Annotated in this window: 99 protein-coding genes and 2 pseudogenes (1 of these 101 running past the window's edge); 53 read left to right on the top strand and 48 right to left on the bottom strand. The window is 73.0% G+C overall.

Going from position 1 to position 115,343, the window contains the following annotated elements; all coding sequences use genetic code 11:
- A protein-coding gene (locus BM242_RS01265) for a hypothetical protein (RefSeq protein WP_093836705.1) crosses the window boundary here: on the bottom strand, positions 1–949 show its 5' portion. The gene continues 71 nt to the left of window position 1, outside the view; the window shows 949 of its 1,020 coding nt (coding positions 1–949); its start codon is at positions 947–949; the stop codon falls past the left edge of the window.
- Positions 946–1,392, bottom strand: coding sequence for an ATP-binding protein (locus BM242_RS01270; RefSeq protein WP_245833726.1), 447 nt, complete (start codon positions 1,390–1,392; stop codon positions 946–948). The genes BM242_RS01265 and BM242_RS01270 overlap by 4 nt, the downstream gene beginning before the upstream one ends.
- Positions 1,393–1,560: 168 nt before the next feature.
- Between BM242_RS01270 and BM242_RS01275 the strand changes: the two genes are divergently transcribed.
- From BM242_RS01275 to BM242_RS01290, 4 genes are all read left to right on the top strand, one after another.
- Entirely contained in the window at positions 1,561–2,463 is a 903-nt protein-coding gene (locus BM242_RS01275) for a helix-turn-helix domain-containing protein (protein WP_342746932.1), read from the top strand.
- Positions 2,460–2,663, top strand: coding sequence for a DUF397 domain-containing protein (locus BM242_RS01280; RefSeq protein WP_093836707.1), 204 nt, complete (start codon positions 2,460–2,462; stop codon positions 2,661–2,663). Before BM242_RS01275 ends, BM242_RS01280 begins: the two co-directional genes overlap by 4 nt.
- 23 nt (positions 2,664–2,686) lie before the next feature.
- Entirely contained in the window at positions 2,687–2,866 is a 180-nt protein-coding gene (locus BM242_RS01285; RefSeq protein WP_425443785.1) for a DUF397 domain-containing protein, read from the top strand.
- A 195-nt stretch (positions 2,867–3,061) separates the two neighbouring features.
- Positions 3,062–3,736 (top strand): DUF4352 domain-containing protein, encoded by a 675-nt coding sequence (locus tag BM242_RS01290; protein ID WP_175541199.1) that lies wholly within the window; start codon positions 3,062–3,064, stop codon positions 3,734–3,736.
- Positions 3,737–3,959: 223 nt separating this feature from the next.
- Here BM242_RS01290 and BM242_RS01295 read toward each other — a convergent pair whose 3' ends face one another.
- Positions 3,960–4,784, bottom strand: a complete 825-nt coding sequence (locus BM242_RS01295) for a hypothetical protein (protein WP_093836710.1) — start codon at positions 4,782–4,784, stop codon at positions 3,960–3,962.
- Between the two features lie 331 nt (positions 4,785–5,115).
- Here BM242_RS01295 and purN point away from each other — a divergent pair, with 331 nt between their 5' ends.
- From purN to BM242_RS01320, 6 genes are all read left to right on the top strand, one after another.
- Positions 5,116–5,781, top strand: coding sequence for a phosphoribosylglycinamide formyltransferase (gene purN / locus BM242_RS01300; protein WP_093837268.1), 666 nt, complete (start codon positions 5,116–5,118; stop codon positions 5,779–5,781).
- Entirely contained in the window at positions 5,778–7,334 is a 1,557-nt protein-coding gene (gene purH, locus BM242_RS01305; RefSeq protein ID WP_093836711.1) for a bifunctional phosphoribosylaminoimidazolecarboxamide formyltransferase/IMP cyclohydrolase, read from the top strand. The genes purN and purH overlap by 4 nt, the downstream gene beginning before the upstream one ends.
- A gap of 86 nt (positions 7,335–7,420) precedes the next feature.
- Entirely contained in the window at positions 7,421–7,597 is a 177-nt protein-coding gene (locus tag BM242_RS29100) for a hypothetical protein (protein WP_175541200.1), read from the top strand.
- Between the two features lie 140 nt (positions 7,598–7,737).
- Positions 7,738–8,871 carry a cellulose binding domain-containing protein gene (locus BM242_RS01310; RefSeq protein ID WP_425443786.1) on the top strand — a complete coding sequence of 378 codons (1,134 nt, stop codon included), beginning with the start codon at positions 7,738–7,740 and terminating at the stop codon, positions 8,869–8,871.
- Between the two features lie 150 nt (positions 8,872–9,021).
- Entirely contained in the window at positions 9,022–9,825 is an 804-nt protein-coding gene (locus BM242_RS01315; RefSeq protein ID WP_093836713.1) for a hypothetical protein, read from the top strand.
- Positions 9,826–9,936: 111 nt separating this feature from the next.
- The gene (locus BM242_RS01320; RefSeq protein WP_139238236.1) at positions 9,937–10,719 is read left to right on the top strand and encodes a hypothetical protein; all 783 of its coding nucleotides are present in this window, start codon (positions 9,937–9,939) and stop codon (positions 10,717–10,719) included.
- Positions 10,720–10,766: 47 nt separating this feature from the next.
- Here BM242_RS01320 and BM242_RS01325 read toward each other — a convergent pair whose 3' ends face one another.
- Together BM242_RS01325 and BM242_RS01330 are read right to left on the bottom strand one after the other, a co-directional pair.
- The gene (locus BM242_RS01325) at positions 10,767–11,021 is read right to left on the bottom strand and encodes a Txe/YoeB family addiction module toxin (RefSeq protein WP_093836715.1); all 255 of its coding nucleotides are present in this window, start codon (positions 11,019–11,021) and stop codon (positions 10,767–10,769) included.
- Complete coding sequence (locus BM242_RS01330) at positions 11,018–11,296, bottom strand: type II toxin-antitoxin system Phd/YefM family antitoxin (RefSeq protein ID WP_093836716.1); 279 nt, start codon at positions 11,294–11,296, stop codon at positions 11,018–11,020. Before BM242_RS01330 ends, BM242_RS01325 begins: the two co-directional genes overlap by 4 nt.
- Positions 11,297–11,637: 341 nt before the next feature.
- Between BM242_RS01330 and BM242_RS01335 the strand changes: the two genes are divergently transcribed.
- Entirely contained in the window at positions 11,638–12,180 is a 543-nt protein-coding gene (locus tag BM242_RS01335; protein ID WP_425443787.1) for an excalibur calcium-binding domain-containing protein, read from the top strand.
- A gap of 93 nt (positions 12,181–12,273) precedes the next feature.
- Here the strand turns inward: BM242_RS01335 and BM242_RS01340 are convergent, their stop codons facing one another.
- From BM242_RS01340 to BM242_RS01355, 4 genes are all read right to left on the bottom strand, one after another.
- Positions 12,274–13,668, bottom strand: coding sequence for an alpha/beta hydrolase domain-containing protein (locus BM242_RS01340; protein WP_217652344.1), 1,395 nt, complete (start codon positions 13,666–13,668; stop codon positions 12,274–12,276).
- 150 nt (positions 13,669–13,818) lie between these two features.
- Entirely contained in the window at positions 13,819–14,079 is a 261-nt protein-coding gene (locus tag BM242_RS01345) for a hypothetical protein (RefSeq protein WP_093836718.1), read from the bottom strand.
- An 84-nt stretch (positions 14,080–14,163) separates the two neighbouring features.
- The gene (locus tag BM242_RS01350; protein WP_093836719.1) at positions 14,164–14,856 is read right to left on the bottom strand and encodes an HNH endonuclease family protein; all 693 of its coding nucleotides are present in this window, start codon (positions 14,854–14,856) and stop codon (positions 14,164–14,166) included.
- Between the two features lie 213 nt (positions 14,857–15,069).
- Positions 15,070–15,696 carry an RDD family protein gene (locus tag BM242_RS01355; protein ID WP_093836720.1) on the bottom strand — a complete coding sequence of 209 codons (627 nt, stop codon included), beginning with the start codon at positions 15,694–15,696 and terminating at the stop codon, positions 15,070–15,072.
- A gap of 193 nt (positions 15,697–15,889) precedes the next feature.
- Here BM242_RS01355 and BM242_RS01360 point away from each other — a divergent pair, with 193 nt between their 5' ends.
- Positions 15,890–16,756 (top strand): bifunctional methylenetetrahydrofolate dehydrogenase/methenyltetrahydrofolate cyclohydrolase, encoded by an 867-nt coding sequence (locus BM242_RS01360; RefSeq protein ID WP_093836721.1) that lies wholly within the window; start codon positions 15,890–15,892, stop codon positions 16,754–16,756.
- Between the two features lie 42 nt (positions 16,757–16,798).
- Complete coding sequence (locus BM242_RS01365) at positions 16,799–17,206, top strand: DUF3017 domain-containing protein (protein WP_245833728.1); 408 nt, start codon at positions 16,799–16,801, stop codon at positions 17,204–17,206.
- A 40-nt stretch (positions 17,207–17,246) separates the two neighbouring features.
- Here the strand turns inward: BM242_RS01365 and BM242_RS01370 are convergent, their stop codons facing one another.
- The 8 genes from BM242_RS01370 to rocD form a co-directional block, all read right to left on the bottom strand.
- Positions 17,247–18,320, bottom strand: coding sequence for a glycine betaine ABC transporter substrate-binding protein (locus BM242_RS01370; RefSeq protein ID WP_093836723.1), 1,074 nt, complete (start codon positions 18,318–18,320; stop codon positions 17,247–17,249).
- A gap of 184 nt (positions 18,321–18,504) precedes the next feature.
- A complete protein-coding gene (locus BM242_RS01375; RefSeq protein WP_093836724.1) occupies positions 18,505–19,515 on the bottom strand; it encodes a glycine betaine ABC transporter substrate-binding protein in 1,011 nt (336 codons plus the stop codon).
- A 93-nt stretch (positions 19,516–19,608) separates the two neighbouring features.
- Positions 19,609–21,693 carry an ABC transporter permease gene (locus BM242_RS01380; protein WP_093836725.1) on the bottom strand — a complete coding sequence of 695 codons (2,085 nt, stop codon included), beginning with the start codon at positions 21,691–21,693 and terminating at the stop codon, positions 19,609–19,611.
- Entirely contained in the window at positions 21,690–22,817 is a 1,128-nt protein-coding gene (locus tag BM242_RS01385; protein ID WP_093836726.1) for a betaine/proline/choline family ABC transporter ATP-binding protein, read from the bottom strand. Before BM242_RS01385 ends, BM242_RS01380 begins: the two co-directional genes overlap by 4 nt.
- Complete coding sequence (locus tag BM242_RS01390; protein ID WP_093836727.1) at positions 22,814–24,490, bottom strand: GMC family oxidoreductase; 1,677 nt, start codon at positions 24,488–24,490, stop codon at positions 22,814–22,816. Before BM242_RS01390 ends, BM242_RS01385 begins: the two co-directional genes overlap by 4 nt.
- Before the next feature lie 82 nt (positions 24,491–24,572).
- Positions 24,573–26,057 (bottom strand): aldehyde dehydrogenase family protein, encoded by a 1,485-nt coding sequence (locus tag BM242_RS01395; RefSeq protein ID WP_093837270.1) that lies wholly within the window; start codon positions 26,055–26,057, stop codon positions 24,573–24,575.
- A 351-nt stretch (positions 26,058–26,408) separates the two neighbouring features.
- Positions 26,409–27,398: a malate dehydrogenase gene (locus tag BM242_RS01400; protein ID WP_093836728.1), complete on the bottom strand. Its 990-nt coding sequence runs from the start codon at positions 27,396–27,398 to the stop codon at positions 26,409–26,411.
- 184 nt (positions 27,399–27,582) lie between these two features.
- Positions 27,583–28,806 carry an ornithine--oxo-acid transaminase gene (gene rocD / locus BM242_RS01405; RefSeq protein WP_093836729.1) on the bottom strand — a complete coding sequence of 408 codons (1,224 nt, stop codon included), beginning with the start codon at positions 28,804–28,806 and terminating at the stop codon, positions 27,583–27,585.
- A 172-nt stretch (positions 28,807–28,978) separates the two neighbouring features.
- Here rocD and trpS point away from each other — a divergent pair, with 172 nt between their 5' ends.
- On the top strand, positions 28,979–29,992 hold the full coding sequence (gene trpS, locus BM242_RS01410; protein WP_093836730.1) for a tryptophan--tRNA ligase: 1,014 nt from the start codon (positions 28,979–28,981) through the stop codon (positions 29,990–29,992).
- 242 nt (positions 29,993–30,234) lie between these two features.
- The gene (locus BM242_RS01415; protein WP_093837271.1) at positions 30,235–30,840 is read left to right on the top strand and encodes a 2'-5' RNA ligase family protein; all 606 of its coding nucleotides are present in this window, start codon (positions 30,235–30,237) and stop codon (positions 30,838–30,840) included.
- Between the two features lie 31 nt (positions 30,841–30,871).
- On the opposite strand, the gene BM242_RS01420 is transcribed toward BM242_RS01415, so the two are convergent.
- On the bottom strand, positions 30,872–32,308 hold the full coding sequence (locus BM242_RS01420) for a D-alanyl-D-alanine carboxypeptidase family protein (RefSeq protein ID WP_245833729.1): 1,437 nt from the start codon (positions 32,306–32,308) through the stop codon (positions 30,872–30,874).
- A 268-nt stretch (positions 32,309–32,576) separates the two neighbouring features.
- Between BM242_RS01420 and BM242_RS01425 the strand changes: the two genes are divergently transcribed.
- The 3 genes from BM242_RS01425 (at position 32,577) to BM242_RS01435 (ending at position 36,538) form a co-directional block, all read left to right on the top strand.
- Positions 32,577–33,941, top strand: coding sequence for a metallophosphoesterase (locus tag BM242_RS01425; protein ID WP_093836731.1), 1,365 nt, complete (start codon positions 32,577–32,579; stop codon positions 33,939–33,941).
- A 227-nt stretch (positions 33,942–34,168) separates the two neighbouring features.
- Positions 34,169–34,717, top strand: a complete 549-nt coding sequence (locus BM242_RS01430; RefSeq protein WP_093836732.1) for a carboxypeptidase-like regulatory domain-containing protein — start codon at positions 34,169–34,171, stop codon at positions 34,715–34,717.
- Positions 34,718–34,900: 183 nt separating this feature from the next.
- A complete protein-coding gene (locus BM242_RS01435; protein ID WP_093836733.1) occupies positions 34,901–36,538 on the top strand; it encodes an ABC transporter substrate-binding protein in 1,638 nt (545 codons plus the stop codon).
- Between the two features lie 43 nt (positions 36,539–36,581).
- Here the strand turns inward: BM242_RS01435 and BM242_RS01440 are convergent, their stop codons facing one another.
- Positions 36,582–37,949: an FAD-binding oxidoreductase gene (locus tag BM242_RS01440; protein ID WP_093836734.1), complete on the bottom strand. Its 1,368-nt coding sequence runs from the start codon at positions 37,947–37,949 to the stop codon at positions 36,582–36,584.
- A gap of 164 nt (positions 37,950–38,113) precedes the next feature.
- On the opposite strand from BM242_RS01440, the gene BM242_RS01445 reads away from it, so the two are divergent.
- Positions 38,114–39,787: a choice-of-anchor I family protein gene (locus tag BM242_RS01445; RefSeq protein WP_093836735.1), complete on the top strand. Its 1,674-nt coding sequence runs from the start codon at positions 38,114–38,116 to the stop codon at positions 39,785–39,787.
- 95 nt (positions 39,788–39,882) lie between these two features.
- Here the strand turns inward: BM242_RS01445 and BM242_RS01450 are convergent, their stop codons facing one another.
- From BM242_RS01450 to sdhC, 6 genes are all read right to left on the bottom strand, one after another.
- Positions 39,883–40,662: an SAM-dependent methyltransferase gene (locus tag BM242_RS01450; protein WP_093836736.1), complete on the bottom strand. Its 780-nt coding sequence runs from the start codon at positions 40,660–40,662 to the stop codon at positions 39,883–39,885.
- A 233-nt stretch (positions 40,663–40,895) separates the two neighbouring features.
- Positions 40,896–41,669 (bottom strand): M12 family metallopeptidase, encoded by a 774-nt coding sequence (locus BM242_RS01455; RefSeq protein ID WP_093836737.1) that lies wholly within the window; start codon positions 41,667–41,669, stop codon positions 40,896–40,898.
- Between the two features lie 251 nt (positions 41,670–41,920).
- Positions 41,921–42,697, bottom strand: a complete 777-nt coding sequence (locus tag BM242_RS01460; protein WP_175541202.1) for a succinate dehydrogenase iron-sulfur subunit — start codon at positions 42,695–42,697, stop codon at positions 41,921–41,923.
- Positions 42,697–44,457: a succinate dehydrogenase flavoprotein subunit gene (gene sdhA / locus BM242_RS01465; RefSeq protein ID WP_093836738.1), complete on the bottom strand. Its 1,761-nt coding sequence runs from the start codon at positions 44,455–44,457 to the stop codon at positions 42,697–42,699. The genes BM242_RS01460 and sdhA overlap by 1 nt, the downstream gene beginning before the upstream one ends.
- Positions 44,458–44,479: 22 nt before the next feature.
- Positions 44,480–44,938, bottom strand: coding sequence for a succinate dehydrogenase hydrophobic membrane anchor subunit (locus tag BM242_RS01470; protein WP_093836739.1), 459 nt, complete (start codon positions 44,936–44,938; stop codon positions 44,480–44,482).
- 6 nt (positions 44,939–44,944) lie between these two features.
- The gene (gene sdhC / locus BM242_RS01475; protein WP_093836740.1) at positions 44,945–45,325 is read right to left on the bottom strand and encodes a succinate dehydrogenase, cytochrome b556 subunit; all 381 of its coding nucleotides are present in this window, start codon (positions 45,323–45,325) and stop codon (positions 44,945–44,947) included.
- 636 nt (positions 45,326–45,961) lie between these two features.
- Here sdhC and BM242_RS01480 point away from each other — a divergent pair.
- From BM242_RS01480 to mgtE, 14 genes are all read left to right on the top strand, one after another.
- Positions 45,962–46,585, top strand: a complete 624-nt coding sequence (locus BM242_RS01480; protein ID WP_093836741.1) for an RNA polymerase sigma factor — start codon at positions 45,962–45,964, stop codon at positions 46,583–46,585.
- Between the two features lie 416 nt (positions 46,586–47,001).
- Complete coding sequence (locus BM242_RS01485; protein ID WP_093836742.1) at positions 47,002–48,585, top strand: acyl-CoA mutase large subunit family protein; 1,584 nt, start codon at positions 47,002–47,004, stop codon at positions 48,583–48,585.
- Positions 48,586–48,791: 206 nt separating this feature from the next.
- Positions 48,792–50,246: a DUF6716 putative glycosyltransferase gene (locus BM242_RS01490; RefSeq protein ID WP_093836743.1), complete on the top strand. Its 1,455-nt coding sequence runs from the start codon at positions 48,792–48,794 to the stop codon at positions 50,244–50,246.
- A gap of 119 nt (positions 50,247–50,365) precedes the next feature.
- Positions 50,366–51,601, top strand: a complete 1,236-nt coding sequence (locus BM242_RS01495) for an acylneuraminate cytidylyltransferase (RefSeq protein ID WP_093836744.1) — start codon at positions 50,366–50,368, stop codon at positions 51,599–51,601.
- Positions 51,598–52,542, top strand: coding sequence for an N-acetylneuraminate synthase family protein (locus BM242_RS01500; RefSeq protein WP_093836745.1), 945 nt, complete (start codon positions 51,598–51,600; stop codon positions 52,540–52,542). Before BM242_RS01495 ends, BM242_RS01500 begins: the two co-directional genes overlap by 4 nt.
- A gap of 31 nt (positions 52,543–52,573) precedes the next feature.
- The gene (locus BM242_RS01505) at positions 52,574–53,755 is read left to right on the top strand and encodes a hypothetical protein (RefSeq protein ID WP_245833730.1); all 1,182 of its coding nucleotides are present in this window, start codon (positions 52,574–52,576) and stop codon (positions 53,753–53,755) included.
- Between the two features lie 297 nt (positions 53,756–54,052).
- Positions 54,053–55,342: an amidohydrolase gene (locus BM242_RS01510; protein ID WP_093836746.1), complete on the top strand. Its 1,290-nt coding sequence runs from the start codon at positions 54,053–54,055 to the stop codon at positions 55,340–55,342.
- Positions 55,343–55,533: 191 nt separating this feature from the next.
- Entirely contained in the window at positions 55,534–56,568 is a 1,035-nt protein-coding gene (locus tag BM242_RS01515) for a BMP family lipoprotein (RefSeq protein ID WP_093836747.1), read from the top strand.
- A gap of 160 nt (positions 56,569–56,728) precedes the next feature.
- A complete protein-coding gene (locus tag BM242_RS01520; protein WP_093836748.1) occupies positions 56,729–58,342 on the top strand; it encodes an ABC transporter ATP-binding protein in 1,614 nt (537 codons plus the stop codon).
- A 1-nt stretch (position 58,343) separates the two neighbouring features.
- Positions 58,344–59,489 carry an ABC transporter permease gene (locus tag BM242_RS01525; RefSeq protein ID WP_093836749.1) on the top strand — a complete coding sequence of 382 codons (1,146 nt, stop codon included), beginning with the start codon at positions 58,344–58,346 and terminating at the stop codon, positions 59,487–59,489.
- Complete coding sequence (locus BM242_RS01530) at positions 59,486–60,781, top strand: ABC transporter permease (protein ID WP_093836750.1); 1,296 nt, start codon at positions 59,486–59,488, stop codon at positions 60,779–60,781. The genes BM242_RS01525 and BM242_RS01530 overlap by 4 nt, the downstream gene beginning before the upstream one ends.
- Positions 60,778–61,185: a cytidine deaminase gene (locus BM242_RS01535; RefSeq protein ID WP_093836751.1), complete on the top strand. Its 408-nt coding sequence runs from the start codon at positions 60,778–60,780 to the stop codon at positions 61,183–61,185. Before BM242_RS01530 ends, BM242_RS01535 begins: the two co-directional genes overlap by 4 nt.
- A 12-nt stretch (positions 61,186–61,197) precedes the next feature.
- Positions 61,198–62,499 (top strand): thymidine phosphorylase, encoded by a 1,302-nt coding sequence (locus BM242_RS01540; RefSeq protein ID WP_093836752.1) that lies wholly within the window; start codon positions 61,198–61,200, stop codon positions 62,497–62,499.
- Positions 62,500–62,816: 317 nt separating this feature from the next.
- On the top strand, positions 62,817–64,142 hold the full coding sequence (gene mgtE, locus BM242_RS01545; RefSeq protein ID WP_093836753.1) for a magnesium transporter: 1,326 nt from the start codon (positions 62,817–62,819) through the stop codon (positions 64,140–64,142).
- Positions 64,143–64,157: 15 nt separating this feature from the next.
- Here mgtE and BM242_RS01550 read toward each other — a convergent pair whose 3' ends face one another.
- Positions 64,158–65,966: a hypothetical protein gene (locus BM242_RS01550; protein WP_093836754.1), complete on the bottom strand. Its 1,809-nt coding sequence runs from the start codon at positions 65,964–65,966 to the stop codon at positions 64,158–64,160.
- 127 nt (positions 65,967–66,093) lie between these two features.
- The gene (locus tag BM242_RS01555) at positions 66,094–67,380 is read right to left on the bottom strand and encodes an MFS transporter (RefSeq protein ID WP_093836755.1); all 1,287 of its coding nucleotides are present in this window, start codon (positions 67,378–67,380) and stop codon (positions 66,094–66,096) included.
- Positions 67,381–67,499: 119 nt separating this feature from the next.
- On the opposite strand from BM242_RS01555, the gene BM242_RS01560 reads away from it, so the two are divergent.
- The 3 genes from BM242_RS01560 to BM242_RS01570 all read left to right on the top strand — a co-directional run bounded on the left by BM242_RS01560 (position 67,500) and on the right by BM242_RS01570 (position 70,333).
- On the top strand, positions 67,500–68,453 hold the full coding sequence (locus tag BM242_RS01560) for a LysR family transcriptional regulator (protein ID WP_093836756.1): 954 nt from the start codon (positions 67,500–67,502) through the stop codon (positions 68,451–68,453).
- Between the two features lie 103 nt (positions 68,454–68,556).
- Complete coding sequence (locus BM242_RS01565; protein WP_093836757.1) at positions 68,557–69,747, top strand: adenosine deaminase; 1,191 nt, start codon at positions 68,557–68,559, stop codon at positions 69,745–69,747.
- Between the two features lie 175 nt (positions 69,748–69,922).
- Positions 69,923–70,333 (top strand): hypothetical protein, encoded by a 411-nt coding sequence (locus BM242_RS01570; protein ID WP_093836758.1) that lies wholly within the window; start codon positions 69,923–69,925, stop codon positions 70,331–70,333.
- Positions 70,334–70,439: 106 nt separating this feature from the next.
- Here the strand turns inward: BM242_RS01570 and BM242_RS01575 are convergent, their stop codons facing one another.
- From BM242_RS01575 to BM242_RS01590, 4 genes are all read right to left on the bottom strand, one after another.
- Complete coding sequence (locus BM242_RS01575; protein ID WP_245833733.1) at positions 70,440–71,024, bottom strand: VanZ family protein; 585 nt, start codon at positions 71,022–71,024, stop codon at positions 70,440–70,442.
- A 162-nt stretch (positions 71,025–71,186) separates the two neighbouring features.
- A complete protein-coding gene (locus BM242_RS01580) occupies positions 71,187–71,813 on the bottom strand; it encodes a hypothetical protein (RefSeq protein WP_093836759.1) in 627 nt (208 codons plus the stop codon).
- Between the two features lies 1 nt (position 71,814).
- Positions 71,815–73,518 carry a sensor histidine kinase gene (locus BM242_RS01585; protein ID WP_425443788.1) on the bottom strand — a complete coding sequence of 568 codons (1,704 nt, stop codon included), beginning with the start codon at positions 73,516–73,518 and terminating at the stop codon, positions 71,815–71,817.
- The gene (locus BM242_RS01590) at positions 73,515–74,192 is read right to left on the bottom strand and encodes a response regulator transcription factor (RefSeq protein ID WP_175541204.1); all 678 of its coding nucleotides are present in this window, start codon (positions 74,190–74,192) and stop codon (positions 73,515–73,517) included. Before BM242_RS01590 ends, BM242_RS01585 begins: the two co-directional genes overlap by 4 nt.
- A gap of 278 nt (positions 74,193–74,470) precedes the next feature.
- On the opposite strand from BM242_RS01590, the gene BM242_RS01595 reads away from it, so the two are divergent.
- Positions 74,471–75,277: a SigE family RNA polymerase sigma factor gene (locus tag BM242_RS01595; protein WP_245833734.1), complete on the top strand. Its 807-nt coding sequence runs from the start codon at positions 74,471–74,473 to the stop codon at positions 75,275–75,277.
- A gap of 247 nt (positions 75,278–75,524) precedes the next feature.
- Here the strand turns inward: BM242_RS01595 and BM242_RS01600 are convergent, their stop codons facing one another.
- From BM242_RS01600 to deoC, 4 genes are all read right to left on the bottom strand, one after another.
- Positions 75,525–76,166: an ATP-binding protein gene (locus BM242_RS01600; protein ID WP_093836761.1), complete on the bottom strand. Its 642-nt coding sequence runs from the start codon at positions 76,164–76,166 to the stop codon at positions 75,525–75,527.
- Positions 76,167–76,291: 125 nt separating this feature from the next.
- A complete protein-coding gene (locus BM242_RS01605; protein WP_425443789.1) occupies positions 76,292–77,152 on the bottom strand; it encodes an aldehyde dehydrogenase family protein in 861 nt (286 codons plus the stop codon).
- A 145-nt stretch (positions 77,153–77,297) separates the two neighbouring features.
- Entirely contained in the window at positions 77,298–78,821 is a 1,524-nt protein-coding gene (locus BM242_RS01610; protein ID WP_093836763.1) for an aldehyde dehydrogenase family protein, read from the bottom strand.
- Positions 78,822–78,827: 6 nt separating this feature from the next.
- Complete coding sequence (gene deoC / locus BM242_RS01615; RefSeq protein WP_245833805.1) at positions 78,828–79,793, bottom strand: deoxyribose-phosphate aldolase; 966 nt, start codon at positions 79,791–79,793, stop codon at positions 78,828–78,830.
- A gap of 157 nt (positions 79,794–79,950) precedes the next feature.
- On the opposite strand from deoC, the gene BM242_RS01620 reads away from it, so the two are divergent.
- The 3 genes from BM242_RS01620 to BM242_RS01630 all read left to right on the top strand — a co-directional run bounded on the left by BM242_RS01620 (position 79,951) and on the right by BM242_RS01630 (position 82,318).
- Positions 79,951–80,487 carry a SigE family RNA polymerase sigma factor gene (locus BM242_RS01620; protein ID WP_093836764.1) on the top strand — a complete coding sequence of 179 codons (537 nt, stop codon included), beginning with the start codon at positions 79,951–79,953 and terminating at the stop codon, positions 80,485–80,487.
- Positions 80,484–81,560 (top strand): hypothetical protein, encoded by a 1,077-nt coding sequence (locus BM242_RS28325; protein ID WP_107365068.1) that lies wholly within the window; start codon positions 80,484–80,486, stop codon positions 81,558–81,560. The genes BM242_RS01620 and BM242_RS28325 overlap by 4 nt, the downstream gene beginning before the upstream one ends.
- Before the next feature lie 92 nt (positions 81,561–81,652).
- A complete protein-coding gene (locus tag BM242_RS01630; RefSeq protein WP_093836765.1) occupies positions 81,653–82,318 on the top strand; it encodes a PH domain-containing protein in 666 nt (221 codons plus the stop codon).
- A gap of 24 nt (positions 82,319–82,342) precedes the next feature.
- Here the strand turns inward: BM242_RS01630 and BM242_RS01635 are convergent, their stop codons facing one another.
- On the bottom strand, positions 82,343–82,990 hold the full coding sequence (locus BM242_RS01635; RefSeq protein WP_245833735.1) for an AAA family ATPase: 648 nt from the start codon (positions 82,988–82,990) through the stop codon (positions 82,343–82,345).
- A 145-nt stretch (positions 82,991–83,135) separates the two neighbouring features.
- Positions 83,136–83,207: pseudogene (locus tag BM242_RS31010) on the bottom strand (hypothetical protein); the annotation flags it as partial.
- A gap of 373 nt (positions 83,208–83,580) precedes the next feature.
- Here BM242_RS31010 and BM242_RS01640 point away from each other — a divergent pair.
- Positions 83,581–84,423, top strand: a complete 843-nt coding sequence (locus tag BM242_RS01640) for a hypothetical protein (protein WP_093836766.1) — start codon at positions 83,581–83,583, stop codon at positions 84,421–84,423.
- 291 nt (positions 84,424–84,714) lie between these two features.
- On the opposite strand, the gene BM242_RS01645 is transcribed toward BM242_RS01640, so the two are convergent.
- The 3 genes from BM242_RS01645 to BM242_RS01655 form a co-directional block, all read right to left on the bottom strand.
- On the bottom strand, positions 84,715–86,448 hold the full coding sequence (locus BM242_RS01645) for a phospho-sugar mutase (RefSeq protein ID WP_093836767.1): 1,734 nt from the start codon (positions 86,446–86,448) through the stop codon (positions 84,715–84,717).
- 13 nt (positions 86,449–86,461) lie between these two features.
- A complete protein-coding gene (locus BM242_RS01650) occupies positions 86,462–87,262 on the bottom strand; it encodes a purine-nucleoside phosphorylase (RefSeq protein WP_093836768.1) in 801 nt (266 codons plus the stop codon).
- Between the two features lie 112 nt (positions 87,263–87,374).
- On the bottom strand, positions 87,375–87,812 hold the full coding sequence (locus tag BM242_RS01655) for a gamma-glutamylcyclotransferase (RefSeq protein WP_093836769.1): 438 nt from the start codon (positions 87,810–87,812) through the stop codon (positions 87,375–87,377).
- A 275-nt stretch (positions 87,813–88,087) separates the two neighbouring features.
- On the opposite strand from BM242_RS01655, the gene BM242_RS01660 reads away from it, so the two are divergent.
- From BM242_RS01660 to BM242_RS01670, 3 genes are all read left to right on the top strand, one after another.
- A complete protein-coding gene (locus BM242_RS01660; protein WP_093837279.1) occupies positions 88,088–89,545 on the top strand; it encodes an NAD(P)H-quinone dehydrogenase in 1,458 nt (485 codons plus the stop codon).
- Positions 89,546–89,717: 172 nt separating this feature from the next.
- Positions 89,718–90,650 carry a DeoR/GlpR family DNA-binding transcription regulator gene (locus BM242_RS01665; protein ID WP_281254653.1) on the top strand — a complete coding sequence of 311 codons (933 nt, stop codon included), beginning with the start codon at positions 89,718–89,720 and terminating at the stop codon, positions 90,648–90,650.
- 406 nt (positions 90,651–91,056) lie between these two features.
- Positions 91,057–92,685, top strand: a complete 1,629-nt coding sequence (locus BM242_RS01670; protein WP_217652346.1) for a hypothetical protein — start codon at positions 91,057–91,059, stop codon at positions 92,683–92,685.
- Positions 92,686–92,805: 120 nt separating this feature from the next.
- Here the strand turns inward: BM242_RS01670 and BM242_RS01675 are convergent, their stop codons facing one another.
- Positions 92,806–94,587, bottom strand: coding sequence for an acetyl/propionyl/methylcrotonyl-CoA carboxylase subunit alpha (locus BM242_RS01675; protein ID WP_093836771.1), 1,782 nt, complete (start codon positions 94,585–94,587; stop codon positions 92,806–92,808).
- 419 nt (positions 94,588–95,006) lie between these two features.
- Here BM242_RS01675 and BM242_RS01680 point away from each other — a divergent pair, with 419 nt between their 5' ends.
- Positions 95,007–95,612 (top strand): hypothetical protein, encoded by a 606-nt coding sequence (locus BM242_RS01680; RefSeq protein ID WP_139238237.1) that lies wholly within the window; start codon positions 95,007–95,009, stop codon positions 95,610–95,612.
- Here the strand turns inward: BM242_RS01680 and BM242_RS01685 are convergent.
- Positions 95,593–96,240, bottom strand: coding sequence for a nucleoside triphosphate pyrophosphatase (locus BM242_RS01685; protein WP_093836773.1), 648 nt, complete (start codon positions 96,238–96,240; stop codon positions 95,593–95,595). The two genes, BM242_RS01680 and BM242_RS01685, sit on opposite strands and share 20 nt — an antisense overlap.
- A 205-nt stretch (positions 96,241–96,445) precedes the next feature.
- On the opposite strand from BM242_RS01685, the gene ctaD reads away from it, so the two are divergent.
- Complete coding sequence (gene ctaD / locus BM242_RS01690; protein ID WP_245833807.1) at positions 96,446–98,143, top strand: aa3-type cytochrome oxidase subunit I; 1,698 nt, start codon at positions 96,446–96,448, stop codon at positions 98,141–98,143.
- Positions 98,140–98,496: a hypothetical protein gene (locus BM242_RS01695; RefSeq protein WP_245833736.1), complete on the top strand. Its 357-nt coding sequence runs from the start codon at positions 98,140–98,142 to the stop codon at positions 98,494–98,496. The genes ctaD and BM242_RS01695 overlap by 4 nt, the downstream gene beginning before the upstream one ends.
- An 82-nt stretch (positions 98,497–98,578) precedes the next feature.
- Here the strand turns inward: BM242_RS01695 and BM242_RS01700 are convergent, their stop codons facing one another.
- The 5 genes from BM242_RS01700 to BM242_RS01715 all read right to left on the bottom strand — a co-directional run bounded on the left by BM242_RS01700 (position 98,579) and on the right by BM242_RS01715 (position 107,921).
- Positions 98,579–101,971 (bottom strand): S8 family peptidase, encoded by a 3,393-nt coding sequence (locus BM242_RS01700; protein ID WP_093836776.1) that lies wholly within the window; start codon positions 101,969–101,971, stop codon positions 98,579–98,581.
- 265 nt (positions 101,972–102,236) lie between these two features.
- On the bottom strand, positions 102,237–105,563 hold the full coding sequence (locus tag BM242_RS01705) for a S8 family peptidase (protein WP_245833737.1): 3,327 nt from the start codon (positions 105,561–105,563) through the stop codon (positions 102,237–102,239).
- A gap of 189 nt (positions 105,564–105,752) precedes the next feature.
- Entirely contained in the window at positions 105,753–105,905 is a 153-nt protein-coding gene (mmpB, locus tag BM242_RS29105; RefSeq protein WP_175541205.1) for a morphogenic membrane protein MmpB, read from the bottom strand.
- Positions 105,906–106,002: 97 nt separating this feature from the next.
- The gene (locus BM242_RS01710) at positions 106,003–106,212 is read right to left on the bottom strand and encodes an acyl-CoA carboxylase subunit epsilon (protein ID WP_093837281.1); all 210 of its coding nucleotides are present in this window, start codon (positions 106,210–106,212) and stop codon (positions 106,003–106,005) included.
- A gap of 113 nt (positions 106,213–106,325) precedes the next feature.
- Positions 106,326–107,921, bottom strand: coding sequence for an acyl-CoA carboxylase subunit beta (locus BM242_RS01715; RefSeq protein ID WP_093836778.1), 1,596 nt, complete (start codon positions 107,919–107,921; stop codon positions 106,326–106,328).
- A gap of 126 nt (positions 107,922–108,047) precedes the next feature.
- On the opposite strand from BM242_RS01715, the gene BM242_RS01720 reads away from it, so the two are divergent.
- From BM242_RS01720 to hutH, 5 genes and pseudogenes are all read left to right on the top strand, one after another.
- Entirely contained in the window at positions 108,048–108,947 is a 900-nt protein-coding gene (locus BM242_RS01720; protein WP_093836779.1) for a biotin--[acetyl-CoA-carboxylase] ligase, read from the top strand.
- Between the two features lie 292 nt (positions 108,948–109,239).
- Complete coding sequence (locus tag BM242_RS01725; RefSeq protein WP_425443790.1) at positions 109,240–110,409, top strand: adenylate/guanylate cyclase domain-containing protein; 1,170 nt, start codon at positions 109,240–109,242, stop codon at positions 110,407–110,409.
- 148 nt (positions 110,410–110,557) lie between these two features.
- Positions 110,558–111,364 (top strand): enoyl-CoA hydratase/isomerase family protein, encoded by an 807-nt coding sequence (locus tag BM242_RS01730; protein ID WP_093836781.1) that lies wholly within the window; start codon positions 110,558–110,560, stop codon positions 111,362–111,364.
- Between the two features lie 218 nt (positions 111,365–111,582).
- Positions 111,583–112,521 (top strand): annotated as a pseudogene (locus BM242_RS29950) (diguanylate cyclase domain-containing protein); the annotation flags it as partial.
- A 321-nt stretch (positions 112,522–112,842) separates the two neighbouring features.
- Positions 112,843–114,414 carry a histidine ammonia-lyase gene (gene hutH, locus BM242_RS29955; RefSeq protein WP_175541255.1) on the top strand — a complete coding sequence of 524 codons (1,572 nt, stop codon included), beginning with the start codon at positions 112,843–112,845 and terminating at the stop codon, positions 114,412–114,414.
- Between the two features lie 20 nt (positions 114,415–114,434).
- Here the strand turns inward: hutH and BM242_RS01740 are convergent, their stop codons facing one another.
- Positions 114,435–114,710, bottom strand: coding sequence for a hypothetical protein (locus BM242_RS01740; protein ID WP_139238238.1), 276 nt, complete (start codon positions 114,708–114,710; stop codon positions 114,435–114,437).
- A 203-nt stretch (positions 114,711–114,913) separates the two neighbouring features.
- On the opposite strand from BM242_RS01740, the gene BM242_RS01745 reads away from it, so the two are divergent.
- Positions 114,914–115,276, top strand: coding sequence for a hypothetical protein (locus BM242_RS01745; RefSeq protein ID WP_093836784.1), 363 nt, complete (start codon positions 114,914–114,916; stop codon positions 115,274–115,276).
- Positions 115,277–115,343 lie beyond the last annotated feature (67 nt).

Raw genomic sequence — 115,343 nt, forward strand, 5'->3', positions numbered from 1 at the left:
ACAGGGCGAGCGCAAGAGCGAGGACCGTGTGCGGGAGGCTGTCCAGCAGGGCGTGTGCGCGGTGCCGCAGGTGCTGTTCCGGCCAGGTGCGGGGGAACAACCAGCCGCCGTCCGGGGTGCGGCAGGCCGCCGCGAGCATGGCCCGGGCGCGAGGGAGGGGGAGCGGGGCGGTCTCCGGTGGGCGGTTGTCGGGGGCGGCGGCGGACCGGCGGACCAGGAGCAGCAGCCGCAGCGGGGCCGTCTCGCGCAGGCCCGGCCCGGGCGTCTGCGGCGGTACCGGCAGGGACAGGGGCAGGGGCAGGCCGATCAGGCCGCGGCCGTCCGGCGTCACGGCCGTCCGGCCGTAGCCGACGGGCTCGGCCCGAAGGCCGTCCACCAGCGCCCGGAGCACGATTGCCGTCTCCCGCGGTGAGGTGCCGACGATCAGCACCCCCTGGTCGGCGACGGCCGCCGCCGCGGCCTCGAACAACACCCAGCCACGGTGCTCGGCGCAGCGCGCCGTCACCGAGCCGATGACATGGAGGAGATGTCGCTCCCCGTGGCGGGCACGGGTGTCCAGCACGATGTGCAGCGTCCCGGCCGCGTCGCGGGCATAGAGGTGGTCGGGCGCGACGCCCCGGCCACCGCCGTCCCGCGCCGGGCGCCACCAGGTGGTCTCCCCGAGCGTGGCGCGCAGACAGCGGGCGTCGGCGAGGGGCGCGACGGGGAGGGCGGGCGCTCTGGACAGGCGGGCCGTCGCGTCCCGGAACAGCTCGCCGCTGCGGTGCACCCGGACGACCGTGGCCTCCGCGCAGAGGCACGGCGGTGCCGGGCGGGTGCGGGGCGCGAAGTCCAGCAGGTGCTGCATCTGCGTCAGCCGGAAGCCCGGATCGGCGCGCAGCCGGAACAGGTGACCGGCGAACGGCACCACGCCGAGCGCCTCGTCCGTCGCGGCGCGCAGGGCGTTCACCGGCCGGCCTCCGTCCCGGTCAGGGCGCACTCGGCCCAGACCGTCTTGCCGGCCACACCGCCGTCCCCGGCCGGATACCACCCCCAGCGCTCCGCGAAGTGCTCCACCAGCCGCAGCCCGCGCCCGGACTCCTCCGCACCGCCGGCCACCGTCGCCGGAGCGGCCTCGGCGCGTGCGTCGGTAACCTCGGCCCGCAGCCGGGTGCCGTCGGCGGTCAGCCGGAGCCGGAAGTCCCGGCCCGGCACCAGCCCGTGCCGGACGGCGTTGCTGCACAGCTCCGACACCACAAGCGTCATCGCGTCGTGCGCGGCGCTGCCGTCCTCCACCCCCCACTCGTCGAGCCGCTGCGCGGCCAGCCGCCGCGCCAGCCGCGCCCCGCGCGGTGTGGAGGTGAACCGCATGACGAACTCCCGGCCGGGCGGGGCACTGTCACCAGAAAGCATGTCTTTTCCTGCGAACATGCCCTGACTGTGGTCCCGGTGGCCTAGCGTGGTCCAGCGGTTACGGTGCGACCAAAGTGCTGTGTGGGCGCCGGGTGGTGCGCTGTCGCGCGGAGCGGCGTAACCGCGGTCCAGCGAGCGGCGTTTGAGCCCCGGACGAAGCGAGGCCCCGTGAAGCAGCCCCAGCCCCAGCGGCACCCCGACAGCCCGGACGAGTACGAACCGGACACCGACGACGAACCCGAACTCCCCGCCCAGCGGCTGGGCGACGAGTTCGCCTCCGGCGTGGTGGTCGCTTTCGGCCGCCAGTTGAAGGCTTCCCGGACCCGGGCCGACATCACCCGCGAGGACTTCGCCTCGCGCATGGGCTACTCGCCCGCCACCATCGCGGCGTTCGAGCAGGGCCGCCGCATCCCGCCGGGCAAGTTCATCGACAAGTCCGACGACGTCCTCGGCGCCTGCGGTGTCCTCACCGCACTCAAGGAAGAGGTCAACAACGCCCGGTACCCAGCCTTCTTCCGCAACGCCGCCGGCCTGGAAGCCAAGGCCAGGGGCCTGCACTTCTACGCCACCCAAGCCGTCCCCGGCCTGCTCCAGACCGAGCACTACGCCCGGGCCGTCCTCCGGATGAAGAAGCCCGTCTTCAGCGATGAGACTGTCGAGGAGCACGTGGCAGCCCGGATCGCCCGTCAGGTGGTCTTCGACCGCACGCCCCCGCCGGTGATGACCTTCGTCATTGAGGAGACCGTTCTGCGCCGACCGCTGGGTGGCAGGCAAGTCCTGCGTGGCCAGTTGGAACACATGCTGCTCATCGGGCAGAAGCGGTACGTGGACATCCAGGTCATGCCGACTGACCGGGAGGACCACGCTGGCCTGGACGGCCCCTTCGTCATGATCGATACCGAGCGCGGCAAGCGCATCGTGTATGCCGAAACCCAGGGCAGCGACAGCCGTCTCTTCACTGACTCACACAGGGTTCACGAACTCGAATCGGTCTATGGCAGTCTGCGAGCGCAGGCGCTCACTCCGCGTGAGTCGCTGGTCTTCGTCGAGACACTCCTGGGAGAGAGATGATCGTGCAGCGCAGCGGGCCTTCGGTGCCCGAGTCGGCGTGGTTCAAGAGCAGCTACAGCGGTAGTCAGGGCGGTGAGTGCGTGGAGGTGGCGGTCGCGTCCGGGGCCGTGCACATCCGGGATTCCAAGGACTCCAGCAGCCCGATACTCACCACCACTCCTGAGGCGTGGTGCCACCTTCTCACCCTCACCGCCCCATGACCGTGCAGCGCAGCGGGCCTTCGGTGCCCGAGTCGGCGTGGTTCAAGAGCAGCTACAGCGGCGGCGACGGTGGTGAGTGCGTGGAGGTGGCGGTCGCGTTCGGAGCCGTCCACATCCGGGACACCAAGGGTGTGGACGGTCCGCTATTGACCACCACCCCCGAAGCGTGGTCCCGCCTCCTCGCCCTGGCCACGAGTTCCTGACCTGAGAAGTCGGCAAGGGAGCCCGCACCCGTCCGTCCGGGTGCGGGCTCGCGCACGATCCGGATAACCGTGTGGTGGCCTGTCCCAGCCCTGTCACCGGGCGGCAACAGAGTCCGGTCTGCTCGTGCGCCGGGCGGATTTGCACTGTTCCATGGAAGCCTGCGGGGTCCGGGGGGACCCTGCTCGGCTGGGGGGATGAGTGCGATGGGGGAGAAGGCGACCGGTTACCGGAGCCGGGGCACGAGGTTTCCGGCGATTGTCGTGGCGGCGGTGGCGCTGTCGGTGGCGGGGCTGACGGCTTGCGAGGACCCGTACTTCGAGGGCGACGGCGTTCCGTCGGAGTCGGTGGAGAGCCCGGCACCGGACGAGGGGGGAACCGAAGGCGGAGGCGGTGGGGGCAAGGAGCCGGGCGGGCCGGCCGAGGAGACCGCCGCGGCGTCCTGCGCAGAAGCCCCGGACGCGAGCAGCGGCGACGACCCGGGCGGTGCACCGCCCGTCCTGGACGCCGGCGAGACGTACGGCTACGCGAACGGGCTGGAGGTGACCGTCGGGGAGGCGGAGCCCTACACCCCGAGCGCGGAGGCCGACGACACCGGCGAGCGCGTCTACCGGTTCCTCGTCACCGTCGACAACTGCGGTGACACCGCGAACGAGACGATCTTCGCGTTCCAGGGCTGGGCGGGCGGCATGGAGGCCACCGAGATCTACGACCCGGCGCTCGCGGTGGACCCGGTGGGCGTGCTGGCGCCCGGGGAGACCTTCGCGGCATACGTCGTCTTCGATGTGCCGGCCGGCCCGGACTGGCTGGACGTCATCGTCGACCCGCTCCCGGCCGAACTGGAACACAGCTACTGGGCGCTCGGACTCTGAGCCGGAACCCGCTGAGGGTCCCGGTCCCGCCGGGATCGGGACCCTCGAAACCGGAGCGGGCCAGGGGGTGGTGCCGAGCATCCGAGCCGCACGTCCGGGTGGGTCGCCGTCCCGGTGGTGCTTCCGTACGCGGACGGCAAGGCCGGGGAAGGCTGGTCGGGCGACGCGGCCGGGGTCGTGGCCGGTTCCTGGTCCCGCGTGCCGGGCGGCGCGGCGGCGGGGCTCACTCGGGTTCCAGATAGCGCTCCAGCCAGGTGGGGATGTGCTCGCTGCAGGTTTCCCGGGAGGCGCTGGTGAGGGCGTCGTCGACGCAGACGAAGTAGTCCTTGTAGACCATCTGTACGGCGAACTGGAGGGCGATCACGACCAGGGCGAGGCCGGAGAGCACGATGCCGGCCGTGGCCTGGGGGGTCTGCGGGCGGCGGGTGCCTGCCCCGGCCCCGGCCCCGGATCCGGCCCCCGCTCCCGTCCCGCCGTCCTCCGGCGCCGAGGGCGGGGCCGGCTCGGTGACGGCGGCGCGGGCCGCGGCGGAGGCGTCGGGCTTGGGCTTGAGCAGGGCGTCGATGCCCCAGTAGAGGCCGAGGGCGCCGAGGAACATGGCCAGCCAGTCGATGCCGAGCCAGGCCAGCACCAGCCCCCACATCCCGGCCAGCAGGGCGAATCTGGCGTGACGCTGCTTGGGGTCGGACGGGTCCCAGCGGCGTTCCGGGCCGCGGAGCCCGCCGCCCCGGCCGTTCGGCCGGCCGCCGCCGCCCGGCGGCCGGCCGAACGGGCCGGACTGACGCTGCGGCTGGCGGCGGCTCCACTGACTGCCCCAGATGCCGCCGCGCCGCTCGTCCCGGTCGCCCTGCTCGTCATCACTGCCGTGGCCGTTGCCATGGCCGTCCGCGGCCCCGTTGCCGTCGCCGTTGCCGCCTGCGTGGTCGTCGTCACCGCCGCGCGGTCGCCAGGGCCGGTCGGGGGCGCCCTCGGGCGGCGGCGCGAAGGGGTTGTGCTCCTCGCTGTTGCGGCCGTTGGTCTCGGTGGCGGCGCGGCGTCGGTCGCTCATCTGTGTCTGTCCCCTGTGTGGCGTCCGCGGTGGGGTGCGCCGGGTCCTGGCGGGCGGTATGGATAGGTCGTGGCGGTCCTGGAGGTCCGGGGCCGTCGGGGCGGGGGAGGGGTCCCCCGCCCCCGACCGTACCGGGGCGGCGGCCCGCCCGTCGCGCGGGGGCGGGATGCCGGGCCGGTATCGTTGCCCGTGGCCGCCGGTCTTGGGTCCTTCCACGGCGGCCGGCGGGAACGGCCGGAGCGGCGTGAAGGCGGGCATGCGGGCACGCGGGCATGCGGCACTCGCGCAGCCGGTCCGGCTCCGTTTTTCCGACCGGGAAGAATCGAAGACCATGCACACAGAGCAGTCCCCCGTGGCCGCGGCGTCGCGCGACGGCGCCCCGTCCCCGGCGCGTCTTGTCGTCCTCGTCTCCGGCTCGGGGACCAACCTCCAGGCCCTGCTGGACGCGGTCGCCGGGCGCGGCGCCGCGGCGTACGGCGCCGAGGTGGTCGCCGTGGGCGCGGACCGGGACGGGATCGCCGGGCTGGACCGGGCCCGCGCGGCCGGGCTGCCGGTGTTCGTGTGCCGGGTGCGGGACTACCCGGCCCGGGCGGAATGGGACGCGGCGCTGGCCGAGGCGGTCGCCGCGCACGAGCCGGACCTGGTGGTCTCGGCCGGGTTCATGAAGATTCTGGGGCCGCGTTTTCTCGCCCGGTTCGGCGGGCGCACGGTCAACACCCATCCCGCTCTGCTGCCCAGTTTCCCCGGCACCCACGGGGTGCGCGACGCGCTCGCGTACGGCGTGAAGGTCACCGGGTGCACCGTCCACTTCGTCGACGAGGGCGTCGACACCGGACCGATCATCGCGCAGGGCGTGGTGGAGGTCCGGCCGGAGGACGACGAGGCGGCGCTGCACGAGCGGATCAAGGAAGTCGAGCGAGGACTGCTCGTCGATGCCGTCGGCCGGCTGGCCCGCGACGGCTACCGCATCGAGGGACGAAAGGTACTTATCCCGTGACGGCCGAGAAGCTGCCCATCCGGCGCGCGCTGGTGAGCGTTTACGACAAGACCGGGCTGGCGGAACTGGCCCGGGGTCTGCACGAGGCGGGGGTGGCGCTGGTCTCCACCGGCTCCACGGCCCGCCGGATCGCGGACGCCGGGGTGCCGGTGACACCGGTGGAGGAGCTGACCGGCTTCCCCGAGTGCCTGGACGGCCGGGTGAAGACCCTGCACCCGCGGGTGCACGCGGGCATCCTGGCCGACCGCCGGCTGGCGGACCACCGCCGCCAGCTGGCGGAGCTGGAGGTGGAGCCGTTCGACCTGGTGGTGGTGAATCTGTATCCGTTCCGGGAGACGGTCGCCTCGGGCGCCGCCCCGGACGAGTGCGTGGAGCAGATCGACATCGGCGGGCCGTCCATGGTGCGGGCCGCCGCCAAGAACCACCCCTCGGTGGCCGTGGTGGTCAATCCGGAGCGGTACGGCGATGTGCTGGCCGCGGCGGCGGAGGGCGGCTTCGACCTGGCCGCCCGCAGGCGGCTGGCGGCCGAGGCGTTCCAGCACACCGCGGCCTATGACACGGCGGTGGCCTCCTGGTTCGCCGAGGAGTACGCCCCGGATCCGGCGCCGCTGCCGGACTTCGCGGGCATCGCCTTCCAGCGGCAGCAGGTGCTGCGCTACGGCGAGAACCCGCACCAGCCGGCCGCGCTGTACGGCGACGGCAGCGGCACCGGGCTGGCCGCGGCCGAGCAGCTGCACGGCAAGGAGATGTCGTACAACAACTATGTCGACACCGAGGCCGCCCGCCGCGCCGCCCATGACCACGACCGGCCGTGCGTGGCGATCATCAAGCACGCCAATCCGTGCGGCATCGCGGTCGGTGACGATGTGGCCGAGGCGCACCGCAAGGCGCACGCCTGCGACCCGGTCTCGGCCTTCGGCGGGGTGATCGCGGTCAACCGTCCGGTGTCGGTGGCCATGGCCGAGCAGGTCGCGGAGATCTTCACCGAGGTGATCATCGCCCCGGAGTACGAGGAGGGCGCGCTGTCGGTGCTCACCCGGAAGAAGAACATCCGGGTGCTGCGCTGCCCGGACGCCCCGGCGGTGCGCCGGGAGCTGCGGCCCATCGAGGGCGGGCTGCTGGTGCAGGAGCGGGACGTCTTCCAGGCGGACGGCGACGACCCGGCGCACTGGACGCTGGCCGCCGGGCAGCCGCTGGACGAGGCCGGGCTGGCCGGACTGGCCTTCGCCTGGCGGGCCTGCCGGGCGGTGAAGTCCAACGCCATCCTGCTGGCCAGGGACGGCGCCTCGGTCGGGGTCGGAATGGGCCAGGTCAACCGGGTGGACTCGGCCCGGCTGGCGGTGCAGCGCGCGGGCGCGGAGCGCGCGGCCGGTTCCTGTGCCGCCTCGGACGCCTTCTTCCCCTTCCCGGACGGGCTCCAGGTGCTGATCGACGCCGGGGTGAAGGCCGTGGTCCAGCCGGGCGGCTCGGTCCGTGACCAGCAGGTCATCGACGCCGCCGAGGCCGCCGGCATCACCATGTACCTCACCGGCACCCGCCACTTCTTCCACTGACGCCACACACCCCACCGCCGCTCCCGCGGGCCGGGCCCCTCCGGCCCCGCCCGCGGGCCGGGGAAACGAGACCATGGGCATGGGGCATGCGGCGGCTGGAGCGGATCCGGGAATTGCTGCGGGCCCGGGAGGGGATGGCCGCGGAGGCGGCCAGGCCGCTGTGCTTCGGCGGAGCCGGATTCACCGAGGAGTTGCGCGCGGTGGCCGAGGCGGATCCGTCGGTCCAGCTCATCGGCCTGGACCGGCTCTATGACGGGAGCTGAGCACCCGGCCGGCGTGAGTGCCGGGGCATGGGGAGATGCGTTTGGTTCCGTGGGGTCTTGACGGGGCCGCCGGGTGGTGGGTTGATGTATCCGGCGTTTTGGGAGCGCTCCCACTCCGAGTCGCGGTCTGTGGGAAGAAGGTGGAATCAGTGCGGGTACGTCATGCGCTGAGAGCGGGACTCGCCGCTCTCGCGCTCATCGTGGGAGCGACCCTCGCCCAGCCGGCAGGAGCCGCCCCGGCCGCGGCGGCCGATCCCGTGCGGATCATGCCGCTGGGCGACTCCATCACCGGCTCCCCCGGGTGCTGGCGGGCGGTGCTGTGGAACCAGCTCCAGGACGCCGGCCACACCGGCATCGACTTTGTCGGCACCCTGCCGCCGCAGGGCTGCGGGGTGGCCCACGACGGCGACAACGAGGGCCACGGCGGCTTCCTCGCCACCCGGATCGCCTCCGACAACCAACTGCCCGGCTGGCTGTCTGCCACCCGGCCGGATGTGGTGATGATGCACCTGGGCACCAACGATGTCTGGAGCAATATCGCGCCGGACATCATCCTGGCCGCCTTCTCCACCCTGCTGGACCAGATGCGGGCGCAGAACCCGGACATCACGCTGCTGGTCGCGCAGATCATCCCGATGAACCCGGCCACCTGCGGCGAGTGTGCGCAGCGGACGGTGGCGTTCAACGAGCGGATCCCCGGCTGGGCGCAGTCCGTGACCACCGAACGCTCGCCGGTGATCGTGGTGGACCAGTGGACCGGCTTCTCCACCGCGACCGACACCTACGACGGCGTGCACCCCAACGCCGCCGGTGACGACAAGATCGCTGCTCGCTGGTTCCCCGCCCTGACCGACGTCCTGGACGGCGGGACCGGTGATTCGGGCGGTTCGGGCGACTCCGGCGGCAGTGGTGACTCCGGCGGTTCGGGCGGCAGCGGTGATTCCGGCGGCAGCGGCGGGAACGAGGACAGCGCCTGCACCGCGGAGTACCACGTCGCCCACACCTGGCAGGGCGGCTTCCAGGCCGGGGTGACCATCACCAACTCCGGTACCACCGCGTTGAGCGGCTGGCAGGCCGTCCTGGTGACGGACGGCGGGGCCCAGATCGCCCAACTGTGGGGCGGCTCCTACGACAGCGGCGCCGGCACCGTGTCCAACGCCGCCTGGAACGGGTCGCTGGCCCCCGGCGCCAGCACCTCCTTCGGCTTCATCGGCTCGCTGCCGGCCGGCACCACCAGTACCGCGATGGGCTTCGACTGCATCGCCATCCCCTGATCCGGCACGGGTGCTGCCACCACCTGCGCCGTGCGCACGGCCGCGTCCCCCAGCGCCGGGACGCGGCCGTTGGCACTCCCGCCCGACTCGCACCCCGCGTACGCTGTGACCGGCCGGGTTCAACGGACGGGGAAGCGGGGGCGGGCGGCGATGAGCAGGGATTCCGGGAGCACCTTCGGCGGTTTCGTTCTCGCGGTGCTGATCGGCGCGGGAGCCGGAGCGCTGCTGTACTACGTGCTGGACGAGGAGGCGCGCACCGCCGCCGAGTACGGCGCCGGGGTCTTCGGCATCGTCCTGCTCACCTACCTCATCACCTCCCGGCTGACCGGCACCCGCCCGGCGCCCGGCACCGGCGGCCGGATCACCGAACTGCCCCGCCGGCCCGAGACCTTCGCGCTCACCGAGACCGAGCAGTGGCTGGGCCGCGCCCGCAACGCCGCGCAGCGGCTCCAGGCTCACCGGGAGAGCGCCGCGGCCGACGGCACCCTCGGTGCCGCGCTGGCGGACGCCGCCTCGCACGCCCGCACCGCCAGCGAGCAGCTCACCCGGCGGGTGGCGGCGGTGACCGTGATCGACGCCGCCACCTCCGGCGGGGAGGACTCCCGGGAGCTGCGCGGCGAGCAGATGCGCCTGGAGCGGGAGGCCGCCGCCCTGCCGGAGGGCGGCGCGGTGCGCCGGGCCAAGGAGGCGTCCGCCCGGGCGGTCGGCGAACGCGCCGCCTCCCGGGAGCGGATGGAGGAGCTGCGCACCGTGCTGGTGGCCACCGTGGAGACGCTGACGCTGCGGCTGGAGGCCGCCGCCGAGCACGGCGGCATGCTGCTCTCGCTGCGCGCCGCCGATGACGCCGCCGCCACCGCGCTCGATCTCACCCCGCTCACCACCGAACTCGAAGCGGTGCAGGCCGGCCTGGAGGAACTCGAAGCACTCACCCAGCGCCTGCTCACCGACTCCTGAGCGGCCGGCGGCGCGGCGGCCGGGCCGGTGCCCCCCGGTGCCCGCCCGATGCCCGCGGCCGATGGGCTAGTCTCGCCTCTCCGGTGTCCGTTGCCGGCGGGGAGGGGAGAGATGGCCGGGTATCAGCCGAACGGGAGGGGACCGAACGTCCAGCCGCCCCGCTGGACACCTCCGCCCTCGCCGTACGCGCCCCCGCCGCCGCGCCGGACCTCGCCGCGGCTGCCGGCCCTGGTGTTCACGGCCCTCGCCGCCGCGCTGGCCACGGCGCTGGTCTTTGTGCTGATCCAGTCCCCGTGGAACGGTGAGGACACGGACGACGGCGCGGGCGCTCCCGCACCCTCCGGCTCCCCTTCGCCCTCGCCCTCGCCGTCCCCGTCGCCCTCGTCCTCCGGGCCCGCTGACGATCCCGCGACACAGCCGCCGGACCATCCGCTGCCGACCAGGATCGAATACCGGAACGTGCAGGACCCGGCCGGTTTCGGGCTGGCGGTCCCGGAGGGCTGGCAGCGCGACTATGTCAGCGATCTGGAGATCTTCTACACCCCGGACAACCGGGAGCATCTGATCCAGATCAGCGTCGAGACCACCGCCGAGACCAGTCCGTACGACAATCTGGCGGGCGTGGAGCAGACCGTCGCCGCGGAATTCCAGGACTACAACCTGCTCGGCCTGACCAGGCTCGACGCCGCCCCGTTCGGCCCGGCCGAGCTGGAGTTCACCTACACCCATCCGCGGTTCGGCCCCCGCTACACCGTGGACCGGGTCTTCTACGGCGAGGACGGCCGCCGCTACGCGCTGCTCGCCGCCGGGCCGCTCTCCGAGCGCGGCCGGATCCAGGAGCTGTACCACCGTGCCCTGGACGCCTGGTGCCTGACGGGCTGCCCGTCCGGCTAGCCACTCCCCGCGGTCAGCACATGCGGCGCCGCGCCGCAGCCGGCAACTCAGTAGTGGTAGCGGGCGGCGAGAACGATGATCTCTTCGGAGTGGATCAGATAGACCAGCCGGTGCTCATCGTCGATCCGCCGTGACCAGGCCCCGGGCAGGTGGTACTTCAGCGGTTCGGGCTTGCCTATACCGGTGAAGGGGTCACGACGGATGTCCTCGATCAGTTTGTTGATCCGGGCGAGCATCTTGCGGTCATTCTTGAGCCGGGACGTGTAATCCTCCCAGCCTTGCTCCTCGAAAACGAGCCTCACCCGGCTGCCCCGGCGTCCGGCACGTCCGGGTCGATCAGTTCGCGCTCGACGAGACCGCTCCGGCTGAGTGCGTTCTCATAGGCCTTGAGCAGGCGGCGGGCGTTCGCGGGTGAACGCAGCAGATAGGCCCCCTCGCGGAGAGCGGCATAGTCGTCCGCGGAGAGAAGCACCGCATTGCCGTGCTTGGAAACGATCTCGACGGCGTCGTGATCCTCATTGACCTTTTTGATCAGCGGGAAAAGCTCTCTGCGGGCCTCGCTCGCGGTGATGGACATGGTCACACCCTTCCGGAAGTGGTACCGAATAGCGTACCACTGCTTCCAGGTCGCCTCCTTGTCGCGCTTCGGGGAGACCTGGCAACGGCGATGTGCGGGAGCGGGTGCTCCTCGGGGCCGCGGCCCTCTGTGCAGCTCCAGAGGGGCCTGCCGATGGGCGGATGTATGGGGCATGTGTCTGGTGCCGGGGCTTCTGCGGACGAATGGTGGAGAAAGTGGCCGACGAGTGGGGGACGGAAGGGGTGTTCGGGAGTAATGTGCGCGGTCCCGGCCGCGCCACCGAGGGGTGTGTGCGGCCGTGGGCGGGAGTGACGTGAGGCGGCAGACCAAGGGGGGCTTGGATGAGCCAGCAGAATCCCGGACCGAGTTGGGCGCGGCAGAACCCCGGACCGCAGTGGGCGCAGCCGGGGCCGTTCCGGCCGGCGGTGGGTGAGGCCGACAGCCGGCCGATGCGCAAGCGCCCGAAGTTCTGGGCGGCCGTGGCGGTGACCTATGTGCTGGCCCTGGGCTGCGGGGTGGCCGTGGCCGGCGGTGGTCCGGAGGAGGAGACGGGCGAGGCGCGGGCCGGTGCCGGGGCCACGGCGACGGCCACGGCCACGGTGACGGAGACGGCCGAGGCCAGGGCGGAACCGGCACCGACCGTCACCGAGACCGTCACCGCGGAACCCGAGCCGGGGCCGACCGTCACCAAGGAGGTCGAAGTGGTGGTCACCAGGACGGTCACCGGGCAGGCGGCGGACGACGGTTCGTCGGGCGGCGGCAGCACTTTCTTCTACGAGAACTGCGACGCGGCCCGGGCGGCCGGCGCGGCCCCCGTCCACCGGGGCGACCCGGGCTACGGCCCGCACCTGGACCGCGACGACGACGGCGTGGGCTGCGAGTAGCCGGCGAGGCGGCGGGGGTAGGGCCCGGACGGTACCCTCCCCCGCCGCCGCCGTTGCCGCCGCGGGCCGGCCGGCCGGGCCGGTCAGGGCCGGTCAGGGCCTGCCGATGCCGGAGGCGAGGGCGTCGCGCAGGTTCTGGTAGGCGTCCGCGGGCAGCAGATGGCCGTCCAGAACGGCGCGGATGTCGGCCCGGCGCACCGCGGAGACATAGCGGCCGGGCGAGGGGTAGAGCTCGTCCAGCCGTGCCTTGTCGAACGGGATGTGGCTGCCGAACAGCACGCAGAAGGTCTCCCCGGAGTTGATCCCGTCGTTCAGCGCGGTCGGGACCTCCACCTGGGAGAGCCTGATGCCGCCCCTGGCCAGGCCGAGTCCGTCCCGGGCCAGGGTGCCGTCCGCGGCGAACTCCAGCGGGGGAGCGGACGGCGGCTCGCTGCCGTAGCGCGCCCACCGCACCAGATGGTGGTAGGCGGCGGCGAGCACATGGTGCAGCGGGGCCCGGCTGAACGGCGGCCGGTCGCATGCGTACTCCGGCGCGGCGCCCAGGTCACGGTCGAGGACCGGCTTGCGGTACGCCTGGCCGTGCCAGCCGGAATGCGCGGTGCCGGCCACCTCCCAGCGCCGGTAGCGGTCATCGTCCGCCCGCCGCACCGGGGTGCGCACATCCGTCTCCGACAGCACGTGGAAGACCGGCTCCTCGCCCCTGCGGGAGGGGGCGGGGCCGACGATGAACGCATAGGCGTCGAAGACGGGCGTGGTCCCCGGCAGGACGCGGTCGTAGTAGACGGTCATCCGCCCGGCGGACTGGGACGCGCCGACGGCCACCACCGTCCTGGCCCTGAGCCGGCCGAGCGGCCTGGCGTCGCCCCCGCGGCTGCGCAGCGCCTCGGCCGCCTGCGCGAAGATGTCGTACGAAAGTTCGTCGGCGGTGAAGGCGCCTTGGCCGGTGACATCGAGGTCTCCGTACCGGGCCGGGCTCCAGCCGCGCAGCTGGTCGACCCCCACCCGCTGGGCGGAGACGCCCACCCAGGCATAGCCCTCCCGCATGATCTGCTCGGGCGACCACAGCGCGTCCAGGTCGTAGCCGGCCGAGACGTTCTGCCATTCGGTGAGGACGGTGCCGTTGAAGCGTCCGGGGTCGGTGGGGCGGCGGACGATGAGGCGGGTGGTGTAGGGCACATCGGAGGCGACCCGCTCACCGGTGGGACGGTAGGCGTCCGCCTCGCCGGACAGGTAGAACTCCTCCTCCACATATCCGGCGGCGGCCAGGTCCGTGACCGTGGACATCCACGGATAGGTGTCCGCCACCTCCGGCGCCGACGGATCGCCGGGTACCGTGCCCGCGATCGGGCCCTCGACGAGCGGTCGCCCGTCCGCCGCCGTCTTCTCCGCCTCCTCCGGCTCCGGCGCGGCCTGTGCCACACCTCCGGCGAGGGTGGCGGTGACCAGCGCGGTCACCAGAATCCGCGACGTGCTGCGCCATGCGCGCATCTGCGGCTCCTCTCCCCGGGCGGGCCGGGCGCCCGCCCGTCCCGGAGAGGATGACCAGCCGGGCGCCCGGACTTCATCGGCTGAATCACCGGCCTCGCCCGGCGGGCGGGGGAGCCGGCCGGGCGAGGCGTCGGAGGAACCGGGAGGGGATCAGGGCTGGGGGCGGTGCAGCAGCGAGACCAGGACCTCGTGCAGCACCTCGTGGTCGCGCGGATCATGGAGCCGGAACGGCCCGCCCGCCACCGTGTACCACTCGGCGGCGCCCGCGTAGCGGATGCGCAGGACCAGCGTCCCGTCCGGCTCCGCCGCCGTGAGCAGTTCCAGTTCGCCCGTGATGACGCCGACTTCCTCGGTCATCACGCCGCCCCGGGGGGCCTTGAACACCGTGGTGCGCTCCGTCGTACCACTCATGGTTTCCGTCATACCGACATCTCAGCACGGCTGCCACCGGAGCGGGCCGGTGGCAGCCGAGCGGCACGCATCAGCGGCGCGGGATCAGCAGTAGGTGTTGAGCATGGACTGCAGGGCGGACTTCTCGGCGGAGTCGGCCTTGAGGTTCCACCGGTACTTCACCTGTATCCACATCTTGGCGTAGGTGCAGCGGTAGGCGGCGCGGGGCGGCTGCCAGTCGGCCGGGTCCTGGTCGCCCTTGGACTGGTTGGTGCTGTCGTGGACCGCGATGAGCTGCGGCCAGTAGAGGTCGTTGGCGAAGTCGCCGCGCTTGCTGGTGGACCAGTTCTTGGCACCCGAACGCCAGGCCTCGGCGAGCGGGATGACATGGTCGATGTCCACGTCGGACGGCGAGCGGAGGGTCACCCCGTCGTAGGGGCTGTACCAGCTCCCGGAGGTGGGCTGACAGTTGGATCCGACGACCACGTTGCTGCCGTCCCGCTTGAGCACGGTCTGCCGGGTGGTGCAGCCGCCGCTGCTGCGCCAGTGCGGGAAGAGGTCGCGGGAGTAGCCGGTCATGGACGTTTCGGCGCCCACCGACAGGTTGTTGAGCTGGTACTGCGCGGTGGAGAGGCTGGGGATGCGCGGGGGAGCGGCCGAGGCGGGCGGGGAGAGCAGGAAGAGCAGCATGCCCGCGGTGGCCAGCACGGCCGCCAGGGCGGGCAGGCCGCGCCGCCGGGCGCGGCTGCCGCCGGGGGCCGGGACCCGGGTGAGGGTGACGCTGTGGGGGTGGGACATCAGGATGCCTCCCGAAGGCTTGTTCGCCAGGGGTTTCCTGATGGATGGTCGAGGGGCTGCGTAACGCGTCCATGACAAGTTCTACGCGGGTCGATTAATCTTCTACGCGAGTTGCGCCAACGAACGGCAATCCCGCCGTCACCCGGCGGAAGCCAGAAGGGGCCGCGTCCCGCCCACGGGCGGGACGCGGCCCCCTCGGCGGCCGTGCCGCGGTCAGATCTTGCGGACCACGATGCTGCCCACGATCTTGTCGGTGAAGTGCTGCTTCTTGGCGTCCCAGGCCGGCCACAGATACCCCAGGAAGCACGGCAGCGCGTTGATGAACTCCAGCAGTCCGCGGACAAAGGCCATGCCGAAGCCCAGCGGCTGCCCGGTGGACTCCTTGAGCACCTGGATGCTCACCGCCTTGCGGCCCGGGGACTGGCCGGTGGTGCCCACCATCCACGCCAGGAAGAGGGAGCCGCCCAGGCCCAGCAGGGCGCCGAGGAAGTACAGCGGCCCGATCCTGCCCTCCGAGTCAATCCCGGAGAACGTGAGAATGATGGGCACCAGCCCGAACAGCAGGAAGTCGATCAGCCGGGCGACGAAGCGTGACCCCCAGCCGGCGAAGCCCTGCGGCACTACTGCCTGGCCCGGGACACCTGGATAGCCGTACTGCTGGCCGCCGGGCTGCTGCGGGTATCCATAGCCGTACCCCTGTTGCTGGGGGTAGCCCTGTTGCTGTGGATAGCCCTGTTGCTGGGGGAAGCCGGGCTGCTGCGGGTAGCCCGGCTGCTGCGGATATCCGCCGGGCTGCTGACCATAGGGGGACTGCTCGGGCTGCTGCGGCGGATGGGTCACGGACGGTTCCTCACTCGGTCGGCGCGGACGGGCGGGAGAAGTTCAGCTTTGTGGTGCGGCCATTCGATCGTCTGGTACCACCGGCTGTCCAGTGGCGCTGTCCCCCTGTGCCAAAGCCGCAACAGAATGTGCGGGTGGCCGCCGCGGCGGACGGGATTGGTGGTCCGGCGGCGGCATCCGGGAAGATGGGAGCATGAGCGCCCAGATTCTCGACGGCAAGGCCACCGCCGCCGCCATCAAAGCCGACCTCACCACCCGCGTCGCCGCCCTCAAGACGGCCGGTGTCACCCCCGGGCTGGGCACCCTGCTGGTCGGGGACGACATCGGCAGCCGGAAATACGTGGCCGGCAAGCACCGCGACTGCGCCGCCGTCGGCATCGCCTCCCTCCGCAAGGAGCTGCCGGACACCGCGAGCCAGCAGCAGATCGAGGCGGTGGTCCGGGAGCTGAACGAGGACCCGTCCTGCACCGGCTACATCGTGCAGTTGCCGCTGCCCCGGGGCATCGACACCAACCGGGTGCTGGAGCTGATGGAGCCCGCCAAGGACGCCGACGGCCTGCATCCGATGAGCCTGGGCCGGCTGGTGCTGAACGAGGCCGCGCCGCTGCCCTGCACCCCGAACGGCATCATCTTCCTGCTGCGCCGCTACGGCGTGGAGATCAACGGCGCCGATGTGGTGGTGATCGGGCGCGGCACCACGGTGGGGCGCACCCTGCCGCTGCTGCTGACCCGGCGCAGCGAGAACGCCACCGTGACCCAGTGCCACACCGGCACCCGGGATCTGTCCGCGCAGCTCCGCCGGGCGGACATCGTGGTGGCGGCGGCCGGGGTGCCGCACCTGGTCAAGCCGGAGGACGTCAAGCCGGGCGCGGCCGTGCTGGACGTGGGCGTCAGCCGGGACGAGAACGGCAAGGTCGTGGGCGATGTGCATCCCGGCGTCCGGGAGGTCGCCGGCTGGGTCTCGCCCAACCCGGGCGGCGTGGGGCCGATGACCCGGGCCATGCTGCTGGAGAACGTGGTGCAGATGGCGGAACGCGCCGCCGGGCTGCGCCAGGACTGACCCCGGGACAGAACGGACGGATGGACGGCGGTGGTGGTCGAGGTGACGACGAGTGAACGGGGCGGCTCCCGGCGTTATCCGGAGGTGACCTGGGACACCGCCCGGCCGCAGGGCGGCGGGCGGACCGCGGGCGGCGGCTATCCGGCGCCGGTGCGGCAGTGGCCGCTGCTGACCGTGCTGGCCGGCACGCTGGCCGGCCTGCTGGTGATGACGGTCAGCGGCTTCCGGATCGGGCTGCTGATCGTGGGCTGCTCGGTGCTGGCCGGGGGCGTGCTGCGGCTGGTGCTGCCGGCCGTGGGGATGCTGGCGGTGCGCTCCCGGTTCACGGATGTGGTGACCTATGGGGCGCTCGGCACCCTGATCGTGCTGCTGACCCTGATGGCGCAGCCGGACCCCTGGCTGGAACTGCCGTTCCTCAAGGACATACTCCGGTTCTCGGCCGGCGACTGACGCCGCGTCACCGCGGCCGCCCGGCCGGTCGCCCGGCCGGTCAGCCGACGTTGTGGGCGGCGGGGGGTTCGGCCTCGGCCTCGGCCTCCATCCGCTCCAGCACCTGCTCGGCGGAGCGGCCGATCCAGAAGCCGGTCTTCTCCGGGTTCGCCGCCACCCACTGGGCCGCCGCTCCCTCGGGGGTCAGCCCCTTGTCCGCGATCAGCCGGGCCACCTCGTTCTGGTCCTCGGTGGACCACCGGAAGGCCCGGAGGAACTCCACCGCCTCGCCGCCCGTCCCGGCGAACTCGGCGTTCAGATACTTGCGCAGCGGGATGTCCGGATAGCCGCAGCGCACCCGCTCCGGATCGGTGCGGCAGCCGGGGGTGTACGGCGGCAGCTCCACCTCGGTCATCGTTATCTCGGAGTTCAGCCAGTGCGGCTGCCACCAGTTGGCCAGCACCGGGATGCCCGTCCGGTCGGCGGTGCGCAGCGCCTCGATCAGCTCCTCCTCGCTGCCCGCCGCCACCACGGTCAGCTCCAGGCCGAGCTGGTCGATGAGGCTCCGGTCGAAGGAGGCGTCGTCCGGGTGGCCGAGCAGCAGACGTCCGCGCCCGCCGGTCGCGGCGGTGGCGAAGTCGCCGGTGCGCCCGGCCAGGCCCTCCCAGGTGCGGACCTCCGGGTGGGCCACGGCGTAGTCGCCGGTCACGAACCAGCCGACGTGCCCGACCGGCCCCAGCTCACCGGCCGGGACCACGGTCTGGCGCCGGCGGATGTACAGCTCCTGCTTGTCCGGGCTGGCGCCCCAGTCCTCCAGGACGATGTGCACCTCGCCGGAGTCCAGCAGGTCCCAGGCCCGGTCCGGGTCGGTGTCGACGAGCTCGACCGGGACGCCGAGCTGGTGCTCCAGCACATAGGCGGCGACGGCGGCATTGGCCTGGCCGCCGGCCCAGCCGGGCACCGCGATGGACACCTTGCCGTCGAAGCCCGCCGAGGCGGCGGCGCCCGTGTCCTCCTGGCCCCGGGCGCTGCCGGGAACGCAGCCGCCGAGCATGCCGAGGGTGCTCAGCGCGGTCAGAGTCGCCAGGAGCACCCGGACGGGCAGCGCGGAGCGGCCCCGGCGGCTGGGCTTCATATGGACGTGTCTCCACTGTGTCAACCGGCGTTCCACAGACACAGTAGCCACACGGATCGGCCCCGGGAAGCGGACCGGGTGAAGACTGCTGCACAGTGCAGCCGGGCCCCGTTCCGGCGCGGCCGGGGCGGCCGTCCGGGACCGGGCGGCCGGTCCCGGACGGCCGTGGGCCGGGTGGCCGGGCTCAGCCCTCGGCGGGCAGCCAGGCCTGGACCTTGTCCGGGTTCTGAGCCACCCACTGCTCGGCGGCGGCCTCCGGCTCCATGCCCTCGCCCTGGATCAACTGGGCCACGAGCTCCTGGTCCGCGGTGTCCCACTGGAAGTTCTTCAGGAACTCCGCGGCCTCCCCGCCGTTCTCGGCGAAGTCGGCGTTCAGATACTTGGGCAGGTTGACGTCCGGGTAGGCGCAGGCGACCTTCGACAGGTCCTCGTAGCACTCCTCGCTGTACGGCGGCAGCTCCACCTCCACCAGCTCGACCTCGGCGTTCAGCCAGTGCGGGGTCCACCAGTAGGTGAGCAGCGGGGTGCCCTCCCGGTCGGCGCGCTGGATGGCGGAGATCAGGGCCTCCTCACTGCCCGCCTCGACCACCTGGAAGTCCAGGCCGAGCTCGCGCACGATCTCCTTGTCGTAGCTGGTGTAGCCGGGGTCGCCGTTGAGGAGCTGGCCCTTGTCGCCGGACTCGGCGGTCCGGAAGTCCTCGGCCAGGTCGTTCAGGCCCTCCCAGGTCTTCACCTCGGGGTGGGCGTCGGCGTACGCCTTGGGCACGAACCAGCCGATGTGGCCGACCACGCCCAGCTCGCCGCCGGGAACGACGGACTTCTTCTCCTCCAGGTACAGCTCCTCCTTCTCCGGGGCGCCGCCCCAGTCCTCCAGGATGGCGTGGATGGAGCCGTCGTCCAGGCCGTCCCAGGCCAGGGTTTCGTCGATCTGGCGCACCTCGACGGTGACGTCCAGCTCGGTCTCCAGTACATGCTTGGCGACGGCCACGTTGGCGGCGGCGCCGACCCAGTTGGGCTCGGCAATGACGACGGTGTCGTAGCCCTGTCCTTCGCCGCCGTTGTCGCTGCCGCCGTCCTGCCCGCCGGCGTCCGGCCGGTCGGTCTCGGCGGCGCCGCAGGCGGTGAGGGCCAGCAGGGCCAGCACTCCGGTGCCGGCGGCGAGGGCGGTACGGCGGGCGGGGGTGCGCTTGCGCATGGGTTCGTTCTCCTTGCCGGGGTCGTTACGGGGGTTGGTATCGGGGTTGTTGCGGGGCCGGCCGGGGGGAGCCGGGCGGCCCGGGCGGCCGGTTCAGGGCCGGGACCTCCCGGCCCGGTCACCGCGGCCGGTGCCGGGGCCGGGGGCGGCGTCCCGGCCGGGCTGGGTGATCCGGTCCAGCAGCAGGCCGAGGCAGACGATGGCCGCGCCGGCCGGCAGGCCCACGCCCAGGTCGCCGCGCTGGAGCCCGTAGACGGTGTCGAAGCCCAGCGCGCCGCCGCCGACCAGACCCCCGACCACCACCACGGCCAGCACCAGCACCACGCCCTGGTTGACGGCCAGCAGCAGCTGGGCACGGGCCAGCGGCAGCTGCACCTGGCGCAGCTGCTGCCAGGGTGTGGCGCCCAGCGAGCGGGACGCCTCCAGCACGGTGGCGTCCACCTGCCGCACCCCCTGGGTGGTGATCCGCACCACGGCCGGCAGGGCGTACACCACGGCCGCGGTGATGGCCGCGATCCGGCCGACGCCGAACAGCGCCACCACCGGGATCAGATAGATGAACTGCGGCATGGTCTGGAGCACGTCCAGCACCGGCCGCAGCAGCTTCTCCAGCAGCGGGCGGCGGGCGGCCGCAATGCCGGCCGCGAAGCCGATCAGCAGGGTGAGCAGCAGCGCGCCCAGCACCTGGGAGAGGGTGTTGAGGGACTTGTCCCACAGCCCGAGCACGCCGATGGCGGCCAGCGCGCCCATCGCGGTGAGGGCGCTGCGCAGGCGCCCGGCCAGGAAGCCGAGCACCCCGGCCAGCGGCAGCAGGGCCCACCAGGGGATGGCGGTGAGGCCGTCCCGCAGCGGGTTGAGCACCCAGAGGGTGAAGTTCTCCGCCCAGGTCAGGGTGCCGCCGACCAGCGGGACGCCCGAGCCGAGGTTCACCACCATCCAGTCCACGGTGTCGTTGACCGGGTCGGCGATGGAGAAGGTCCAGCCGTCCGGCCAGGCGCCCAGGCCCAGCGCCACCCGGCCGAGCAGCCAGGCGGCGACGGTGGCGGCCACGGTCACGGCCAGGGGCAGCGCGGCGGCGGCCCGGCCGGTGCCGGCGCCGGGGTGCTCCAGCCGTTCGCCGGCCGCGGCGGTGGTGCGGTCCAGCCAGATCGCGATCAGCACGATGGCGATGCCGGCGGTCAGCGCCTTGCCGATGTCCTGGGTGCGCAGCCCGTCGAAGACCTGGTCGCCGAGGCCGCCCGCGCCGATGATCGAGGCGATGACCACCATGGACAGCGCCATCATGATCGTCTGGTTGAGGCCGAGCAGCATCCGGGGACGGGCCAGCGGCAGCCGGGCGGTCAGCAGCCGCTGCCAGGGGCCCGCGCCGAGCGAACGGGCGCACTCCAGGGCCGCCGGATCGGCCTCGCGCAGGCCGAGGGCGGTCAGCCGGGCCATGGGCGGCGCGGCGTAGATCACGGTGGCGAACAGGGCGGGTGCCGTGCCGATGCCGAAGAGCAGCACAAAGGGCAGCAGATAGGCGAAGGCGGGCAGCACCTGCATGGTGTCGAAGACCGGGCGCAGCGCGCGGCCGGCGCGGTCGGAGAGACCGGCGGCCAGGCCGAGCAGCAGGCCCAGCACGGCGGACAGCGTCACCGCCACCACCATCAGGGCCAGGGTCAGCATGGCGTGCGGCCACATGCCGAGCAGGCCGATGGCGGCGAAGGCGGCGAGCGCGGTGCCGGCCGTGGTGAGGGCGCGCGGGCGGGTGCCGCCGCCCGCTGCGGCCCAGGCGCCCAGGGTGGCGGCGACGGTGACGCCGGGCCAGCCCAGGCCCTGGAGGACCGCGAGGGCGGTGTCCACCGCGCTGTTCACGTTGTTGCTGAGATGCAGCAGGAAGTAGAGGAACAGCGGGTGCGAGTCGCGGTTGAGGATCAGCCAGCGGTTGAGCTCGTCCAGCGGCGTCTCCGCGTCCCAGGTCCAGGAGCCGGGCCATGCCGCGTCGCCCGCCAGCACCGCGCCGGCCAGGGCGAACAGCGCCGCCGCGACGACCAGATACACCCGCCCGCCGAGCGCCCGCGCGGCCCCGGCGGACTTCGCCGCCACCCCGCCGCCTCCGGCCGGCGCGGCCGGCCCGTCCGGGCCGGCGGCGGTGGCCGGGACCCTGGCGGCCAGGGAGGGCTTTGTCGTGCCGGTCATGTGGCGGTGCCCTCCAGCTCAGGGGTGTCGAGACCGGCGACCACCGAGAGCAGGCGCTCGTGGTCCACCACGCCCAGGCACCGGCCGCCGCGGTCCGTCACCCGTGCCGGGCGGCCGGTGCGCGCGACCGCCGCGATGGCGTCGGCGACCACCGTCTCCGGCGGCAGCTCCGCGCAGCCGTCCCGGTCCGCGTCGCCCGGCCCCACCGGGCGCATGGCGCTGCGCACCGTGATCACCTGGTCGCGCGGCACGTCCCGGACGAAGTCGCGCACATAGTCGTCCGCGGGCCGGCCCACGATCTCCTCCGGGGTGCCGATCTGCACGATGCCGCCGTCCCGCATCAGCGCGATCCGGTCGCCGACCCGCAGCGCCTCGGACAGGTCGTGCGTGATGAAGACCATGGTGCGGCCCTCCTCGCGGCGCAGCCGCAGCACCTCGTCCTGCATGTCGCGGCGGATCAGCGGGTCCAGCGCGCTGAACGGCTCGTCGAACAGCATCACCTCGGGGTCCACGGCCAGTGCGCGGGCGATGCCGACGCGCTGCTGCTGGCCGCCGGAGAGCTGCGCCGGGCGGCGGTGCTCCAGCCCGGTCAGTCCCACCTTGGCGGCCATCTCCTCGGCGCGGGCCCGCCGTTCGGCCCTGGACAGGCCCTGGATCTGGAGCCCGTAGGCGATGTTGTCCCGCACCGTGCGGTGCGGCAGCAGGCCGAAGTGCTGGAACACCATGGCGGCCCGGTGGCGGCGCAGTTCGCGCAGCCGCTCCTTGTCCATGGCCAGCACGTCCTCGCCGTCCATCGCGACCGCGCCCGCCGTGGGCTCGATCAGCCGGGTCAGGCAGCGCACCAGGGTGGACTTGCCGGAGCCGGACAGCCCCATCACCACGAAGCACTCACCGGGCCGGACCTCGAAGGAGACATCGCGGACGGCCGCGGTGCAGCCGGTGCGGGCGGTCAGCTCGGCGGCCGGCAGGGCGGCCAGCGCGGGGTTGCGCGGCACCCGCTCGGCACGCGGACCGAACACCTTCCACAGGCCGCGCACGGCGAAGACGGGCGGGCGCTCGCCGGGCTCCGGGGCCGCCACGTCCGCGCGCTGCCGGGGGAGGGGATGCTGTCCGGTCGCTTTCATCGTGCGTTCTCTCCGCTCTGTTCGGGGTGGGCCCGTCGTCGTGGTGCGGGAATCCGGGGCGCCGCCGGGGCGGCGGAGGAGTCCGCGCGCAGCAGGGCGGCGGCCCGCTCGCCGGTCATCAGCACGCCGACCATGGGGTTGACCGCCGGGATGGTGGGGAAGACCGAGGCGTCCGCGATCCGCAGGTTCGCCAGGCCGCGCACCCGCAGCGCGGGGTCGACGACGGCCAGGGGGTCGTCCGGCGCGCCCATCCGGCAGGTGCCCGCCGGGTGGTAGACGGTGTGCGCGGCGCGGCGCGCGTAGGCGCTGAGCTCCTCGTCGGTGACCAGTTCCGGCCCCGGGCACACCTCGCGGCCCAGCCAGCCGGCCAGCGGCTCCTGCCGGGCCACCTCGCGGGCGATCCGGATGCCGTCCACCAGGGTGCGGGCGTCGTAGCCGTCCGGGTCGCTGAAGTAGCGGAAGTCCAGCGCCGGCTTGACCGCCGGGTCGGCGCTGGTCAGGTAGAGCCGGCCGCGGCTGCGCGGCTTGGGGATGTTGGGGGTCATGGAGACGCCGTGCGGCGGTCGCCGGTAGCCCAGCCGTTCCGGATTGTCGGTGAACGGGATCTGGTAGAAGTGGAACATCAGGTCCGGGCCGGGCGAGGCCGGGTCCCGGCGGACGAACAGCCCGGCGTCGGAGTCCATCGCCGAGTTGTCCGGGATGGGCCCGTGGGTCTCCCAGACGATCACCGACTCGGGGTGGTCCAGCAGGTTCTCGCCCACCCCCGGCAGATCGTGGACCACGGGGATGTCCAGCTTCTCCAGGTCCCGGGCCGGGCCGATGCCGGAGTGCAGCAGCAGCCGCGGGGTGTCCACGGCGCCCGCGCAGAGCACCACCTCGCGCCGGGCGCGCAGCAGCGACAGCGCGCCGTCCGCGCCGCGCACCCGCACTCCGCGCACCCGGCCGTCGCGCCCCAGCTCCACCCGGTAGGCCCAGGTCTCCAGCAGCAGCGTCAGATGGGGGCGGTCGCCGGCCCGCAGATGGGGGTGGAGATAGGCCGCCGAGGCGGAGGACCGCTGGTTGGTCTCGGGGTGGTAGGCCAGATCGAAGAAGCCGGTGCCCTCGGTGAACGGCTCCCGGTTGAAGCCCTCGATGAGCGGCACGCCCAGGGCGTGGTGGGCGGCGGTGACGAAGTCGCGGGCGATCGCGTTGCGGTCCGCCGCGCCGACCGGCACGATCCGGTTGCGCAGCCGCGCCCAGTAGGGCTCCATGGCGTCGGCGCCCCAGCCGGCCGCGCCCGCGGCCTCCCACTCGGCCCAGTCCGAGGGCAGGGGCTTGAAGCTGATCAGGGTGTTGTGCGAGGAGCAGCCGCCGAGCACCCGGGCCCGGCTGTGCCGGATGTGGGAGTTGCCGTGCGGCTGCACGGTGGTGGGGTAGTCGTAGTCGAGTTCGCCGCCGAGCAGGCCCATCCAGCGGCGCAGGGTGAGCACCTCGGGGCGGTCCAGGTCGCTGGGGCCGCCCTCGATCAGGGCGACGGTGGTGCCGGGCTCCTCGGCCAGCCGGGAGGCGATGACGCATCCGGCGGTTCCGCCGCCGACCACCACATAGTCGTATTCGGTGTCGTACCCGGTGCCGTATTCGGTTCCGGATGCGGGGGTGTCGTGCCGCGGATGGCTGTTGTGCTGGGGATGCATGAATGCCGCCGGTGGGTGTCGTGCTGCGGGTCGTACGGGGAACGGGGAACGGGGACGGGGGGACGGAAGGGATGGCGCGTGGTCAGCCCGCGAACCAGCGGGTGGGGGCGGGCCGGAGGTTTTCGTAGATGTGCTTGGTCTCGCGGTATTCGGCCAGGCCCGAGGGGCCCAGTTCGCGGCCGGTGCCGGAGCGGCCGAAGCCGCCCCATTCGGCCTGCGGCAGATACGGGTGGTAGTCGTTGATCCAGACCGTGCCGTGCCGCAGCCGGCCGGCGATCCGCCGGGCGCGGGCGGTGTCGGCCGAGAACACCGCCCCGGCCAGCCCGTACTCGGTGTCGTTGGCCAGCGCCACGGCCTCGTCCTCGGTGCGGAAGGTCTCCACGGTGAGCACCGGGCCGAAGATCTCCTCGCGGATGATCCGCATGTCCCGGTGGCAGTGGTCCAGCACGGTCGGCAGATAGAACCAGCCGCCGTCCGGCGGGCCGTCGCCCGGACCCGGGCGGCGCCCGCCGCAGCGCAGCACCGCGCCCTCCTCCAGCGCGCCGGCCACGAACTTCTCGGTCCTCGTCACCTGCCCGGGGGAGATCAGCGGGCCGCATTCGACGCCGGGGTCGGTGCCCCGGCCGAGCCGGATGCGCCGGGCCCGCGCGGTGAGTTCCGCCACGAAGCGGTCGCGCACGGACTCCTCGACGATCAGCCGGCTGCCCGCCGAGCAGACCTGGCCGCTGTGGATGAACGCCGCGTTCAGCGCGTGGTCCACGGCGGTGGCGAAGCCCTCGGGGCTGGCGCAGGCGTCGGCGAACACCACATTGGGGTTCTTGCCGCCCAGTTCCAGGGCGGTCTTCTTCACCGTGGCCGCGGCGGCTGCGGCGACCTTGGTGCCGCTGGCCAGGCCGCCGGTGAAGGACACCAGGTCGACCCCGGGGTGGGCGGCCAGCCGGGCGCCGACCGGGTCGCCGGGGCCGGTGAGCAGATTGCCGGCGCCGTCGGGCAGTCCGGCCTCGCCGAGCAGACGCAGCAGCAGAACGCTGGAGAGCGGGGTCAGTTCGCTGGGCTTGAGCACAAAGGTGTTGCCGGCCGCCAGCGCCGGGGCGATCTTCCAGGCGGCCTGGAGCAGCGGATAGTTCCAGGGCGTGATCAGCGCGCAGACGCCGGCCGGCTCGTGCACCACCACGCTGTGCACCTCCGCGCTACCCGCGTCAACCACGCGGCCGGCCGCCTCGTGCTCCACCAGCGCCGCGTAGTAGCCGAAGGCGGCGGCCACGTCGTCCACATCGGTGCGGGCCTCGGCCAGGGTCTTGCCGGTGTCCCGGCTCTCGGTGAGCGCGATCCGCTCGCGGTCGCGCCGCAGCAGCCCGGCGGTGGCGCGCAGCACGGCGGCGCGGCCGGCGGGCGGGGTGGCCGGCCAGGGGCCGTGGTCGAAGGCGCGGCGGGCGGCGGCCACCGCCTCGTCGGCGTCGGCCGGTCCGGCCTCGGCGACCTCGGCCAGGACGGTGCCGTCCGCCGGGTCGTGCACCTGGCGGCGGCTGCCGTCGGCGGCGGGGCGCCGGTGCCCGGCGATCCACAGGCTGTCCGCCCAGTCGTGCTGCTCCGTGGCCTGCCGAGGCCCGTCCGGTGTGTCCGGCACTGTGGTGACCCTTCCTTCCGGCGGGCGGTACCCGCCGTCTGCGCGTTCGCGTTCCCTGGGTGCAGGGGACAACGGCGGCTCCTGCCCGCCTTCCGGAAGGGCATGTGTCCCTGTGACGAAAACGTGATGCCAGGTCCTGTCATCGGTGGAGAAGTCGCGAAGAACGCGAAGAACGCGAAGAACCGGTAATCAAGGTCATAAGGGGCGCGCAGGGGCAGCGCAAAGGCCCCCGGCGGACGATGCCGGGGGCCTTCGGGCGGGGGTGGCGGACCGGCGGGCGGCGGAGCGGGGTCAGACCAGGCCGAGGGAGCGGACCGCCTCCCGCTCCTCCGCCAGCTCCCGCACCGAGGCGTCGATCCGGGTCCGGGAGAAGTCGTTGATCTCCAGGCCCTGCACGATCCGGTACGCGCCGTCGGCGCAGGTCACCGGGAAGGAGGAGATCAGGCCCTCCGGCACCCCGTAGGAGCCGTCCGAGGGGATGGCCATGGAGACCCAGTCGCCGTCGGGGGTGCCGCGCACCCAGTCGTGGATGTGGTCGACGGCGGCGTTGGCGGCGGAGGCGGCCGAGGAGGCGCCGCGCGCCTCGATGATCGCCGCGCCCCGCTTGGCCACGGTCGGGATGAAGTCCTCGGCCAGCCAGGTGTCGTCGCTCACGGTCTCGGCGGCGTTCTTGCCCGCGATCTCGGCGTGGAAGATGTCCGGGTACTGGGTGGCGGAGTGGTTGCCCCAGATGGTCATCCGGCGGATGTCGGAGACCGGGGCGCCGGTCTTCCTGGAGAGCTGGCTGAGCGCCCGGTTGTGGTCCAGCCGGGTCATGGCGGTGAAGCGCTCGGCCGGCACGTCGGGGGCGGCGGAGCGGGCGATCAGCGCGTTCGTGTTGGCCGGGTTGCCCACCACCAGCACCCGGACGTCGTCCGCCGCGTGGTCGTTGATGGCCTTGCCCTGCGGCTTGAAGATGCCGCCGTTGGCCTCCAGCAGGTCACCGCGCTCCATGCCCTTGGTGCGCGGGCGGGCCCCGACCAGCAGGGCGACATTGGTGCCGTCGAACGCCCGGGCCGGGTCGTCGCTGATGTCGATGCCGGCCAGCAGGGGGAAGGCACAGTCGTCCAGCTCCATGGCGGTGCCCTCGGCGGCCTTCAGCGCCGGGGTGATCTCCAGCAGATTGAGCCTGACGGGCACGTCCGGGCCGAGCAGCTGGCCGGAGGCGATGCGGAACAGCAGGGCGTAGCCGATCTGTCCGGCGGCGCCGGTGACGGTGACGGTGACGGGAGTACGGGTCATGAGGCAGGTCGCTCCGGTGGTCGGTGTGGGTCGGATTCGGGCTGGCTCCCGGGTATCCCGACAACTCCGGACTGTTGATATCTCGGCGTCAAGATACCCGGCTCTCAGCCTAGCCCGCGCCCCGGTCCGCCACCCACCCACCCGCCCGGCCGGGCCGCGGGGCGGCGGCGGTGTGCCGGGAAGGTCAGGCGAGCACCGCGCGGAGCCGGTCCAGGCCCCAGTCGAGGTCCTCCTTGGAGATCACCAGCGGCGGGGCGATCCGGATGGTCGAGCCATGGGTGTCCTTGACCAGGACACCCTGCGCCATCAGCCGCTCGGAGATCTCCCGTCCGGTGCCGCGGCCCGGATCGATGTCCACCCCCGCCCACAGGCCGCGTCCGCGCACCGCGCGGACCGGGCCCTGCCCGGCCAGCAGGCCCAGCTCGTGATGCAGATGCTCGCCGAGCTCGGCGGCCCGGCGCTGTACCTCGCCCTCCCGCAGCATGGCGATCACCTCCAGGGCCACGGCGCAGGCCAGCGGATTGCCGCCGAAGGTGGAGCCGTGCTCGCCGGGCCGGTGGACGCCCAGCACCTCGGCGGAGGACACCACGGCGGAGACCGGGACCACGCCGCCGCCCAGCGCCTTCCCCAGCAGGTACACATCGGGCACCACGCCCTCGTACTCGCAGGCGAAGGTGGTGCCGGTGCGGCCCAGACCGGACTGGATCTCGTCCGCCATGAAGAGCACGCCGCGGGCCCGGGTCAGCTCCCGCACCCCGCGCAGATAGCCGGGCGGCGGCACCAGCACCCCGGCCTCGCCCTGGATCGGCTCCAGCAGCACCGCCACGGTGGTGTCGCCGTTGCGGTCGAGGGTTTCCTCCAGGGCGGCGAGATCGCCGAAGGGCACGATGTCGAAGCCGGGGGTGTAGGGGCCGAAATCGCGCCGGGCTTCCTCGTCGGTGGAGAAGCTGATGACGGTGGTGGTGCGGCCGTGGAAATTGCCCGCCGCCACGATGATCCTGGCCCGGCCGTCCGGTACCCCTTTCACCCGGTAGCCCCATTTGCGGGCCGTTTTGACGGCGGTTTCCACCGCTTCGGCGCCGGTGTTCATCGGCAGCACCGTCTCCATGCCGCACAGCTCGGCGAGCTCGGTGCAGAAGGCGGCGAAGTGGTCGTGGTGAAAGGCGCGGGAGGTCAGGGTCAGCCGCCCGAGCTGGGCCTTGGCCTCGGCGATCAGCCGGGGATGGCAGTGGCCGAAGTTGAGGGCGGAGTAGCCGGCCAGCATGTCGAGATAGCGGCGGCCCTCGACGTCCGTCATCCAGGCGCCGCGCGCGGAGGCGATCACCACCGGGAGCGGGTGGTAGTTGTGCGCGCTGTGCGCCTCGGCTGCGGCGATCAGTTCCGCGGAGGACTTTCCCGAGGGACCCATTGGAGCACTCCGATCTTCCGACGCGGACGGCGTTGTCCAGGCACTCTTTGTATCGTCGGCCGTCCGTTATGGGAAGAATCCCCGTGGTCCCCCGTCCGAGGGCCGGCCGGCCCTCCCCGTATCCCCGTACCGGTGGGGCGCCGCGGGGCGCGGTGCTGCGAGAATGGGGCGCATGGCCACCGATCGTCCTCGCGTGCTTTCCGGAATCCAGCCCACCTCGGGCTCCTTCCACCTGGGCAACTACCTCGGCGCGGTCCGGCAGTGGGTCGCCCTTCAGGAGACCCACGACGCCTTCTACGCGGTCGTGGACCTGCATGCGATCACCGTTCCGCAGGACCCGGAGGGGCTGCGCGCCTCGACCCGCCTCGCCGCCGCCCAGCTGCTGGCGGCCGGGCTGGACCCCGAGCGCTGCACGCTGTTCGTGCAGAGCCATGTCCCGGAGCATGCACAGCTCGCCTGGGTGATGAACTGCATGACGCAGTTCGGCGAGGCCGGACGGATGACGCAGTTCAAGGACAAGTCGGCCAAGCAGGGCGCGGAGGGCACCACGGTCGGCCTCTTCACCTACCCGGTGCTCCAGGTCGCGGACATCCTGCTCTACCACGCCGACCAGGTGCCGGTGGGCGAGGACCAGCGGCAGCACATCGAGCTGACCCGGGATGTCGCGGAGCGGTTCAACGGCCGCTACGGCAGGACCTTCACCGTGCCCGCGGCGTACATCCTCAAGGACACCGCCAAGATCTACGACCTCCAGGACCCGTCCATCAAGATGAGCAAGTCGGCGTCCTCGCCCAAGGGGATCGTCAATCTGATGGACGAGCCCAGGGCGGCGGCCAAGAAGATCAAGAGCGCGGTCACCGACACCGGCACCGTGGTCCGCTTCGACCCGGCGGCCAAGCCGGGGGTGAGCAATCTGCTCACCATCTACGCGGCGCTGACCGGCCTGACCATTCCGGAGCTGGAGCAGAAGTTCGCCGGGCAGCTCTACGGGCCGCTGAAGACCGAGCTGGCCGAGATCGTGGCCGACTGGGTGGCGCCGTTCCGCGAGCGCGTGCAGGGCTATCTGGACGACCCGGCCGCCCTGGACGCGGTGCTGGCGCGCGGCGCGGACAAGGCCCGCGAGGTGGCCGCGCCGCTGCTGGCGGAGGTCTACGACAAGATCGGCTTCCTGCCCGCCCACCGCTGACGGCCCCGCCCGCGCCCCGCGCGCCGGGCCGGTGCTCCCGGCTCCGGTGCCGTGCGCCGGGGCGCCCGCGGCACGCCGTGGCTGTGAGGAAGTGCACCGGGACGGCATCACCGCTGCACAGTGGTGTCAACGGACCTTCGGCCCGGCCAAGAAGGGCGGAAGACTGCTCGCTTTACGGGCGCGCACCGGCCACACTGGCACGGGCATCCGGCTCGGCAGGAGGGAGTAGCACGGACATGGAGGTGGGGACCGTCACGCTGGGCGTGTCGCTTGCGGTCCCGGAGCCGTACGGCGGTCTGCTCCAGCAGCGCCGGCTCGGTTTCGGTGACTCCGCCGCCGTCACCATTCCCACCCATGTGACCCTGCTGCCGCCGACCGAGGTGCCGGTGGACGAGTGCCCGGCCGTCGAGGAGCATCTGGCGGCCATCGCCGCGGCCGGCCGGCCGTTCACCATGCGGCTGTCCGGCACCGGCACCTTCCGGCCGCTGACCCCGGTGGTGTTCGTCCGGGTGGCCGAGGGGGCGGCCGAGTGCGGGCTGCTCCAGCAGCGGGTGCGGGAGCCCGGCGGGCCGCTCGCCCGGGAGCTGCCGTTCCCCTACCACCCGCATGTGACGGTGGCTCAGGGCGTGGCCGAGGAGGCCCTGGACCGCGCCCAGCGGGAGCTGGCCGGATACCAGGCGGGCTGGACGGCCTACGGCTTCTCGCTGCACGCCCAGGACGTCACCGGCCGGTGGCGGCTGTGCCGGGAGTTCCGTTTTCCTACCGCGGCAGCCGCCGCCCCGGCGGCGCGGGCGGGGCGGCTGCCGCACCAGCAGTCGGCGTCCCGGCGCCCGCGGACCACGGCCTAGCAGCACCCGCCGCGGCCGTCCGCCGGGCCGGTCAGCCGCCGGCGGGCGGGTCGGGACGCTTGGGCATGACGTAGACGCGCAGCGGGCGGTCGCGCGAGGAGCGGCGCCGCAGGCCGAGGAACAGCCAGGCGCCCGCCAGCAGCCCGATCACCAGCGCCGTGGTCATCGACAGCACGGCGGCGGTGCCCACCGGGCCGGCGGAGGAGCCGTCCTGTTCGCCGGCCGCCTCGGCCGGCCCCCGGCCGGCGTCCTGGCCGCCGCTCTCGCCGTCCTTTCCGTCCTTTCCGTCCTTCTCCTCTGCCGCCTCCTCGGCCTTCCGCTGCCGGGCGGCCTCGGTCCGGGTCGGCACCAGTTCGCCGACCGGCTCCACCTTGTCGGCCGCGGTGAAGCCCCAGTCGAAGAGGGCCGCGGTCTCCTTGTAGACCCGCAGCCGGTCGTCGTCGTCCGGGTGCATGCAGGTGGCGATCAGGGTCCGGCCGTCCCGTTCGGCCATGCCGGTGTAGGTGAAGCCGGCCTCGGAGGTGTAGCCGTTCTTCACGCCGATGACGCCCTCGTAGGGGTCGAGCCCGGTGTCGCCCACCAGCAGCCGGTTGGTGGACTGGATCTGGTACGTCGGGCGCTTGACCGGTTTGTCCCGGTCCCCGCCCCCGCCGTCCGCACCGTCCGCACCGTCCGCACCGTCCGCGCCGTCCGCGTCGTCTGCTTCCTTCTCCTCTTCCTTCTCGTCCTCCTCCACCGCACCGGGGAAGTCGTAGCGGGCGGTGGAGGCGTAGCGGCGGAAGTCCTCGTTCCGCATGCCCGAGCGGGCGAAAAGGGCCAGGTCGTAGGCTGAGGAGACCTGGCCGGGACCGTCGTAGCCGTCCGGGTTGACCACCCGGGTGTCCATCGCCTGGAGTTCCTCGGCCCGCTCGTTCATCTCCCGGACCGTCTTCTCCTTGCCGCCGTTGAGCGCGCTCAGCGCATACACCGCGTCGTTGCCGGAGGCCAGGAAGACCCCGTACCAGAGCTGCTCGACGGTGTAGGTCTGGCCGTCCGCGATGCCCACCCGGCTGCTGCCCGAGCCCATGTCGACGAAGTCCGCCGGATCGACCAGATAGGTCTGCTCCTTGTCCAGCGTGCCGATCAGGGTGTCGGCGAAGAGCATCTTTATGGTGCTGGCCGGGGCCAGCGGCCAGTGGGCGTTCCGGGCGGCGAGCACCGCCCCGCTGTCCGCGTCCGCCACGATCCACGCCCGGCAGGTGGTCCGGGGCAGCTTGGGCGCGCCCGGCAGCAGCTTCACCTGGGTGCCGGTGCGGCCCAGCAGCTCACCGCCGATCGTGGACATCCTGGCGGGCGGTGCGGCGTCCTCGCTCCTGCCCTCGTCCTCGGCGGCGCCGGCGGCCGGGGCCGGGCCCAGCAGGAGGGGCAGGGCCAGCACGGCGGCGGCCAGGGCACGGCGACGGGCGGCGCTCCACGGCCGCCCGACCACATCCCCATGCGATCTGCTGATACGACGAGATGACAAGACGCGAGTCAACACATCGTGAACTTACCTGTACTCCCCATACTTGCCACCAGTCGGGGAGGCCCGAACCGGTGAGCTTTGCAGATCATCCGGGCGACATCCCCACGGTCGGGTGAACGTGGCGGCCGGGGATACTGGAGACCATGGCCTGCCCCGGAATGCCGAGCCGACTCATCGTTTTCCGCGGTTCGTGCGTCTTGCTCGCTGAGCCAGACCAACGAAAGGTTGCGGAATGATCATCCTCGCCGTCGTCCTCGTTCTTGTGCTGATCGCCGTGATCGGCGGCGCGCACTGGTATCTGTGGCGCCGCCTGGTGCGGGACGTCTCGGCGCCCGGCAGCGGCTACCGGCGGACGGGCACGGTGCTGATCTTCCTGCTGCCCGCGACGCTGGTCGCCTCCCAGGCGGGTGCCATGCTCGGGATGCCGTTCGGGGTCCGGCAGGTGATCTCCTGGCCCGGCTTCTACTGGGCCGCGCTGCTGCTCTATCTGATGCTGGCGCTGCTGGCCGGCGAGCTGGTCCGGCCGCTGCTGCGGATCTGGCTCCGCCGCCGGGACGCCGCCGCGCGGCCGACGGCGGACCGGGAGCGGGAGCCCGAGCCCGAGCAGGACCGGGCACTGCTGGTCGGCGCCGCCCGCTCCGCCCCCGGCGGCGGCCCCGGCACCGCCCGCCCCACCGGCACCACCGACGCCGACGGCAGCACCGGCACCACCGGCGGCGCGGGCACCACCGGCGCCGGCGGCGAGCGGCCGGCGGACGACCACCCGGCCGAGGACCCCGGCCGCCGGCTGTTCATCGCCCGCACGGTGGCCATCGGCGCCGCCACCGCCGCCGCCGCGACCGTCGGATACGGCAGCTACGCCGCCCGCAACCTCACCACCAAGCACGTCACCGTCCCGCTGGCCAAGCTGCCCCGCTCCGCCGACGGATACCGGATAGCCGTGGTCAGCGACATCCACCTCGGCCCGCTGATGGGCGAGAGCCACTGCCGGCGCGTGGTGGACGCCATCAACCGCGCCCAGCCGGATCTGATCACCGTGGTCGGTGATCTGGTGGACGGCGATGTCGAGGACCTGCGCCCGGCCGCGGCCCCGCTGGCCGATCTCCGGGCCCGCCAGGGCGCCTACTTCGTCACCGGCAACCACGAGTACTTCTCCGGCGCCGAGCAGTGGATCGACCATGTGCGGGAGCTCGGCCTGGTGCCGCTGGAGAACACCAGGGTGGAGCTGGACGCCTTCGACCTGGCCGGTGTCAACGACCTGGAGGGCGAGGCGGACGGCCAGGGCCCGGACTTCGAGGCCGCGCTCGGCGACCGCGACCGGCAGCGGGCCAGCGTGCTGATGTCCCATCAGCCGGTGACCATTCATGACGCCGTGGACTACGGGGTGGACCTCCAGCTCTCCGGCCATACCCATGGCGGCCAGCTCTGGCCCGGCCCGTATCTGGCCGCGCTGGCCAACCCCACGGTTGCCGGGCTGGAACGCTACGGCGACACCCAGCTTTACGTCACCCGCGGTGCCGGCGCCTGGGGTCCGCCGGTACGAGTCGGGGCAGACCCGGACATCACAGTCGTCACGCTGGCGTCTGTGGAGAGCTGACCACCGTCCGAGTGGAAAGCTGTTCTCTTTTCGCTCTTCTGTCAGTCAACTATTCGGGCCACGCTGGTGTCCTTAGATAACGAGACGGCAACATCTGGGCACCGGGGGCCGTGGCGTGGGGCCGCGGTCGCACCGGCGGCACGGGCGAGCGCACGGGTGCGGACACACGGCCGGGAGCGGCGGACAGGGTGACCGGCGGACAGCGGACGAGATGAGGAGTGTGGGGAATGACGGACTCCCTCTCGCACGGCGGCGACGAGGGCGCCGCCGGGCAGCGGGGCGGCGTCCCCGGGACGGCGGGCAGCGGCGGAAGCAGCGGCAACGGAAACGGCAACGGAAGCGGTAACGGAAGCGGCGACGGCACGGGGGGACACGGCAGCGCCATGGACACCATCGAAGACACCGGTATCACCGGCCCGATCGACACCACCGACACCACCGACACCACCGACACCACCGGGACCATCGGCACCACCGGCACCGGCGGTGCCGTCCTTGCGGAGGACCTGCTGATCCAGGGCACGGTCTCCGACGCCTTCGGCGTGGCCCTGCCCCGCGCGGTGGTCACGCTGGCGCCCCACGCCGGCGGCCGGCAGATCGCCAAGACCCGGAGCGCCTCGGACGGCGCCTTCCGGCTCCGGGCACCCGCCCCCGGCGAATACCTGCTGGCCGTCTACTCGCCGCAGCTCGGCGAGCAGCGCGTCACGGTCACCATGAGCGGCCACCCCGTGCAGGTGGAGTTCCGGATCGACGTACCCGGTACGGTACTGGAGTGAGCATCGCCCACGGGGGCGGCAGCCGTCCCCGTGGGCGTCATCCGGTGACCCGGGTGCCCAAGTAGCCGCGCGATCACCCTGTGTGTTGTGGCCGGTCCGTTGTGATGCGGCTGATGCACGGGGGGTCGCGCTGTGGTTGGCTGAGCTCGCAACAGGTCTTGACCAAGAAGGGGCACGTCGGGAGTGCGAGCGATCAGCGCCAAGGGGGGCATAGGCATACTGCTGGCCGGCGTCCTTGTGGTGGGTGCCATCGGAGGCTGGCTGGTTCTGCGGTCCGACTCCGGGAACGAGGAGCCGATCGTGATCGGCGTGACCGACCGGGCCGAATCCCTCGACCCCGGGGCCAGCTACAGCGCCGGTTCCTGGGATCTGTACAGCAATCTCTTCCAGGGACTGCTCACCCTCAGCTCCGGTTCCGACACCCCGGTGCCGGACGCCGCCGAGTCCTGCGAGTTCACCGACAACGCCTACCAGGTCTACCGCTGCACGCTGCGCGAGGGCCTGCGCTTCTCCTCCGGCCGGGAGGTCTCCCCCGAGGATGTGAAGCACTCCATCGAGCGCATCCAGGCGATGGCCCAGCGGGCCGCGAACGAGGCCGAGGACGAGTCCATCCCGGAGGCGGACCGCTTCGCCTACAGCGGCCCGATCAGCCTGGTGCAGGGCGTCGAGGCGGTGCGCACCGACGGCCAGGACGTCATCTTCGAGCTGGCCGAGCCGGACGTCACCTTCCCCTATGTGCTGGCGGGCGGCGCCGGTTCGATCGTGGACCGCGAGGAATACCCGCTGGAGGCGCCCCGGGAGGACGGCGAGGCGGTCGGCTCCGGCCCGTACGTGCTCACGGACTACGCCGAGGTCGACGAGGAGACCGGCACCCCCGGCTTCGCCGAGCTGTCGCCCAACCCCGACTACCGGGGCGCGGTGGACGGCCCCCGGCAGCCGGTCACCATCCGCTACTACCCGGGCCCGGCCGAGCTCAAGGAGGCCTGGGAGAAGCGGGAGATCGATGTCAACGCCGGCCAGATGGCCGCCGGGGACATCGTCGAGGTGGACCGCAACGACGCCGGCATCCGCTACGAGGAGACCACCGGCTTCTCCGTCCGGATGCTGGTCAACGGGGTCTCGGGCACCGGCCCCACCAGCGACAAGGCGGTCCGCCAGGCGCTGGCCGGGCTGCTGGACCGGGACGCCATCTCCTCCCAGGTGCGGCTGGACACCGTGGAACCGGCCTACTCGCTGATCCCGGTCGGGGTCGCCGGACACGGCACCCCCTACTACGACCTGTACTCCGAGTCCGGCCCGGAGGCGGTGCGCAGCTCCCTGCGGAACGAGGGCTACGAGCTGCCCGTCCCGCTCACCTTCGGCTACGCCGGCCAGGTGCACGCCGAGGAGACCGCCTTCATCGACCAGATGCTGGAGGCGGACGGGATCTTCGACATCACCGTCGAGGAGTTCCAGAGCTTCGGCGACATCTTCGCGGCCCTCCAGGCCGGGGACATCGACTCCTACTTCGTGGGCTGGCGGCCGGACTTCTCCGACCCCGACACCTACACCGCGCCGCTGCTGCTGGAGGACTCCGTCCTCTCGCACGGCTATGCCAACGCCCGGATCGCGCAGCTCGTCGCCGAGACCAAGGGGCAGCCGCAGCGCGGCAGCACCACCGAGCTGTTCCGGGAGATCCAGGCGATCGCGGCCGAGGACGCGGTGGTGGTGCCGATCTGGCAGGACTGGCAGTTCACCGTCGCCGTCCGGGAGATCACCGGCCTGACCAATCTGCGCGACGCCGGCGGCATCTTCCGGCTCTGGGAACTCGACCGCCTCTGAGCGGGCCCGGGACCGGCCCCGGCGGCGCGCACCGGGGCCGGGCTCAGAAGACCTTGTCCGGGTTGAGAATCCCCAGCGGATCGAAGGCCGCCTTGACCGCGCGCTGCATCTCCAGGCCCACCGGGCCCAGTTCGCGGGCCAGCCACTCCCGCTTCAGCACGCCGACGCCGTGCTCGCCGGTGATGGTGCCGTCCAGTTCCAGGCCGAGGGCCATGATGTCGTCGAAGGACTCCCGGGCCCGGCGGGACTGGTCCTCGTCCCGCGGATCGAAGCAGACCGTCGGGTGGGTGTTGCCGTCCCCGGCGTGGGCCACCACACCGATGGTCAGCCGGTGCCGCTCCCCGATCGCGGCCACCCCGTCCAGCAGCTCCGCCAGCCGGCTGCGCGGCACGCACACATCGTCGATCATCGTAGTGCCGGTCACCGCCTCCAGCGCCACCAGCGCGGAGCGGCGGGCGGCCAGCAGCAGCTCCGACTCGGCCGGGTCCCCGGCCGGGACCACCTCGCTCGCCCCGGCCGCCGCGCACAGCTCGCCGACCGCCGCCAGGGAGGCGGCCGGATCGGGGGTGTCGAAGCCGCACAGCAGCAGCGCCCCGGTGGACTCCGGCAGCCCCATCCGGGTCAGCCGGTTGACGGCCGCCAGCGTTGTCGCGTCCATCAGCTCCAGCAACGACGGCGTATGCCCGGCCGCCATCACCGCGCACACCGCCTCCCCGGCCGCCTGCGCGGACGGGAACTCGGCCGCCAGCACCAACTGCGGCGGGGGAGCGGGCCGCAGCGCCAGCACCGCCCGCACCACGATCCCCAGCGTCCCCTCGGAGCCGACGAACAACCGGGTCAGGTCGTATCCCGCGACGCCCTTCGCCGTCCGCCGGCCGGTGCGCAGCAGCCGCCCGTCCGCCAGCACCACCTCCAGCCCCAGCACATACTCCGCGGTCACCCCGTACTTCACGCAGCACAGGCCGCCGGAGGCGGTGCCGATGTTGCCGCCGATGGTGCACTGTTCCCAGCTCGACGGATCGGGCGGATAGGTCAGGCCCTGCGCCTGCACCGCCTTGGTCAGGTCGGCGTTGACCACACCCGGCTCCACCACCGCGATGCGGTTCACCGGGTCGATCTCCAGAATCCGGTCCATCCGGACGAGCGACAGCACGATCCCGCCGTCGACGGCGTTCGCCGCCCCGGACAGCCCCGTCCGGGCCCCCTGCGGCACCACCGGCACGCGCAGCGCGCTCGCCGTCCGCATCACATGCCGCACCTGGTCCACGGTGCGCGGCAGCACCACCGCCGCCGGGCGGCCGGCCGGACAGAAACTGGCCATGTCGTGCGCGTACGCCGCCATGACGTCGTGATCGGTGAGTACGGCCTCGGCGGGCAGTTCCTCCCGCAGCCGTGCGACGAGATGCTCCATCGCTCCACGGTCGCACCGCTCCGCCCCGGCGGAAACCCCCCACGTCACGGCCGTCCCCCGAACGCCGCGCGGACCCCCGCCGGCGGCGGAGTTGCCCGCCCATTCACCCGGCCCCCGCCCCGTGTTCAGCTCGGGGGTGCTGTTTCCGGCCAGCATCCACACCCATGAAGATCCGGAGATCTCTGCGCAAGTCCGCACTCATCGGCATCGCCGTCGCGCTCGGCACCACCCTGCTCACCCCGGCCGTGGCCGGCGCCGGGGGCCGTCATGGCGGCCACGGCGGCCACGGCGGTCACGGTCCGGCCCCGCGGCCCGGAGCCGACCTGAACCTTTCCTTCCTCGGCCGGTACGAGAGCGGCATCTTCGACGAGGCCGCCGCCGAGATCACCGCCTACGACCCGGACAGCCGGCGGATCTTCGTCGTCAGCGCGGTCGCGGGCACCGTCGATGTTCTCGACATCAGCGACCCGTCCCGTCCCGCCCTGGCCGGCCGGCTCCCCGCCCCCGGCGCCAACAGCGTCGCCATCCATGACGGCCTGATCGCCGTCGCCCAGCAGGCACCGGCCAAGACCGACCCCGGCACCGTCGCCTTCTTCCGCGCCTCGGACCTCACCAAGACGGCCGAGGTCACCGTCGGCGCCCTCCCCGACGCCCTGGCCTTCACGCCCGACGGCAGGCGGGTCGTGGTCGCCAACGAAGGGGAACCCGACTCCTACTGCGCCGACGGCACCGACCCCGAGGGCTCCGTCAGCATCATCACCCTCACCCGCCACGGACGGACCGGTGAGCTGAAGAAGGCCAGGGTCCGCACCGCCGGCTTCACCGCCTGGAACGGCCGGGAGGACGCCCTGCGCGCCGCCGGTGTCCGCGTCTACGGCCCCGGCGCCTCGGCCGCCCAGGACCTGGAGCCCGAGTACGCGGCCGTCTCCGCCGACTCCCGCACCGCATATGTCACCCTCCAGGAGAACAACGCCGTCGCCGTCGTCGACCTGCGCCGGGCCCGCGTCACCGCCATCCGGCCGCTCGGTCTGAAGGACCACTCCCTGACAGGCAACGGCCTGGACGCCTCCGACCGCGACGGCGCCGTCAACATCACCGAGCAGCCCGTCAAGGGCCTCTACCAGCCCGACTCCATAGCCGCCTTCACCGGCCCCGGCCCCGGCCGCAAGGGCCGCCAGTACCTCATCACCGCCAACGAGGGCGACGCCCGGGAGTACGACTGCTACGCCGAGGAGGAGCGGGTGCGGGACCTCCCCCTCTCCCCGGCCGCCTTCCCCGACGCCGCCGCCCTCCAGGCGGACAGCGCCCTGGGCCGGCTCACCGTCACCACCACCTCCCCCGCCGACGAGCAGGGCCGGTACACCGAACTCCACGCCCTGGGCGGCCGTTCGGTCTCCGTCCTCGACTCCCGCGGCCGGCTGATCTGGGACTCCGGCGACACCCTGGAGCGGCTCACCGCCGGACAGCACCCGGCCGACTTCAACGCGAACAACGACGAGAACGGCTCCTTCGAGTCCCGCAGCGACAACAAGGGCCCCGAGCCCGAGGGCGTCGTGACCGGCGTCGTGGGCGGCACCCCTTACGCCTTTGTCGGCCTGGAGCGCATCAGCGGCATCGTGGCCTTCGACCTCTCCGACCCCGCCGCCCCCCGGGTGGCCGGCTACGTCAGCAGCCGCGACTTCACCGGCGACGCCGAGGCCGGCACCGCAGGCGACCTCGGCCCCGAGGGCCTGACCTTCATCCCCGCGGCCGACTCCCCGACCGGCAGGCCCATGCTCGCCGTCGGCTACGAGGTCAGCGGCACCACCGCCCTGTACGAGATCGACGAGACCGACTGACCCCGCTGCGCCGGGCCTTCCGGGCCGTCGCCCGCCACGATCCGCTGCCGGTCCCGGGCCCGAGGGCCCGGGACCGGGGACCGGGGACCGGGAGGTCAGGGCTTGCGGCCGACCCCGCCCGACTGGTCCACCTCGCGCGGCGGGAAGGGACTGGGATCGGGACGCCACCGGGGGATGGGCACCACACCGGGTTCGAGCAGTTCCAGGCCCTCGTAGAAGGCGGCGATCTGCTGCGGACTGCGCAGGTTGTAGGGCACTCCGCCCTTGGAGCGGTAGCCCTCGATGGCGGCGATGTAGGCCGGATTGGTGTCGGTGCCGTCGCACTGCACCAGGAAGCTCCCGGACGGCAGCCCGGCCAGCAGACGGCGCACGATGTCCCGGGCCTCGTCGTAGTCCTCGATGTGCCCGAGGACGCCGAGCAGCATCAGGGCGACCGGCCGGGAGAAGTCCAGGGTCTGCGCCGCCTCCCCGAGAATCGCCTCCGGCTCCCGCAGATCGGCGTCCAGATAGGCGGTGGTGCCCTCGGAGGTACTGGTGAGCAGGGCCCGGGCATGGGCCAGCACCAGCGGGTCGTTGTCCACGTAGACGATCCGGCACTCCGGCGCCACCCGCTGGGCCACCTCATGGGTGTTGTCCGCGGTGGGCAGGCCGGTGCCGATGTCCAGGAACTGGCGGATGCCGACCTCGCCGGCCAGATGGCGCACCGTGCGCGCCAGGAAGTAGCGGCAGGCCAGGGCCTTTTCCCGCTGCTCCGGATAGACCGCGAGAAAGGCGTCCCCGGCCTCCCGGTCCACCGGATAGTTGTCCTTGCCTCCCAGCCAGTAGTTCCAGATTCGCGCCGAATGCGGTACCGACGCGTCTATGCCCGATGTCATGGGCCTTCCCCTCGCCGTGCGCTGGTGACGTAGAGGCCAAGATAGCCGCAAGTCGCCACCTCAGCGGGTACTTCGCCCGTCCCTCCCGGCGGAGCTCGCGGAACCGGCGGGGCGGCCGGTGGTCACTCCGCCGTGGATGACCCCGGCCGCGACGGAACCTTCGCCCTCGGCGCGGACGGTGAGGCCGCCGCCGTCCCCGGGCCCGCCCGGGCGGCGGGGGCCCGGGGGCGGGCTCAGCTGTCCGGTACCAGCTTGTTGATTGCCGCCACATCGCCGTCGCTGAGGCCGGTCACCACCGGGAAGAGAGACCTGGGCACCCGCAGCCGGAGCGGCAGCAGTTCCACCGGCTTCGCCACACTTCCCTTGACGGTGGCGCTGCCGGAGCGCTCCCGGGTCTTCTTCTCCGGTTCCCCGGCCTTTCCGGTCTTCCCGGCCGTCTCGGTCTTCTCCGGCTGTACCAGGACGGGAGCGTCACCCTCCTCGCTCCATTCGACGCGGCCCTCCTGCATCATCGAGGTCAGCGCGTACATCATCACCGAGGTGGGGTCGTACGGACCGAGGTCCTCCCAGTGGCCGCTCACCAGCGACTGCCGGGTCCGTATCTCCCGGAAGTTGTCGCTGTCCTTGAGCACAGTCACCAGGAAGTCCCGCACCGGGCATGCGCTGTGGAACTGCTCATGCCCCAGGCCCAGGCAGTGCCCGATCTCATGGAACAGGGTCTTGTACTCGCCCTGGCCGTCGTCCCCGGCCGGATTGGCGTGGAAGCGGACCTCCTGCTGCTCCTTGCCCTGGTAGCCGATGGCCGACTCCCCCGACTCGGAGTGGACGAAGCGCACCTGCGCCCCGGCCGGTGAACCGGCCGGCACAAAGATCTTCCTGCCCACCCGGGTGTTGAACAGGGCTATGCCCTTGTCCAGCCATTCGCGGTGGCTCTCGTTCTCCTGCGCGAGGACGTAGCCGATCTCCGGCCCGGGCCACTGCGCCGCCGTCTTCTTCCGCACTGCCATGGCGAACCCCCTTGTCCGTCGTGCGGGCTCTGCCCGCCCACGGGACCGTCAGGGGGTGACCGTCCGGCCGTCCCCCCCTTCGGCCCACTCCCAGCAGTGTGCGGCACCGGGATGCGCCCGGGGGTGCTTCCGTCGTTCACCACCCCTTGGCGCTCCCCTTTTCACCACCACGCGCCGTCCATGACATGTGGCGGGCCGGTACCCCGCATTCCGGGGTACCGGCCCGCCACGTCGGGAGGGGCCGCGCAGGCTCAGAAGCGGCGGGTGATCAGGGCCTTCTTGACCTCCTGGATGGCCTTGGTCACCTCGATGCCGCGCGGGCAGGCGTCGGTGCAGTTGAAGGTGGTGCGGCAGCGCCAGACGCCGTCCTTGTCGTTGAGGATCTCCAGCCGCTGCTCACCGCCCTCGTCGCGGGAGTCGAAGATGAAACGGTGCGCGTTGACGATCGCCGCCGGGCCGAAGTACTGGCCGTCGTTCCAGAACACCGGGCAGGACGAGGTGCAGGCCGCGCACAGGATGCACTTGGTCGTGTCGTCGAAACGCTCCCGGTCCGCCGCCGACTGTCGGCGCTCCCGGGTGGGTTCGTTGCCCGTCGTGATGAGGAACGGCATGACGTCCCGGTAGGCCTGGAAGAACGGCTCCATGTCGACGATCAGGTCCTTGAGCACCGTCATGCCCTTGATCGGCTCGACGGTGATCGGCTTCTCCGGGCTCAGGTCCTTGATCAGCGTCTTGCACGCCAGCCGGTTCCGGCCGTTGATGCGCATGGCGTCCGAGCCGCAGATGCCGTGCGCGCAGGAGCGGCGGAAGGTCAGCGTGCCGTCGACGTCCCACTTGATCTGGTGCAGGGCGTCGAGCACCCGCTCCTTGGGGTCGATCTCGATGGTGAAGTCCTGCCAGACGGCCTTGTCCGAGACCTCCGGGTCGTACCGGCGGATCCGGAAGGTGGCCGTGATCTTGTGTGCCGCGGCGGAGGTGCCGGCCGCCGCCTCGGGGCCCGGGCCGGGCTTGGTCAGAGTGCTGCTCATCAGTACTTGCGCTCCATCGGCTGGTAGCGGGTCTGCGTGACCGGCTTGTAATCCAGCCGGATCGACTCGTTTCCGTCCGCGTCCACCTCGCGGTACGCCATGGTGTGGCGCATGAAGTTGACGTCGTCGCGGTTCGGGTAGTCCTCGCGGTAGTGGCCGCCGCGGGACTCCTTGCGGGCCAGGGCGGAGACCACCAGCACCTCGGCCAGCTCCAGCAGGTTGCCCAGTTCGAAGGCCTCCAGCAGATCGGTGTTGAACCGCCTGCCCTTGTCCTGCACGGAGACGTTCCGGTACCGGCGGCGCAGCGCGCCGATGTCCTCCAGCGCCTCCTTGAGGGTCTGCTCGGTGCGGAACACCATGGCGTTCTTGTCCATGGTCTCCTGGAGCTCGCGCCGGATGTCGGCCACCCGCTCGCCGCCCTCGGAGTCGCGCAGCCGGGTGAGGGTCTCGGTGACAAAGGTCCCGGGCGTCTCGGGCAGCTCGGCGAAGTCGGGGGTGGCGGAGGCGTACTCGGCCGCCGCGATGCCCGCCCGCCGCCCGAAGACATTGATGTCCAGCAGCGAGTTGGTGCCCAGCCGGTTGGCGCCGTGCACGGACACGCACGCCACCTCGCCGGCCGCGTACAGGCCCTCCACCACCTCGGTGTTGTCGGCCAGCACCTCGCCCCGCACCGTGGTCGGGATGCCGCCCATGGCGTAGTGCGCGGTGGGCTGGATCGGGATGGGGTCGGTGTACGGCTCGATGCCCAGGTAGGTGCGGGCGAACTCGGTGATGTCCGGCAGCTTGGCGTCGAGCTGCTCCGGCGGCAGATGGGTGAGGTCCAGATAGACGTGGTCGGCGTCCGGGCCGCAGCCGCGCCCCTCGCGGATCTCGGTGTAGATGGAGCGGGACACCATGTCGCGCGGTGCCAGGTCCTTGATGGTCGGCGCGTACTTCTCCATGAAGCGCTCGCCGTCCTTGTTGCGCAGGATGCCGCCCTCGCCGCGGGCGCCCTCGGTGAGCAGGATGCCCATCTTCCAGATGCCGGTCGGGTGGAACTGGAAGAACTCCATGTCCTCCAGCGGCAGCCCGCGCCGCCACGCCGCCGCCTGGCCGTCGCCGGTGAGGGTGTGCGCGTTGGAGGTCACCTTGTAGAACTTGCCGTTGCCGCCGGAGGCGAAGATCACCGCCTTGGCGCGGAAGATGTGCAGCTCACCGGTGGCCAGTTCATAGGCCACGACGCCCGCCGAGCGCCGGCGCCCGCCCGGGGCACCGGTCAGCAGCAGGTCCAGCACATAGAACTCGTTGAAGAACTCCACGCCCTCCTTGACGCAGTTCTGGTACAGCGTCTGGAGGATCATGTGCCCGGTGCGGTCCGCGGCGTAGCAGGAGCGGCGCACCGCCGCCTCGCCGTGGTTGCGGGTGTGCCCGCCGAACCGCCGCTGGTCGATGGTGCCGTCCGGGGTCCGGTTGAACGGCAGGCCCATCTTCTCCAGGTCCAGCACGGAGTCGATGGCCTCCTTGGCCAGGATCTCCGCGGCGTCCTGGTCGACCAGGTAGTCACCGCCCTTGACGGTGTCGAAGGTGTGCCACTCCCAGTTGTCCTCCTCGACGTTGGCCAGGGCGGCGGCCATCCCGCCCTGCGCCGCGCCGGTGTGGGAGCGGGTGGGGTAGAGCTTGGTCAGAACGGCGGTCCGGCTGCGCTTGGTGGCCTCGATCGCGGCGCGCATCCCGGCGCCGCCGGCTCCGACGATGACGGTGTCGTACTTGTGGATCTGCATGAGTCTCGTCAGCCCCGGTGCGTCAGCGGATGTTCGGGTCGAAGGTGAAGATCACCAGGGTGCCCAGCACGATGGTGAACGCGGCCGCCGTGTAGAGCAGCATCTTCAGCCAGAAGCGGGTGCCGTCCCGCTGCGCGTAGTCGTTGATGATGGTGCGCAGACCGGTGGTGCCGTGCAGCATGGCCAGCCACAGCATCAGCAGGTCCCAGACCTGCCAGAAGGGCGAGGCCCAGCGGCCGGCCACAAAGGCGAAGCTGACCTTGGAGACGCCGCCGTCCAGCACGAGCTGGATCAGCAGATGGCCCAGCACCAGCACCACCAGCAGGATGCCGGAGAGCCGCATGAAGACCCAGGCGTACATCTCGTAGTTGGTGCGGGTGGCGCGCGGGCTGCGGCGGGTGCGGGCGCGCGGCGGGTCGATGCGCGGCGCGGGGTTGTCGGGGCCGAACCCCTGCGTGTCGTCGGTGATCAGGGTGGACATCGTTCATCAGCTCCCGAACAGCTCGCGGAAGGCGTGGCCGAGGACCGGGTACGCGGCTCCGGCCATCAGCAGCGCCCACAGGCCGAGCACGGCCCAGAGCATCTGCTTCTGGTAGCGGGCGCCCTTGTTCCAGAAGTCCACCGCGACCACTCGCAGGCCGTTGAGGGCGTGGAAGAGGACTGCGGCGACCAGGCCGTATTCCATGAAGGCGACGATCGGCGTCTTGTACACGGCGATGGTGTCGTCGTACGCCTCGGGCGACACGCGGACGAGCGAGGTATCAAGCACATGAACGAACAGGAAGAAAAAGACGAGGACACCGGTGACTCGGTGAGCCACCCATGACCACATGCCTTCCCGGCCGCGGTACAGCGTTCCTGCCGGCACGGAAAAACCCTCCGGGAGCGGATGTCAGGGCCGGTCGGCCAGCTCCTTGGCGAGGGGACGTCCGCCGGGCCCGGCCGGATACGGTCCACCGGCCGCCGACATGCTACCGACGGCATCCCGGCCGGCTTTGCCCGCCCCCCTGAAGTGTGATCAATCAGGCACGGATGGCTGAGTTGCCGCCCCCTTGCGCCGGCCGTGGGGATGCGCTCGGCGGACGCGTTGCCGGACGCATTGCCTGACGGGGTGCGGGGGCCGCGCCCGGCGTCGCGGCTGCGAACCCGCGAACCCGTGCCGGGGCGGCCCGGCGGAGGGGCGCCCGGCGTGCGCGCGGCACGGGCGGGAACGGGGCAGCCGGGGCCGCCACCCCCCACAGGAGAGACCCCGGCTGCCACGGGCGCGCGAGCCCCGCGGCGCTCGCGTCCACGTTGGGTTCAGCGCCGTGCGCCGCCATTGTGTTACTGACCGGCCCGCCGCCCCCCGGGCCCCGGAATGGCCGGGCACCGACGGTCGGTGGATGGGGCATGGACGTGCAGGCGTCCGTCGCGTAGCGTACAACTCACAGAGACACACGGTTACCAGCTCTGCGACAGTATGCGGTCACACTTGCGGTCACACCGTGAAGAGGGGCGGGTTCGAGTGCAGGGGGCAGACAGTGAGCTCAGCGACGCCGTGCTCGCGGCGCAGCGGGGCGATGAGAGGGCCTTCGGCCGGGTCTTCCGGGCTCTCCATCCACGGCTGCTGGGCTACGTGCGGACCATCGTCGCCGGACCGGATGCCGAGGACGTCACGGCCGAGGCATGGCTGCACATATCGCGGGATCTGGGGCGTTTCCACGGTGACGCGGACCGGTTCCGCGGCTGGACCACCAGAATCGCGCGCAACCGGGCCCTGGACCATCTGCGGGCGCACGGCCGCAGACCTGTCGAGCTGGCCGACGACGCGGCGTTCGCCGAGCTGCCGGCCGCCGCGGACACCGCGGAGGAGGCGCTGGCGGCGGTCGCCACCGACCGTGCCGTGGCGCTCGTCGGCACCCTGCCCCGGGAGCAGGCCGGCGCGGTGATGCTGCGCACCATGATGGGGCTGGACGCCAAGCAGGCGGGCGTACTGCTGGGCTGCCGGCCGGGCGCGGTGCGCACCGCCGCGCACCGCGGGCTGCGGCGGCTGGCCAAGGTGCTGGCCGAGACGCCGGAGGCCGCCCGGGGCCGGGAGGCGGCCCTGCCCGGCCCGCGCGTGCCGCAGATGTCCGTCCGGCACCGCTGAGACCGCCGCCGCGTTCCGCGCCGCATCGCGGCCCGCCGCCGTCCGGGCTCGGGCCCGGCTCGCGGGGCGCTCGCGGCAGCGCCGGTGCCAATGTGCGCACGTTCCCGAGTGGTAACGGTTTCGGAGCGGGGAACGCTGTAGATAACAGGCCGACTGGTCATCGGCCGTCCGGGCCCCCCGGGGTTCCCCCCGTGCCCGCGGGGCGCCCATGCGCGGGCGGGGCATTTCCCCCTTGTCCCGCCCGCGCGCTGCGGCCGGCCGAGCGGCGCACGGCACCGGTACGGCCCTTCCGTGGCACTTTGCACATGTGAGTTCTTCATGTGACTGAACTCCCAGCCGGCGCCTCTCGCACCCGTCGCTGACCCCTCGCTACAGTCCGTCGCTGAGGGTCCATCCACGGCGGGAGGGAACAGAACATGGCGCGTGAATCCGAATCCGGCAGGCCCATCGAGGCGGTCTACGGGCCCGAGTCGCTCAAGGACTGGGACCCGGCCGTACAGCTCGGCGAGCCCGGTGCCTACCCCTACACCCGCGGCGTGTACCCGACCATGTACACCGGCCGGCCCTGGACCATGCGGCAGTACGCCGGCTTCGGCACCGCCGTGGAGTCCAACGCCCGGTACAAGCAGCTCATCGCCAACGGCACCATGGGCCTGTCGGTCGCCTTCGACCTTCCCACCCAGATGGGCCACGACTCCGACGCCCCGCTGGCGCACGGCGAGGTCGGCAAGGTCGGTGTGGCCATCGACTCGGTGGACGACATGCGGGTGCTGTTCGACGGCATCCCGCTGGACCAGGTCTCCACCTCGATGACCATCAACGCCCCCGCCGCGCTGCTTCTGCTGCTCTATCAGCTCGTCGCCGAGGAGCAGGGCGTCGCCCCGGAGAAGCTGTCCGGCACCATCCAGAACGACGTGCTCAAGGAGTACATCGCGCGGGGCACCTACATCTTCCCGCCCAAGCCCTCGCTGCGCCTGGTCGCCGACATCTTCCAGTACTGCCGGCGCGAGATCCCCAAGTGGAACACCATTTCGATCTCCGGCTATCACATGGCCGAGGCCGGGGCCACGCCGGCCCAGGAGATCGCCTTCACGCTGGCAAACGGGATCGAGTATGTGCGCACCGCGATCTCGGCCGGCATGGAGGTGGACGACTTCGCCCCCCGGCTCTCCTTCTTCTTCGTCGCCCGCACCACGATTCTGGAGGAGGTGGCCAAGTTCCGGGCCGCCCGCCGGATCTGGGCCCGGGTGATGAAGGAGGAGTTCGGCGCGAAGAACCCCAAGTCGATGATGCTGCGCTTCCACACCCAGACCGCGGGCGTGCAGCTCACCGCGCAGCAGCCGGAGGTCAATCTGGTCCGGGTGGCGGTGCAGGGCCTGGCCGCGGTGCTGGGCGGCACCCAGTCGCTGCACACCAACTCCTACGACGAGGCGATCGCGCTGCCCACCGAGAAGGCCGCCCGGCTGGCGCTGCGCACCCAGCAGGTGCTCGCCTACGAGAGCGACGTCACCGCCACCGTGGACCCGTTCGCCGGCTCCTATGTGGTGGAGTCCATGACCGACGACGTGGAGGCCGCGGCGCTGGAGCTGATGCGCCAGGTGGAGGACCGGGGCGGCGCCGTGGAGGCCATCGAGCAGGGCTTCCAGAAGGGGGAGATCGAGCGCAGCGCCTACCGGGTGGCGCAGCAGACCGACGCCGGGGAGCGGGTGGTGGTCGGCGTCAACCGCTTCCAGCTCGACGAGGAGGAGCCCTACGAGCCGCTGCGGGTCGATCCCACCATCGAGGCGCAGCAGGCCGAGCGGCTGCGCCGGCTGCGCGCCGAGCGCGACCAGGCGGCGGTGGACGCGGCCCTGGCCGAGCTGCGCGCGGCGGCCGGGGGCGGCGAGGAGAACGTGCTCTACCCGATGCGCAAGGCGCTCAAGGCGCGGGCCACCGTCGGGGAGGTGTGCAATCTGCTGCGCGAGGTCTGGGGTGCCTACGTGCCCTCCGAGACCTTCTGACGGCGGCGGCCGGCCGCCGGAATGACACCGGGTGAACATGGCCCACCCGCTTTCGGGGCTAAACATGGCCGGTACATAAACCGTCGTGGGGGGCAGGTGAAAACTCCCCTCCCACGTGGCCGGTTGGGTGGGTTTTTGCCTGCTGTTCATGTGGGCGTGCTGGGAAGTTGATGCAACGTGCCCCCGGAGCGCCTAGTTTCTCTAGTGTGCCCGTAACGTCTGCCGCTCCGCGGCGCGTGGCCGTGCTGGCGGATTCCGACACCCGGTGGAAGTGGGGGGCGCTCACCGCGCGTCGTCTCGCTCCGGGGGCGGAACTCCACGGCTATCTGCTCCGCGGCCGTGCCACGCCCTCCGCCCGTCAGCTCGCCGAGACCGGTGTGTCCGCGGCGGTGCTTCGCGAGACCAGCCTGGCCGGCCTGGTGGAGGAAGTGGCCCCGGAAGCCGGGCGGGAGGCGTCGGGGGAGGCGGCCGGGTACGACCTGCTGCTGCTCGCCTGCGTGGGGCACACCGTGCAGGCCGCGCTGCACGCGCTGGCCCGCCGCTGGCCGTCCGCCGCCCACCGGCCGGTCCTCGCCACCGGCTATGTGGGCGTTGTGTACGAAAAGCTGGTGCAGGGCCTGCTGCTGCGCCACGGCGCCGATCTGGTGCTCGCCAACAGCCCGCACGACGCCGCGCGGTTCCGCGAGGTCTACCGCGGGGTGGGCGCCGAGGGCGACCCGGTCACACCCTGCGCCCTGCCCTTTCTCGGCGGGCCGCGCCACGACCCCGGGGCCGTGGGCCGCGGCGAGCGGCCCTTCCGCGTCGTTTTCGCGGTGCAGCCCTCGGTGCCCGAGACCCGCCGGGAGCGCGGCTATCTGCTGGACCGCGCGGTGGCCCATGCCCGCCGCCACCCCGAGCGGGAGGTGCTGCTCAAGCTGCGCAGCAGGCCCGGTGAGCACACCACCCATGTGGAAGAGGTGCCCTACCAGCGGCTGGTGGACAAACTGCCCGGCAGCAGCGTGCCGGACAACTTCCGGCTGGCCTACGGCCGGATGGACGAGGTGCTGGACACCACCGACCTGCTGGTCACGGTCAGCTCCACGGCCGCGCTGGAGGCGCTGTGCCGGGGCATCCCCACCGCCGTCCTGACCGACCTGGGCATCCGGGAGCCGCTGGGCAACCACTACTACGCCGGCTCCGGCTGCTACGCCTCCTGGGACCGGCTCGACGACGGCGGGCTTCCGGTGCCCGACCCCCGCTGGCTGGCCGACCAGGGTGTCTCCCCGGACCCCGGAGCCGCCGGCGGCGGCAGCGCGGAAGGCGACGGGGAAGGGGACGGAGACGGGGAAGGGAACGCGGGGGAGGACCCGGTCGACCGGGCGTTCGCCGTGGCCCGGGCCCGGCTGGCCGCGCTGATGGTGCGGTCCCGGCACGAAGGACTGCCGCCGCCGGCGCCCTACTACACCGCGCGCACCGCACCCGGCTATCTGCCCGGCCTGCTGGCCCGGCACGGCCTGGACCCCAAGGGCGAGCCGCTGCCCGGCTACCGGGACCCCGGGGCCGCGGCCGGCCGCGGCCTCAGGGCCGCCGGCCGCCGGCTGGCGCACCGGACCGCCCGCGGCGCCTACCGCGTCGCGGTGCAGCGGGTCGCCCCGGCCGTCCGCCGCTGGGGCCGGATGTGAGAACTCCCGCTCCGCCCGCCCCGTGAACTTCCCGGTTCCGCCATTCGTTTTGCCGCAGGAACCAACCCCCAGAGCCGAAGAGTCGTAGTGCCGAGCAACCAAGGAACCAGGGACGAGCGATGACCACTCAGGTGCTTGCCGTGATCCCCGCGCGCGGGGGGTCCAAGGGCGTGCCGGGCAAGAATCTCGCCACGGTCGGCGGCGTGCCGCTGGTCGTCCGCGCCGTGCGGGCCTGCCGCGCCGCCCGGCTGGTCACCGGTGTGGTGGTCTCCACCGACGACGCGGGCATCGCGGCTGCCGCCCGCGGGGCCGGCGCCGAGGTGGCCGAGCGCCCGGCGGACATCTCCGGTGACACCGCCACCAGCGAATCGGCCGTGCTGCACGCCATGGACGAGTGGGAGCGGCGCCACGGCACCGCCGTGCAGGTGGTGCTGCTGGTGCAGTGCACCAGCCCGTTCCTCACCCCCGAGGACGTCGACGGGGTCGCCGCCGCGGTCCGGGACGGCGCCGACACCGCGCTCACCGCGGCCCCCTTCCACGGTTTTCTCTGGCGGGCGGACTCCGCCGCGGGCGGCGGCGCCGACGGCGTCAACCACGACCGCGGCCACCGCCCGCGCCGCCAGGACCGCCCCGAGGACCTGCTGGAGACCGGCGCCGCCTACGCCATGCGGGCGGCCGGTTTCCGCAGCCGGCGGCACCGGTTCTTCGGCCGCACCGAGCCGGTGCGGACCGATCCGGCCCGGGTGCTGGAGATCGACGACCCGCACGACCTCGCCCGGGCCCGCGCCCTGGCCCCGCTGCTGGACGGCGCCGAAGGCCCCGCGGCCGAGGGCGCCGGCACCGCCGCGCCGCCGCCCGGCTCGGGCATCCGCCCGACCCGGGAGGACATCGACGCGGTGGTGCTCGATTTCGACGGCACCCAGACCGACGACCGGGTGCTCGTCGACTCCGAGGGACGGGAGCTGGTCGCGGTGCACCGCGGCGACGGCCTGGGCATCGCCGCGCTGCGCCGGGCCGGGCTGCCGCTGCTGATCCTGTCCACCGAGGAGAACCCGGTCGTCGCCGCCCGGGCGCGCAAGCTGCGCGTTCCCGTGCTGCACGGCATCGACCGCAAGGACCTCGCGCTCAAGCAGTGGTGCGAGGAACAGGCCATCGCCCCCGAACGAGTGCTCTACGCCGGAAACGACGTCAACGACCTGCCCTGTTTTCATCTGGTCGGCTGGCCGGTCGCGGTCGCCGGCGCCCATGACGTCGTCCGCGCCGCGGCGCGCGCCGTCACCGCCGCCCCGGGTGGGGCGGGCGCGATCCGCGAGATCGCCTCGTGGATTCTCGGAAAGGAACTCATCGCGTCATGACCCCTGCCACCGCACCCCGTCTGCGCACCTTCGGCGACCGGGAGGTCGGTCCCGGCCGTCCCGTCTACATCACCGGTGAGATCGGCATCAACCACAACGGCGATCTGGAGAACGCGTTCGCGCTCATCGACGCGGCCGTGGACGCGGGCTGTGACGCCGTGAAGTTCCAGAAGCGCACGCCCGAGATCTGCACCCCGCGCGACCAGTGGGAGCTGGAGCGGGACACCCCCTGGGGGCGGATGACCTACATCGAGTACCGGCACCGGGTGGAGTTCGGCGAGGAGGAGTACCGCGCGGTCGACGAGTACTGCCGCCGCAAGGGCATCCACTGGTTCGCCTCCCCGTGGGACACCGAGGCGGTGGCCTTCCTGGAGCAGTTCGACCTGCCCGCGCACAAGGTCGCCTCGGCCTCGCTGACCGACGACGAGCTGCTGCGCGCGCTGCGCGCCACCGGCCGCACCGTCGTGCTGTCCACCGGGATGTCCAACCCGCAGCAGATCCGCCACGCGGTGGAGGTGCTGGGCAGCGAGAACATCCTGCTCTGCCACGCCACCAGCACCTACCCGGCCAAGGCCGCCGAGCTGAATCTGCGGGTGATCAACACCCTCCAGGCCGAGTACCCGAACGTGCCGATCGGCTACTCCGGGCACGAGACCGGGCTCCAGACCACGCTGGCCGCGGTCGCGCTGGGCGCGGTGTTCGTGGAGCGGCACATCACCCTGGACCGGGCCATGTGGGGCTCGGACCAGGCGGCCTCGGTGGAGCCGCAGGGCCTGAACCGGCTGGTCCGCGACATCCGGATCATCGAGGAGTCGCTGGGGGACGGCGTGAAGAAGGTCTATGACAGCGAGCTGGCTCCGATGAAGAAGCTGCGCCGTGTCAAGGGCGTGGTGGCCGAGCGGCAGGACGCCGTGACCGGCACCGAGCCCGCGATGGTCTGAGCCACCGACACCCCGGGGGGAGCCCGCGCCCATGACCCGACCCGACCCCGCCGCCGAGGGCGGCGGCCCGGAGCACGGCGCCGCCGCTCCGGCCGGCGTCCCCGCAGCCGACCGGCGGGCTCCCGGCGAGTCCGGCACCGCCGGCGGCCCGGGAGCCGCCGCCGGGGCGCGGGCCGCGGATGCCGGCGCGGTGGCTCTGGTGGAGAGCCCGGTGCAGTTGCTCAATGTGCTGGAGTGGGCCCTGGGCCAGGGGGACATCCTGCTGCACGTGGTGGTGCTGCCGCCGCGCGAGGCCGGCGCCCGGGGCCAGCTGCGCCGGATGGCACGGCTGGCCCAGGAGGCCGGTCACCGGGTGGTCTGGCGGGAGGTCCGCTCGGGCGGCTCCGGCATCCGCAGCCTGCCCGGGCTGGCCGCCCGGCTGCGCGGGGCGAGGCTGCTGCTGATAGGGGATCCCTTCTCCCGCTGGATCCAGCTGCTGCTCGCGCTGTCGGATCCGCGCGAGGTGGTGGTGGTGGACGACGGCACCGCCACCATGGAGTTCGCCGGCCAACTGGCCCGCGGCGAGCGGCTGGTGCGCTGGCACCGCAGGCCGTCCCGCGGGCCGGGGGCCACGGTCTTCGCCCCCGTGGCCCGGCGCGCCGTCACCCGGCTGCTGCCGCAGCCCGGGCGGCGCCGGGTGGAGGTCTTCAGCGCCATGCCGGTCGAGGTGCCGGACGGGATACAGGTGATCCCCAACGACTTCCCCTGGACCCGGGACCACTTCGGCCCGCCGGCCGTCCTCCCCGGCGCGGACCTGGTCGGCACCTCGCTGGTGGAGACCGGCGTGGTCCGCGAGGACGACTACCTGGCCGCGGTGACCGCCCTGACCAAGCGCTACGGCATCACCCGCTACTTCGCCCACCGCCGGGAGCGGGCGGCCAAGCTGCGCCGGGTGGCGCTGGAGTCCGGCCTGGAGATCATCCGCCCCGATCTGCCGCTGGAGCTGGTGGCCCGGCGCGGCCCGGTCGCCGCCCATGTGCTGAGCTTTCCCTCCACCGTGGTGCACACCCTGCCGCAGGTGCTGGCCGACACCCCGGTGAAGGTCAGCGTCTGCGAGGTGGACGACGACTGGCTGACCGAGCGGGCCTCACCGCGCGCCAGGGTCTTCCTGGCCTCCGTCACCCGCACCGCCAGCGGGGTGCACGGTCTGGCCACCCTGTCCGCCCTGCCCTGAGCCGGGGCCCGGCTCCGGGCACAACCGCGCCCGGACGGCGGGGAGTTGGATGTAAAGATCAGTGAGTGTTGCAGGAGTGGCGCGCGTCTCAATCTGCGGACTCAAGGGAAATCCGAGGTTCTACCCCTTACTCTGACCGGGTATGCGCGGAGCAATCGATAATCTGTCGTCCTCGCGGGTGAAGTTCTCATGATCGCGGGGAACTTGGGACCCTCCGAGGTTACTCTCGGTCAGGTGAGCCACTTGCTGTCACGGGATGCCGTCGCCGCTGCGCCCTCCGGGGCGTCCTCCGCCACGATGCCCCGGGACGGCGTATCCCCCCTGATCGCCGACTCCGCGCCGGACGCGCCCGGCGGGCCCGTCCCGGGGAACGGCCACGGCCGCGGCTCCACCGCCCTGATCGACGACGCGCTGCACGCCGAGCTGATCGCCTTCCGGCGCGACATGCACATGCACCCGGAGCTGGGCAATCAGGAGGTCCGCGCCACCGCCGCGGTCAAGGCGCGGCTGGAGAAGGCCGGCCTGGCCCCCCGGGTGCTGGCCAGCGGCACCGGTCTGATCTGCGACATCCTCCCCTCCGGCCGCCCGGGCGCCTGGACCGGCGGCCGTGCCATGCTCGCCCTGCGCGGCGACATGGACGCGCTGCCCATCCCCGACACCAAGTCCGTCCCCTACCGCTCCACGGTCCCCGGCCGGGCCCATGCCTGCGGTCACGATGTGCACACCTCCGTGGTGCTGGGCGCCGGGCTGGCGCTGGCCGGGCTGGCCCGCGGCGGTCTGCTGCCGCATCCGGTCCGGCTGATCTTCCAGCCCGCCGAGGAGATCATGCCCGGCGGCGCCCACTCGGCCATCGAGAGCGGTGCCCTGGAGGGCGTGGCCCGGATCGTGGCGCTGCACTGCGATCCCCGGCTGGACGCCGGCCGGATCGGGCTGCGCACCGGGGCCATCACCTCCGCCGCCGACATGGTGACCGTCGCGCTCTCCGGGCCCGGCGGCCACACCGCCCGGCCGCATCTGACCACCGACCTGGTCGGCGCCGCCGCCCGCATCGCGCTGGACGTTCCCGCGCTGGTGCAGCGGCGGGCCGACACCCGCTGGGGCGTCAATCTCACCTGGGGCCGGCTGGAGACCGGCCACGCCGCCAATGTCATCCCGCAGCGCGCCGAGCTGGCCGGCACCATCCGCTGTCTGGAGCTGGCCGGCTGGCGCCAGGCCCCCGATCTGGTGCACGCCGCGGTGGACGAGGTGGCCGCCGTGCACCGCGCCAAGTCGGAGATCCGCTATGTGCGCGGCGTCCCCCCGGTGGTGAACGAGGCCGGCGCGGTGGAGCTGCTGGGCGCCGCCATGACCGAGCGGTTCGGCGAGGAGGCCGTGGCGGACACCGAGCAGAGCCTTGGCGGCGAGGACTTCTCCTGGTATCTGGAGCAGGTGCCCGGTGCCATGGCCCGTCTCGGGGTGCGCACCCCCGGCCGCACCGGCCGGGACCTGGACATCCACCAGGGCGACTTCGATGTGGACGAGCGGGCCATCGCGGTCGGGGCCGAGCTGCTGGCCGCCGCCGCCCTGCGGGACGCGGCCGGCCGCTGAGCCGGACGGCGCCCGCCGGGGCCGGACGGCCCCCGGTGCGTCACCGTTCCCCGCGTCATCGTGTTGCGTACGCGTTGCGATCACGACGATCTGATAACGGGTGCTTTCCCTCCCGCCCCGCCGGATCTACGCGCGTTACTATTCCGCGAAAGCAGCGCCGAACGAGGCGCTTCTAGCGAAGGGAACGTCTCTTGCGCCGCGTATCCAAGCTTGCAGCATCGGTGGCCGCCACCGTCGCGCTCGCGCTGTCCGCCGCCGCGTGCGGCGAGAGCTCGACGGAGTCGGAGGGGGCGGAAAAGGGGCCCGCCGTCGCCTTTGACGTCGGCGGCCGTGACGACCAGTCCTTCAACGAGTCGGCCGCCCGCGGCGGGGACAAGGCCGAGGAGGAGCTGGGCGTCGAGGTCTTCTACCAGACCGCCCGCGAGGGTGAGACCGACGCCGACCGCGAGCAGCGGCTCACCCAGATGGCGGAGGCCGGCTACGACCCGGTGATCGGCGTCGGCTTCCTCTACGGCACCGCCGTGGAGCGCGCCGCCGAGCAGTTCCCGGACACCACCTTCGGCATCGTGGACTCGGTGGTGGAGGCGGACAACGTGTACAGCATGGTGTTCGCCGAGCACGAGGCCTCGTATCTGGCGGGAGTGGCCGCGGCGCTGAAGACGCAGACCAATGTGGTGGGCTTCATCGGCGGTGAGAACAACCCGCTGATCCAGAAGTTCCAGGCCGGCTTCGAGCAGGGTGTCGCGGACACCAGCCCGGACGTCGAGGTGCTGGTGGAGTACCTCTACGAGAACAGCGGCACCGGCGCCGGCTTCGCCGACCCGGCCAAGGCCAAGGAGAAGGCGGACGGCATGATCGTCCGCGACGCCGACATCATCTACACCGCGGCGGGCGCCTCCGGCAACGGCTCCATCGAGGAGGTCGCCAAGCACGAGGGCGTCTGGGCCATCGGCGTGGACTCCGACCAGTACCAGCAGGAGGGTCTGGCCGAGTGGCAGGACCACATCCTCACCTCCGCGGTCAAGGCGGTGGATGTCGCGGTCTTCGACCTGATCCAGAGCGTGGAAAGTGGTGAGCCGCTGTCCGGCGTGGGCGAGTACGGACTGGCCGAGGAGGGCGTCTACCTGGCCACCTCCGGCGGCTTCATCGACGACATCCAGGCCGAGATCGACGCCGCCAGGGAAGGCATCATCAACGGCGACATCGAGGTCAGCCAGACCCCCTGACCCCACGGTGGCCGGTGCGGGACGCGGTGCCCGGGCCCGGCGGGGAGGCTTCCCTCCCCGCCGGGCCGCTGTTCGGAACACTACGCGCGTAGCACCGGCCCGGACACGATAGCGTCGGCGTCCGACCAGGCCCTGCTCCTTCGCCCCAGGAGAGTGCGTCATCTCTGCCTCATCACCAGCCGCCGCCTCCCCCGGGACAGGCAACGGCTCGCCGGCCGTCGAGCTGCGCGGCATCACGAAACGTTTCCCCGGTGTGGTGGCCAACCGGGACATCGACATCACCGTCCGGCGCGGCACCGTGCATGCCCTGATCGGTGAGAACGGTGCCGGGAAGTCCACCCTGATGAAGATCCTCTACGGCATGCAGAAGCCGGACGAGGGCACCATCTCCGTCGACGGCCGCGCCGTCGTCCTGCACTCGCCCGCCGACGCCATCGCCCGCGGCATCGGCATGGTGCACCAGCACTTCATGCTGGCCGACAACCTCACCGTGCAGGAGAACATCGTGCTCGGCGCGGAGAAGCTGCACGGCATCGGCGCCGCCGCCCGCCGCCGCATCCAGGAGCTCTCCGACGCCTACGGCCTCGGGGTGCGCCCGGATGTGCTGGTGGAGGAGATCGGCGTGGCCGACCGCCAGCGGGTGGAGATCCTCAAGGTCCTCTACCGCGGCGCCCGCACCCTGATCCTGGACGAGCCCACCGCGGTGCTGGTGCCGCAGGAGGTGGACGCCCTCTTCGCCAACCTCCGCGAGCTCAAGGCGGAGGGCCTGACGGTGATCTTCATCTCGCACAAGCTGGGCGAGGTGCTGGCGGTCGCCGACGAGATCACCGTGATCCGCCGCGGCACCACGGTCGCCTCCGTCACCCCCGCCGAGACCACCCCGAAGCAGCTCGCCGAGCTGATGGTGGGCACCGAGCTGCCGGTGCCGGAGACCCGCGAGTCCACCGTCACCGACACCCCGGTGCTGGAGGTGTCCGGACTGCATCTGTCCGGCACCGACGCCGAGGGCGTGGTGCGCGAGGTGCTCTCCGACATCACCTTCACCATCCACCGCGGCGAGGTGCTGGGCATCGCCGGCGTGGAGGGCAACGGCCAGTCCGAGCTGGTGGAGACCGTGATGGGGATGCGCCGGCCGGACGGCGGGGTGATCCGGCTGGCGGGGGAGGACATCTCCCGGACCGCCACCCGCGGGCGCCGCGAGGCCGGCATCGGCTACATCCCCGAGGACCGGCACCGGCACGGCCTGCTGCTGGACGCCCCGCTGTGGGAGAACCGCATGCTGGGCCATGTCACCCAGCGCCCCAACAGCAACGGCCCCTGGCTGACCGGCGGCGACGCCCGCCGGGACACCGAGCGGATCGTCGAGGAGTACGACGTGCGCACCCCGGGGGTGGACGTCACCGCGGCCAGCCTGTCCGGCGGCAACCAGCAGAAGCTGATCGTCGGCCGGGAGATGAGCCACCGGCCGCGGGTGCTGGTCGCCGCCCACCCCACCCGGGGCGTGGACGTCGGCGCCCAGGTCCAGATCTGGGACCAGATCCGGGAGGCCCGGCACGAGGGCATGGCGGTGCTGCTGATCTCCGCCGACCTCGACGAGCTGATCGGCCTCTCCGACACCCTCCGGGTGATGTACCGGGGCCGGCTGGTGGCCAGTGCCGACCCGGCGGCCATCACCCCGGAGCAGCTCGGCACCGCCATGACCGGCGCCGCCACCGGCACACTGGACCGGCCCGGCCCGGCGGACGACCCCGGCGCCCAGGGAAGTGATGACTGAGATGCCCGCCACCGTTTCCTCGCTGACCTCCCTGGTGCGCGACCCGCACCGGCGGGAGCGGCTGCTGCTGGGCGCCGCCGCCCCGGCCCTCGCCCTGGTCACGGCCTTTGTGCTGATCGCGGTGGTGATGGCGGTCACCGACCAGAACCCGGTCCGCGCCTTCGGGCTGATGCTGGACTACGGCACCAAGGCGGACAGCCAGGTCTGGATCATCAACAAGGCGATCGCCTACTACCTGTCCGCGGTGGCGGTGGCCATCGGCTTCCGGATGAATCTCTTCAACATCGGGGTGGACGGCCAGTACCAGGTCGGCGCGCTGATCGCGGCCTGGGTGGGCGGCAGCCTGGCGTTCACCGGGCTGGTCAACATCCCGCTGATGATCCTGGTCGCCATGGTGGTCTCCGGCTTCTGGGCGGGCATCGCCGGCTATCTCAAGGCCACCCGCGGGGTGAGCGAGGTGATCAGCACCATCATGCTGAACGCCATCGCCGGTTCGCTGGTCGGCTATCTGCTCAAGGAGGGCCGGCTGGCCGAGCTGTCCGGGAACATCGTGCACACCCCGGACCTGCCGGACTCCAGCATGTTCTTCACCATCGACACCGGCAACGGCGAGATCTGGGGCACCGTGGTGATCGCCGTGCTGGCCGGTGTCGCCTACTGGTTCCTGCTGGGCCGCACCCGGTTCGGCTACGACCTGCGGGCGGTGGGCCACTCCGACACCGCGGCCCTGGCCAGCGGCGTCAATGTCAAGACCATGGTGACCGGCGCCATGCTGCTGTCCGGCGTGGCGGCCGGCCTGGTCGGCATGCCGATCCTGCTCAACGACTCCGGCAACTTCGGCAACAACTTCCCCGGGGGCATGGGCTTCACCGGCATCGCCATCGCGCTGCTGGGCCGCAACCACGCCGTGGGCATGGCCTTTGCCGCGCTGCTCTGGGGCTTTCTGGAGCGCACCGGCAACCACCTCGACTTCGAGGGCTACAGCAGGGAGATCGTGGGCGTGATGCAGGGCACCATCGTGCTCTCCGTGGTCATCGCCTACGAACTGGTACGGCGCTGGGGTCTGCGGCGCCAGCAGAGCCGGGTCGGCGCCGAACTCGCCGCCGGCCGGGCGAAGACGAACGACGCGGCGGAGGTCGGCCAGTGAGCTCGGAAGTCCAGACCGGCCCGGACCCGGTGCGGGTCCGCGGCAAGGTGGAGCGCGGTGGCCGCCCCAGGCTGAGCTACCCGGTGGTCCTGCTGCTGATCGCGGCGGCGCTGCTGCTGCTGTCCCTGGCGCGGGTGGTCACCGACACCCAGAGCCTGACCGACGCCCGGCAGTGGGGCAGCGCGCTGGGCCTGGCGGTGCCGATCGGACTGGCCGGCCTGGGCGGCCTGTGGTCGGAACGCTCCGGGGTGATCAACATCGGCCTCGAAGGCATGATGATGCTCGGCATGTTCGGCGCCGGCTGGATCGGCTGGCAGTACGGCCCCTGGCCGGCCGTGCTGGCGGGCGTGATCGGCGGGGTGCTGGGCGCCCTGGTGCACGCGGTGGCCACGGTCACCTTCGGGGTGGACCACATCGTCTCCGGTGTGGCCATCAACATCCTGGCACTGGGCGTGGTGCAGTTCCTGGCCCATCTCTGGTTCGGCGAGGGCACCGAGGCGAGCCGGCAGGGCGGCAACGACAAACAGTCGCCACGGATGGATCCGCTGGGCGAGATGAATGTGCCGGGGGTCTCCGGCTGGCTGGCGGACATCGAGGAACAGAACCTCTTCTTCGTCTCGGACACCGCCGGGGTGCTGGGCGCCCTGGTGTCCCGGGTGTCCTGGCTGACCGTCATCGCCGTGCTGCTGTTCTTCGCCACCTGGTTCCTGCTGTGGCGGACCTCCTTCGGGCTGCGGCTGCGCTCCTGCGGCGAGAACCCGGTGGCCACCGAGTCGCTGGGGGTCAACGTCTATCTGTACAAGTACCTCGCGGTGCTGATCTCCGGCGCGCTGGCCGGGCTGGGCGGGGCCTATCTGGCCGTGTTCATCCGCATGTACCAGGACGGGCAGACCGGCGGGCGCGGCTTCCTGGGCCTGGCCACCATGATCTTCGGCAACTGGCGGCCGGGCGGGGTGGCGGTCGGCGCCGGCCTGTTCGGCTTCATGGACGCGCTCCAGATCCGCGGCGGCGGCGACACCGTGCACGCCATACTGCTGCTCTTCGCGGTGCTGCTGGCCGTGGTCGCGGTCTGGCAGATGGTGCGCGCCCGGCGGCTCACCCTGGCGGCCGGCTTCAACGCGGGCCTGGCCGTGCTGCTGTTCGCCTGGTGGGCGGCCACCGACACCATGCCGGGCGAACTGGTCACCGCCAGCCCGTATCTGACCACCCTGGTGGTGCTGACGCTGTTCTCCCAGCGGCTGCGGGTGCCACGGGCCATCGGCCGGCCCTACCGCCGGGGACAGTCCACATGACCGGCCCCGCCGGCGAGCGGCTGTGGGAGGAACTGCGCGCGGCGGCCCGGGAGGCGGCCTCCCGGGCCTATGCGCCCTACTCCCGCTACCCGGTGGGTGCCGCCGCCCGCACCGCGGACGGCCGCACCCTCACCGGCTGCAATGTGGAGAACGCCTCCTACGGCCTCGGGCTGTGCGCCGAATGCGGCCTGGTCTCCGCGCTGTACGCCGCCGGCGGCGGCCGGCTGACCCACTTCACCTGCTGCGACGGCTCCGGACAGACCATCACCCCGTGCGGCCGGTGCCGCCAGTTGCTGCTGGAGCACGGCGGCCCGGAGCTGAGCATGGACACCCCCGAGGGCATCCTGCCGCTGTCCGCGCTGCTGCCCCAGCACTTCGGCCCCGCCCACCTCCACCGCCCGTAGGAGCCGCCTTCCATGGACGCCATCACCGTCATCCGGGCCAAGCGCGACGGGCATGCGCTCACCCCCGGGCAGATCGACTGGGTCATCGACGCCTACACCCGCGGCCGGGTGGCCGACGAGCAGATGTCCGCGCTGGCCATGGCCATCCTGCTGAACGGCATGGACCGGGCCGAGATCGCCCGCTGGACCGCGGCCATGATCGCCTCCGGGGAGCGGATGGACTTCTCCGCCCTGCCCCGCCCCACCGTGGACAAGCACTCCACCGGCGGCGTCGGCGACAAGATCACCCTGCCGCTGGCGCCGCTGGTCGCCGCCTGCGGCGCGGCCGTACCGCAGCTCTCCGGCCGGGGGCTCGGCCACACCGGCGGCACCCTGGACAAGCTGGAGTCCGTCCCCGGCTGGCGCGCCGGGCTGTCCGGCCCGGAGATGATGGAGGTGCTGGGCTCGGCCGGCGCGGTGATCTGCGCCGCCGGCGAGGGCCTGGCCCCCGCCGACCGCAAGCTGTACGCGCTGCGGGACGTCACCGGCACGGTCGAGTCCATCCCGCTGATCGCCAGCTCCATCATGAGCAAGAAGATCGCCGAGGGCACCGGCGCGCTGGTGCTGGACGTCAAGGTCGGCTCCGGCGCCTTCATGAAGACCCTCGCCGACGCCCGGGAACTGGCCGCCACCATGGTGGAACTGGGCACCGACCACGGGGTGCGCACGGTGGCGCTGCTCACCGACATGTCCGTCCCGCTGGGGCTGACCGCCGGCAATGCCCTGGAGGTGCGGGAGTCGGTGGAGGTCCTGGCCGGCGGCGGACCGGCCGATGTGGTGGAACTGACCCTGGCGCTGGCCCGGGAGATGCTGGACGCGGCCGGGCTGCCGGACGCCGACCCGGAGCGGGCGCTGCGGGGCGGCGGCGCCATGGACGTCTGGCGCCGGATGATCGCCGCCCAGGGCGGCGACCCGGACGCGCCGCTGCCGGTGGCCCGCGAGCGGCACACCCTGCCCGCCCCGGCGAGCGGGGTGCTGACCAGGCTGGACGCCTATGCGGTGGGGGTGGCCGCCTGGCGGCTGGGGGCCGGCCGGGCCCGCAAGGAGGACCCGGTGCAGGCCGGCGCCGGTGTGGAACTGCATGCCAGGCCGGGCGAGCGGGTGACCGCCGGGCAGCCGCTGCTGACCCTGCACACCGACACCCCGGAGCGTTTCCCGGCCGCGCTGGCCGCGCTGGCGGACGACGCCGTGGTCATCGTCCCGGACGGGCCCGGCGAGCCCGGCCCGGGCGCCGCGCCCGCCCTCGCCCCGCTGGTCCTGGACCGGGTGGCCTGACCCGCCCCGGACCACGCCACGGCGTACATCCGGTGAATCCTTCCCGATTCGCTGTCCTTTATGCCGGACTTTCTGTCATGATCTTTTCCTGCTCGATGTAGCCTGAAGAACGGATTTGGCGGACGGTCGATGTCACTTCGGGAGGTGGTGCTGTCATGCGCAGCGAGCCTCCCAGTCATCCCCGGCGCCACGCCCCCGACCCCCGGGTCCGCCCGCCGGCGCGCTAGCTGACGCCCGCGGGCCCCTGGGACACCAGGCGTGTGCGCGAACACCGGATGGTTCAGTGACCGCTTTCCGTTGTCAGGGGGTACCCCGTCATGACGCATCTGCCTGTCCTGCTGGAGGAGCACGACCTCGCCGGGGCCATGGAATGGCTGGAGACCCAGCCCGCGTATTCCATCGCGGACGAGATCGCCCGGATGGACGCGGTGAACTCGGTGGTCGCCTTCCGGCTGCTCGACAAGGACCGGGCGCTGGAGGTCTTCGAGGAACTCGACCCGGTAGACCAGCAGCAGATTCTGGAGGGGCTGCGCGACCAGGCGTTCCGCGACCTGGTGGAGGGCATGGACCCGGACGACCGGGCGCGGATGCTGGGCGAGGTGCCGGCCAAGGTCGCCCGCCGGGTGCTGGCCGGGCTGAGCGCGCACGAGCGGCACATGACGGCCGCGCTGCTCGGTTACCCCGAGGGCTCGGTCGGCCGCTTCATGACGCCCGAGACGGTGGCGCTCCAGCAGAATCTGACGGTCGCCGAGGCACTGGACGTGGTGCGGCTGCGCGGCGCGCACGCCGAGACCATCTACACCCTGCCGGTGGTGGACACCGGCCGCCGCCTGACCGGCATCGTGGAACTGCGCGATCTGGTGCTCAGCAACCCGGACCTCCAGGTGGCCCGGCTGGTGGACACCGAGCCGCCCCGGGCCCGGGCCACCGATCCGGCCGAGCAGGCCGCCCGGCTGATGCGCGAGACCAACATGCTGGACCTGCCGGTGGTGGACAGCGAGGACCGGCTGGTCGGCCTGCTCACCATCGACGACGCGGTGGAGGTCATCGAGGCCGCGGACACCGAGGACACCGCCCGGCAGTCCGGTGCCGAGCCGCTGGAGCGCCACTACATGTCGGTCGGCGTCTTCCGGCTGGCCCGCTCCCGCGCGGTCTGGCTGATGCTGCTGCTGGTCGCCGCCACCCTGACGGTCACCGTCAACCGGGTCTTCGAGGCCACCCTGGAGGAGGTCACCGCGCTGGCGCTGTTCGTGCCGCTGCTGATCGGGGCCGGCGGCAACGCGGGCGCCCAGGCCGCCACCGCCGCGGTCCGCGCCCTGGCGGTGGGCGAGGTCCGGGTCTCCGACCTGTTCCGGGTGATCTGGCGGGAATGCCGCACCGGGCTGCTGCTGGGCACCCTGCTGGCCCTGGTCGGCGCCCTGATCGGCGCGGTCTTCGTCGGCCTGGACATCGCCGTGATCGTCGGAGTGACGCTGATCGTCATCTGCGGCTGGGCCTCCACCGTGGGCGGCACCATGCCGCTGCTGGCCAAGAAGCTCCGCATCGACCCGGCCGTGGTCTCCGCCCCCATGGTCACCACCCTGGTCGACGCCACCGGCCTGATCATCTACTTCACCACCGCCAAAATCGTCCTCGGCCTCTGAGCCACCGGGCGGCGGTCAGAAGCCGTAGCCGTATTCGATGTAGTAGCAGTCGCGGTAGGAGGTTCCGGAGAGCAGGGTCCAGGAGCCGTAGTAGGGGGTGACCGAGCCGTCCGGGGTGCGGGCGACGACCGAGTAGGCGCCGGGGGCGAGTTGCAGGGTCACCGAGGGCTTGCCGTCGGGGGCCAGGCACTGGCCGCCGCCGGCGCCCGCCGAGGCCACCGACGCGGTACCGGTCTCCGGCCCGGTGTAGAGGATCTCCAGCTCCACGCCGGAGTCGTTGATGATGGTGACGGTGGTGGTCCCGCTGGGCGCGCTGCCCGCGGCGGAGGGGTCCGGCAGGGTGTTGGTGGCGCCGTCGCCGATCCGGGCGATCTCGATGGCGATCAGGACATCCGCGGCGTGGCCGGCCCGGTCGTGCTCCTCGTGCTCGTCCACCACCGTGCGCATATGGCTTTCCGCGGTGTCGTAGTCGCCGTCCACAAAGGCCGCGCTGCCGCACTGGTAGTGCGCCTCGGCCAGGGAGTTCTCCGCCCGTCCGGCGAGATCCCGGTAGGTCTTCCCCTCGAAGGCGGAGTTGCTCTCCGGCAGGTCGGCCAGGAACTCCAGCTCGTCGAACGCCTCGCAGCCCCTGGCGCCGGTCAAGTCCTGCGCCCTGGCCTTGCGGTACGCCTCCAGGGTGCCGGGCACCTTGCCGCTCTGCCCGCTCTCGGGGAAATCGGCCAGCAGATCGCCGAAGCCGCGCTCCGCCGCGTCCCAGTCCGCACTCTCGTAGGCGGTGGTGGAGCAGTCCAGCAGTTCGGCCGGGAGCGCGGCCCTCGCCCGGTCCGCCAGCCGGGCGGCGTCCTCGGCCGCCCACTCCTCGGGTGCCTCCGACTCTTCCGGCAGCCGCGTGAAGAAACGCAGTTCGCGCACTGCCGTGCAGTGGTCACCGGCCGCCAGGGAGGCGGTCGCGGTGTCCCACAGTGCCGTGATCCGGTCCGGGACCTCGGCGGCCTCGGGGAATTCCGGCTGTTCCCCGCGGAGCGTGACGTATTCGTCGAACGCCTGGACGTAGAAGTTGTCGGCGGCCTCGATGCTGCTGGCGGATCCCTGGCGGACCAGGCTGTCGGCGTGGGCCAGCCGCAGCTCGGACAGCCGGGCGTGCACCCCCTCCCAGGGCGGTTCGCCCTCGTAGAGGGCGGCATAGTCGCGGTAGGCGGAGACCGCCTCGCCCCATGCCTCCTGCCCGGCGTGGGTCTGTGCCAGGAGCATGATCTCGCAGGCGTGCACGCCCCGTTCGGCGTCCTCCTCCCGGCCGTGGAAGGCGAGGGCGTAGCGGGCGGAGAGCACCTGGCCGTAGCGGTCCAGGGCGCGTTCGCAGTCCCCGGCGGCATGCGCCTTCCCGGCCTGCTCCAAAGCCCGTCCGGGCAGCGCCTGGTACACGGCATAGCCGCTCACCACCACGGCCAGCAGGGCCACGGCGGCGCCGAGCGGCAGCCAGGGGCGGCGCGGGCCCGGGCCGGGCGCGGCCAGGCCCAGCCGGCGGCCGTCCACGGCCATGGCCGCCGCCCAGAGCACGAAGACCGCCGTCCAGACCGGCCGCCCGCCCGGCGCCTCCAGCCAGGTGGCCAGCAGCACCAGCAGCACGGTGCCGGCCAGCGTGGCCAGCGCCCGCGGCCGGCGCCGCAGATAGAGGTAACCGGCGCTGAGCGCGGTGGCGTTGAGCGCCGCGGCAGCCGCGCCCCGGGCCGCGCTGCGGCCCGGCGGGGGCCCCGGCGGGGGCCCGGGCGGCGCCGGCGGCGGGGAGATGGGCGGGACCGGCGCGCCGGGACCGTAGACCGTCATGACGCTCCTTCGGGCAGGGCGGGCAACGGGGGGTGCCCGTGGTATCACGCTCCAGGGATGACCACGGTTGCGCCCGGGCGCCGAACTCGCAACGGCCGTAACGGAATTGTGCCCGGCGGCCGGGCCGTCACGCCGCCCCGGCGACCGTCCGGGAGGCGGTGCCGGCGCGCAGCGTGGCGTAGAGCGTGACGGCCGCGCTGACCAGCAGCGCGGCAAAGGCGAGCGCGACCGTGCCGGCCCAGCCCGACCAGTGGAAGCTGAGCGCGCCCAGCAGGCCGCCCGCGCTGGCCCCGGTGTAGTAGCCCACCTGGTACAGCGCCGCCGCCTGGGCCCGTCCGGTGTCCGCCGCGCGTCCCACCGAGGCCGAGGCCACCGCATGGCCCGAGAAGAAGCCGCCGGTGATCAGCACCAGGCCGAGCAGCACCGCCGGCAGGCTGTCCCACAGGCTCAGCAGCAGGCCGGCGCCCACCGCGCCCATCGCCGCGTAGAGCGCGCCGCGCCGCCCGAGCCGGTCCACCAGCGGGCCGGTGAGCGAGGAGGAGCCGGTGCCCACCAGGAAGATCACAAAGACCGAGCCGACGATTCCGGGGGACAGCCCGAACGGCTCCTCGGCCAGCCGGAAGGCGATCGCCGTGTACACCGCGTTGAACGCCGTCATCAGCAGCGCGCCGATGGTGAACAGCCGCAGCAGCAGCGGGGTGGTCAGATGCCCGGCCACCGTGGCGGCCATCTCCCGGGGGCCCGGCCGGGACGCCGTGAAGCGGCGCTGCCGCGGCAGCAGCAGCCCGTAGAGCACCGCGCCCGCCAGGGCCAGCAGCGCCACCGCGGCCAGCCCGGCGCGCCAGCCGAAGCCCTCGGCCACCCAGCCGCCGGCCATCCGGCCGGACATGCCGCCCACACTGTTGCCCGCGATGAACAGCCCGATCGCGCCGACCATGGCCCGCCTGTCGACCTCCTCGGAGAGATAGGCCACCGCGGAGGCCGGGATGCCGGCCAGGGCCGCGCCCTGCACGGCGCGCAGCGCGATCAGCGCGGGCAGCCCGGGTGCGAACGGCAGCACCAGGGCCACGGCCACCGCGACCGTCACCGAGCCGGTCATCATGGCCCGCCGGCCGACGCGTTCGGACAGCAGGCTCAGCGGCAGCACGGCCGCGGCCAGCGCCAGGGTGGTGGCCGAGACGGTCCAGCTCGCCTGGTCGGGGCGGACCCCGAAGGCGGCGCCGATCTCCGGGAGCAGGGCCTGGGTGGAGAACAGCAGGGCGAAGGTCGCCACCCCGATGCCGAACAGGGCGAGGTTGACCCGGACCGGCGACGGATGCGGGTGGTCCGTGGCGGTGGCGGTGGCGGTGGCGGACGGGAAAGACGGGGCGGAGGCCCCCGCGGTGGCGGGAGCCGGGGAGGTTGCGCTGGGCATACGGCGAATCTATGCATCCGCATTTGATGCGTCCAATGCACGGATATGCTGCATTCGATGCGGCAGTGCATAAGGTGAGGTGGTGGCGCGGCATGTCATTGCCGGGTAACAGAAAAGACATGTCTGATACATCGGTCACCCGGGGACCGGCCGGACCGGCGGAGTCCTGGGCGGCGCTGCTGACCCCGCGGCTGGTCCAGTTCGCGGCCGTGGCCCGGCACGAGCACATCACCCGGGCCGCCCGGGAACTCGCGGTTCCGCAGTCCACGCTGAGCCGGGCCATGGCCCGGCTGGAGGAGGATCTGGGGGTGGCGCTGCTGGCCCGGCGCGGCCGGGCGGTCTCCCTCACCCCGGCCGGCCGTTCCTTCGCCCGTGCCGTGCGGCGGGCGCTGGAGGAGGTGGAGCGGGCCGCCGAGCAGGTGCGGGCGGACACCGATCCGGCCGCCGGCAAGGTCGCCTTCGGTTTTCTGCACACCATGGGCCCGGAGACGGTGCCCGCGCTGATCCGGGAGTTCCGCCGGGACCATCCCCGGGTGCGGTTCGCCCTGGTGCAGAGCTACGGCGAGGACATGATCGAGCGGATGCGCGCCGGGGAGCTGGATCTCTGCCTCACCTCGCCGATTCCGGACGCCCCCGATGTGGTCACCCGGCGGCTGGACGAGCAGCGGCTGCGGCTGGTGGTGCCGGAGGGCCACCGGCTGGCGGGGCGGCGGCGGATCCGGCTGGCCGAGGCGGCCGAGGAGGCGTTTGTGATGCTGGAGCCGGCCTATGGCCTGCGCACGCTGACCGAACGGCTGTGCCGGGAGGCCGGTTTCCAGCCGCGGGTGGCCTTCGAGGGGGAGGAGGCCGAGACCCTGCGCGGACTGGTCGCCGCCGGGCTGGGCGTGGCGCTGCTGCCGCCGCCGACGGTGCCCCGGCCGGGGGTGAGCGAGCTGACCGTGACGGCGCCGCGGACCGCCCGGGACATCGGGGTGGCCTGGATGGCCGGCGGCGGCCCGGATCCGGCGCCGGTCGCCGCGTTCAAGAAGTTCCTCCTCGGCCGCCGCGGCAACGTCCTGCCGGCCCACCCCTGAGGCGTGCGCCGCACGAGGGTCGGCGGTGCGGAAGGCGGCAGCGAAGGCAGCGAAGGCAGTGAAGGCAGTGAAGACTGGGAACGCGGGGAAAGCGGGGAAGGGGATGCGGATCTACGCGCGTAGGCGTAGAGTCGGCGGGGTGAGCGACAGTCACCAGCCCCACGCCGGCACCGCGCATGTGCCCACCCCGGACCAGATTCTGCGCGCCCCCAAGGTGCTGCTGCACGACCATCTCGACGGCGGGCTGCGCCCGGCCACCGTCGCGGAGCTGGCCCGCGAGCAGGGCTACGACCGGCTGCCGGAGACGGATCCCGAGCGGCTCGGCGCCTGGTTCCGGGAGGCCGCCGACTCCGGCTCCCTGGAGCGCTATCTGGAGACCTTCGCGCACACCTGCGCGGTGATGCAGACCCGGGAGGCGCTGTTCCGGGTGGCCGCCGAGTGCGTGCGGGACCTGGCCGCGGACGGCGTGGTCTACGCCGAGGTCCGCTACGCCCCCGAGCAGCATCTGACCCGGGGGCTGACCCTGGAGCAGGTCGTCGAGGCGGTCAACGACGGCTTCCGGGAGGGCGAGCGGCTGGCCGCCCGGGACGGCCACCGCATCCGGGCCGGCGCGCTGCTGACCGCCATGCGGCACGCCGCCCGTTCCCGGGAGATCGCCGAACTCGCCAACTCCTACCGGGATCAGGGCGTGGTCGGCTTCGACATCGCCGGGGCCGAGGCCGGCTACCCGCCCACCCGCCATCTGGACGCCTTCGAGTATCTGAAGCGGGAGAACAACCACTTCACCATCCATGCCGGTGAGGCCTTCGGCCTGCCCTCCATCTGGCAGGCCCTCCAGTGGTGCGGGGCGGACCGGCTCGGGCACGGGGTGCGGATCATCGACGACATCGGGACGGACGCCGACGGCCGGGTGCGGCTGGGCCGGCTGGCCGCCTATGTCCGGGACAAGCGGGTCCCGCTGGAGATGTGCCCCACCTCCAACCTCCAGACGGGGGCCGCCGCCTCCTACGCCGAGCACCCCATCGGGCTGCTCAGCCGGCTCCGTTTCCGGGTCACTGTGAACACCGACAACCGGCTGATGAGCGGTACCAGCATGACCCGGGAATTCGAGCATCTGGTCGAGGCATTCCAGTACACCCTGGAGGATCTCCAGTGGTTCACCGTCAATGCCATGAAATCCGCGTTCATTCCTTTTGATGAACGCCTGGCGATGATCAATGACGTGATCAAGCCCGGATATGCCGGTCTGCGCTCGGAATGGCTGTTCGCCGCCGCCCAGGGAAACCTGACCTGACCTGCCATGTCCCTACCGGCGCCGGGGTTTTCCGGTGCCAGTAGGACTTTTCCCGCCGGAAGTCCAGGGGCGACACCTGCGTTTATCGGTTCGTTGCCGGGCGATCGACGCCTGGCTATCGTCCTTGCGCTGCTCGATCCTCGCCACACGATCTCCACGCAAGGACGGAAAAACGATGAAGCAGGCCACCGTGAAATCCCTGGGAGCCGCCGCGGTCGGCGCGGCCTTCGCCGTCACCGCGGCGGGCAGCGCCGCCGCCCTCGGCGGTGATTATGTGGACGGCGCCGTCGACGCGACGGTGCGGAGCCTCCCGGGCAAGCTCGGCGCCATCCTGCCGGACGGAGCCAGGACCCTCGCCGCCGGCCAGGGCCTGCTGGGAACCACCGTGCAGGAGGTGACCACCACCCCGCTGCTGCAGCGGACCCCGCTCAACACCCCGCTGTCCGAGGTGGTCGGCAACGACATCCTCCAGGACGGCAGCATCGGCGGGGTGCCCACCGAGGGCAGCCCGCTGCAGATGCTGGGCGGCCTGCCCCTGGCCGAGCTGCCGGTGGGGCCGCACCTGGTGGAATCCGTCTCGCTCTGACCGGGGCGCACCGCCGGACGCATCTCAGAGCGGCATTCCGGGCGGCCCGGCCGCCCGGAATGCCGGACGCTCCGGCGCGCGGCGCAAGGCGGCCGGGGCCGGGGAGTCACAGCACGGGAAGCGAACCGTCGAGGCGGTCACCGCCGGGCGCCACCCGCTGCCAGACGCCGTCTCCGGCCGCCGCCGCCGGAGACGGCGTCTGGGCCGGCGCCCGTCCGCCCCGCCCCGCGGGCTCCTGTCCCAGCGCGGTCCGGGTGGCCGGCGGACGCCGCCGGTGCAGCAGCAGCGCCCGCAGCCGTCCGTAGCAGAGCAGATGGACCAGCGCCACGCCGAACGTGTTGAGCATCAGCGCGTCCACATTGGCCACCTGGCTGGGCACCATGGACTGCAGCAGCTCAATGGCGAGCGAGACCACGGCCCCGGCGAACACCGTATGGGCGAAGGACATGAAGCGCGAGCCGCCCAGCCGGGACCCCAGCGCGGGCACCAGTACCCCCAGCGGAGCCAGCAGCAGCAGCCCGGAGCCGATCACCCGCAGGCCGTGCCAGGTCCCTTCCCGCAGATCGGCGCGGAGGGAGGCGAACGGTTCCAGGTTCGACGGTTCCACCCACATCACGGTGAGCGGGCGCAGCATCAGCCAGCCGACGAACAGCAGATAGCCGGTGAGCAGCACCAGAGCCGTGCCGCGCACCCGGGGACTGACACCGCTCCCGCCGGGAGCCCTCCCGGTGGAAGCGTTCTCAAGACGGTGCACGGAATGCAGGACGCCCCAGGAGTCCGTCCGGTTCCGTCCCGCGGGGTGAATTGTGCCGCTTGGCAGCGGGCGCCCCCCGGGGACGCGGCGCCGCGGGGCTCAGGGCCGTGATCCGGTGGTCCGGGGCGGGGTCAGCGGGGTGAACTCGGTGTGCGCCGACTCCGGCCGGTTGCGCATGGATTCCGCGCACGGATACTTGCCGGGCTCCTGCCCCTGGCCGTCCTCGTCGGGCGGCCCGGCGAGCAGCACATAGCTCTCGTTGCCCAGCGCATCGGCGTTGGCGAAGGTGCAGATGACCTGCACCAGGGCGAAGGCCGGCAGATTCTTGGGGTGCTGGCTGAGCCGGACCAGATCGTGCGGATCGCCCTCCATGGGCTCGATCACCCGCAGCCCGCCCGGGACGGCGGTGGTGAAACCGGCCGCCCGCTCCTCGTCGGAGAGCTCGCCCTGCAGCGCGGTCAGCAGCGCGGTGGCGATCGTCGCCCGGCTGGAGGCCGGCGTCTCCTCGCCGCTGAACGGGAACGGCCGGGTCACCCGCTCGACCCGGGAGCCGCACACCAGATAGAGCTCGGTGCCCGGCTGCCCCCCGGTGTCCGAGGGGGCGTCGCAGGTGGCGCGGGACGGCGCCGGGCCCGCGTCCACCGGTACGTCGACGGACTGTATGCCGCAGCCGGTGGCCGCCAGGGCCAGCAGCCCGGCGGCGGCGGTGCGCAGGCTTCCGCGCATCTCAGCGTTCTCCTTTTCCGCCGGCCGGGGCGGTGTCGGCCGGGTCGGCCGGCCGGTCGCCCCGGGCGTGAGCCGCCCCGGCGTCTTCGGAGGCGTCCGGGCTGTCCGGGCTGTCCGGGCCGCCGGGGTCACCGGCGCGGCTGTCCCGCTCCGTGCCCGCCTGCCGCTCCGGGGCATGCTCTCCGGTCCGTGCCGCGGCCTGGCGCGGCAGCCGGAGGGTGAAGACGGCGCCGCCCTCCGGGGCGTTGTGCGCGGTGATCTCCCCGCCGTGCAGATGGGCGTTCTCCAGCGCGATGGACAGCCCGAGCCCGCTGCCCTCGGACCGCGGCCGGGAGGCGCTCGCCTTGTAGAAGCGGTCGAAGACATGCGGCAGCACCTCGGCCGGGATGCCCGGCCCGTTGTCCGCCACCGCGATCACGACGTCGTCCCGCCCCTCGGCGCGGTCCTCGAAGACCGTGACCCGCACCGGCGAGCCGCCGTGCTTGAGCGCGTTGCCGATCAGATTGGCCAGCACCACGTCCAGCCGCCGCGGATCCAGCCGGGCCACCACGTCCCGCTCCCCGCTGACCTGGACCGCGTCCAGCCAGGCCCGGTCGTCCAGACAGGCGGTGATCTGGTCGACGATATTGACGTCGTCCAGCACCATCCGGGCGGTGCCCGCGTCGAACCGGGTGACCTCCATCAGATTCTCGACCAGCACATTGAGCCGCCTGGTCTCGCTCACCACGAGCTGCACCGCCGGCGCGATCATCGGGTCCAGCGAATCCACCTCGTCCTCCAGGACATCGGTGACCGCGGTGATCGCCGTCATCGGGGTGCGCAGTTCGTGCGACATGTCGGCGACGAAGCGGCGGCTGGCGGCCTCCCGGGCGCGCAGATCCGCCACCCGCTCCTCCAGGGCCGCCGCCGTCCGGTTGAAGGTCCGGGTCAGCTCGGCCAGTTCGTCCGCGCCGCGCTCCTCCAGCCGGGTGGACAGCTCGCCGTCGCCCAGCCGCCGGGCCGCGCTGTTCAGCCGCTGCACCGGGCGCAGCACGGTGGTGGCGGCGGTCTGCGCCAGGACCACCGAGCCCAGCAGGGCCAGCGCGGTCGCTATCCCCAGCGACCAGGCCAGCGAGTCGAGGTCGTCCTGCTCCGGTCCGAGGGTGGCCAGCATGTAGCCGGTGGGCCCGCCGCCCATCACCTGTGCGCCGCCCACCAGATAGGGCTCGCCGCCCATGGAGATCCGCTGCCAGTAGAGATGGAACGGCGCGGCCTCGGCGTCCGCCGGCGCGGTCCGCCGGGTGTGCACCGCCTCGGTCAGCGCATCCGGCACCATCTCCAGGGTGAAGGTGCGCGGATCGGACTGGGCCACGCAGACCGAGCCGTCGCTCATCTCCATCACCAGGACGACCTGGTAGCCCTGGGAGGTGGAGGCCAGCTCCCCGGCCGTGGAGCGCAGGGTGTGGCACGGCGGCTGGTCGGGCAGCGAACTCGCCCGCTGCTCCAGGGAGGTGCTGAAGTCGTTGAGGGCGGCGTTCTGGGAGCGGGTGAGCACCGCGTCCCGGGTGAGCCAGTAGGCGATGCCGGACACCGACACCGCCGCGATCAGCGCCACCAGCGCGAAGACCGTCACCAGCCGGAACCGCAGGCTGGTCAGGCGCAGGGCGCCCTGCCGCCAGCGCCGCAGCCGGCCGCCGGTCCCGCTCCCGGTGGCGCCGCCGGTCACTGCGGGGCGTCCAGCCGGTAACCCACACCGCGCACGGTGCGGATCAGCTTGGGCGAGGAGGGCACGTCCTCCACCTTGGCGCGCAGCCGCTGCACACAGGCGTCCACCAGACGGGAGTCGCCGAGATAGTCGTGCTCCCAGACCAGCCGCAGCAACTGCTGCCGGGACAGGGCCTGGCCGGGACGGCGGCTCAGCTCCAGCAGCAGCCGCAGTTCGGTCGGGGTGAGCTTCAGCTCCTGGCCGTTCTTGGTGACGGTCATGGCGGCCCGGTCGATCACTATGGCGCCGAACGCCGCCGAGTCGCTGGTCTCCCGCTCGCCGCGGCGCATCACGGCCCGTACCCGGGCGTCCAGCACCCGGATCTGCACCGGCTTGACCACATAGTCGTCGGCGCCGGACTCCAGGCCGACCACCACGTCGATGTCGTCGCTGCGCGCGGTGAGCAGAATGATCGGGAGCTGGTCGGTGCGGCGGATACGCCGGCACACCTCGAAGCCGTCGATGCCGGGCAGGCCCACGTCCAGCACGATGAGGTCCGGCCGCTGCTCGCGCAGCAGGCGCAGACCCTCTTCGCCGGAAGGCGCGGTGATCACCCGGTGCCCCTGGCGGGTCAGGCCCATCTCCAGGCCGGTGCGCACGGCGTCGTCATCCTCGATCAGCAACAGGAAAGCCACGCCGGTCATTCTGGCCCATGGCCCGGCCGGAGTACGAGCGTGCGGTCGTGAATGCCGGCCCGGGTGCCCGGTTCGTGGTGACATGTCGGCGGATTTCGCAGGTGGCGGCCGGACCGGCGGGCCGGCCGGGGGCGTGCCGGGCGGTGCCGGGCGCTGTGCGGAACCCCCCGGCTCCGCCTGTGACAGCGCTGTGACAGTCGGGGGACCCCGCGATGAAACTGGCCGGGCAGATTATTCCCCGACGGAACGCAGCGACGACTCCACGACGGGGGAGAGCGATGAGCGCACTGCAGAGCAAGCACACCGCAGTCGGCACCAACCGCTCGCACGCCACCGCGGTGGCGCACGTCCGCTGCGACAAGCCGTCCGGTGCGGCGAACAGGCTCGGGGGTCGTCGCGGCATCGGACACCAGCGTCCGGCGTATCTCGCGCTCGCCCAGGGGGAAGCGGGCAAGGGCGGGGACACGGCGGACACGCCGGCCGGGGGGCCGGCGGTACGGCGGCGGGGGGGCACCACCGCGTACGGGGAGGCAGCCGGGGGACACCGGCGCCCGGGGGGAGGCGCAGAGGCGGAGTTCACCGCCTATGTGCAGGAGCGCCGGGCCTCCCTGTACGCAGCCGCCTACCATCTGACCGGTGACCGGTACGAGGCCGAGGACCTGCTGCAGAACGCGCTGCTGTCCACCTACCGGGCCTGGGACCGGATCGCCGACAAGGCGGCGGTGGGCGGGTATCTGCGCCGGACCATGACCAATCTGCACATCAGTGCCTGGCGACGGCGCAAGCTCAACGAATATCCGACCGAGGAACTGCCGGAGACGGCGGGGGAGCTGGACAGCATGCGCGGCACCGAGCTGCGCACGGTGCTGTGGCAGGCGCTGGCGCGGCTGCCCGAGCAGCAGCGCACCATGCTGGTTCTGCGGTACTACGAGGGACAGACCGATCCGGAGATCGCCGACACGCTGAACATCAGTGTCGGCACCGTGAAGAGCAGCATCTGGCGCACGCTGCGCCGGCTGCGCGAGGACCGGGCACTCAGCCACGGGCGGGACCGCGAGGTGTCCTACGACGAGCTGGTTGCCTGAACGGCGGGGGCGATACAGGGGGCTCGCGCCGGGCTCCGGCCCGGCGCGGGAGGAAGCGGGGCAACCCGAGGGAAGGGGAAAACCGGGGGAACCGAGGGGGGACACCCGGGGGGAGCAAGGGGTCCGGTCGTCAGGGGGGCGACCGGGCCCCTTGCGCATGCCCGCCTCCGGTCCCGGGCCCGCCTCCGGGGCCCGGTCCCGTGCCCGTGACCGGGCACGGGACCGGTCGCGGCACGAACCTCCCGGCTCAGGGGAGCGGCGGCGGACCGGCGGCAGCGCCGGCGCCGTTGTGCAGGCGGGCGATGCGGGCCAGCGCCTCGTCACGGGCGCAGGGGTGGGCACCGAGCGCCATGTGCCGGGCCACGATGCCGTGCTCGGCACGCATCAGCAGCCAGCCGCGGCGCAGCAGGAACGGCACCGGTTTGCGCGCCTCGCGGATGTCCCGCAGCAGCCGGCGCCGGAAGGTGGTCAGCGGCCGGTTGCGCAGACAGATCGTGTCGGCGAGCAGCCCGAGCCGCGCACAGCGGCGGCCGATCTCCGCCGCGAAGATGCCCTCGGCCACAAACAGCGGGCTGCCGGTCAGGTCCAGTGTCCGCCGGCCGCTGCGGGCGCTCGCGGCGATGTCGTAGGCCGGGACGATGGCGCTGCCCCGGGTGCACAGCCGCACCACGGCGGCCATGGCGGCGTCGGCGTCCCAGGAGCCCGGGGAGTCCCAGTCCACCGCGCTGCCGTCGGCCAGCAGCGGCAGCGTCGGATCCCCGGCCTCCTTGTAGAAGTCGTCCAGCGGCAGCACCGGAAGCCCCGAGCGCCCGGCGAGCCGGGACTTGCCCGAGCCGGACGGACCCGTCAGCAGAATCGCCCGGGCCCGCGGTCCGGATCTCGGCGGCATGCCCTCACTCACCGGTTCACTCACGGGAGACCATTCTCGCCCGGCGCGGGCGGGCCGGGCCCGCCCGGGCGGGCCGCGGGGGCGTGGCGACCGCCACACCCGCGCGGAACCCCGGCCCGGCCGGTTCAGACACCCATCGGGTGCCAGACCGTCTTGGTCTCCAGGAAGGCCAGCAGGCGGTCGGTGGACTGCCCGGCCGTCCAGTCCTCCGCGCGGGGGCGGAACACCCGCTTGAGATTCTCCGCCGCGGCCTTCTCCAGCTCCCGGGCCAGGGCCGGGTCCGGCCCGGCGCCGGTGAGGTCGATGGCGTTGACGTCCTGGTGCGCGGCGAGCGGGCCGGCCAGTTCGGCGGTCCGGCCGGAGAGCACATTGACCACTCCGCCCGGTACGTCGGAGGTGGCCAGCACCTCGCCGAGGGAGAGCGCGGGCAGCGGCGCCGGTTCGGCGGCCACCACCACCGCCGTATTGCCGGTGGCGATCACCGGCGCCAGCACCGAGACCAGTCCCAGCAGGGACGACTCGGGCGGCGCCAGCACCGCCACCACGCCCGTCGGCTCGGGGGTGGAGAGATTGAAGTAGGGCCCCGCCACCGGATTGGCCGCGCCGGCGATCTGGGCCACCTTGTCGGACCAGCCCGCGTACCAGACCCAGCGGTCGACCGCGGCGTCCACCCGGGCGGCGGCCGTCCCGGGGGGCAGGCCCTCGGCGGCGGCCACCTCGGCGGCGAACTGCTCGCGGCGGCCCTGGAGCATCTCGGCCACCCGGTAGAGGATCTGGCCGCGGTTGTAGGCGGTCGCGCCCGACCAGCGGGGGAACGCCTTGCGGGCGGCCACCACCGCGTCCCGGGCGTCCTTGCGGGAGGCGCGCGGGGCGTTGGCCAGCCAGTCGCCGGCTGTGTCGGTCACCTGGTACACCCGCCCGCTCTCGGACCGGGGGAAGGCACCCCCGATGAACAGCTTGTACGTCCTGAATACGTTCAGCCGCACGGCCGTCGTCCGCTCCTCCCGCGGCCGGTCCGGCCGGTCCTGTCCGGTCCGCCCGGTCTGCTGCTCGTCGTGCCTGTCCTGCGTGCTCCCCTTCGGCGGCTTCTGCGACTTCTGGGGCTTCTGGGGCTTCTGTGCTTTCTGCGGCTTACCGGACATCGAGGTACGCCTCCAGACCGTGCCGGCCGCCCTCGCGGCCGAAGCCCGACTCCTGGTAGCCGCCGAAGGGCGAGGCGGGGTCGAACCTGTTGAAGGTGTTGGCCCAGACCACTCCGGCCCGCAGCCGGTCCGCCATCCACAGGATGCGTGAGCCCTTCTCCGTCCAGATCCCGGCGGACAGACCGTAGGGGGTGTTGTTCGCCTTGGCCACGGCCTCCTCCGGGGTACGGAAGGTCAGCACCGACAGCACCGGCCCGAAGATCTCCTCCTGCGCGATCCGGTGCGCCTGGGACACCCCGGTGAACAGGGTGGGCGCGAACCAGTAGCCGTCGGACGGCAGCTCGCACGGCACCGACCAGCGCTCGGCGCCCTCCGCCTCGCCCGCCTCGGTGAGCGAGGCGATCCGGGCGAGCTGCTCGGCCGAGTTGATCGCGCCGATGTCGGTGTTCTTGTCCAGCGGATCGCCCACCCGGAGGGTGGTCAGCCGCCGCTTGAGGGCCGCCAGCAGCTCCTCCTGCACGGACTCCTGCACCAGCAGCCGGGAGCCCGCGCAGCACACCTGGCCCTGATTGAAGAAGATGCCGCCCACGATGCCCTCGACCGCCTGGTCGAGGGGGGCGTCGTCGAAGACGATGTTGGCGCCCTTGCCGCCCAGCTCCAGGGTGAGCCGCTTGCCGGTACCGGCCACGGTGCGGGCGATCTCCTTGCCCACGGCGGTGGAGCCGGTGAAGGCGATCTTGTCCACGCCGGGATGCGCCACCAGATGGGCACCGGTGGTGCCGTCACCGGTGACGATGTTGACCACGCCGGCCGGCAGGCCCGCCTGACGGCAGATGTCCGCGAAGAACAGCGCGGACAGCGGGGTGGTCTCGGCCGGTTTGAGGACCACGGTATTGCCGCAGGCCAGCGCCGGGGCCACCTTCCAGGCCAGCATCAGCAGCGGGAAGTTCCACGGGATGACCTGCCCGGCCACGCCCAGCGGCTTCGGGTCCGTCCCGAACCCGGCGTGCGCCAGCTTGTCGGCCCAGCCGGCGTAGTAGAAGAAGTGCGCGGCGACCAGCGGCAGATCGGTGTCCCGGGATTCGCGGATCGGCTTGCCGTTGTCCCGGGTCTCCAGCACGGCCAGTTCGCGCGAGCGCTCCTGGATGATGCGGGCGATGCGGAACAGGTACTTGGCGCGCTCGGCGCCGGGCAGTCCCGCCCAGGCGGGAAAGGCGTCGCGGGCGGCGCGCACCGCGGCGTCCACATCCTCGGCGCCGCCGTAGGCCACCTCGCTCAGCGGCTCCTCGCTGGACGGGTCGAGGGTGGTGAAGGACTTGCCGTTGTGCGCCTCGCGGAACTCGCCGCCGATGTAGAGCCCGTAGGACGGGGCGATCTCCGCCAGATCGCGGGACTCGGGCGCCGGCGCGTAGGCGAAGCCCGGCAGCGGCCCGGGCGCGGAGCGCGGTCCGGCCGGTGTGATCGGTGTTGCCGTGGTGGTCGGTGTGGTCGTTGCGGTCGGCTGCTCGGTCATAGCGGCTCAGTCCACCGTCACGTAGTCGGGGCCGGAGTAGCGCCCGGAGCTGAGCTTCTGGCGCTGCATCAGCAGGTCGTTCAGCAGGCTGGAGGCGCCGAACCGGAAGCGGTCGGGGCTCAGCCAGTCGGCGCCCAGGGTCTCGTTCACCAGCACCAGGTAGCGGATGGCGTCCTTGGTGGTGCGGATGCCGCCGGCCGGTTTCACGCCCACCCGGGTGCCGGTGGCGGCGTGGAAGTCGCGCACCGCCTCCAGCATCAGCAGGGTGCCGGGCAGGGTGGCGTTGACGGCGACCTTGCCGGTGGAGGTCTTGATGAAGTCGGCCCCGGCCAGCATGGCCAGCCAGGAGGCGCGCCGGATGTTGTCGTAGGTGGCCAGCTCGCCGTTCTCGAAGATCACCTTGAGGTGGGCGTCCGGCTCCCCGCCGGGCCGGGCGCATTCCGCCTTGACCGCCCGGATCTCGTCGTGGACCTGGAGATAGCGGCCGGAGAGAAAGGCCCCGCGGTCGATCACCATGTCGATCTCGTCGGCGCCGGCGGCCACCGCGTCCCGGGTGTCGGCCAGCCTGACCGGCAGGGCGGCCCGGCCGGACGGGAAGGCGGTGGCCACCGAGGCCACCTTGATCTCCGTTCCGGCCAGCGCCTGCCGGGCCACCGGGACCATGTCCGGGTAGACGCAGACGGCCGCCACCCGGGGCGTGCTGCGGTCGGCCGGGTCGGGGACGCGGCCCTTGGCGCACAGCGACCGGACCTTGCCGGCGGTGTCGGCGCCCTCCAGTGTGGTCAGGTCGACCATGGAGATGGCCAGGTCGATGGCGTATGCCTTGGCCGTGGTCTTGATCGAACGGGTGGCCAGGGCGGCGGCGCGGGCCTGGAGGCCGACGGCGTCGACCCCGGGCAGGCCGTGCAGAAAGCGGCGCAGCGCGGCGTCCGAGGCGGCCACGTCCGCGAACGCGGAGGCTGTCTGTGGCATGGTCACCAGGGGAGCATATCTACGCGCGTAGCCACCTGTCATCCCCCGGAACGGGCGCAGCACGGCCCGGTGCCCGGCCGGGAAGAAGGAAAAAGCCGCCGGGGAGCGACAACGCGAGCGGGTGAAACGGTGGTCTGGAGAGCTGAGGGGGTGCCCGATGCACGCGGATGTCGAAGAGGAATTCCGGGCCTTTGTGCGCAGCCGCTGGCCCAGGCTGGTGAGCACGGCCTATCTGCTGACCGGTGATCTGCACCATGCCGAGGATGTGGCGCAGACCGCTCTTACCAAGGCGTACCGCTCCTGGAACCGGGTGCGCCGGAGCGACAATCCGGACGCCTATGTGCGGCGGATCCTGGTCACCAGCCACAAGGACCGGTTCCGCAAGCGCCGTGTGGCGGAGCGGCTCACGGACGCCCTGCCGGATGTCGCCGACGGGCGCGATCCGCTGTCCGCCAGCGAGCAGCGGCAGGAGCTCATGGCCGCGCTGGCCACCCTGTCCTCCCGGCAGCGGACGGTGGTCGTCCTGCGGTACTGGGAGGACATTCCGGAAGCCGAGGTGGCCCAGGCGCTCGGCTGCTCGGTCGGCACGGTGAAGAGCCAGGCATCCAGGGCGCTCGCCCGTCTCCGCGGGGCGCTCCGGGAAAGTCCCACGGTGTTCGCCGCCCAAGGTGAGGAGAGGAAGAACACACGATGACAGAGACACCGGCCGAGGCCAGGCTCCGCGAGATGCTGAGCCGTCAGACCGAGATGCTCTCCCCGCGGGAGGCACCGTACGAGACGATCGTCCGCAAGGGCCGGGCCGCCCGGCAGCGCGGCCGGGTGGCCATGGGGGCCGGGATGGCCCTGCTGGTCGCCCTGCCCGGCACGGTCTATGCGGGCCAGCTGCTCGGTGACCGGGCGGAGGTCACCCCGGGCGCCGCCCCCGGCGGGCCGACGGAGGCCCCCGCGAGCGGAGAGCCCGACGCCCTGGAGACCACCGGCCCCGACTCCGGCACCGATTCCGGCACCGATTCCGGCACCGATTCCGGCACCGATTCCGGCACCGATTCCGGCACCGATTCCGGCACCGATTCCGGCACCGGCACCGAGGAGGGGAGCGGGCCCGGGGCCACGGTCCAGCCGCCCTCCGATCCCGCACGCCAGCTGCTGGACGGCATCACCCTGGCCCAGGCACAGGCGGATGTGCAGGCCTGCATCGCGGACCACTGGGCGAGGCAGGAGGAGGACGAGGGCCTGCTCGGGTCGCCGGGAATCCCCGAGCCCGACCCGGAGGACCTGCGCATCCTGGCCGCCTGGCAGAGCCCCGGCGGGGTGAACCAGGGCCCGGGGCCGATCCGCCGCGTGATGGTGGTCCCCGCCGACCCGGACGCCGATGCGCCCCACAACTTCGTGTGCTCCAAGTGGCCCGGCGACGAGACCGGTTTCTACGGCTTCTACAACGGGTTCTCCACCCGCGCGGAGCTCCGGGAGCTGGACATGGTGATCGACTCACGGGCCACCGCCCGGTACGAGACCGCCGAGGAAGGGATCGACGGCAACTGGGAGATGCCCTTCCGCTGGGTGAAGTTCGGCAGCTTCACGGAGGAGGTCGAGGAGGTCACCGTGGAGTATGGCGGCAGCACCCATGAGGTGATCTACGACGCCGGCTTCTTCCTGGCCTCCGGAATACTCCAGGAGGTGCCGGACGCCTACCCGGTGCTCAAGGCGTACGGCGCCGACGGCGAGCTGCTCTACGACTCCACGCTGGACCCGCTGTACCCGAACTGACCGCCGCCGGTCCGGGCCCGGGGAGGACGCCTGTGTGCAGGAGGCGGCCCTCCCCGGGGCCGGTACCCGCCGGGTGCGGCACAATCGGTGGCATGAGCAGCCAGCCCCCGGCCAGCGGCCCCTCCGACCACGGCGGGGACGAGCCGTCCTACGCCGACCGCGTCTACCGCTCCGGCAGCGCCCTCGCCGGCGGGGTTCTGATGCTGGCGGTCGCCGTGTGGCTGGGCGGTGACGCGGTGCTCCGCGGCGACGGACGGGTCCCGGTGGTCTCCCTGGCCGCCCTGCTGGTGGCCGTCCCGCTGATCGTGGCCATGACCCTCCGCCCGGCGGTCTACGCCGGTGAGCGGCGGATCCGCATCCGGAACCCCTTCCGCACCGTCGTCGCCCCCTGGTCCGCCGTGGAGACGGTCCGCGCCCGGTACTCCACCGAGCTGGTGGCGCAGGGCCGCACCTACCAGATGTGGTCCATCCCGGTCTCGCTGCGCGCCCGCTCCAGGGCCCAGCGGCACAACCAGCGGCTTGCTTCCGGCGAGTCCCCGCGCCGTGGCCTGTTCGGCGTCAGCGCTCCCAGCCCCGACGACTACCAGGAGCGCACCGCGCCGGCCGATGTGGCCGTCCGCGAGCTGCGCGAGCTGGCCGAGCGGCACCGCGAGGAGCCCGAGGCCCGGGGCGAGGTCACCACCCGCTGGTCCTGGGAACTCCTCGCCCCCATGGCCGCCGGCCTCGTCCTCCTCCTCATCCTCTGGATCACCGCCTGAGCGGTCCTCCGTCGGCCGTCACCATCATGCCACTCCCAGCTCGAGCGTGGTCTGTGCGCCGGGCGGCATGGTGAGATAGGGGAGGATGTCCGCCTTGGTGACGTAGTCGCGGCGGCCGTCCGCCACGCGCCAGGTGTCGCGCAGCGGGCGGAGCCGCAGGGCCCGGGCCATGTTGCCGTTCTTCAGCCTGAGGACTGCGGTGTCGGCGAAGAGCAGGTCGTCCGGCCGCACGAGCTGGACCACGCCCGGCGAATGGGTATTGATCAGCACCTGCCGGAAGGGGTTGTCGGCATCCGGCGTGATGGTGGGATCCACCGCCAGGTCCTGGACCAATTCCACCATCGGGACGAGATTGGCCGGGTGGATGCCGTTCTCCGGTTCCTCCATGCAGATCATGCCGCGTACCGAGGGATCCTCCAGCAGTACGCAGAGAGCGAGAAAGCGGAGTGTGCCTTCGGAGAGGCTGCGGGCGGGCAGCAGCATGCCGTCCAGTTCCCGCACCTGAACCGTGAGAAGTTTCCGTACCACATCCTGGTCCACATCCAACTCGCCGATGTGCACCCCTGTCAGGTCCGACAGCCGCCCGGCGACGCGGGCGAAGACCTGCTCGGGGTCGCCTGCCGCGCTGTGCGCCACCCGGTACAGCGCGGCCGGGAGATGCGCGCCGTCCACGCCCATGACCTGCGCTGCCGCGCTCGCCGTGCACGCCTCTCACCTCCTGCGCCGCCTCGATCATTGACCTGTCGGCGAGGAGAGAGAGGAACTGGATCGCGTCGAAGACGTTCGACTTCCCGGTGCCGTTCTCGCCGGCGATGCAGGTGAAGGGCCCGAAGTCGATGGCGAGGCCGAGCAGGTTCTTGAACCCGTGGACCTCAAGTCGGGTGAGCATCGGCAGTCGCCTCCGGCGCGTCGGAGGGCACGTCGCCGCCCAGCGTAGGCCGTCCGGGACCGGCGTGGATCACCATTCCCGGCCCGGCGGGGTCCACCCAGGCGGTGAGCGAGCCGCCTGCGCCGCCCTGCGGGATTCCGGAGGGCGGTGGGCCGGTGGGCGGTGGGGCGGCGGCCTTGTAAAAGGACTGTCGGGGAAAGGACCTTCCCACCCACCCACCAGCAAAGTCGTCACCCGATAGGGGGACTTCGCTGTGACCGGGGATGTGCGCGGGGCTATCGTCACGGCAGACAACCGCAGAAAAGACTTCGGCCCCCGTGCGGGACTGGCATCCCGCCGAGGGCCTGACCTCTCAGGAAGGCAACTCTTCCCGATGGCTACCGCCAAGGTTAGCGCGCCTGCGTCCGGGCTCCGGCACGTACGGGCGAAGCACACCAAGAACTTCACGATTCTTTTGAATCAGTTGCTCCAGCGTCCCGGGAGCGCGGTGACGGTCGGCGTCGCCGGGTACCTGCTCTCGCTGCCGGAGGGCACGCCGGTGAGTGTGGAGCGGCTGGCCCGTCACTTCGCCGAGGGAACCACGCGCATTCGGCGGGCGCTCAACGAGCTGGAGGCCGAGGGCTATCTGGCGCGTGAGCTGGTACGGGCGGCCGACGGCACCGTGCGCACCTGCTATGTGGTGTACCACCGGCCGCAGGCAGCTGCCACCGACGCACATGTCGTCCCGGCGCCGCGTACCCGGCGGCCTCCGGCCAAGGCCCGGGCGCCCGAGTTCCCGGCGCCCTCGGCGCCTCCGGCACCCGCGCCGGAGCCGGAGGGGGAGGCGGCGAGTGAGCGGGCGCCGGCGGTACTGGTGGGGCTGCGGGACCGTGATCCGCGCCTGTACCTGTCCGAACGGGAGGTCCGGGAGCTCGCCCCGGCGGTGGACACCTGGCTGCTGCGTGGCGCAACCCCGGCGCAGATCACCCGGACGCTTACCGCCGGCCTGCCGCAGCCGCTCACCCACCGCCCGGCCCGGCTGCTCGCCTTCCGCCTGCGGGAGTTCCTGCCGCCGCCCCTCCCCGCAGCCGATCCCCCTCCGGTGCTTCCCGCCCCGCCCCCGCCGCTGCGGACATGTACCGGGTGCCATGAGGTGATGCTGCGCAGTGCGACGCAGACGCGCTGCCGGGCGTGCCGTGGAGAGCCATGGCCGGGCGGACAGGCGCTGCGAGATTGACCGCCGGGGTTTCCCATGTCGCTTCGCGAGCTGGGCGACAAGGTGTGCAGCGACCACAGTCACCCGGGAAAGACGGAGAGGGCAGCATCCCTGGGCGGCCCCGAACTGATCCGCGCGCTCGACAACTTCTACGGCACCACGCGTCTGGAGGTCCGGTGGGGCCTGGCGAATGAGGACCTGGAACGGTTCGAGAAGCGTTATTCCCGTTGCCCCCCATCTCACCCGGCCATTGCATGTGCCGTTGCCGTCCGTCTTGGAGTAACGACACCGGTCCTGGTGAACGTCTTCCGGTCAGAGGCCGGCGGTGCGGGCGAGGTCGCGTTTGAGGTGGTCGAGGATGCCGCGTGCCTCGCTGCGGGCGGCGCTCAGCTCGGCGGGGGAGGCCACCGGCAGGCGGACCTCCAGGTAGCACTTGAGCTTGGGCTCGGTGCCGCTGGGGCGGACGATGACGCGGGCATCGTCCAGGGTGAGGCGCAGGCCGTCGGTCGGGGGCAGGCCGCCGCCGCCGAGGGAGAGGTCCTCGAAGCGGCGCACGGGGCGGCCGGCGAGTTCGGCGGGCGGGTGCTCGCGCAGGCGGCGCAGGGCGGCGGTGATGAGGGAGAGGTCCTTGACCCGGACGGAGAGCTGGTCGGTGGCGTGCAGGCCGTGCCGGACGGCGAGCTCGTCGAGGAGGCCGGTCAGGGTGCGGCCCTCGGCCTTGAGTTCGCTCGCGAGCTCGGCGATGGCCAGGGCGGCGGTGATGCCGTCCTTGTCGCGGACCCCGGCCGGGTCGACGCAGTAGCCGAGGGCTTCCTCGTAGCCGTAGGCCAGGCCGGGGACGCGGGCCAGCCACTTGAAGCCGGTGAGGGTGGAGCGGAAGGGGCGGCCGGCTGCCGCGGCCATCTTCTCGACCAGGGAGGAGGAGACGATCGAGGCGGCGAATGTGCCGGTGACGCCCTGGCGCAGCAGATGGGCGGCGAGCAGGGCGCCGACCTGGTCGCCGTGCAGCATGCGCCAGCCGGAGGGGCCGCGCTCGTCGGGGACGGCGACGGCGCAGCGGTCGGCGTCCGGGTCGTTGGCCAGGATCAGGTCCGGGGAGTCCAGCGCGTACCGGGCGGCGGTCTCGTAGGACAGGTCCATGGCCCCGGGTTCCTCCGGGTTGGGGAAGGTCACGGTGGGGAAGTCCGGGTCGGGCGCGGCCTGGGCCTCGACCATGACCGGGGCGGGGAAACCGGCCCGGGTGAAGGCTTCGGTGAGGACGGCCCCGCCGACCCCGTGCAGCGGGGTGTAGACGACCCGGGCGGTGCGCGGGGAGCCGGGGGTGAGGACGGCGGCGGTGCGGTCGAGATAGGCCTCGACGGTGTCCTCGCCCAGGGTCTCCCAGCCGGAGTCGGGCAGCGGGATGCCGGTGAGGGAGCCGATGGCGGCGATCTCGGCGGCGATGTCGGCGTCGGCGGGCGGCACGATCTGGCTGCCCTCGCCGAGGTAGACCTTGTAGCCGTTGTCGCGCGGCGGGTTGTGGCTGGCGGTGACGGCCACTCCGGCGACCGCGCCCAGATGGCGGATGGCGAAGGCCAGCACGGGGGTGGGCAGCGGGCGGGGGAGGAGCACGGCGCGCAGTCCGGCGCCGGTCAGCACGGCGGCGGTGTCGCGGGCGAAGTCGGCGCTGTAGTGGCGGGCGTCCCGGCCGATGACCACCAGCCCGGGGGCGCCGTCGTCGGCGGGCCGCTTGCGCAGATAGGCGGCGAGTCCGGCGGCGGCGCGGATGACCACGGCGCGGTTCATCCGCATGGGCCCGGCGCCCAGTTCGCCGCGCAGCCCGGCGGTGCCGAACTGGAGGGTGCCGGAGAAGCGTTCGGCCAGCGCGGCGGTGTCGCCGCGGTCGATGAGGGCGGCCAGTTCGGCCCGGGTGGCGGGGTCCGGGTCCTCGGCGAGCCAGGCGTGGGCGCGCCGCAGCAGCTCGGCGGAACCGGCGGAACCGGCGGAACCGGCGGAACCGGCGGAACCGGCGGAGCCGGCCGGGGCGGGGGCGGGGTCAGCGGTCATCGGGGGCAGCCTCTCAGATGCGGCCGAGTACCTGGGACAGGAGCGCGCCCATCCGGGCGGCCGAGTCGCGCCCGGCCCGGAGGACCTCCTCGTGGTTGAGCGGCTCGCCCGTGATGCCCGCGGCGAGATTGGTGACCAGGGAGATGCCCAGCACCTCGGCCCCGGCCTCGCGGGCGGCGATGGCCTCCAGCACGGTGGACATGCCGACCAGATCGCCCCCGATGGCGCGGACCATGTTGATCTCGGCCGGCGTCTCGTAGTGCGGGCCGGTGAACTGCACGTAGACCCCTTCCTCCAGGGTGGGGTCCACCTCCCGGCACAGCGCGCGCAGCCGCCGCGAGTAGAGGTCGGTCAGATCGACGAACTTGGCGCCGGCGATGGGGGAGACGCCGGTGAGGTTGATGTGGTCGCTGATCAGAACGGGCCGGCCGGGACGCATGCCGGCCCGCAGGCCGCCGCAGCCGTTGGTGAGGACCACGGTCTTGCAGCCGGCCGCCGCGGCGGTGCGCACCCCGTGGGCGACGGCGGCCACGCCGCGGCCCTCGTAGAAGTGGGTGCGGCCGAGGAAGACGAGTGCGCGCTTGCTGCCGATGCGGTACGAGCGGACGCGGCCGGCGTGCCCGGCGACCGTGGGCGGCGGGAAGCCGGGCAGGTCGGTGACCGGGAACTCGTGCTCGGGTGTGCCCAGGGCATCGGCCGCGGGGACCCAGCCGGAGCCCATCACCAGGGCCACGTCATGGCCGGCGGCGCCGGTCAGCTCGCGCAGGCGCGCGGCCGCCGCGTCGGCCGTCTCCGAAATCTCAGAAGCGTTCACGGACTGAGCCTAACCGGTTTTTGCCTACGCGCGTAGATGCGGGTCGGGCACCGGCCATCACCAGCCGGAAACCAGCCACCGCCCGCACCCCCGGCGGTGGCCGCGCGGCGGATCAGCAGGGGCGCTTGCGGAGTTCCATGACGTAGTCGTGCGGGGCGCCGGCGGATTCCGCGGCGTCGGCGATCTCGCCCAGGTAGCGGGCCGAGGGCAGCCCGCCCTCATAGCCGTTGAGCACATACACAAAGGTCCGCAGATCGCCCTCCAGGGTGTGCACCGTGACCGGGTGGCGGCGGTAGATGCCGAGATCCACGCCCTCCCAGCGGTCCAGCGCCTCCTGGTCCACCGGCGCGACGTCGTACACCCCGGTGAAGACCTGGGAGCCGGGCTCCTCCACGATGGTGGCCAGGGCGCCGTCCCAGCCCATGTGTTCACCGCCGAAGGTGAGCCGCCAGCCCGTCAGCCAGCCCACGCAGCGCAGCGGCGAATGCGGCGCGCGCCGCGACATCAGACGGGCGTCAAGGTTTCCCGCGTAGGCGGCGTAGAGCTCCATGGCTCCCCTCTCGAAGGGACGGACGTCGCCCTCAGTGTCGGCACCCTCTCGCGGTGCCGCCAGCCGAGCGGTGGCCGCATGCCCGTCGGCGCCGGGAGCCGGGCGGAAGCGGCCACGCAGGGCAGGGTACGGGAAGGCGGCCGTCGGACGCCCGGCAGGCGGGCCGGCCGGCGGCGAGCCGGGGTCACAGCCCCCGCCCGGCCGGGTGTGAGCTGTGCGGTGGATTCGGTCTCGATCCCGGCCCCGGCGAGAGATCGTCCACCGGGTGCGAGAGACTGAGGCATGTGACTCGGATCGTGATCATCGGTGGCGGACCCGGCGGATACGAGGCGGCGCTGGTGGCGGCGCAGCTCGGCGCCGAGGTGACGGTAGTCGACCGCGACGGGCTGGGCGGCGCGTCGGTGCTGACCGACTGTGTGCCGTCCAAGACCCTGATCGCCACCGCCGAGGTGATGACCAGCTTCGAGTCCTCGCACGAGGAGCTGGGCATCACCCTGGCGGACGGCGGCCGGCCGGCCGCGGGCCGGGTGCTGGGCGTGGATCTGGGCAAGGTCAACCGCAGAGTCAAACAGCTCGCGCTCGCCCAGTCGCATGACATCACCGCCTCCGTCACCCGGGCGGGGGTGCGGGTGCTGCGCGGCCTGGGCCGGCTGGACGGTCCGCAGGCCGCCGACGGCTCGCGCCGGGTGATCGTCACCGGCGGCGCGGACGGGCCCCGGGAACTGATGGCGGACTGCGTGCTGATCGCCACCGGCGGCCATCCCCGGGAGCTGCCGGACGCCCGCCCGGACGGCGAGCGGATTCTCAACTGGACCCAGGTGTACGAGCTGGGCGAGCTGCCGCGCGAGCTGATCGTGGTCGGCTCCGGGGTGACCGGCGCCGAGTTCGCCGGCGCCTACCAGGCGCTGGGCTCCCGGGTCACCCTGGTCTCCTCCCGGGACCGGGTGCTGCCGGGCGAGGACCCGGACGCCGCCGCCGTGCTGGAGGAGGTCTTCCGGCGGCGCGGCATGAATGTGATGGCCCGCTCCCGGGCCGCCGCGGCCAAGCGGGTGGCCGGTCCGGGCGGCGAGGAGCGGGTGGAGGTGACGCTCTCCGACGGGCGCACCATCTCGGGCACCCACTGCCTGGTGGCGGTCGGGGCGGTGCCCAACACCGGCGACATGGGCCTGGAGGAGGCCGGGGTGCGGCTGAAGGACTCCGGCCACATCCGCACCGACCGGGTCTCGCGCACCTCGGCGCCCGGGGTGTACGCGGCCGGCGATGTGACCGGGGTGCTGGCGCTGGCCTCGGTGGCGGCCATGCAGGGCCGGATCGCGATGTACCACGTCCTCGGGCACGCGGTGGCGCCGCTGGACCTCAACACGGTCTCGGCGAACATCTTCACCGATCCGGAGATCGCCACCGTCGGCTACACCCAGCAGGATGTGGACGAGGGCCGGATCGACGCCCGGGCGGTGAAGCTGCCGCTGGTGCGCAACGCCCGCGCCAAGATGCAGGGCATCCGGGACGGCTTTGTGAAGCTGTTCTGCCGGCCCGGCACGGGGATCGTGGTGGGCGGGGTGGTGGTCGCCCCGCGGGCCAGCGAGTTGATCCATCCGATTTCGGTCGCGGTGGACAACAGCCTGACCGTTGAGCAGATCGCAAAAGCGTTCACGGTGTACCCGTCTTTGTCGGGTTCGATCGCCGAGGCGGCGCGTCAGCTCCAGACCGGGAAGGCCGAGCAACTGCCCTGACCGGCTGTCAGAAGGGCGTTGTCGCAGGTTGGTCGGGGTGGCCGAAGATTCGGGCGGCGGCCGGCCCCGGGAAAGTCGCCCTATACCACATCAAGGGCACATCAGGGGACAGGTTCCGAGTATTTGCGTAACCTGCTGAAACCACCCGCTCTCTGGCGTTACCGTCGGTTTTGTGTTCGCTGCAGAACGTCGCCAGATGATCCTCGAAATGGTGCGGGCCAACGGAGCCGTGTCGCTCCGTGAGCTCGCCCGTGTTGTCCAGACCTCGGAAGTGACCGTACGTCGTGACGTCCGCGCACTGGAGGCGGAAGGACTGCTCGACCGCAGGCACGGGGGTGCGGTCCTGCCCGGTGGGCTCACCAGGGAAGCGGGCTTCCCGCAGCGCTCCCTGGCCGCCAGCGCCGAGAAGGCCGCCATCGCCGAGTACGCCTCCGGCCTGGTCCGGGAGGGCGAGGCCATTGTGCTGGGTGCCGGGACCACCACCCAGGAGCTGGCCCGCCGGCTGGCCCGCATCCCGGGGCTGACCGTGGTCACCAACTCCCTGCTGGTGGCCCAGGCCCTGGCCCACGCCAACCGGGTGGAGGTGGTGATGACCGGCGGGACCCTGCGCGGTTCCAACTACGCCCTGGTGGGCAGCGGGGCCGAGCAGTCCCTGCACGGGCTGCGGGTCTCCCGGGCCTTCCTCTCCGGGGCCGGGCTGACCGCCGCCCGGGGGCTGTCCACCTCCAACATGCTCTCCTCCAGCGTGGACCGTGCGCTGGTCGACGCCGCCGCCGAGGTGGTGGTGCTGGCCGACCACACCAAGCTGGGCGCCGACACCATGTTCCAGACCGTACCGACCGACATGATCAGCCAGCTGGTCACCAACCAGCCGCCGCCGGAGGCCGGCCGGGCCGCCGCCGAACTGGAGGCCCTGGCCGACCAGGGAGTGCGCGTCTCGGTGGCGGTGGGCGGCGAGGGCGCCCCGCCGGCCCCGGGCCGGCCCGGGGCCCAGCCGCCGCACCCGCATCCGCACCCGCACCACCGGGAGCTTGCCGTGCCGGGCCCGCGGGGCGCGGCGGCGGCGCTCGGCGGCGGCCCCGCTCCGATGCCGCGCCGGGCCTGACGTCCGACCGGCACCGGGCAGTCCGCCGCGCAACCGGCGCAGCCCCGGACCGGCCGGCCGGTCCCCTCGCCGGCACCGCTCGCACCCGTTCCGATCCCCCCACCCGTTCCGATCCCCCCACCCGCTCCGATCCGCTCACCGCCGAGGCACCCCGACGCGTGCGGCCTCCCCCGCACCCTTCCGCTCCCCCACCCCCTCCCCCCTCCCCACTCCCCGTCCGATCCGACCCCCCACCCCCACCCCTCCGACCTGTTCCGCTTCCGCCGCCGGTGGCCGCACCGGTGGCGCCGCGGCCGGGGACCGTGTACCGGCCGGCGGGCCGTCCCCGGCCGCCATCCCGCCCGACAGCGCGTCGGCTCGCGTCCGCCGTCCCGCCGCAGGGCGGCGAGGTGGTATATCCCGGGAGATGGACCCGCTGAGATCACCGCGCGGTGCGCGGCAGGCGAAGTCCGGTTCCGCGCCCGTTTCCGCGGCGGAGCCGGGCCCGCCGTCCCCCCTGTCCGCGCTGTCCCGGCTGTGGCCGCTGGCGCTGCTCGCCGCCGTGGTGCCCGGACTGGCCCTGGCCGGGGTGCTGCCGCGCTGGCCCGGACTGGTGCATGCGGTGGCCCTGCCGCCCGCCGGTTTCTTCACGGATCTGCGGGTGCTACTGGCCCGGTCGTCCTCGTACCCGGTCTTCCTGGCGCTGCTGGCCCTGGTGCTGGCCATCCGGGTGGCCGTGCTGTGCGTCCTGCTGGGCGGGGTGCGCGGGATCACCCCCCGGCGGGCCGCCTTCGCCCTGCTGTTCCACCTGGCCGCCGGGGTGCCGCTGATGCTGGCCGCGCAGCTCGAATTCATCGCGCAGACGCTGCTCTACGCCCGGCTGTTCTGGACCGCCGTCGCTTTGCTGGCGCTGAGCTGGTTTCTGACCGCCCCGCTGCCCTGGCAGTCCACGACGCGGCTGCGCACCGCCTGGCGCCGCTCCTGGCGGCAGGGGCTGCGCATCTCGGTGCTGCTGCCCTATGCGCTGGTGCTGCTGGCCATCGGCGCGCTGGCCGATGCCCGGCCCGCCCTGGTGCTGTGGCTGGTGCCGGTCTCGGCGCTGGCCACGGCGGTGGCCGTGACGGCGCTGAGCCGGCCGCCGCGCGGGCGTCCGCTGCGCCGGCTGGCCGCCGCGGGATGCGCCTTCGCCGTGCTGGCCACGGTGTTCGTTTCGACCCGCGCCGACCCGGGCCACGGCCCGTCGCCCCCGCCGCGGGCCGGCTCGCTGCTGCTGATGTCCGGCATCGGCTCGCACTCCGGGCGCGGCGCCATCTTCGAGACCGAGGTCGGACGGCTCGGCTACACCTGCGAGCAGACCTACTACTTCTCCTACGCGGGGCCGGGCGAGGGGCAGCCGCAGCGCTCGGCCCGCTGTCCGATCACCACCGGGCGGCCGTACGGCCCGGCCGATACCCAGCGTCCGCTCCAGGAGCAGGTGACGGCCTTTGCGGAGCAGGTGCGGGGGCTGCCGGAGCCGGTGATGGTGATCGCCCACTCGCACGCGGTCTGGGTGGTGTGGCAGGCCCTGGCCGAGGGAGTGGCACCGGGTGTGGACACGCTGGTGCTGGTGGGGCCGTTTCCGGCCAGCCCGCTCGGCTATCCGCCGCCGGGCGAGCGGGGCGAGGGCCGGGTGGCGGGCGATCTGCTGCGCCTGATCGTGCCGCTGGCCGGCATTCTGGACTTCCAGTTCCGGGCGGACGCGCCGGCCGCGCGGCAACTGCTGGCCGACGCGGGGGCCTCGTCGCGGATCATCTCCCGCCCGCTGCCGCCGGGGGTGCGCACGCTGAGCGTCACCTCGGCCACGGATCTGCCGCTGATGCCGGACGGCTGGCGGCTGCCGGTGGACCGCAATGTCTGCCCGCAGCGGGTGGCGCACCCGTATCTGCCGATCCGGCCGGCGTTCTACCACGAGGTCAACCGTTTTCTGGCGGGCCGTCCGCCGCTGCCCTGCCCGCCCTGGCGGGACTGGGGGGCCTACCTCGCCCGCCCCTGGGGCGTCCCGCCCGCCGACAGCTGAACCGGCACCGGGGCACCGGCCGGCGCCGGTGCCGCTGCCGCCGGGAAAGGCCGCGGGCCCGCCGCCGCGGGGATGCGGTGGCGGGCCCGGTGCCGGTGCCGTGTTCCCCGGCCGGTCCGGTCAGTCCTTGATCTCGCAGATCATGGCGCCGGCGGAGAGGGAGGTGCCGACCTCCGCCTTGAGGGCCTTGACGGTGCCCGCCCGGTGGGCGTTGATCGGCTGCTCCATCTTCATGGCCTCCAGGACGATGATCAGATCACCCTCCGCGACCTGCTGTCCCTCCTCGACCGCGACCTTGACGATGGTGCCCTGCATCGGCGAGGCCAGGGTGTCGCCGGTGGCGCCCGAGGCGGCCTTGCGGGCGCCGCGCCGGCGGGCCGGCTTGGCACCGCCCGCCACGGCCGCCCGGGCCAGCGGCATGGCCAGCGTGGCGGGCAGCGAGACCTCCAGCCGCTTGCCGCCCACCTCGACGACCACCACCTCGCGGACGTTGCTCGCTTCCTCCTCCTCGGCGGGCGCGGCCGGAGTGAACGGCGGGATCTCGTTGACGAATTCGGTCTCGATCCACCGGGTGTGGACGGAGAACGGCTGCCCGGCCGCCCCGTTCACCTCCGGTGCGAACGCCGGATCGGTCACCACGGCGCGGTGGAAGGGCAGCGCGGTGGCCATGCCCTCGACCCGGAACTCGTCCAGCGCCCGGGCCGCCCGCTGCAGCGCCTGCTGCCGGTCGGCACCGGTCACGATCAGCTTGGCCAGCAGCGAGTCCCAGGCCGGGCCGATCACCGAGCCGGACTCCACGCCGGAGTCCAGCCGCACACCCGGACCGGACGGCGGCACAAAGGCGGTCACCGTGCCCGGCGCGGGCAGGAAGTTGCGCCCCGGGTCCTCGCCGTTGATGCGGAACTCGAAGGAGTGCCCGCGCCGCGGCGGGTCGTCGTATCCCAGCTCCTCGCCGTCCGCGATCCGGAGCTGCTCGCGCACCAGGTCGATGCCGCTGATCTCCTCGGTCACCGGGTGCTCGACCTGGAGCCGGGTGTTGACCTCCAGGAAGGAGATGGTGCCGTCCTGGCCCACCAGGAACTCGCAGGTGGCCGCGCCCACATAACCGGCCTCCCGCAGGATGGCCTTGGACGCGGTGTACAGGGAGCGGTTCTGCTCCTCGGACAGATACGGGGCCGGGGCCTCCTCCACCAGCTTCTGGTGGCGGCGCTGGAGCGAGCAGTCACGGGTGGAGACGACCACCACATTGCCGTGCCGGTCGGCCAGGCACTGGGTCTCCACATGCCGGGGGCGGTCCAGATAGCGCTCCACGAAGCACTCGCCGCGGCCGAAGGCGGCCACCGCCTCGCGCACCGCGGAGTCGTACAGCTCGGGGACCTCCTCCAGGGTGCGGGCCACCTTCAGACCCCGGCCGCCGCCCCCGAAGGCGGCCTTGATGGCGATCGGCAGGCCGTTCTCGCGGGCGAACTCCACCACTTCGTCCGCGCCCGAGACCGGGTCCTTGGTACCGGCCACCAGGGGGGCACCCGCGCGCTGCGCGATGTGCCGGGCGGCGACCTTGTCACCGAGATCGCGGATCGCCTGCGGCGGCGGGCCGATCCAGATCAGGCCGGCGTCCAGCACGGCCTGGGCGAACTCCGCGTTCTCCGACAGGAAGCCGTAGCCGGGGTGGACGGCGTCCGCCCCGGCGTCCTCGGCGGCCCGGAGAACCTTGCCGATGTCCAGATAGCTGGCGGCCGGGGTGTCACCGCCCAGCGCGAATGCCTCGTCGGCGACCCGGACGTGGACGGCGTCCCGGTCCGGATCGGCGTAGACAGCGACACTCGCGATACCGGCATCCCGGCACGCCCGCGCCACGCGGACGGCGATTTCGCCGCGGTTGGCGATGAGCACCTTGCGCACGATGGCTCCCTCCTCGGAACAAGGCGAGTTTAGGTAGCGGCCACACTTCCCGCCGAGGCGCGCTCGGGGGTGAGCTTGCCCACACGGACAGTGAGCCGAGGCAGTGCGGAACGCCTTCTGGCCTTGCGTTCCAAGGTACGCGCCGGGCCAGAGTTTTCCTTGGAAACCGCCATGTGGCCAAGGTCTCCACATTTCACACCCGTCAGGGGCCGCTCGGCTCTGTAGGTTCCCTACAACGCTGACCAGGATTATTTTTCCCGTGCACCTACCGGCGTGCGCCGCGCCCGGGCGCCGGACAAGGGCGCGGGCAGGGGCGGCGTGCGAGCCCGGCGCGAGCCGGGCCCGATCCGCCGTTTCCGGCGGTGCCGGCCGCGCCCGGCCTCTTGTCGGCGGCGTTACCCGGCAGTAGCGTGCGGCGCGTGAACCGGGGCAGACGAATCACGGCCGCGACCGCGGCAGTTCTGGTGCTGTGCGAGGCGGTGGCCATCGGCACCGCACAGTGGCTGATGGGCCTGGTGGCCCGGGCGCAGCGGATGTCCCTGGCCGGGCTGTCCACGGACACCATCGTCCTGATCACCTGGCTGGGCGGGGCACTGCTCGGCGGGCTGCTGCTGGCCTGTGCCGTGCTGCTGCTGCGCACCGCGGTGCGGGACCGGCTGGGCGGCCGGCCGGTCCGCGCGGTCCTGGCCGGCTCCCTGGTGGCCAACGCGCTGCTGGCGATCGTCGCGGTGGGCATGTTCGGCTGGGCGGCCTTTGCCGCCGCCATGGCGGTGTTCGGGCTGGTGCTGCTGGTGATGACGGCCTATCCGCCGCCGCAGCGCGGCGCGGGGGCGCACCGCCCGGTGCCGGGCCGTCCCGGCGCGGCCCCGGACACCGCGGACAAGCGGCCCGGGGACGGCGGCCGGGCCGGCTCCGCGGGCGGGGCGCCGGACCCCACGGCCGGACCGGCGGGACCGGCGGGACCCGCGCAACCGGGGGCCGCCGGCGAGCCGGTGGCCGTCGTGGTCAGTGCCACAGATCGGTGATCCGCACGCCCAGTCCGGCCAGCAGCCGCCGCAGCAGCGGCAGTGACAGCCCGATCACATTGCCCGGATCGCCGTCCACGGAGTCGATGAACGGCGCGGCCCTGCCGTCCAGGGTGAACGCCCCGGCCACCGCCAGCGGTTCACCGGTGGCCACATAGGCGGCGATCTCCTCGTCGGTGGGTTCGCCGAACCGCACCGTGGTGGAGCCGGTCGCGGAGACCCGGCGGCCGTCGGCGGTGTCGATCACGCAGTGCCCGGTCTCCAGCACGCCGGACCGGCCGCGCATGGCCTTCCAGCGGGCGGTGGCCTCCCCGGCGTCGGCGGGCTTGCCCAGCGCCCGGCCGTCCAGGTCCAGTACCGAGTCGCAGCCCACCACCAGGGCACCGGCCGCCTCCGGGCGGGCCGCCACCGCCTCGGCCTTGGCCTCGGCCAGCAGCCGGGCCAGCTCGCCCGGCACCGGCGCGGTGATCGCGTCCTCGTCCACCCCGCTGACCATCACCTCGGGTGCCAGCCCCGCCTGGCGCAGCAGAGCGAGCCGGGCCGGCGAGCCGGAGGCGAGCACCAGCCTGCGGGACGGAGACGGGGACGGGCCGGAGGACGTGGCGGCAGCGGCGGAGGCTGAGTTCATGGTGAGGAAGGGTAACCGGCTCCGCCCGCACCCGGCACGGCCCTCCCCCCCCGGCCGCCCGGGAAAGGACACGGGCGGATATCCGTCCCCCGGCGAAAGTGCGCTGCTATAACGGTCAGCCGGTCAATGTCCGGCGGCGGGTACGCATAATGCCGCGCGCGACGACGAAGGGAATTGCGCCGTGGTCCTTTCCGGGGAACGCACGATCGTGAACGAGCCGCGCAGCCGGTCCGCCGGGGCGATCGCGGTGGCCTGGCTGACCACCACGGATCATAAGAAGATCGGCACCCTCTATATGGTGAGCGCGTTCGGGTTCTTCGTCATCGGAGGCATCCTCGCGCTTGCCATGCGTGCCGAACTGGCCCGCCCGGGGACCCAGTTGCTCACCAATGAGCAGTACAACCAGGCGTTCACCATGCACGGCACGATCATGATGCTGCTGTTCGCCACCCCGCTGTTCGCGGGTTTCGCCAACGCCATCATGCCGCTGCAAATCGGCTCCCCGGATGTCGCATATCCCCGGCTGAACATGCTGTCGTACTGGTTCTTCCTCTTCGGCGGCCTGATCGCGGTGCTGGGCTTCCTCATCCCGCAGGGACCGGCGGATTTCGGCTGGTTCGCCTACACCCCGCTGAGCCGCCAGGAGCACTCTCCGAGCACCGGCGCCGACCTGTGGGTGATGGGTCTGGCGCTGGGCGGCTTCGGCACCATCCTCGGTGCCGTCAACTTCATCACCACCATCATCTGCATGCGCGCCCCCGGCATGACCATGTTCCGGATGCCGATCTTCACCTGGAACGTACTGCTGACCAGCGTGCTGGTGCTGCTGGCCTTCCCCGTGCTGGCCGCCGCGCTCTTCGGGCTGGCCGCCGACCGCCTCTTCGGTGCCCACATCTTCGATCCGGCCAACGGAGGCGCGCTGCTCTGGCAGCACCTGTTCTGGTTCTTCGGCCACCCGGAGGTCTACATCATCGCCCTGCCGTTCTTCGGCATCATCACCGAGGTCATCCCCGTGTTCAGCCGCAAGCCGATCTTCGGCTACATCGGCCTGGTGGGCGCGACCTTCGCCATCGCCGGTCTGTCGGTCACCGTCTGGGCCCACCACATGTATCCCACCGGGGCGGTGCTGCTGCCCTTCTTCGCCTTCATGACCTTTCTCATCGCGGTGCCGACCGGGGTGAAGTTCTTCAACTGGATCGGCACCATGTGGCGGGGATCGCTCAGCTTCGAAACCCCCATGCTCTGGGCGGCCGGCTTCCTGGTCACCTTTCTCTTCGGCGGCCTGACCGGCGTGATCCTCGCCTCGCCGCCGCTGGACTGGCACATCACGGACACCTATTTCGTGGTCGCCCACTTCCACTACGTCGTCTTCGGCACCGTGGTGTTCGCCATGTTCGCCGGCTTCCACTTCTGGTGGCCCAAGTTCACCGGAAAAATGCTCGACGAGACCCTTGGCAAGATCCATTTCTGGACCCTGTTCACCGGATTCCACCTCACCTTCCTCGTCCAGCACTGGCTCGGCGCCGAGGGCATGCCGCGCCGCTACGCCGACTACCTGGCGGCCGACGGGTTCACCTTTCTGCACACCCTTTCCACCATCGGCGCCTTCCTGCTGGGCCTGTCCACCCTGCCGTTCGTCTACAACGTCTGGAAGACCGCCCGCTACGCCCCTCGCGTGGCGGTGGACGACCCCTGGGGATTCGGCCGCTCCCTGGAGTGGGCCACCTCCTGTCCGCCGCCCCGGCACAACTTCCTCACCCTTCCGCGCATCCGCTCCGAATCCCCCGCCTTCGACCTGCATCACCCGGCGATGGCGACCGGGAATGAGCCGGGCGAGGACCGGCGCGATGTGCTCGATACCGGTGATGTGGCCGCCGCCGGCGGCTCCCGGGGGGAATCGTGAGGGATCTCCGGCAGCGGGCCCGCCTCACCGTGGAACAGCTGGAGGGCTATCTGCGGGCGCGGGCGGAGGTGGGCGCCGCCCGCGGTGACGGCGAGGCCCTGGCCGATCGCATGCCCTGGCTGACCACTGCCCAGCGCGAGGAACTCGTCCGCCTCTACACCGAGGACCGTATCGATCTCACCCGGTCCACCCTTGGCGCCCTCACCCGCCGCTGCCGGGAACTGCGCGCCGAGTACGAGGCACGCTACGCCCGGCTGCGCCGGCTCCTGCTCACCGTGACCGTGGCCGTCCTGCTCGGTGCGCTCGCCCTGACGTCGGCCGCCGCGGCACTGCTGCTGCCCGGCACCGGCTGAACCGGCCCCGGGCATCGCCGCATGCGGACGGCCCGCCGGGGCGCAGGGCCCCGGCGGGCCGTCGTGCTGTGCGGGAGTCCGCCTACCGGGTGCGGTAGGCGTCGATCAGGGTCTGCACGGCGGTGTTGCCCTGCTTGTCGCTGACCGTGGCGCGGAAGGAGACGCTGCCCCCGGCGGGCGGGTTGGTGATCACCACCCTGCCCTTGCGGACCTTGACGGCCTGCCAGCTCTCACCGCGGTCGAAGGAGACCTCCACGGTGAGCGAGCCCAGATTGCCGCCCGCGGCCGAGCCCTGCACGGTCACCGGCACCCTGACCTTCCGGCCGCCCGGTGAGGTGGAGTCCAGCGCCAGTTTCGGGGTGAAGCGCACCCCGCTGGCCGGGAGGCGGACGGCGTCCTCCTCCCCGCCGCCCGCCGCGGCGGCCGAGGTGAAGGTGTACTCCAGCCTCACCTCGGTACTCACCGCGTGGACCCCGGACTCCCTGCGGCTGATGGTGGACACCAGCCGGTACTCGGCCTCCTCCGGGGTGAGGGCGAACTCGGACCAGTCCAGCGGCACGTCCTGCCGCGCCCACTCCTCCCCGTTGCGGTAGAGCACGGTCTCGGCGGAGTCCCACGGGCTCTCGCTGTAGCGTCCGGCTCCGTCCGCGAGCGGCGGGATGGAGGCGAAGAGGTGGTCGTCGTAGCGGAACAGACCGCCGCCGAAATCCCCGGTATCGCCCATGGCGGGCCCGAAGACCCCGGTGTTGAACGTCCGGGTGTAGCGCTTGCCCGCCCGGAAGTCCTCGATCAGGCCATAGGTGAAGACCTCGGCGGCCTCCTCGCCGTACTGGACGAACTCCTGCGCCCACGCGGTGGTCCCGGCCTGCACATAGACCTCGCGGACGGCCGGCAGTCCGTAGGGGACACCGCTGGAGTAGCCCGCGAAGGCGGGGTAGGTGATGACCTCGCCCTGCTTGCCGGCCACCGAGGCCCCCGCCCGGGTGGTGATCCTCGCCGCTTCCTTCCGGGCCAGATGGTCGCGCAGACCGGTGTAGAAGCCGCCCTCCTGGGTGTGGAACATGTGGTACTCCACGGGCGCGTCCGGGCGCCGGAAGCCGGCCGCCGCCGAGGCGCCCGTGTACCAGCCCTCGGACACCGGGCCGACCTGGGCGGTGCGCATGCCCTCCGGCAGTCGGCCGACGGAGATCGCGGTGCCCAGGGAAAGATGCTCGTTCTCCACCAGGTAATCCACCGTCAGACCGGTCAGTACGGCCCGGCGGTCGAAGACCGAGGGGGACATCTCCCCGGCGTCCGCGGAGGAGTACCGCAGCTCGGTGTCCCCGGTGAGCCGGAACGGCGGGGTCACCATCCAGTCGAGGCCGGCCGGCGCCTCGTCGTCCGCCTCGCCGGCCAGGATCACGCCGTCCACCAGATACTCGCCCTCGGGCAGCCGCAGGGACGCGGTGCCGTCCTGCGGCACCACCCACCGGGGTTCGAAGTTCTCCAGGTCGATCAGCATGGCCTCGGCCCGCTCGGCGGGCTCGCCGTCGCGTCCGGTGAAGTGGATGTCCAGATCGAACTTCTCCGCCTCGCGCTCCACCGCGCCGGCCGTGCGGACGGTGTGGCCGTCGCCCTCGGCGGTCAGGAAGAGGCTGTAGCCGCCGTTGACCGCGCCGCCGTGGGTGGTGTCGGCGGTGACCTGGACGGTGGCGGTGCCCCCGGCCGGCACGGTCACCTGCCCGGCGGAGAGGGTGAACATGCCCTCCGGGGCGGGCTCCCCTTCCGGGCCGGTGCCCTCGGCGGTCAGGGCCAGGGTGATGTCGCTGTCCCCGAGGTTGCGGTAGGTCAGGTCCTTGACCACCGGCTGGTCGTCCTCGTGCGGGTAGGGCACCGCCCCGAAGGAGAGCGAACCGGGCTCGGCGATGATCCGCTGCTCCAGCGCCCGGGACACATCCAGCCGTCCGGCGCCCGCCTGGAAGGCCGTGGAGCCCTCCAGGCCCACGGTGGAACCCATCAGCGCGGCCTTGATCTGCTGCCCGGTCCACTCCGGATGCCGCTGGGCCAGCAGGGCGGCGGCCCCGGCCGCGTGCGGGGCGGCCATGGAGGTGCCGGAGATGGCCGCATAGCCGTCGGCCACCGGCCGGCCCTCCTGGGCGACCAGACTGCCGTCGGCCGCCGCCGCGCCGATGTCCACGCCCGGCGCGGTCAGATCCGGCTTGAGGGCGCCGTCCCGGGAGCGGGGTCCGACCGAGGAGAAGGCGGCCGGCTCGTCGGATCCGTCCACGGCGCCCACGGTCAGTGCCGAGTCGGCGGTGCCGGGGGAGCCGACGCTTCCGCTCCGGGGGCCGTCGTTGCCGGCCGCGATCACGAACAGCACACCGCTGTCCTCGGTGATCCGCTCGACCGCCTCCTCCAGCGGGTCGGTCTCCGGGGCGGCGGGTCCGCCCAGGCTCATGTTGATGATGTCGGCGCCCTGTGCGGCGGCCCACTCCATGCCCTCGATGATCTGCGAGTCGAAGCCGAAGCCGTAGTCGTCCAGCACCTTGCCGTTGAGCAGGGCGGCGCCGGGGGCGACGCCCCGGTAGGTGCCGCCGGAGCGGGCGCCGGTGCCGGCCGCGATGGACGCCACATGGGTGCCATGGCCGTCCAGGTCGTCGGTGGTGGGGGATTCGGAGAAGTTGGCCTCGGCCACCACCTTCCCCTCGAAGTCGCCGTGCCCGGTGTCGATGCCGGTGTCCAGCACGGCGATGGTGGTCCCGGTCCCGTCGAAGCCGGCCGCCCAGGCGTCCGGGGCGCCGATCTGCCCGGTGCTGGTGTCCAGCGACGCCTGCTGGAGGCCGTCCAGGCTGATGCCGGCCACGCCGGGCGCCGCCTCGGTGGCCGGCCCGTCACCGCCTCCGGCGGCGGCGCGGGCGGTGCCGGCGCCGTCCGCGGCGGGCTCGGTGAGCGCCTCCCAGGCGCCGGCCGTGCCGTCCTCGTCCACCAGCAGGGCCTCGCCGTCGATGGTCTCCAGCTCGGCCCGGACCTCGGGTCCGGCCTGCCGGTGGAGTTCGGCGCGGGTCGCGTCGGCGTCCTGCTCCCAGGTGACGATCAGCGGCACGCCGCCGGTCTCCCGGTACTGCTCGCGGCTCAGTTCGGTGACATTGAACAGCCGCCGGTCCAGAGTGCCTTCGGCGAGCATCGGCACCACGTCCAGCGGCAGCACATGGACTCCGTCCCCGGTCTCCAGGACCCGGACGGGGACATCCTCCCGTCCCGGGGCCCGCAGCAGACCGATGACCCGGCCCTGCCCGTCGAGCCGCACCCGGTCGCCGGTGACAAGGGTGATCTGCTGGGCCGCGGGGCGGGCCGCCGGGCCGCCCGCCCGGTCCGTGTCCTGCTGGAGCGCCTCCCCCCGGGGCGAGGCGGCCGCGGAGGTGATGCCCGCGGTGAGCGCCAGTGCGGTGACGATCGCGACGGCGGCGCCGCTCGCCGGTTTCCGTTGATTGTGCAAGGTACCCCCTGGTGAGTGTGTGGTTCACCGAGGCCGGGGACCCCCACAAGCCGTTCCCCGCCCGCCGCTCAACATACGGAGTAAGCAGCCGCGCCGGGACCGGAGCCGGAGCCTCCGCCGGCCCGGGCGGACGGTCTTGAACGTTGTGCGAACAACCACCCCGCGGGGTTTGCGCGTCGGCGCACGCCGGGCGGCCCGCCCCGGTACCGGACCGGGGCGGGCCGCCCTGTTGTGGATGAGCTGTGTGGTGTGTGCAACTTCCGTGTCAGCGCGTCAGATACGCGTCGATCAGGGTCTGTACCGAGGTGTTGCCCTGCTTGTCGGTGATCGTGGCCCGGAGGGAGACGCTGCCTCCGGCGGGCGGGTTGGTGACGGTCACCTTCCCCCCGCGGACCTTGACGGGGCGCCAGCTCTCACCGCGGTCGGAGGAGACCTCCACCGTGAGCGAGCCCAGATTGCCGCCCGCCGCCGCACCCTCCACGCGCAGCGGCACCCTGACCTTCCGGCCGCCCGGCGAGGTGGAGTCCAGCGCCAGCCAGGGGGTGAAGCGGACCGCGCTGACCGGGATCCGGACCTCCTCCTCCGCATGGGCGGAGGTGAAGGTGTAGTCCAGCACCACCTCGGTGCTCACCGCGGCCACGCCCGTCTCCGCCCGGCCGGTGGTGTGCACCAGCCGGTACTCGGCCTCGTCCGCCGGCACCTCGAACTCCGTCCACATCAGCGGCAGGGATTCGGTGTCCCACACCTCGCCGTCGCGGTAGAGCACGGTCTGCGCCCAGTCCCACTCGCTGGAGCTGAGCCGGCCGGTGCCGTCCGCGAAAGTCGGGATGAGGACGGAGAGGGTGTCGCCGGAGCGGAAGACACCCATCCGGCCCTGCTCGCGGTGCAGCGTCGGCCCCATCACCCCCGTGTTGAAGGTGCGGGTGTACCTGCGGCCCGCCCGGAAGGTCGCCGGCTCGGCGGAGGAGATCACATCCAGGAAGTCCTCCTGGAACTGGAGATACGACTGGGACCATGTGGTTCCGCCGGCCCGCAGCCAGACATCGGAGACATACGGCAGCGGCCGTATCGGGCCGGCCACCAGACCGCCCGACGCCACCGGTGAGGTGAACACCACGCCTTCCTTGCCCTCGACACTGGAGCCGACGCGGGTGGTGACCTTCGCCAGCTCCCGCTTGCCGGTGTGCTGCTCCAGACCGGTGTAGAAGCCGTCGTCCTTGGCGTGGTAGTCGATGTACTCCCGGCCGGCCTCCGGCAGGCCCCAGTGGGCGCTGACCCCGGAGGTCAGCGACCAGCCCGGCGGGGCGTCCCCGAGCTGGGCGGTGCGCACCCCCTCGGGCAGCGCGCCGAGGAAGTGGCTGCCCTCGACGGGAAGGGCGGCGCCGGAGTCGTCGGCCAGCTGGTAGTACACGGACAGATCGGCGGCTCCCAGCCGGGAATCCGGCATGGTCAGCACCATGTCCCGGGCCTGCCCGGCGGCGGACTCCAGGGTGATGTCCTCCTCCAGGACCAGCGACGGCCGCACCAGCAGATCGGTGCCCAGCGGGGCGGGCTCCGCGGGGTCGCCGTGGTGGATCAGCGTCTCCACCGCGTAGTCACCGGTCGGCAGCCGCAGGGTGGCATCGCCGTCCGGCTCGCCCAGGAGGCTGTACACCTCGCCGGTGGCGAGCTCGGTGACGGTGGCCTGCCACCAGTCGGCGGGCTCGCCGTCCCGGCCGGTGGCCGCGATGGTCAGATCGGCCTTCTCCGGCTCCCTGTGCACCGCGCCGGCGGTGCGCACCCGCTGGCCGTCCCCCTCGGCGGTGACGAACACGCTGTAGGCGCCGTGCAGCTCGCCGCCGGGGGTGGTGTCGGCGGTGACCCGGACGGTGGCGGTGTCCCCGGCCGGCACGGTCACCTGCTCGGCGGAGAGGGTGAACATGCCCTCCGGGGCGGGCCCGCCGAGCGGCCCGATGCCGTCGGCCGACAGCTCCAGGGTGACGTCGGTGTCCCCGGTGTTGGTGTAGGTCAGCTCGCGCACCACCGGATCGGCGGTGTCATGGGGATACTCGACCCGGCCGAAGTACAGCGAGGCCGGACCGGCCGTCACCCGCTGCTCCATGGCCCGGGCCAGATCCAGCCGGCCGGCTCCCGCCTCGAACACGGAGTAGCCCGCCAGGGGCAGCGCGGAGCCCAGCAGCGCGGACTTGAGCCGCTCGTCGTTCCAGTCCGGGTGCGCCTGGGCCAGCACCGCCGCCGCCCCGGCCACATGCGGGGCCGCCATGGAGGTGCCGGAGGCGGTCACATAGCCGTCCGCGACGATCTCGCCGCCCGCCTCCACGGCGCTGCCCGGTACCGTCGCGGCGGCGATGTCCACCCCGGGCGCGGTGATGTCCGGCTTGGGCGCGCCGTCGATCCGGCGCGGGCCCAGCGAGGAGAAGCCGGCCAGCCGGTCGTCGCGGTCCACGGCGCCCACGGTCAGCGCGCCGTCGGAGGTCGCCGGGGTGCGCAGCGAACCGGGTCCCTCGAAGCCCTCGTTGCCGGCCGCCACCACGAACAGCGCGTCGGTCTCGGCGGTGATCCGGTCCATCGCCTCGCCCAGCGGGTCGGCGCCCTCCACCCAGGGCCAGCCCAGGCTCATGTTGACGATGTCGGCGCCCTGCGCGACCGCCCACTCCATGCCCTCGATCACCTGGGACTCGAAGCCGTCGCCGACGTCGTCGAGCACCTTGGCGTTGAGCAGGGCGGCGCCGGGGGCGACGCCTTGGTGGGTGCCGCCGGAGCGGGCGCCGGTGCCGGCCGCGATGGATGCCACATGGGTGCCGTGGCCGAACACGTCGCCCGGGTCGCCGCCGCCGGTGAAGTCGGCCTCGGCGAGCACCTTGCCGGCGAAGTCGCCGTGCCCGGTGTCGATGCCGGTGTCCAGCACGGCGATGGTGACGCCGGTGCCGTCGAGCCCCGCCTGCCAGGCGGCGGGTGCGCCGATCTGGCCGGTGCTGTGGTCCAGCAGTGCCCGCTGGAGGCCGTCCAGGGCGATGGATTCGATGCCGGGCGCGGTGTCCCCGCCGGCCGGGTCGGTCAGCGCCTGCCAGGCGTCGGCGGCCTCGTCGTCGTCCACCAGCAGGGCCTCGCCGTCCAGGCTCTCCAGCTCGGCCCGGACCTCGGGCTCGGCCTCCCGGTGCAGCTCCTGCCGGGTGCGGCCGGCCCCGGCCGGTCCGGCGCCGTCGGAGTAGCTGACGATCAGCGGCACTCCGCCGGTGGCGGTGTACTCCTCCCGGCTCAGCGCGGTGACATTGAAAAGCCGCTGGTCGAGCTTGCCCGACTCGATGAGGGGCAGCGCGTCCAGCGGCAGGACGTGGATGTCTCCGGCGGCATTGGCGGGCAGGACCCGGACGGGTATGTGTTCCCGTCCCTCGGCCCGCAGCAGCCCGGTGACCCGGCCGTCGGGACCGAGGACGACCCGGTCGCCGGTGATCAGCGGGACCACCGTGCCGGCCGCGGCGGCGGCCGGGCCGGCCGTGGCGGCCGGGTCACCGGGGCCGGCCGCGCCGGGTGCGGCGCTCGCGGGCGTGGTCGCGGCGGTCAGGGTTAAGGCGGCGGACGCGGCCAGCACGGCCGCGCCCGCTCGGATTCCGGTTCTTACTCCCGTGCTGGGCAAGACACCCCCAGGTGGCTTGGTGCATGTGACGGACGCGCACCAGCGCAGGGAGCCTCACCGCCCCCCGCTCGGTGTGCAACAGGCTTCAAAATACACACGGTTGGGGCGGTGGTGTCGAGAGCGGCGGGGGATTCGGGCGGGCCTTCAGCCGCCGGACGGCCGCAGCAGCACGGCGGCCAGCACCATGGCCACGGCGATCACCCAGCCGGCCCGGCGCAGCATGGCCCCCGCCGCCCGCTGCTCCGGCGACCCGCCGGCGGCGCCTTCGCCGTCCCTGCCCAGATCCGACCACAGCATGTTCCCGATGCTGCCGGAGGGAACTCGGCGCGCGCCTGAGTACTCCTACTCACTTTCGCCGGTCGGCGCGGGCGGTGGAGGGCGGGCGCCGCGGGGCTCACGCGGGCCAGTAGCTGGTGCGCCAGGCGTCCGGGCCGGGCGAGGGGGCCCGGCCGGGCACGGTGCGCGCCGGATCGCACCAGACCGGCGGGCGCTCCGTGCCCGGCTCGCCGGGGGCCGCGGCCACCGCGGCCATCCGGGCCTGCATCACGGCCATGGCCGCGGCCAGCTCCTCCGGGGTGGGATTGCCGCGCACCACCCGGACCACGGCCGGGTCCGTCGTCCGCTCGCCGGTTGCGGTCGAACCGCTCATCACAGGGCCTCCGTGTCCGTGTCCGTGCTCGTTCCACCGTGTTCCGCCGCCGCCGGGCCGCGCCCGGGTCACAGGGGGATGTTGCCGTGCTTCCTGGGCGGCAACTGCTCCCGCTTGGTGCGCAGCGCGCGCAGGCCGCGCACCACCGCCCGGCGGGTCTCGTGCGGCATGATCACCGCGTCCACATACCCGCGTTCCGCCGCCACATACGGGTTCAGCAGGGTGTCCTCGTACTCCTGGGTCAGCCCGGCGCGCAGCGTCTCGCGCTCCGCGGGCTCCGCGACCTCGGCCAGCCTGCGGCGGTGCAGGATGTTCACCGCGCCCTGCGCGCCCATCACCGCCACCTGCGCGGTCGGCCAGGCCAGATTGAGGTCCGCGCCCAGATGCTTGGACCCCATCACGTCGTACGCCCCGCCGAACGCCTTGCGGGTGATCACCGTGATCAGCGGGACGGTGGCCTCGGCGTAGGCGTAGATCAGCTTGGCGCCGCGGCGGATGATGCCGCCGTACTCCTGGTCGGTGCCGGGCAGGAAGCCGGGCACGTCCACAAAGGTCAGCACCGGGACGTTGAAGGCGTCGCAGGTGCGGACGAAGCGGGCGGCCTTCTCCGAGGCGTCGATGTCCAGGCAGCCGGCGAACTGCATCGGCTGGTTGGCCACCACGCCCACCGGGTGGCCCTCGATCCGCCCGAAGCCGGTGATCATATTGGGCGCGAAGAGCTGCTGGGTCTCCAGGAACTCCGCGTCGTCCAGCACATGCTCGACGGCCCGGCGCATGTCGTAGGGCTGGTTGGCGGAGTCCGGGATGAGCGTGTCCAGTTCACGGTCGGTACCGGAGATCTCCAGGCTCGCCTCCTCCGGGAAGGACGGCGGCTCGGAGAGGTTGTTGGACGGCAGATAGGACAGCAGGGCGCGCACGTAGTCGATGGCGTCCTTCTCGTCCCCGGCCATGTAGTGGGCCACGCCCGAGGTGGTGTTGTGGGTGCGGGCGCCGCCCAGTTCCTCGAAGCCGACGTCCTCCCCGGTGACCGTCTTGATCACATCGGGGCCGGTGATGAACATGTGCGAGGTCTTGTCGACCATCACGGTGAAGTCGGTGATCGCCGGGGAGTAGACCGCGCCGCCCGCGCACGGGCCCATGATCAGCGAGATCTGCGGCACCACGCCGGAGGCGTGCACATTGCGGCGGAAGATCTCGGCGAACAGGCCGAGCGCCACCACGCCCTCCTGGATGCGGGCCCCGCCGCCGTCGTTGATGCCGATGACCGGACAGCCGGTCTTCATGGCGAAGTCCATGACCTTGACGATCTTCTCGCCGTAGACCTCGCCCAGCGAGCCGCCGAAGACCGTGAAGTCCTGGGAGTAGACGCAGACCGGACGGCCGTCCACGGTGCCGTAGCCGGTGACCACGCCGTCGCCGTAGGGACGGTTGCGCTCGATGCCGAAGTTGGTGGAGCGATGCCGGGCGAACTCGTCCAGTTCGGTGAAGGAGCCCTCGTCCAGCAGCAGGGCCACCCGCTCCCGCGCGGTCAGCTTGCCCTTGGCGTGCTGCTTCTCCACGGCACGGGACGAGCCGGCGTTGATCGCCTCGTCCACCCGGCGCTCATAGTCGGCGAGCCTGCCCGCGGTGGAATGAAGGTCGGGCTGGAACTCCTGCTCGGACACGGGCTGCGGCTCCTCGTCCTCGGGGGCTACTGATCCGTAGATTGCTCCGTAGAGTAGCCCCGACCGGCACCCTGCACAGTGCGGCGTTGGCCACACTCCGTGGCGGCGGGCTTCTACGCTGGCCCCATGACTCCTCCCCCTTCCGGCCCCTATGACCCCACCGGACCCTCGGGACCCTGGTCCGATCTCGAACGCCCGCCGCTGAACGCCGCGGCCCTGCGCCGGGCCCTGGTCACCGAGGACGGCCTGTGGACCCGGCTGGAGGTGGCCGGGATCACCGGCTCCACCAACGCCGATCTGCGCGAGCGGGCCCGGGAGGGCCACGCCGCGGCCGGCTCGGTGCTGATCGCCGAGGAGCAGACGCAGGGACGCGGCCGGCTGGGCCGGACCTGGAGCGCCCCGGCGCGCTCCGGACTGTTCTGCTCGGTGCTGCTGACCCCCGGCCCGGCCGTGCCCGGGACGCGCTGGGGCTGGCTGCCGCTGCTCGCCGGGGTGGCGGTGGCGGACGGCGTGGCCCGGGTGGCGGGCGTGCGCCCCGCCCTGAAGTGGCCCAACGACCTGCTGGTGACGGTGGACGGCGCGGAACGCAAACTGGGCGGCATCCTGGCCGAGCGGACCGCCCTGGCGGACGGCACGGCCGCCGTGGTGCTGGGCATGGGGATCAATGTCTCGCTGCGCGCCGCCGAACTGCCGGTGCCGGAGGCCGGCTCGCTGCTGCTGGCCGGGGCCCCGGTGACCGACCGGGACCCGCTGCTGCGGGCGGTGCTGCGCTCGCTGGCCGACTGGTACGGGCGCTGGCGGACGGAGGCCGGCGACCCGGCCGCCTCCGGCCTGCTGGAGGCGTATACGGCCGGGTGCGCCACCCTGGGCCGCCGGGTGCGGGCGCTGCTGCCGGGCGGCGAGGAACTGCGCGGCGAGGCGGTGGCGCTGGACGGCGACGGGCGGCTGGTGATCGCCGCCGCCGGGGGCGGACGGCAGCCGGTCGCCGCGGCCGACATCGTCCATCTCCGCCCGGACGGCGGCTGACCGGCCGCGCCCGGGCGCCGGCGGGTGATCACCGGCGGGTGATCACCGGCGGAGAATGAGCTGTGCGCGCTTGTGCCGCGGCCCGGTGGGGCAGGCTCTCCCCGGCGTCTCCCGGCGGGCGTTCCCGCACGTGGCGGCGGTGCGCCGGGGGTGCCGGCGGCGGAGGGCGTGAGATACCGCACACCTGCCGTAGGGTGGGGCGGTGACACCGCGCGCAGGGCGCGGGGGAGCGGAACGGTAGGGCAAGTGCGCAGCGCGGAGACTCCCACTCTGGCGAAGGCGGGCGGTGGCCGTGGCGGAACCGACTGAGGGCGGCCGGACGCGCGAGACCCCGCCCGGCACGGACCGGGACGGCCCCGGCGCGCCCGGGGCAGCCGGCGTCGGCGGCGTCGGCGGCGCGGGCGGCAGCGGATCCGCCGCCGAGGAGGACGACGAGAACATCGCCCTCCGCATGGAGCAGCTGATCGTCGGCTACGAGCGCCAGTACACCCCCTATCAGGCGGCCCGCGCCGCCGATGTGTCCATGGACCTCGCCGCCCGGTTCTGGCGGGCGATGGGCTTTCCCGACATCGGCCAGGCCAAGGCGCTGACCGAGGCCGATGTGCTGGCCCTGCGGCGGCTGGCCGGTCTGGTGGAGGCCGGACTGCTGAGCGAATCCATGGCCGTACAGGTGGCCCGTTCCACCGGCCAGACCACCGCCCGGCTGGCGGACTGGCAGATCGACTCCTTCCTGGAGGCCCTGACCGAACCCCCGGAACCCGGCATGACCCGCACCGAGGTGGCGTATCCGCTGGTCGAACTGTTGCTGCCGGAGCTTCAGGAGTTCCTGGTCTATGTCTGGCGGCGGCAGCTGGCGGCGGCGGCCGGGCGCGTCGTGCAGGCCCAGGACGACGCGGAGATGGTGGACCGGCGGCTGGCCGTCGGATTCGCGGACCTGGTCGGCTTCACCCGGCTGACCCGCCGGCTGGAGGAGGAGCAGCTCGGCGAGCTGGTGGAGACCTTCGAGACGACAGCCGCCGACCAGGTGGCGGCCGTGGGCGGCCGGCTGATCAAGACCCTCGGCGACGAGGTGCTGTTCACCGCGGACGACGCCGGGATCGCCGCCGAGATCGGGCTGCGCCTGGTGGAGACCATGGCGGACAACCCGACCATGCCGGAGCTGCGGGTGGGCATGGCCTTCGGCACCGTCACCACCCGGATGGGAGACGTCTTCGGCACCACGGTCAATCTGGCCAGCCGGCTCACCTCCATAGCCCCCAAGGACATGGTGCTGGTGGACGACGCCATGCGGGAGGAGCTGACCTCGGCCGGGGCGGCGCCGTACTCCGAGAAGGAGGCCGACGCGGGCGATCCGCGGGCGGCGGACTACCGGTACGCGCTCCAGCCGCTCTACCGGCGGCCGGTGCGTGGCCTGGGCATCATCGAGCCCTGGCTGCTCGCCCGCCGCGCCCCCCGCGGCTGACCCGGCCCGGCTTCCGGGCGCTGGGACGGCCTTCCGGTTCCGCCTGCGCAGGGTCGGTCCGCGCAGGCACGGGCGTGGGATGATGCCGGGCGGCGGCGCGTGAGCGCTCGTTAACCGACAGACCGCGCAGCGGGGAAACGGAGGCACCGTGACCGAGAAACGGTATGGAGAGTGGGTCGCCGTCCGCCGCCAGGGACCCGGCGACGGCATCGCCGAGCTGGTGCTGGACCGCCCGCGGGCCATGAACGCGGTCTCCACCGGGCTGGCCCGGGCGATCGGCGCGGCCTGCGCGGACCTGTCCGCGGACGGCACGGTCCGGGTGGTGGTGCTGACCTCCACCGCCGAGCGGGCCTTCTGCGTCGGCGCCGACCTGAAGGAGCGCAACGCGCTGACCGATGCCGAACTGGCGGCCCAGCGGCCGGTGGCCCGCGCCGCCTACGGCGGGGTGCTGGCGCTGCCGGTGCCGGCCGTCGCCGCGGTGCACGGCTTCGCCCTGGGCGGCGGCTGCGAGCTGGCGCTCTCCTGCGATCTGATCGTGGCGGACGAGACCGCCGTGCTGGGCCTGCCGGAGGTGACGGTCGGGGTGATCCCGGGCGGCGGCGGCACCCAGTTGCTGCCGCGCCGGGTGGGTGCGGCGCGGGCGGCCGAGCTGATCTTCACCGGGCGCCGGGTGGCCGCGGCGGAGGCCCGGGACCTGGGGCTGATCGACCGGCTGACGCCGGAGGGGCGGGATCGCGCCGAGGCGCTGTCGCTGGCCGCGCGGATCGCCGCCAACTCGCCGGTCGGGGTGCGCGCGGCCAAGCGCGCGCTGCGCACCGGCTGGGGCCGGGACCTGGCCACCGGGCTGGAGGTGGAGGACGCCGCCTGGCGCACCGCGGCCTTCTCCGCCGACCGCGCCGAGGGCGTCGCCGCCTTCAACGAGAAGCGCGACCCCGTCTGGCCCCCCGTCCCCTGAACCGGCGGCCCCCGGCCCCGGCCCGCCGCCCCGGCCCCGGCCCGCCACCCCGGCCCGCGGCCCGCGCGGCCGGCCGGTGCCTGCCGGGGGCCGCTGGTGCCGTGGGGGGATATCCGGGGCCTCACCGGCGGTAAGCCGCGAATCGGGTCAAACCCTCCTAGCCTTGGGCTATGACTGAAGACCGCCGGCTGCGGGCCGTGGTGGAACTGGCCCAGCGGATGGCGGCGGCGCGGGAACTGCGCGAGGCCGCCCGCGCCGCCGCGGACGCCGCCCGCCACGCCCTGCACGGCTCCTTCGCCGCGGTCTCCGCCTGGGAACGGGAGCGCGGCCGGCTCCGGGTGCTGGTCAACACCGGTGAGCTGGCCGAGGGCGAGGAGGAGTTCCCGGCCGACGAGTCCTACCCGGTGCACGAGTTCCCGGACATCACCGAGCTGCCGCCGGCCGCCTGGGCGGAGACCGCCGACGGCCGCCGGCTGGGACCCGGCACGCACTGCCCGCGGCGGGGCGCCGCGCTGCGCCGCCGCGGGCGCGGCAGCTGTGTGGTGGCACCGGTGGTGCTGCACGACCGTGCCTGGGGCGAGCTGTATGTGGCGCGCGGCGCGGACGCCGGCCCGTTCGACGCGGCGGACACCCGGTTCGCCTCGGTGCTGGCCGCGGTCGTCGCCACCGGGCTGACGCAGCACGAGCGGCTGGCCGAGGTGCGGCGGCTGGCGTTCACCGATCCGCTGACCGGCCTGGCCAACCGCCGCGCGGTGGACGCCCGGCTGGACGAGGCGGTGGCCGAGCACCGCCGCAGCGGAGCCGTGGTCTCCCTGGTGGTCTGCGACATCAACGGCCTGAAGCAGGTCAACGACACCCTGGGGCATGTCACCGGCGATCGTCTGCTGGAACGATTCGGCTCGGTGCTTTCCCGGTGCGGCGCGCAGCTTCCCGGCACCCTGGCCGCCCGGCTGGGCGGCGACGAGTTCTGCCTGATCGCGACCGGGCCGGCCACGGCCGAGGTGCTCCGGGTGGCCGGGGAGGTGTGCGAGCGTGCCGCCGATCTGGGGCTGGGCGAGGGGGTGGCCTGCGGGGTGGCCTCCACCGGCGCGGACATCGGGCCGCTGCGCTCGGGCGGACGGCTCTTCCGGCTGGCGGACGCGGCCCAGTACCGGGCCAAGGCGGCCCGGTCGGCCGGGCCGGTGCTGGCCGGCGGGGAGATCCGCCGGCTGGCCGACACGGCCCGGGCCGAGGCCCCGGAGCGCCGGGCGTTCCGCTCCCGGCCCGCGGCCTCCCGGAGCGGGCCGCCGCTCAAGCGGCACGGCCTGGGGGATCTCCCGCTGCCCGGCCGCGCCGCCGTCGCCCGGGCCCCGGCACCGGCGGCGGAAACGGCCGGGGCACCGGCGGCGGAGCGGCCCTCGGAGCGCCCCCCGTGGCGGCCGGGCACCGGGGGCGATGGAGTGGACAGCGATTCAGGACGTAGGGTTCTGAATATGGCTATGCATGTGGTGCTCGGCCCCTCGGGGGTCACGCTGGACGATGTGGTCGCCGTGGCCCGCCACGGCGCCCGGGTGGAACTGTCCCCGGCGGCGCTCGACGCGCTCGCCGCCGCCCGCCGGGTGGTGGACGGCCTGGCCGCCGGACCCGATCCCGTCTACGGCGTCTCCACCGGCTTCGGCGCCCTCGCCGTGCGCCACATCCCGCCCGCGCTCCGCACCCGCCTCCAGCGCAACATCGTCCGCTCACACGCCGCCGGCATGGGGCCGAGGGTGGAGCGCGAGGTGGTCCGGGCGCTGATGTTCCTGCGGCTGAAGACCCTCGCCTCCGGCCACACCGGTGTCCGCCCCGAGGTGGCCGCCACCATGGCCGCCGTCCTCAACGCCGGCATCACGCCCGTCGTCCACGAATACGGCTCGCTCGGCTGCTCCGGTGATCTGGCCCCGCTCTCGCACTGCGCCCTCACCCTGCTCGGCGAGGGCGACGCCGAGGGGCCCGACGGCACCGTGCGCCCGGCCGCCGGACTGCTCGCCGAGCACGGCATCACCCCTCTGGAACTGCGCGAGAAGGAAGGGCTGGCACTGCTCAACGGCACCGACGGCATGCTCGGCATGCTCGCCCTGGCCTGCACCGACCTGGCCCGGCTGTGCACCTCCGCCGATATCACCGCCGCCCTCACCCTGGAGGCGCTGCTCGGCACCGACCGGGTGCTCGCCCCCGAACTGCACGCCATCCGCCCGCACCCGGGCCAGGCCGACAGCGCCGCCAACATGCGCCGGATGCTCGCCGGCTCGGGACTGACCGGGCAGCACCAGGACGACGCCCCGCGGGTGCAGGACGCCTATTCGGTGCGCTGCGCCCCACAGGTCACCGGCGCCGGCCGGGACACCCTGGCGCACGCCCGGACCGTGGCCGGGCGGGAACTCGCCGCCGCCGTGGACAACCCCGTGGTGCTGCTGAATCCGGACGGCACCGGCCGGGTGGAGTCCAACGGCAACTTCCACGGCGCCCCGGTCGCCTATGTGCTGGACTTCCTGGCCATCGCCGCCGCCGACCTGGCCTCGATCTGCGAGCGCCGCACCGACCGGCTGCTGGACAAGAACCGCTCGCACGGCCTGCCGCCGTTCCTGGCCGGTGACGCGGGCGTGGACTCCGGGCTGATGATCGCCCAGTACACCCAGGCCGCGCTGGTCGGTGAGCTCAAGCGGCTGGCCGTCCCCGCCTCGGCCGACTCCATTCCGTCCTCCGCCATGCAGGAGGACCACGTCTCCATGGGCTGGTCGGCGGCGCGCAAGCTGCGCGTCGCCGTGGACGGACTCACCCGGGTGATCGCCGTGGAGCTGTGTGCCGCGACCCGGGCGCTGGAGCTGCGGGCCGCGCAGCCCGCCGCCGGCGCGCCCGGCGGGCAGCCCGGCCCGGCGGCACGGGCGGTGCTGGCCGCGGCGCGTGCGGCGGGCGTCGGGGGCCCGGGGGAGGACCGCTTCCTGGCCCCGGACCTGGCGGCGGCCGAGGCCCTGGTGCGGGACGGCGGACTGGTGCGGGCCGCGGAGCAGGTCACCGGGCCGCTGGTATAGCGCGGCCGTGCGGGCCGGCGTCAGCCGGTCCGCACGGCGGCGGAGGCGGCGGGCCCGGCGTCCCGGCCGGCGTGGTGCTGCTTCCGGTCGCTGTCCGCGGCCGGAGGGGCGGTTTCGGTGCCGGCCCGGTCCGGAGTGCCGGGCGCGGCCGGCTGCTCGGCGGCGGGCACGGGCCGGGGGGACGGCTCACCGCCCGCGTAGGCGGACGGCATCAGCCAGATTCCGCACAGCACTCCGCCGGCCACAAAACCGGTGATCAGGGTGCGGCGGTCGGCCATACGGCGGTGGTCTGCCACGAGGGCTCCCGGGTGGTGCGGGTGGGGACTGCGGTGGGGGGACAAACGGGGAGGGGACCGGCGGAGACGGACGGGGACGGACGGGGACGGCGCTTCGGCGGCAGCGGGTCCCGCACGCCGAGGCGGGGACGTGAGCAGTGATGTTACGGGGCGCTGCGGGTCGCGGGGAAGTGGCGGCGGCCGGGCGCCGTACCCTCCGAGACATGAGTGAGGAACAGTCCGAGTATGTCCGTCTTCGCATTGACATGGTGCTGGAGGCATCCGATGTCCTGCTGCTGATCGAGGCGGCCCGCTCCCGGATCGCCGAGGACGAGCTGATGCCCGACGAGGAACGGAACCTGGCCCTGGAGGCCGTCTCGCAGGACGCGGCCGAGGCCCTGGCCTATCTGGTCGACCCGATCGACCTGGTCAGCGAGGTGCCGGGGGTGGAACTGGCGCACGCCTCGTGGAGCAGCGAACTGGCCGAGTACGACCCCGAGGAGGAATGGCCCTGGGACGAGGAGGAATGGGACACCGAGGAGGGCGACGGCGGGGCGGAGGAACTGCCCGAGCCCGACGTCCGCTGAGCCGCCCGCCCGCCGCCCGCGGTGCGTCGTGCGGGGCGTCCGCCGCTCCGGCCGACGCCCACTCGGC

It is taken from the genome of Streptomyces aidingensis, assembly GCF_900112355.1.
Classification (GTDB): Bacteria; Actinomycetota; Actinomycetes; order Streptomycetales; family Streptomycetaceae; genus Streptomyces; species Streptomyces aidingensis.

What these genes read in the sequence shown, in the direction of transcription:
- BM242_RS01270 (WP_245833726.1), bottom strand. Translation starts at nt 1,392, where the DNA reads ATGCTTTCTGGTGACAGTGCCCCGCCCGGCCGGGAGTTCGTCATGCGG.
- BM242_RS01280 (WP_093836707.1), top strand. Translation starts at nt 2,460, where the DNA reads ATGATCGTGCAGCGCAGCGGGCCTTCGGTGCCCGAGTCGGCGTGGTTC.
- BM242_RS01290 (WP_175541199.1), top strand. Translation starts at nt 3,062, where the DNA reads ATGAGTGCGATGGGGGAGAAGGCGACCGGTTACCGGAGCCGGGGCACG.
- BM242_RS01295 (WP_093836710.1), bottom strand. Translation starts at nt 4,784, where the DNA reads ATGAGCGACCGACGCCGCGCCGCCACCGAGACCAACGGCCGCAACAGC.
- purN (WP_093837268.1), top strand. Translation starts at nt 5,116, where the DNA reads ATGCACACAGAGCAGTCCCCCGTGGCCGCGGCGTCGCGCGACGGCGCC.
- BM242_RS29100 (WP_175541200.1), top strand. Translation starts at nt 7,421, where the DNA reads ATGCGGCGGCTGGAGCGGATCCGGGAATTGCTGCGGGCCCGGGAGGGG.
- BM242_RS01315 (WP_093836713.1), top strand. Translation starts at nt 9,022, where the DNA reads ATGAGCAGGGATTCCGGGAGCACCTTCGGCGGTTTCGTTCTCGCGGTG.
- BM242_RS01320 (WP_139238236.1), top strand. Translation starts at nt 9,937, where the DNA reads ATGGCCGGGTATCAGCCGAACGGGAGGGGACCGAACGTCCAGCCGCCC.
- BM242_RS01330 (WP_093836716.1), bottom strand. Translation starts at nt 11,296, where the DNA reads ATGTCCATCACCGCGAGCGAGGCCCGCAGAGAGCTTTTCCCGCTGATC.
- BM242_RS01335 (WP_425443787.1), top strand. Translation starts at nt 11,638, where the DNA reads ATGAGCCAGCAGAATCCCGGACCGAGTTGGGCGCGGCAGAACCCCGGA.
- BM242_RS01340 (WP_217652344.1), bottom strand. Translation starts at nt 13,668, where the DNA reads ATGCGCGCATGGCGCAGCACGTCGCGGATTCTGGTGACCGCGCTGGTC.
- BM242_RS01345 (WP_093836718.1), bottom strand. Translation starts at nt 14,079, where the DNA reads ATGAGTGGTACGACGGAGCGCACCACGGTGTTCAAGGCCCCCCGGGGC.
- BM242_RS01350 (WP_093836719.1), bottom strand. Translation starts at nt 14,856, where the DNA reads ATGTCCCACCCCCACAGCGTCACCCTCACCCGGGTCCCGGCCCCCGGC.
- BM242_RS01360 (WP_093836721.1), top strand. Translation starts at nt 15,890, where the DNA reads ATGAGCGCCCAGATTCTCGACGGCAAGGCCACCGCCGCCGCCATCAAA.
- BM242_RS01370 (WP_093836723.1), bottom strand. Translation starts at nt 18,320, where the DNA reads ATGAAGCCCAGCCGCCGGGGCCGCTCCGCGCTGCCCGTCCGGGTGCTC.
- BM242_RS01375 (WP_093836724.1), bottom strand. Translation starts at nt 19,515, where the DNA reads ATGCGCAAGCGCACCCCCGCCCGCCGTACCGCCCTCGCCGCCGGCACC.
- BM242_RS01380 (WP_093836725.1), bottom strand. Translation starts at nt 21,693, where the DNA reads ATGACCGGCACGACAAAGCCCTCCCTGGCCGCCAGGGTCCCGGCCACC.
- BM242_RS01385 (WP_093836726.1), bottom strand. Translation starts at nt 22,817, where the DNA reads ATGAAAGCGACCGGACAGCATCCCCTCCCCCGGCAGCGCGCGGACGTG.
- BM242_RS01390 (WP_093836727.1), bottom strand. Translation starts at nt 24,490, where the DNA reads ATGCATCCCCAGCACAACAGCCATCCGCGGCACGACACCCCCGCATCC.
- BM242_RS01400 (WP_093836728.1), bottom strand. Translation starts at nt 27,398, where the DNA reads ATGACCCGTACTCCCGTCACCGTCACCGTCACCGGCGCCGCCGGACAG.
- rocD (WP_093836729.1), bottom strand. Translation starts at nt 28,806, where the DNA reads ATGGGTCCCTCGGGAAAGTCCTCCGCGGAACTGATCGCCGCAGCCGAG.
- trpS (WP_093836730.1), top strand. Translation starts at nt 28,979, where the DNA reads ATGGCCACCGATCGTCCTCGCGTGCTTTCCGGAATCCAGCCCACCTCG.
- BM242_RS01425 (WP_093836731.1), top strand. Translation starts at nt 32,577, where the DNA reads ATGATCATCCTCGCCGTCGTCCTCGTTCTTGTGCTGATCGCCGTGATC.
- BM242_RS01430 (WP_093836732.1), top strand. Translation starts at nt 34,169, where the DNA reads ATGACGGACTCCCTCTCGCACGGCGGCGACGAGGGCGCCGCCGGGCAG.
- BM242_RS01440 (WP_093836734.1), bottom strand. Translation starts at nt 37,949, where the DNA reads ATGGAGCATCTCGTCGCACGGCTGCGGGAGGAACTGCCCGCCGAGGCC.
- BM242_RS01445 (WP_093836735.1), top strand. Translation starts at nt 38,114, where the DNA reads ATGAAGATCCGGAGATCTCTGCGCAAGTCCGCACTCATCGGCATCGCC.
- BM242_RS01450 (WP_093836736.1), bottom strand. Translation starts at nt 40,662, where the DNA reads ATGACATCGGGCATAGACGCGTCGGTACCGCATTCGGCGCGAATCTGG.
- BM242_RS01455 (WP_093836737.1), bottom strand. Translation starts at nt 41,669, where the DNA reads ATGGCAGTGCGGAAGAAGACGGCGGCGCAGTGGCCCGGGCCGGAGATC.
- BM242_RS01460 (WP_175541202.1), bottom strand. Translation starts at nt 42,697, where the DNA reads ATGAGCAGCACTCTGACCAAGCCCGGCCCGGGCCCCGAGGCGGCGGCC.
- sdhA (WP_093836738.1), bottom strand. Translation starts at nt 44,457, where the DNA reads ATGCAGATCCACAAGTACGACACCGTCATCGTCGGAGCCGGCGGCGCC.
- BM242_RS01470 (WP_093836739.1), bottom strand. Translation starts at nt 44,938, where the DNA reads ATGTCCACCCTGATCACCGACGACACGCAGGGGTTCGGCCCCGACAAC.
- BM242_RS01485 (WP_093836742.1), top strand. Translation starts at nt 47,002, where the DNA reads ATGGCGCGTGAATCCGAATCCGGCAGGCCCATCGAGGCGGTCTACGGG.
- BM242_RS01495 (WP_093836744.1), top strand. Translation starts at nt 50,366, where the DNA reads ATGACCACTCAGGTGCTTGCCGTGATCCCCGCGCGCGGGGGGTCCAAG.
- BM242_RS01500 (WP_093836745.1), top strand. Translation starts at nt 51,598, where the DNA reads ATGACCCCTGCCACCGCACCCCGTCTGCGCACCTTCGGCGACCGGGAG.
- BM242_RS01505 (WP_245833730.1), top strand. Translation starts at nt 52,574, where the DNA reads ATGACCCGACCCGACCCCGCCGCCGAGGGCGGCGGCCCGGAGCACGGC.
- BM242_RS01510 (WP_093836746.1), top strand. Translation starts at nt 54,053, where the DNA reads ATGCCCCGGGACGGCGTATCCCCCCTGATCGCCGACTCCGCGCCGGAC.
- BM242_RS01525 (WP_093836749.1), top strand. Translation starts at nt 58,344, where the DNA reads ATGCCCGCCACCGTTTCCTCGCTGACCTCCCTGGTGCGCGACCCGCAC.
- BM242_RS01535 (WP_093836751.1), top strand. Translation starts at nt 60,778, where the DNA reads ATGACCGGCCCCGCCGGCGAGCGGCTGTGGGAGGAACTGCGCGCGGCG.
- BM242_RS01540 (WP_093836752.1), top strand. Translation starts at nt 61,198, where the DNA reads ATGGACGCCATCACCGTCATCCGGGCCAAGCGCGACGGGCATGCGCTC.
- mgtE (WP_093836753.1), top strand. Translation starts at nt 62,817, where the DNA reads ATGACGCATCTGCCTGTCCTGCTGGAGGAGCACGACCTCGCCGGGGCC.
- BM242_RS01550 (WP_093836754.1), bottom strand. Translation starts at nt 65,966, where the DNA reads ATGACGGTCTACGGTCCCGGCGCGCCGGTCCCGCCCATCTCCCCGCCG.
- BM242_RS01555 (WP_093836755.1), bottom strand. Translation starts at nt 67,380, where the DNA reads ATGCCCAGCGCAACCTCCCCGGCTCCCGCCACCGCGGGGGCCTCCGCC.
- BM242_RS01560 (WP_093836756.1), top strand. Translation starts at nt 67,500, where the DNA reads ATGTCTGATACATCGGTCACCCGGGGACCGGCCGGACCGGCGGAGTCC.
- BM242_RS01565 (WP_093836757.1), top strand. Translation starts at nt 68,557, where the DNA reads ATGCGGATCTACGCGCGTAGGCGTAGAGTCGGCGGGGTGAGCGACAGT.
- BM242_RS01570 (WP_093836758.1), top strand. Translation starts at nt 69,923, where the DNA reads ATGAAGCAGGCCACCGTGAAATCCCTGGGAGCCGCCGCGGTCGGCGCG.
- BM242_RS01580 (WP_093836759.1), bottom strand. Translation starts at nt 71,813, where the DNA reads ATGCGCGGAAGCCTGCGCACCGCCGCCGCCGGGCTGCTGGCCCTGGCG.
- BM242_RS01595 (WP_245833734.1), top strand. Translation starts at nt 74,471, where the DNA reads ATGAGCGCACTGCAGAGCAAGCACACCGCAGTCGGCACCAACCGCTCG.
- BM242_RS01600 (WP_093836761.1), bottom strand. Translation starts at nt 76,166, where the DNA reads ATGCCGCCGAGATCCGGACCGCGGGCCCGGGCGATTCTGCTGACGGGT.
- BM242_RS01610 (WP_093836763.1), bottom strand. Translation starts at nt 78,821, where the DNA reads ATGACCGAGCAGCCGACCGCAACGACCACACCGACCACCACGGCAACA.
- deoC (WP_245833805.1), bottom strand. Translation starts at nt 79,793, where the DNA reads ATGCCACAGACAGCCTCCGCGTTCGCGGACGTGGCCGCCTCGGACGCC.
- BM242_RS01620 (WP_093836764.1), top strand. Translation starts at nt 79,951, where the DNA reads ATGCACGCGGATGTCGAAGAGGAATTCCGGGCCTTTGTGCGCAGCCGC.
- BM242_RS28325 (WP_107365068.1), top strand. Translation starts at nt 80,484, where the DNA reads ATGACAGAGACACCGGCCGAGGCCAGGCTCCGCGAGATGCTGAGCCGT.
- BM242_RS01630 (WP_093836765.1), top strand. Translation starts at nt 81,653, where the DNA reads ATGAGCAGCCAGCCCCCGGCCAGCGGCCCCTCCGACCACGGCGGGGAC.
- BM242_RS01640 (WP_093836766.1), top strand. Translation starts at nt 83,581, where the DNA reads ATGGCTACCGCCAAGGTTAGCGCGCCTGCGTCCGGGCTCCGGCACGTA.
- BM242_RS01645 (WP_093836767.1), bottom strand. Translation starts at nt 86,448, where the DNA reads ATGACCGCTGACCCCGCCCCCGCCCCGGCCGGCTCCGCCGGTTCCGCC.
- BM242_RS01655 (WP_093836769.1), bottom strand. Translation starts at nt 87,812, where the DNA reads ATGGAGCTCTACGCCGCCTACGCGGGAAACCTTGACGCCCGTCTGATG.
- BM242_RS01670 (WP_217652346.1), top strand. Translation starts at nt 91,057, where the DNA reads ATGGACCCGCTGAGATCACCGCGCGGTGCGCGGCAGGCGAAGTCCGGT.
- BM242_RS01685 (WP_093836773.1), bottom strand. Translation starts at nt 96,240, where the DNA reads ATGAACTCAGCCTCCGCCGCTGCCGCCACGTCCTCCGGCCCGTCCCCG.
- mmpB (WP_175541205.1), bottom strand. Translation starts at nt 105,905, where the DNA reads ATGCTGTGGTCGGATCTGGGCAGGGACGGCGAAGGCGCCGCCGGCGGG.
- BM242_RS01720 (WP_093836779.1), top strand. Translation starts at nt 108,048, where the DNA reads ATGACTCCTCCCCCTTCCGGCCCCTATGACCCCACCGGACCCTCGGGA.
- hutH (WP_175541255.1), top strand. Translation starts at nt 112,843, where the DNA reads ATGCATGTGGTGCTCGGCCCCTCGGGGGTCACGCTGGACGATGTGGTC.
- BM242_RS01745 (WP_093836784.1), top strand. Translation starts at nt 114,914, where the DNA reads ATGAGTGAGGAACAGTCCGAGTATGTCCGTCTTCGCATTGACATGGTG.